We start from the raw sequence: 99566 nt of genomic DNA, 5'->3' as shown, positions 1-99566 counted from the left end.
ACCGCATGGCCTCGGCCGTGGTGGGCTTCATGCGCCCTTCGGCATCGACGAACCCATAGGCTGCTATGACGACCTCGAACATGGCCGAGATGCACCCGATTCGGTGGTCGCGCCTGACTGATACGCGCCTGACCAAGCCGGCGCGCAGTTGCATGTGCTGTCCACCTTCGAGCACCGCTCGTTCGAGCTGGCCGACAACGGCATCATCTTCAAGCCGCAGACCGACCCGGCGATCCTGAACTACATCGCCAACTACATCATCCAGACCGGCGCGGTGAACGAGGACTTCGTCAAGAACCACGTCAACATCACCAAGACCGCCACCGACATCGGCTACGGCCTGCGCGAGACCAACCAGCTGCAACAGGCCGCCGCGCATCCGGACTCGGGCAAGCTGGAGCCGATCGCGTTCGAGGAATATTCTGCCTCGGTCGCGGATTACACGCTGGAATACGTGTCCGAGCTGTCGGGCGTGCCGGCGAGCCAGCTCGAGCGACTGGCCAAGGAATATGCCGATCCGAACCGCAAGATCGCCGAGACCAATTGGAACATCCCCGCAGGCACCATCCCGGCCAAGCTGGGTTTCCACGCGGTTCTGCAGCACCGCAAACTGAAGGATGGCGACCTGAACGTCTATTGGGTGCCGTGCAACAACAACATGCAGGCCGCGCCCAACATGAACGAAGAGGGCTATCCCGGCTATCGCAACCCCGACAACTTCATCGTCGTGTCGGACCCGTACCCGACCGTCACCGCGGTTTCGGCCGACCTGATCCTGCCCACCGCCATGTGGGTCGAGAAGGAGGGCGCCTATGGCAACGCCGAACGCCGCACCCAGTTCTGGCGTAAGCAGGTCAAGGCCCCCGGGCGATGCCAAGTCGGACCTGTGGCAGCAGATGGAGTTCTCGAAACGCTTCACCGTCGAGGAGGTCTGGGACGAAGAACTGCTTGCCAAGATGCCCGAGCATCGCGGCAAGACCCTGTTCGAGGTGCTGTTCGCCAACGGTAAGGTCGACAAATATCCGGTGTCGGAGACCGCTGAAGGGGTCCACAACGACGAACCCGAGCATTTCGGGTTCTAAGTCCAGAAGGGCCTGTTCGAGGAATATCCCAACTTTGGCCGCGGCAAGGCGCATGACCTTGCACCGTTCGAAACCTATCATCAGGCGCGCGGGCTGCGCTGGCCGGTCGTGGACGGGAAAGAGACGCTCTTTCGCTTCCGCGAAGGCTATGACCCGTATGTGCCCGAAGGCGCCGAGGTGAAATTCTATCGCCACAAGGACGGCAAGGCCAAGATCATCTTTGCGCCCTACAAGCCGGCGGCCGAGGAGCCGGACGAGGAATACGATCTGTGGCTGTGCACCGGCCGGGTGCTGGAGCACTGGCATTCCGGGGCGATGACCCGCCGCGTGCCCGAGTTGCACCGCGCCTTCCCCGCCGCTGTGGTGTTCATGCACCCCGAGGACGCCAAGGAACGCGGCGTGCGCCGCGGGCAAGAGATCGTGCTGTCTACCCGCCGCGGCAAAGTGATCAGCCGCGTCGAGATCCGCGGGCGCAACAAAGTGCCGCGTGGCCTCGTGCTCATGCCGTGGTTCGACGAGGGCCAGCTGACCAACAAGCTGACACTGGATGCGACCTGTCCGCTGTCCAAAGAGACGGACTTCAAGAAATGCGCCTGCAAGGTTGAGCGGGCGTAAGGGCAGGGGTCGCAAAGGTCGGGTGTGATGTCTTTGGTCGGCAAACCTCTTTCGCCGCAACGGCGCCGGTTCCTGCAGGATTCGGCGTGCGCGGCGGGTGGCTGTCTGGTCGCCGGGTCGTTGCTGGCCTTTCTGGCCCGCGACGCCCGCGCCCTGCCGGCCGAGGCCCTGCGGCCGCCGGGGGCGTTGCCCGAAGATGGCTTTCTGGACGCCTGCATCCGCTGCGGGCTGTGCGTCCGCGACTGTCCCTGTGAAACGCTGAAGCTGGCCGAGTTGGGTCTCGATGCGGTGGCGACCGGCACGCCGTACTTCATCGCTCGCGATGCGCCCTGCGAGATGTGCGAAGACATCCCCTGTGTCGCGGCCTGCCTGGACCGGGCGCGGACAACCTTGCCGCACCGGGCGGGTACGAACCGGGTTACAACCTTCCAGGGGCAGGCCAATGACAGCGCGCGCGCATATGCCCGTCGGGCACGAGGCCCGCGAGGTCAAAGGATGGGTCGGCGCGCATCGGTTCCTGCTGCTGCGGCGCTTCAGTTAGGTTTTCTTTCTGGCGCTGTTCCTGCTGGGGCCGTGGTTCGGCATCTGGATCGTCAAGGGCACGCTGGCCGGATCGCTGACGCTGGACCTGCTGCCGCTGACCGATCCGTTCATCCTGCTGCAGGAGCTGGTGGCTGGCCACTGGCGCTGATCCGCGGGCTGATCGTTCTGGTGCCCTGTGCGCTGATTGGCGGGCGGGTCTGTTGTTCGTGGGTGTGCCCGATCAAACCTGTTACGGACGCCCCGCATTGGCTGCACCTTCGGCTGGACCTGCCCAAGGGCTGGCAGCCCAAACGCAGCACCCGGCTGTGGATATTGGCGACCGTCTTGATCGTGTCGGCCCTGACCGGCGTAATCGCATGGGAACTGGTGAACCCCATCACCATGCTGCACCGCGGGCTGGTCTTTGGCATGGGTTTTGTCTGGGCGATGGTCGTGGCGATCTGTGTCTTTGACCTGTTCGTGGCCCGGCATGGCTGGTGTGGCCATATCTGCCCGGTCGGGGCCTTCTAAGGCCTGATCGGCGCCAAAAGCCTGCTGCGGGTCAGCGCCACCAATCGCGCCGCCTGTGACGACTGCATGGACTGCTATGCTGTTTGCCCGGAAAACTAGGTGATTTCGCCCGCGCTGAAGGGCAAGCCGGAATCCAGCCCGCTGATCCTGTCGCCCGATTGCACAACATGCGGCCGCTGCATCGATGTGTGCTCGGTCGATGTCTTCAAACTTACCCACCGGTTCGATGACGCCGACGTCGCGCCACCCGATCCAGCCGCCGCGCCTCAGGCGCGTGCCGCCAGACCTGTATAAGGGAGTGCCAAGATGAGAAAATCGATAGCGACAGGCGCAATGGCCCTGATCCCAATGCTTATTGTGGGTGGGCTTGCCTTTGCGCAATCCGCCTAGGTGTCGACCTCGCGCGGTGCGGATGTGGATGAGCCCGTCATCCTGGACGAGGTCCACCGCAACGTCGAGGGCCGCATGCAGCGCAACTATCGCCAGCAGCCGCCGTTGATCCCGCACAAGATCGACCAGTACCAGATCGACATCCGCACCAATCAATGCCTGTCTTGCCACGACTGGACCAAGGCCGGTGAGCGCAACGCGCCGACCCTGTCGATGATCAACTATCTGGATCGCGAAGGCAACGAGCTCGATCAGATCGCGGGCACTCGGTAATTCTGCAACCAGTGCCACGTCCCGCAGGCGGATGTGCCAGCCCTGGTCGACAACCTGTTCCAGCCCTCGGCCGGAAACCGATCCAGCTTTGGACTGGAGGGAGCACCCGAAATGGCAGACTCACCTGAAAAGCGCGGCTTGATCGGCCGCATCTGGGCGTGGATCTGGACAGCGGCCACTGCGTTCAGCGCAGGCTTTCTGGTCTTGGTGGGCTTTCTGGCCGGCATCCTGTTCTGGGGTGGGTTCCACTGGACCCTCGCGATGACGAATACCGAAGAACTCTGCGTCTCGAGCCACACGATGGAAACCAACCTTGGCGAATACCGGGAAACGATCCACTACAACAACCACTCCGGCGTACGGGTCATCTGTTCCAATTGCCACGTGCCCAAGGAATGGAGCTTTAAGATCGAAGCCAAGATCATGGCAGTGAAAGACGTCTATCACGAGCTGGTCGGCACCATCAGCACGCCCGAGAAATACGAGAATCACCGCCTGCAGATGGCCTCGGCCGTGTGGAAAAAGATGAAGGCCTCGGACAGCCGCGAATGCCGCAACTGTCACAATTTCGAATACATGGACTTCACCATTCAGGAAACGCGCGGCGCCAACGAGCACCAGCGTGCGATCGACGAGAACATGACCTGCATCGACTGCCACCAGGGCATCGCGCACAGCCTGCCGCCGGGTTATCTGTAAGAGTATCAGAAAGTGGTCGCATCGCTGGAGCCGGTGACCGGCACCGAGGTGGCGCAAAGTATCGGCGCGGCCGAGATCCGGTCATTCCTGAACAGCAGAACCGACTAGGAGTGGCACGGCATGCTTGAGATTTTGGGAACGATCGGCGGCAACATCCTGAGCCTGCCCGGCATTCTGGGCCTTGCGCTGGGCATGATGACGCGCAAGCTGTGGCTGGGTACGGTTCTGTGTGCGGCCGTGGGTTTGCTGGAAACCCTGGCCTTTGCCAATTGGCAGTTCAGCAATGTCGAAACGCTGGAGTTGTCGATCGGAGTTCTGGTCGGTTTGCTGGCAGGCACCGTGGGCAGCGCCATCCGGGTCAAGGGCGCCACGGTCTGAGGTTCGGGGCGCGCGCGGGGGCGGCGACCAAGTCTCAGTCCTAGCGCTTCTTGAGGTGCCGGATAATCGCATGGCAAGCAGTCGGGCCAGCCCCGGGGTCATGGTGCCAAGCGGGTCGCGCAAAACGGCCTTGAGGCCCTGCACCGTATCGCGGGCTTCGGCCGGCGTGTCCTGAAATTCGGCCTCGATATCCGCGATCGCCATGTTGCGCAGCTTGGCCACCGGCGCGGTGTCGGTTTCGGCGCTGATCGAATTGGCAACGACCGGAAAAACCAGCGCCACACCAAGATTGACCACCCCAGCGACCAGAGCGGCCACCGGTTTCGACATGGTGGTCGTCAGGGCAAGATAGCCCGCGATGTTCAGCATCACGACGGCCAGCGCCGCCGCCAGCCCCGCGGCTGCGAAAAAGCCCGTACTTTTCGCCAGAACCGTCAGGTTGCGCTGGGCAATCAGGCGTTCGGTTCGCAGAATGATGGACGCGTTTCGTGAAATGCGGCTCATCTGTCACCCTCCTGGCGCGCGGCCTATCATGTAGCGCAGGGCACACACCCCGAGGGCGAACAGGATCGCCTTCTTGTGGGGCAGCGAATCCAGTTCGGTCAGGACGTCATCAAGCTCGCTGGACCATTCGTCCAACGTTTCCGGCAGCTTCTCGGAGAGGTCGCTTTTCGCGGCCTTCGCGTCGGACTCTGACGAGGCCTAGGGGCTGTTGTTTCGACCGTTCTTCGAGCTGGCGTTTCAAATTTTCGACCTGCTTTTCAAGCTCGGCCTTGGTGACCATGGGTCTTTCTTTCTGCCGTCCGAGGGGTGCGTCGCCGTGTCGGTGGAATTTATGACTACGCGACAGTCCCATGTTGAGACATCGGGCAAGCAGCAGCACACCCCGGGCTGAAAATCCGTTTTTCGCAGCGGGAATTATCATCTTGATTTGACAGAGGTGCAACATTTTCGTGATAGCTGCATTTCCGTCTCTTTTCCGCCCGATTCTTCCTTGATAGGTGTGCCCGCGTAAAGGGTGATACGTTAAAAGGTTTGGGCAGGCAGATGAACGCCAAGTATGACAATCGCGCAGCGGTTTTTTGGTCGCAGACGGAAATCGACGGTTTGGAAGCGGCGCCCTTGGCCGATTTGACCGTCGGGTCCGCCTGGTCTTTGATGGGCCGGGTCACCTATCTGCGCGATGTCGGGCATGTGATGTCCGCGCAAGCGGTGGCATCAGCAAGCAGGGCGGCGCAGTCACGGTCGGCTTCGCAGCTGTCCGGGTTTGAACCGTACGCGCCGATTGCCAGGGTTGTGCTGACAAATGGCGCTCAGAGTTTCGAGGCGGAATTGGCGCTTGTCGATGGCGCCAAAGAGCCGGTGTTGTTCTTCGAAAACGGATGCCCCGCCCGTGGTCAGGAATTCTGGGTCAGCGCGGTGAACGCGGTCACCCGGACCGATGCGCACGGCGCGACCCAAGCAAACGTGCTTGCTTTCCCGCCGAATGCGGCAAAGGGCCGGGGGCGGGCTTGCGCGATATAGGTTGCAGTTTTCGGCGCGGATTTCCTTGGTCCGCCGAGACCGGCCGTTCACCCTTTTGGCGGAATTGTTACGCATGCGTGTTGACTCTGCAGGTTCGGCAGATATAAGCGCGGCTCCATTGGTGTTGGTGGCCCCCGCAAGGGGATGCCTGTCATGGGGGAGACCTCAAGAGGACAACGCCCTTCATAGTGGCCCGCTGGGCCTCGACCTAACGAAGGAGATCAGCCGTGACCAAACGCACGTCTGCCAAGTACAAAATCGACCGCCGGATGGGCGAAAACATCTGGGGTCGTCCGAAATCCCCGGTCAACCGCCGCGAATACGGCCCCGGCCAGCACGGCCAGCGCCGCAAGGGCAAGCTGTCGGACTTCGGTCTGCAGCTGCGCGCCAAACAGAAGCTGAAAGGCTACTACGGCGACCTGACCGAAAAACAGTTCCGCCGCATCTACGCCGAAGCCGAGCGTGTGAAGGGCGATACCGGTGAAAACCTGATCGGCCTGCTGGAGCGCCGTCTGGACGCCGTGGTCTATCGCGCCAAGTTCGTGCCGACCGTGTTCGCCGCACGTCAATTCGTGAACCACGGCCACGTCAAGGTGAACGGCAAGCGGGTGAACATCCCCAGCTACCGCGTCAAGGAAGGCGACGTGATCGAGGTCCGCGACAAGTCCAAGCAGCTGGCCGTCGTTCTGGAAGCGGTTGCCCTGGCCGAGCGTGACGTGCCGGATTACCTGGATGTCGACCACTCGAAGATGACCGCGACCTTCGTGCGCACCCCGTCGCTGGGCGACGTGCCGTACCCGGTCATGATGGAACCCAACCTGGTCGTCGAATTCTACGCCAAGAACTAAGACGGCGGCATTCGCGAATTTGGGGCCGTACGCTGCAAGGCGTGCGGCCCTTTTCGTTGTCATGTCCGTGCGCGCTTCCTGTCAAGGAAAGGGAGTCCCGTGCCCGCCAAACTCAGAATCGAGCATATCCTCGAACGAACCATCTGTGCGCTGCGTTGGCTCATGGCGCAGGTCTATCTGGGCCTCGGCCTAACCATCGGTCTTTTGATGGTCGTGTTCCTGCGCGAGCTTGCCCACTATCTGCCGCAGGCCATGGAGATGAGCGCTGAAACCGCGATCCTGACGGCTCTGACGTTGATCGACCTGTGTCTGGTCGGCAACCTGATGGTCATTGTGCTGATGTCGGGCTAAGAGAATTTCGTGTCGAAATTCGATCTGGACAGCGTCGACGACTGGCTGGCCTGGTTGGACAAGATCGATTTTTCCGAGCTTGAAGATCAAACTTCTGGGCTCGATCGTGGAAATTTCGGCGATCCATCTTCTGAAGCTGTTGATGGAGATCAGCAAAGAAAAGGATGCGCCTGTTGATGCCAAGCAGATCCGGTGGTTTTCTGCGATTCATGCGGTTCTGGTCGCTTCGTGCCTTCTGCTGGGGGGGTATGGATTGGCTGAAGGAGCGGGCCGTCCCGGCCCATCACGGCACAATCAAGAACGGCCGGGCGTCGGATCACTGACACCCCGCGCGGGCCGGCGGGGCCGTATATCGGCCCGGCCTCGGCCACGCAGAGTTTAAAGAGGCAGCGGTCGTCCTTCGGCAATGGCCTCCATCCCGAAATACGAGGTCACGCTGTCCAACTCGACCTTCTCGATCAGGCGCTGATAAACCTTGTCATAACTCGCCATATCCTGCGTCACGACCTTCAGCTGATAGTCATAGTCGCCGCCGATCCGGTGGAAATCCACAACCTCGGGAATGGTGAGGACATGGCTGCGAAAGGCCTTCAGCCACTCAGCCGAGTGGTGACGCGTGCGCAGCATCACGAACACCACCAGGTTCAACCCCAGTTTCTCGCGCGCGATCCGGGCTGTCGACCCCGTGAGCACACCCGCGTCGTTCAGCGCCTTGAGGCGTCGCCAGCACGCGTTTTGAGACAGGCCGACACGCTCGGCCAGTTCCCGCTGGGATAGAGTCGCGTCCTTTTGCAGTTCGCGAAGAAGGCGTGTGTCAATCTGATCTATTTTTTCGATCATGATGGATCATATGCCCCATAATCTCGGTAGATCAAGCAAAAAAAGGTGAAAATCTCTCGCGAAAACCCGATCATATTCAGAGGCGCAATATGGAGCCGATGACATGACCCTGTCCCATTTTCGTGCAGAAATCCAAGCCGCCACTCGTAAGTCGACCCTGCGCGACGGGCTGATCGGAGAGAACGTTCTGATCCCGGGTCTGCATGGGGACGTGCCGCTTGTGTACGCGGATTACGTTGCCTCGGGCCGCGCATTACGGCAGGTCGAGGATTTTGTGGCCCAGCAGGTGTTGCCGTTCTATGCGAACAGCCACACTGAGGCCTCCTATTGCGGTTCCTACATGACGCGACTGCGCCGCGAGGCGCGCGCGGAAATAGCCCGCATCGTTGGCGCGAGGGGAGATGACGCGGTGATCTTCACCGGGTCCGGTGCCACTGCGGGGCTCAACCGGCTGGTCAGTTTGATGGGAGTGCAAGAGGCTGACCGGCCGGTTGTCTTGATCGGCCCGTACGAGCACCATTCGAACATCCTGCCCTGGCGCGAGAGCAAGGCGCAGGTCATCGAGATCCCCGAAGGCCCCGAGGGCGGGCCGGACATGGCAGCGCTGGAACAGACGCTGATCGAGCATTCGGATTCGGATCTGGTGATCGGGTCATTTTCGGCGGCGTCGAACGTTACGGGCTTGGTCACCGACCCCGATCCGGTGACGCGGCTGCTGAAACGGCACGGGGCGCGCGCGGTCTGGGATTACGCCGGGGGTGGGCCCTATCTGCCGATGGATATGGGGCCGGACGAAGCGCGCAAGGATGCCATCGTCGTTTCTCCGCACAAGTTTCCGGGAGGGCCGGGGGCTTCGGGTGTTCTGATCGTGACCCAGAGCGCCGTGCGCCGCACCTGTCCCAGCTGGCCGGGCGGGGGCACGGTCAGCTTCGTTTCGCCCTGGCGCCACGACTACAGCTCCGATCTGGCCACCCGCGAGGAGGCGGGAACCCCGAACGTGATCGGCGACATCCGCGCAGCCCTGGCCTTCATCGTCAAGGATGCCGTAGGCACCGACGAGATCGCCCGGCGCGAGGCGCTGTACAACCGCATGGCGCTGGAGGGATGGCGTGACAACCCGAACCTGACACTGTTGGGTGTGGATCACCCGCACCGCCTGCCGATCTTTTCCTTCCTAGTGCGCGACAACACAGGGCAACCGGTGCACCAACAGCTCTTCACCCGGATGCTCAGCGACATCTACGGGATTCAGGCGCGCGGCGGGTGTGCCTGCGCCGGCCCCTATGCGCATCGGCTGCTGGGTATCGGCAAGGCGGCCTCGGAGGCGCTGCACGCGGCGTTGTCGGCCGGGGAAGAGATGAAGAAACCGGGTTGGGTGCGGCTGAACTTCTCGTACATGATGACCGAGGACACGGTTAAGTTCATCATCGACAGCGTCAATGACCTGTCGCGCCGCACGCAGGAATACGCCCCGTTCTACGCCGCCGATCCGGCAACCGCCCGCTTCAAGGCGGCGTGACGGAATTGCCGCTTTTCCCAAGGCCTTGAGACCTGTATGAGGGGCGCAACCAACGGAGCCCCTCATGAACAAGATCACCCCGCAACCCGGCATCATGGACATCGCGCTGTATCAGGGCGGCCAGTCGCATGTCGAGGGCGTGGAAAACGTCATCAAGCTGAGTTCCAACGAAAACCCCTTTGGCCCCAGCCCCAAGGCGATCGAAGCCGTGCGCGACAGCGCCACGATGCTGCATCGCTATCCGGTGACCGATCACTACAACCTGCGCGCCGCGATCGGCGAGCGGCACGGGCTGGACCCCGACCGGATTATTTGTGGCGTGGGCAGTGACGAAGTGCTGCAATTCGTGGCCCAAGCCTATGCCGGGCCGGGGGACGAGGTGATCCATACCGAGCATGGATTCTCGATGTACCCGATCATCGCCCGTATGGCCGGCGCGACCCCGGTCGAGGTGCCCGAGCGCGACCGCAAGGTCGATGTCGATGCGATCCTCGCCGCGGTGACCGACCGCACCCGGATCGTTTTCGTGACCAACCCGGGCAATCCGACCTCTACCATGATCTCGGACGCCGAACTGACGCGCCTGGCCGAGGGCCTGCCGCAGACCTGCCTGATGGTTCTGGATGGCGCCTATGCGGAATTCGTGCCGGGCTTTGACGGCGGCGCCGGTCTGGTGGACCGGTTCGAGAACGTAATCATGACCCGCACCTTCTCGAAGATTTACGGGCTGGGCGGCATGCGGGTCGGCTGGGGCTATGCGCAACGCGAAATCATCGACGTGCTGAACCGCGTGCGCCAGCCCTTCAACCTGTCGCTGACGGCCATCGCAGCAGCGGAGGCCGCCGTGGCCGATGTGGAATATGTCGAGTTCTGTCGGGCAGAGAACGCGCGCTTGCGCGAATGGCTGTCGGCCGAACTGGCCAAGATCGGCGTTCCGTCCGATCCGTCCTGCACCAATTTCATCCTCGCGCGGTTCGTGGATCAGGCCGAGGCTGAGGCCTGCGACGCCTATCTGCAATCGAAAGGTTTGATCGTGCGCCGGGTTGCGGGCTACAAGTTGCCCAACGCACTGCGGATCACCGTGGGCGACGAAAAGGCCTGTCGCCGCGTGGTTGCGGCCATCACCGCGTTCAAAGGGGGCGCCGCATGAGCCAGATCTATGATCGCATGGCGCTGATCGGGTTGGGCCTGATCGCCTCTTCGATGTACTGGGCGATCAAGCGCGCCGGGCTGGCGGGCGAGGTGACAGGCTATGCCCGGTCCGAGGCCACCCGCGACACTGCGCGGCGCATCGGGCTTTGCGACCGGGTCTGCGACACCGCGCAAGAGGCGGTCGAGGGCGCCGATCTGGTTGTCCTGTGTGTTCCGGTCGGGGCGATGGGCGCCGTCGCCAAGGACATCGCGCCGGTGCTAAAGCCCGGCGCGACCGTGTCGGATGTCGGTTCGGTCAAGCGGCACGTCATTCAGGAGGTCGGCCCGCATATTCCTGAAGGCGTGCACTTCGTGCCTGCCCACCCGCTGGCCGGGACCGAGCATTCCGGCCCCGAATCCGGCTTTGCCGAGCTGTTCGACAACCGCTGGTGCCTGCTGGTTCCGGTCGAAGGGTCTGACGCCGAGGCCATCGCACGCCTGCGCGCCTTGTGGGAAGGGATGGGATCCAATGTCGACGAGATGGATGCCGATCACCACGATCTGGTTCTGGCCGTCACCAGCCACGCGCCGCACCTGATCGCCTATACGATGGTGGGCGTGGCCGACGACCTGCGGCGCGTCACCGACTCCGAGGTCATCAAGTACTCTGCCGCCGGTTTCCGTGATTTCACCCGGATCGCGGCCTCGGACCCGACCATGTGGCGCGACGTGTTCCTGACCAACAAGGACGCGACACTGGAAATCCTCGGCCGCTTTACCGAAGAGCTGTTTGCCCTCCAGCGCGCGATTCGCACGGGCGATGGTCAGCAGCTGTTCGACTATTTCACCCGCACCAGGGCGATCCGGCGCGGCATCATCGACGCGGGTCAGGACACCGACGCCCCCGATTTCGGACGGGTAAAGGCCAAGTCATGAGGGCGGCTCGGGGAACGATCTTGTCGATGGTGGTGGTGGTTCTGGCCCAGGCTGCCAGCGCCGCGGCGCCCGATTCTTCCTTGGTTCCGATTGCACGGCCTGTGCCCGACACGAACCTGGTCACGGCGGCCTATGTCCCGGCAGGGACCGCAACGCCGATCACCGTTTCAGAAAGGACGCGACCCGTGTTGCGGCCCGTTTCCGCTCAGTTTCTGGCTGTTGCCGCGCGCCCGGCTGCACTGCCGTTCCTCGCGCCGGATTCGTCCTTGAAACCTTATCTGCGACCCGAAACGCTGGAACAGGAAATCCTTTTCAGGAAACGCAAACTGCAAAAGGGATCGGTGTGCGGCGACATTGCCATACAGGGCAAGCCGGTCGGCACCGTACCCGGCAAGATCCAGGCCTGCGGGATCAAGGATGCGGTCCAAATCACGTCCGTGTCGGGCGTGGCGCTCAGCCGGCCGTCGAAGATGGATTGCGGCACGGCCATCGCGTTGAACAAATGGGTCGACAAGACCGTCAAACCGACGTTCAAACGGCGCGGTCCAGTGGTCGAACTGCAGGTTGCCGCACACTACGCTTGCCGCACCCGGAACAACCGGAAAGGCGCCAGGATCTCGGAACATGGCAAGGGTCGGGCCATTGATATCTCGGGGTTCAAAATGGCCGATGGCGAGGTGGTGACAGTTCTGGACGGGTGGCGCAAGAACCCCTCGAAGAAGCAGCTGACCAAGATCTGGCGCGGAGCTTGCGGGCCGTTCGGAACGGTTCTGGGGCCGAATTCCGACCGTTATCACCGGGATCATTTCCATCTGGATACCGCCCGTTACCGCCGCGGCCCCTACTGCCGCTAACGCAGGATCAGGCGCGGAGCAGGCCCCAACGGCAACGGGCCGAGCGCCACGAACCCGTCGCGGAAATTCAGCTGCAGATCCAGCGCATTTGGATTACCCCCCAGTCCGGCCAGCAGTTTCAGTGCCCGCGTGACCGGATCAACGGCTTGATCGGGCAGGGCACCCGCAGCATTGGCCATGGCGATCATGTCGCGCCAGTTCTCGGCCTTGATCGCCATTTCGCCGACTGGGATACCCTGTTCATCAACCTCCAACGCGCCGGTTGCCAGCAGCCGCAGTTCGCCCCATTGCACCTCGGCAAGGTGCAGGTCGATCAGGCGGGGTTGCGGACGGCGTTGCTCCAGCGCGGAACGGTCCCAGGTTTTGTCGAAGGTTACGTTCATGTCCAGCTTCAGCGTCTCGAACGCCTGCGGCAGGGACGTGGCCGAGCGCATGAGTGCGCGCAGATCGTCCCCGGGCGAGAACGCATCCGAGTTGATCTTGACGGCATAGCTCTCAGGTGTCTCGACCTGTTCCATCATCAGATGCAGCGATCCGGCGGCCGCGGACTCGGTTCCATCGCGCATGACCGACCACGGACCCGCTGACAGGGCCATCCTTTCCAACTCCAACGCCACGCCCGGTCGCAGGTGAAGTTCGGCCTGTAGGTCCCGGGCCTGAATGGTCGCCGTCTGGTCGAAATACGACAGCCTCTGCGGCGTGTCGGCAAACCGCAACACTTGCCGCCCGGGCCAGATGGCGGGGCTTTGAAACTCGATCCAGTCGGCGCTCCAGGCCGTGCCTGTCGCCGGATCCGCCAGCGCCGGGCTGTCCAACCGGGTGCGGTGATGCAGTGGATAGCCCGAGGTATGGACCTGTGCGAAATCCGCCAGCCAGCCCCGGGCCTGCTGATGGTCGAACCATCCGGTGATCGCGCTGCGCAACCCGTACCCGGCGATGGCCCAATACGCGCTCCAGACGACCGCAAGAAAAATCAGAACTCGTATCAGTCGGCGCATGGGGAATGGCCCTTTTTCCTGCCTCGGAATTGATGTTTATAGGCCCAAACGGGCAAGGGCCAGAACTATGACGATGTGGGTATTCGGATACGGGTCGCTTTTGTGGAATCCGGGCTTTCCGGTAGCCCGGCGCGAACACGCGACGCTGCATGGCTATGCCCGGTCGTTCTGCATGCGGTCGATCCACCACCGGGGAACCGAAGAAAACCCCGGGCTGGTCCTGGCGCTGGATGAACATCCCAGTGCGCACTGCAAGGGCCTGGCGCTGGCGGTCGAGCCGGGCCACGAGGCGCGCACGCTGGACGAACTGCGCGAGCGGGAGTTGATCTCGTCGGCCTACGTGGAAAAGATGCTGGACGTTCAGTTGGATGCCGGAGGAACCGTGAATGCGGTGACCTATGTGATCGACCCCGACCATGTGCAGTATTGCGGCGGTCTGCCGCTGGAAGAGCAGGCGCAGATCATAGCCGTGGCCGTCGGCGGGCGCGGCCCCAACACCGAATATCTGTACAACACCGCCGCACATCTGGCCGAGATCGGCCTGCACGACCCGGAACTCGAGTGGTTGTCGCGACGCGTGCGCAGCCTGACCGCATAAAGCCTTGGCGTCGCCGGCGGAAATTCTGTAGATTCTCGACAAAGCAGGCAAAAACCGGGAACAACGCGCATGGCGCAGGCACAGCACGGCGCGAGACCACATTTCTCGCAACCGATCCGGCAAATCGTGATGATGCTGATCGCAATCGGGCTTTCGGGGCTGGGCGTGTTTCTGGCGCTTCCCTATGTGCGGCCGGTCTTTGAAGCGAACCCCTATCTGAACGGATTCATCCTTCTGGTCTTTGTCATCGGGGTGTTGGCCTGTTTCTATCAGGTGACGCAGTTGATCGGTTCGGTTCGCTGGATCGAGGCCTTCGTTGGCGGCGTCGTCCGCGAGGACGCCCAGACACCGCAATTGCTGGCCCCGTTGGCGTCGCTGCTGCGGTCACGCGGGGCGCGGTCCCAGCTCAATGCCAGCTCGGCCCGGTCGATTCTGGATTCGGTGGCCGTGCGGATCGAGGAAGAGCGCGAGTTCACCCGCTACATCACCAACCTTCTGATCTATCTGGGGCTGTTGGGCACATTTTTCGGTCTGGCCACGACCGTTCCGGCCATCGTCGATACGATCCGCAGCCTGAACCCGCAGGAAGGCGAAGAAGGCCTGGCCGTGTTCAACCGTCTCATGTCCGGTCTGGAAAGCCAGCTTCAGGGCATGGGCGTGGCCTTTGGATCATCGCTGCTGGGGCTTGCGGGGTCGTTGATCGTCGGGCTGCTCGAGCTGTTTGCGGGCCACGGCCAGAACCGGTTCTACCGCGAGCTTGAGGAGTGGTTGTCCTCGATCACCCGGGTGGGGTTTGCTGCCGGCGACGAAGGCGGCGCAGAACTGGCCGTTCTGACGCCGGTTCTGGATGCGATGTCAGAACAGATGGACGCGCTGCAGGATCTGTTCGTCGCCCAGCAGGAAGACCGGGCCGAGGTCTCGGCCAGGTTGAGCAGCCTGGTCGAGGTCATTGCCGAGATGAACCAGCGCCAGGCGCAGGGCGAGGACGTAACCGCCGCGCTGGAACGTGTGGCGCTGGGGCAAGAGGCGTTGTTGGACCACATGCGCGAACATGGCGCGGGCGAGGGGATCGATGCTGAAAGCCGCATGCGCCTGCGGTCGATGGACGTGCAGTTGCTGCGCATTCTTGAAGAGATTTCGGCCGGCCGCCAGGACAGCATGAACGAGTTGCGCAAGGATTTCGAGGTACTGATCAAGGCGCTGACCTCCTCGCGCGGGGGGGTGCGACCGGCCCCGGGAGGAGACTAGATCATGGCCCTGTCCCGCCGCACCGGTCAGCGTTTCCAGGGCTCGGTCTGGCCCGGATTCGTCGATGCGATGACGGGGCTGTTGATGGTGCTGACCTTCGTGCTGACCATCTTCATGGTGGTCCAGTTCGTTCTGCGCGAAACGATTTCGGGACAGGAGGATGAACTGACCCTGCTGTCGGACAAGGTTGCGGCGCTGGCCGACGCGCTGGGGCTGGAAGAGCGGGAAAACAGTCGCCTTCAAGCCCGCCTGGGCGCCTTGAATGCAACCCTGTCGCAGACGGAACAGGATCTGGCACAGGCACAGGCGCTGGTGTCTTCGTTGACCGCCGAGCGCGACCAGCGCGCCGCCGAACTGGAGGCCGCCCAGACGCGGATCACCGGGTTCGAGGCGCAGGTGGCCGCCCTGCTGGCCGAACAGCAGCGCACGCAGGCCCGGATCGGCGCGTTGGAAGATCAACGTCAACAGTTGCTGTCCGAACAGGAGGCGCTGAACCTGGCGCTGGCGCAAAGCCGAAACGAGATCGACGCCCAGACCGAGGCCGCGCGGCTGGCGGCGGCGCGGCGCGAGGCGCTCGAGGCGATGGTGGCGGATCTGGAACAGGCCGGCGATGAGCAGGCGGCACGGATTTCCGAGTTGCAGTCCCGGTTGACCGACGAAGAAGCCGCCCGCTTGGCCGAGGCTGCGGCCGCCGAAGCGTTGCGTGAGAAACTGCAGGACGCGGATGCCGAACTGACTGCGATGACGCTGGCGCTCGAGGCGCAGCGGAAGGAGGCCGAAGAAACCCTGACTCTGCTGGCGGCGGCCGAGGCCGCCAAGGCCGAGCTGGAGCGGCAATTCGGTGAATTGAACCCCGAGGAACTCAAGGCCCGGCTGGAGGCGGCGCTGGCCGCCCGAACCGAGGCCGAGACAGAGGCCGACCAACAACGGCGGCTGGCCGCTGAGCGCGTGGCCCTGTTGGAGATAGCCCGTGAGACGCTGGCCGAGGAAAAGGCCATTTCGACCGAGGCGCAGCGCCAGACGGCTCTGCTGAACCAGCAGATAGCCGCTTTGCGCAATCAATTGGGGTCGCTGCAGGCTCTGTTGGATGACTACAAGGAACGCAACGCTGCCGCCGAGGTGCAGATTCAGACGCTTGGGCAGGACCTGAACGCGGCGCTGGCGCGGGCTGCTTCGGAGGAGAGGAAACGGCGGCTTCTGGAAGAGGCGGAACGGATCCGCCTTGAGGCCGAGGCCGAGAAACTGGCCGGCCAGAACCAAGAGCTTGCGCGGCAGGCAGAGGATTTGCAACGCTATCGTTCCGAGTTCTTCGGCCGGCTACGGGACGTTCTGGGCAACCAGGAAGGGGTGCGCATCGAGGGCGACCGTTTCGTGTTCTCCTCCGAAGTTCTGTTCCCGCCGGGGTCGGCCGTCCTGTCGGAAGACGGCAAGCGCGAAGTCGCCAAGGTGGCCAACATCCTGCGCAGCGTGGCGGCGGAAATCCCGTCGGAACTGAACTGGGTGATCCGCGTGGACGGTCATACCGACAACGTTCCGGTGACGCCCGGCGGGCAGTATCGCGACAATTGGGAGCTGAGTCAGGCGCGGGCCTTGTCGGTCGTGCGCTACATGGTCGACGAACTGGGAACCCCGCCCAATAGGCTTGCCGCCAACGGGTTTGGTGAGTTTCAGCCCGTGGATAACGCCGACACGTCCGAAGCCCGCGCAAGAAACCGCCGGATCGAGCTGAAGCTGACCGAACGCTGACACGGCGAATTTCGAACGGACGTCGGCAGCCGGTTGTCCGCCTCAATGCAGTTGCATATCGAAGAAAAAAGTCGCGATGGTCCCAGGCGCATCGCCTGGGCCGGTTCCTGCCATGGCAATGCAGCCTATGGCTGTGGTCGCAAGGACAATTGTCCAGATAATTGCAATTTGGCGGGTCATACCGCTGTCCGAATTGGATGGCTGTTTCGGATTATACGGTTGGCTGGTGCCGATCCTTCGCTGGGCCCGCCAAACGGGAGCAGCGCATGAAAAACCCGGCAGCAGCGCTGCCGGGTCCCATGTCTGATGTCCCATCGGGGTCAGTCCGCTGTCAACAGTGGCGGTTTGTTGCCGGAAATCCGCGGGTTTTCAGGGCCGAGAATCTCCAGATCCAACTCGCCCTTCTTGACCGACACGCGAACCACGCCGCCCTTTGCCAGCTTGCCAAACAACAGCTCTTCGGCCAGGGGCTTCTTGATGTGCTCCTGGATCACGCGACCCAATGGGCGGGCGCCCATCTTGTCGTCATAGCCCTTGTCAGCCAGCCATTCGGCAGCCTTTGGGGTCAGGTCGATGGTCACGCCACGATCCAGCAACTGCGCCTCGAGCTGCAGAACGAATTTCTCGACCACCTGCAGGATGACCTCTTTCGGCAGCGGGGCGAACGAGATCACCGCGTCCAGACGGTTGCGGAATTCGGGCGTGAATGTCCGTTCGATGGCGGCCGTATCCTCGCCCTCGCGCCGGTCGCGGCCAAAACCGATTGCGGCCTTGGCCTGTTCCTGCGCGCCCGCGTTCGAGGTCATGATCAGAACCACGTTGCGGAAATTCACCGTCCGGCCGTTGTGATCGGTCAGCTCGCCGTGGTCCATCACCTGAAGCAGAATGTTGAACACGTCCGGGTGCGCCTTCTCGATCTCGTCCAGCAACAGCACGCAATGCGGGTGCTGGTCAACGCCGTCAGTCAGTAGGCCGCCCTGATCAAACCCGACATAGCCCGGAGGCGCACCGATCAGACGGCTGACCGCGTGTTTCTCCATGTATTCCGACATGTCGAAACGCAGCAGTTCCACGCCCAGTTGGTCGGCCAGCTGCTTGGCGACCTCGGTTTTGCCGACACCGGTCGGACCAGCGAACAGGTAGTTGCCGATGGGTTTTTCCGGTTCGCGCAGACCGGCCCGCGCCAGCTTGATCGCGCTGGACAGAGCTTCGATTGCCTGATCCTGCCCGAACACCACCCGTTTCAACGAGTTCTCAAGGTCCTTCAGAACCTCGGCATCGTCCTTGGTGACGTTCTTGGGCGGGATGCGTGCGATCTTGGCCACCACGGCCTCGATTTCCTTGACGCCGATGGTCTTGCGCCGTTTGCTTTCGGCCACCAGATGCTGAGCGGCACCGGCCTCGTCGATCACGTCGATCGCCTTGTCGGGCAGCTTGCGGTCGTTGATGTAACGCGCGGACAGCTCGACCGCGGTCTTGATCGCGTCGGCGGTGTATTTAATGTCGTGATGCTTTTCGAAATAGGGCTTGAGACCGCGCAGGATTTTCACGCTGTCCTCGACCGAGGGTTCGTTCACGTCGATCTTCTGGAACCGGCGCGACAGCGCGCGGTCCTTCTCAAAGTGCTGTCGGAACTCCTTGTAGGTGGTCGAGCCCATGGTGCGCAGCTTGCCGCCCTGCAACGCGGGTTTCAGCAGGTTCGAGGCATCCATGGCCCCGCCCGACGTGGCACCCGCACCGATCACGGTGTGAATCTCGTCGATGAACAGCACGGCGTCGGGGTGGTCCTCAAGCTCGGTCACCACGGCCTTGAGCCGCTCTTCGAAATCGCCGCGATAGCGCGTGCCGGCCAGCAACGCGCCCATGTCCAGCGAATAGATGGTCGTGTTCGACAGCACCTCGGGCGCGTCGCCCTGAACGATCTTGTAGGCCAGTCCTTCCGCAATCGCCGTCTTGCCCACACCCGGATCACCCACCAGCAGCGGGTTGTTCTTGCGTCGGCGGCACAGAACCTGAATGCAGCGCTCGACCTCGTCGGCGCGACCGATCAGCGGATCGACATCGCCTGCGCGGGCCTTGGCGTTCAAGTCCACGCAATACTTGCCCAGCGCGCTTTCCTTCTGGTCGGCTTCGCCGGCAGAGGACTGGGTTTCCTCTTCGCCCTGATCAGCCCCGGTGACCGGGCGATTTTCGCCATAGGCCGGGTCCTTGGCCACACCATGCGCGATGAAATTCACCGCGTCATAGCGGGTCATGTCCTGCTCTTGCAGGAAATAGGCGGCGTTGCTTTCACGCTCGGCGAAAATGGCCACCAGCACGTTCGCACCGGTCACCTCGGTCCGACCCGAACTTTGGACATGAATCGCCGCTCGCTGGATCACGCGCTGGAATGCCGCGGTCGGCACCGCCTCGGACCCGTCGATGTCGGTGACGAGGTTCGACAGGTCTTCGTCGATGAATTCGACCAAAGACCGGCGCAATTCTTCCAGATCCACGCTGCACGCCTTCATGACGCGCACCGCGTCAGGCTCCTCAAGCAACGCCAGCAGAAGATGTTCCAGCGTTGCGAATTCGTGACGCCGTTCGTTCGCCGCCGCCAGGGCTGCATGGATGGCTTGTTCAAGTGTGCTCGAGAATGAAGGCACGCGGGTGCTCCTCTAGTATTGGGCCGGGCAGGGGGTTCGAGAATGGGTCGGATCCCCATCCCAACCATGACCTCATACTATTAGAGTTTGGTTGATCAGGCCGACGCTTCAAGGGTTTTCTTTCACTTGACAGTCACATTTACTGCGACCGTGTCCGTGATGAAGGGCATTTAGGCATCAAAAACGGTCTTTTCTAGCCCTGATCTCGGCAAAAACCTGGGCGGGGTCTGCGCCGACCATGCCCAGATGCGCTTGAATCGTCGGATCCTTGGCGCGCAGAAACGGGTTCGTTGCCTTTTCCAGGCCCAATGATGACGGAACGGTCGGTCGGCCTGCCGCCCGCGCCGCGTCGATTTCGGCAGCGCGTCGTTGCAGGGCGGGGTTTTCCGGATCGACGGTCAAGGCAAACCGCGCGTTGGACTGGGTATATTCGTGCCCAGAACAGACCAGCGTATCGTCGGGCAGGGCGGCCAGTTTGGACAACGAGGACCACATCTGCTCGGCGTTGCCCTCGAACAGGCGGCCGCAGCCCAGCGCCATCAGGCTGTCGGCGGTGAACACCGCATGGCTTTGCGGCATGTAATAGGCAACATGGCCCACCGTGTGTCCCGAAACGTCAAAGACCTCGACAGGTTCGCCGCCGATTTCGAACAGGTCGCCCTCGGCCACCTGCATATCCAGGCTGGGAAGACGATGTGCGTCGGCCGCGCCGCCGACGACCTGGGCTGGGTGCCGGTCCAGTATGTCGGCCAAGCCATCGACGTGGTCCCAGTGGTGATGGGTCAGTAGCACATGGGTCAGGCGCCAGCCGCGTGCGTCGAGTTCGGACAAGATCGGGCCAGCCTCGGGGGCGTCGATCAGGGCTGTTTCGCCGGTGGTCGCGTCATGGGCCAGAAAGGCGTAGTTGTCGCTGAGGCACGGAACGGTGACGATTTCAAGAGGCATGGCCTTTTGCCCTTTCGTTGCTAGACTGCGGCCAGCTAAGCCGATTGACCGGGTGTCCGCAATGCATCTCGATGTGCAGGATCTGAGAAACTTCTACTATCGCAGCACGTTGGGGCGGGCCGCGCAGGCCGCCATTCGTGGGCGGTTGGTCGAGTTTTGGCCCGAGGCCAAAGGACAGACGGTTGCGGGGTTCGGCTTTGCCGTTCCGCTGTTGCGTCCGTATCTGGCGGATGCGAGGCGTGTGGTGGGCTTGATGCCCGGCCCGCAGGGGGTGATGCCCTGGCCCGCGGGAATGCCCAATGTGTCGGTGCTGACCGAAGAAACCGCGTGGCCCATTGAGACCGGACATGTGGACAAGCTGGTGGTGATGCACGGGCTGGAAACCTCGGAACGGCCCAGCCAGTTGCTGGAGGAATGCTGGCGCGTGCTGGGCCCCGGCGGACGCGCCATATTCGTAGTGCCAAACCGGGCCGGGCTGTGGTCGCGGACCGATCGCACGCCGTTCGGGTATGGCCACCCGTACTCGGCGACCCAGTTGGACAAACAGCTGCGGGCTCACCATTTCCTGCCCGAAAAACACTGCTCGGCCCTCTACATGCCGCCGTCGTTTCGGCGCTTCTGGCTGCGCTCGGGCAGCCTGATCGAGAAAGCCGGCCAGCGCATTCCGACGATCATGGCCGGCGGGGTGCTGATGGTCGAGGCCGGCAAGCAGGTGTTTCCCCCCAGCGGCAGCGTCACGAAAGATCGGCAAAAACGCCCGATCAAAGCGCTGGACGGGCTGTTGAAGCCGGCGTGATGGCCTAGGCGCGGAAGGTCAGGCACAGAGGCGAAAAGCTGAGGGAAATCGGCCACAGGAATCGCAAAAACCCGCAACCTGGTAACATTTTTCACCGCGCTAGATGGGTTCAAAGGGTCGCACTTGACGTAAGTGCATGAAATCAAAGGTTTTGTGGATAAACTGCCATCCGGCATAACATATTGCTAGGTTGGATTGGCTCTGCTACATCCCCGGTGATTTTGATCCCCGCCCTTCAAGGACGGGGTTTCTTCACGCCCCCGGGCTGGCTGTTGCCGTGCAAATCCGGGGCCTAAAATATCGGAAGGGTGGACGTGTCCGAACCAGCTTCGATTTCCACGGGCATCGCCAAGCGCTATGCCACGGCGATCTTCGAGATCGCAAAAGAGAACAATGACCTTGCGGGCCTGGAATCCGGCATCAACGACCTGTCGGAGGCCCTGAGCGAAAGCGCCGAGTTGCGCGACGTGATTTCTTCACCTTTGATTTCGCGCGCCGACCAGCAGAAGGCGATCACTGCCGTTGCCGAAAAGATGGGGCTGAACCCGATCCTGCGCAACACGCTGGCGCTGATGGCGCAGAAACGCCGGCTGTTCGTGCTGCCGCAATTGATCAAGGTCCTGCGCGAGATGCTGGCCGAGGAGCGCGGAGAAATCACTGCCGAAGTCGTGTCGGCCAAATCGCTGACCAAGACCCAGCTTGAAAAGCTGTCCAAGACACTGTCCGAGCGCGTGGGCAAGGACGTGACCATCCATGCGACCGTCGATGAAAGCCTCATCGGTGGTCTTGTTGTCAAAGTGGGCTCGCAGATGATCGACAGCTCGATCCGCTCCAAGCTCAACTCCCTACAGAATGCAATGAAAGAGGTCGGATAAATGGGTATCCAAGCTGCAGAGATTTCTGCGATCCTGAAGGACCAGATCAAGAATTTTGGTCAAGAAGCCGAAGTGGCCGAAATCGGCCGTGTGCTGAGCGTCGGTGACGGTATCGCCCGTGTGTACGGCCTGGACAACGTGCAAGCGGGCGAGATGGTCGAGTTCCCCGGCGGCATCATGGGCATGGCGCTGAACCTCGAGGCCGACAACGTCGGTGTCGTGATCTTCGGCTCGGACCGTGACATCAAGGAAGGTGACACCGTCAAGCGCACCAAGTCGATCGTGGACGTTCCGGTTGGTGACGAGCTGCTGGGCCGCGTTGTTGACGGCCTGGGCAACCCGCTGGACGGCAAGGGCCCGATCAATGCCAAGCAGCGCGGCGTCGCCGACGTCAAGGCGCCGGGCATCATCCCGCGTAAATCGGTGCACGAGCCGATGGCGACCGGCCTGAAGTCGGTTGACGCTATGATCCCGATCGGCCGCGGCCAGCGCGAGCTGATCATCGGTGACCGTCAGACCGGCAAGACCGCCGTGGCTCTGGACACCATCCTGAACCAAAAAGTCTACAACGACGCCGCCGGCGACGATGAATCGAAAAAGCTGTACTGCGTCTACGTGGCCATCGGCCAGAAGCGTTCGACCGTGGCCCAGCTGGTGAAGAAACTGGAAGAATCCGGCGCCATCGAATACTCGATCGTCGTGGCCGCAACCGCGTCCGACCCGGCGCCGATGCAGTTCCTGGCACCCTATGCCGCAACCGCGATGGCTGAATACTTCCGCGACAACGGCCGCCACGCCCTGATCATCTACGATGACCTGTCGAAACAGGCCGTCGCCTATCGTCAGATGTCGCTGCTGCTGCGCCGTCCGCCGGGGCGTGAAGCCTATCCGGGCGACGTTTTCTACCTGCACTCGCGCCTGCTGGAGCGTTCGGCCAAGCTGAACGAGGACTTCGGCGCCGGTTCGCTGACCGCTCTGCCGGTCATCGAAACCCAGGGCGGCGACGTGTCGGCCTTTATTCCGACCAACGTGATCTCGATCACCGACGGCCAGATCTTCCTGGAAACCGAGCTGTTCTATCAGGGTATCCGCCCTGCCGTGAACACCGGTCTGTCGGTTTCGCGCGTGGGTTCGTCGGCTCAGACCAACGCGATGAAGTCGGTTGCCGGTCCGGTGAAACTGGAACTGGCCCAGTATCGCGAAATGGCCGCGTTCGCGCAGTTTGGCTCTGACCTCGATGCCGCAACCCAGCAGCTGCTGAACCGTGGTGCGCGTCTGACCGAGCTGATGAAGCAGCCGCAGTACTCGCCGCTGACCAACGCGGAAATCGTCTGCGTGATCTTCGCCGGTACCAACGGCTATCTCGACAAGATCGACGTTTCGGACGTTGGCCGTTATGAGGCCGGTCTGCTGGCGCATCTGCGCGGCAAGCATGCCGATCTGCTGCAGTGGATCACCGACGAAGATCCCAAGATCAAGGGCGAGGCTGCCGACAAGATCAAGGCTGCGCTGGACGAATACGCCGCAACCTTCGCTTAAGGAGACGCGGCGATGCCAAGTCTTAAGGACCTTAAAAACAGGATCGAGTCGGTCAAATCGACCCGCAAGATCACCAAGGCCATGCAGATGGTCGCGGCCGCGAAACTGCGCCGCGCCCAGGAAGCTGCGGAACAGTCGCGCCCCTATGCCGAGCGGTTCAATGCCGTGATGGCAGGGCTGGCAGCATCGGTCGGGGGCAGCGACAGCGCCCCCAAGCTGCTGCGCGGCACGGGCAGCGACGATGTCCACCTCCTGGTCGTGATGACGGCCGAGCGTGGGCTCTGCGGCGGCTTCAACTCGAACATCGCCCGCCTGGCCCGCGCCAAGGCGGACGAGCTGCGCGGCAAGGGCAAGACGGTCAAGATCCTGACCGTAGGCAAGAAAGGTCGCGACGCGCTCAAGCGTGACTATGGCGACCTGTTCGTCGGTCACATCGACCTGAGCGAGGTCAAGCGCATCGGCTATGCCAATGCGCAGGACATCGCAAAGGACATCCTGTCGCGTTTCGACGCGGGTGAATTCGACGTTGCCACGATCTTCTACGCGAAGTTCCAGAACGTCGTGACCCAGATCCCGACGGCCCAGCAGATCATCCCCGCCTCGTTCGAGGATGCCGAAGGGGACGACAGCGGCGCCGTGTTCGACTACGAGCCCAGCGAAGAGGCCATTCTGGCCGATTTGCTGCCCAAGGGGGTCGCCACGGCGATTTTCTCGGCTCTGCTTGAAAACGGGGCCTCGGAACAGGGTGCACGGATGTCCGCGATGGACAACGCGACGCGCAACGCGGGCGAGATGATCGACAAGCTGACGATCCAGTTCAACCGCTCGCGTCAGGCCGTGATCACCAACGAGCTGATTGAAATCATTTCCGGCGCCGAAGCGCTGTAGAGACAAACCGGAGACGAAACATGGCGAATGCAAAAGGCAAAGTCACACAGATCATCGGGGCCGTCGTCGACGTGCACTTCGACGATCAGCTGCCTGAAATTCTGAACGCGCTGGAAACTGAAAACAACGGCAAGCGCCTGGTGCTGGAAGTTGCCCAGCACCTGGGTGAGAACACCGTCCGTACCATCGCGATGGACGCAACCGAAGGCTTGGTCCGCGGGGCCGAGGTTGTTGACACCGGCGCACCGATCTCGGTGCCGGTCGGCAACGCCACCTTGGGCCGCATCCTGAACGTGGTCGGCGAGCCGATCGACGAAAAAGGCCCGGTCGAAGCGACTGAAACCCGCGCCATCCACCAGCCCGCCCCCTCGTTCGACGAACAGTCGACCGAGTCGGAAATCCTGGTCACCGGCATCAAGGTCGTTGACCTGCTGGCCCCCTACGCCAAAGGCGGCAAGATCGGTCTGTTCGGCGGCGCCGGTGTGGGCAAGACCGTTCTGATCATGGAGCTGATCAACAACATCGCGAAAGTGCACTCGGGCTTCTCGGTGTTCGCCGGTGTTGGTGAACGGACCCGTGAAGGCAACGACCTGTACCACGAGATGATCGAATCGAACGTCATCAAGCCCGACAACCTGTCGGAAAGCCAGGTGGCCCTGGTCTACGGCCAGATGAACGAGCCTCCGGGGGCGCGTGCCCGTGTTGCTCTGACCGGTCTGACCCTGGCCGAGCAGTTCCGCGACCAGTCCGGTACCGACGTTCTGTTCTTCGTCGACAACATCTTCCGCTTCACGCAAGCGGGCTCCGAGGTGTCGGCTCTGCTGGGTCGTATTCCTTCGGCTGTGGGCTACCAGCCGACGCTGGCCACCGACATGGGCGCCCTGCAGGAACGCATCACCTCGACCAAGAAGGGCTCGATCACCTCGGTGCAGGCGATCTACGTGCCCGCGGACGACCTGACCGACCCTGCGCCGGCAACCTCGTTCGCGCACCTGGACGCAACCACCGTTCTCAACCGTGCGATCTCGGAAAAGGGTATCTACCCGGCCGTGGACCCGCTCGACTCGACCTCGCGCCTGCTTGACCCGGCCATCGTCGGCGAGCGTCACTACAAGGTTGCGACCGACGTTCAGCAGATCCTCCAGCGCTACAAGTCGCTGCAGGACATCATCGCCATCCTCGGCATGGACGAACTGTCGGAAGAGGACAAGCTGACCGTGGCCCGCGCCCGCAAGATCGAGCGCTTCCTGTCGCAGCCGTTCGACGTGGCCGAAGTCTTCACCGGTTCGCCGGGTGTTCAGGTTCCGCTGGAAGTCACCATCGACTCGTTCGAGCGTGTCGTGGCCGGCGAATTCGACCACCTGCCCGAAGCGGCCTTCCTGATGGTTGGTGGCATCGACGAAGTGATCGCCAAAGCCGAGAAGATGGCCGCAGCAGCTGCCTAAGGAGTATCCCCGATGGCAAACACGATGCAATTCGACCTCGTCAGCCCGGAGCGGAGTCTTGCTTCGCTTCAGGCCAGCGCGGTCCAGATTCCCGGCGCGGACGGGGACATGACGGCGATGCCCGATCATGCCCCCACGATCACCACGCTGCGTCCGGGCATCCTGAAGGTCGAAGCGCCCGAAGGGACCAGCGAATACCTGGTCACCGGCGGGTTTGCCCAGATCAACGGCGATGCCCTGTCGGTGCTGGCCGAAAAGGCCATCCCGGTTGACGAAGTGACCCGCACCCATCTGGACGAGCTGATTGCCGAGGCACGCGCCTCGCACGAGGCGGCGAAGGAAAACGGCGAGCAGACCATTGTCGACGAGGCAGCCAAGCTGTTGGCCGACATGGAAGCGCTGGGAACGCATATGAGCCTGTAAGGCCACTGCACTATCGGAATTGGAAACGGCCCTGCTGCTGCGGGGCCGTTTTTTTGTCGTGATTTTGTCAGGGTGCAGGGCTAAGCTTCGGAAATTCAAGCCAAAGAAGAATGATGAAGAAATTTCTGACTCACCCTATTGGAATTGACCAAGGCGAGACGGTCTTGTTTTCGGAATTCGCCGACGGCGGCGATATGTGGACAGGCGAAGGGCCGCGCGAGCGGCGCGCCGCCATTCGCTTCAACGAAGCTTTCCGCTCGGCCCCGGTCGTGCAGATTGGCGTTTCTCTTTGGGATGTCGATACGTCTTCGGCGCTGCGCGCCGAATTGTTGGCCGAGAACATCACCCCGCAAGGTTTTGACGCTGTGTTTCGCACATGGTCCGACACCCGCATCGCCCGAATTCGGGTCGCATGGACGGCAACCGGCGAGGTTTCGCATCCGGATGACTGGGACATCTCGTGACCGGCTTTGTCGGGCAACGAAAAAAAGCGAAAACCGGCTGAGCGGTTTTCGCTTTGGGGTCGTGAAGGTCCAGGCGACCGCCCGGTCAGCTCGTGTGGTACAGCGTCTCGTAGATCGGGGTCAGGGTTTTGTCTTCGAACAGGGACGACACTGAGGTTCCGTTCCAGATGTTCAGGATCGCCTGAGTAAAGATCGGCGCGGTCGGAACCGTGCGGATGTTCTTGGCATCCTGGATTTCCTTGGTGGGCTGGATCGTGTCGGTCAGAACCAGCGATTTCATCGCCGAGTTCGATACCCGCTCGACGGCGGGGCCGCTCATGACGCCATGGGTGATGTAGGAATGCACTTCCTTGGCCCCGTTGTCCATCAGGACCTGGGCCGCCTTGCACAGGGTCCCGGCGGTGTCGCAGATGTCATCCACGATCAGGCAGATCTTGTCAGTCACGTCGCCGATCACGGTCATCTCGGCCACTTCTCCGGCCTTTTCGCGGCGTTTGTCCACGATCGACAGCGGGGCGTTGATGCGTTTGGCCAGTTCGCGGGCACGGGCCACGCCGCCCACGTCGGGCGAGACGACCATGATTTCGTCCAGCCGGTCCTTGAACTGGTTTTTCACGTCCAGCGCAAAGATCGGCGAGGCATAGAGGTTGTCGACAGGGATGTCGAAAAAGCCCTGGATCTGGGCGGCGTGCAGATCCATGGTCAGAACCCGCTCGATCCCGGCACCGGTCAGCATGTTGGCCACCAGTTTGGCGCTGATCGGGGTGCGGGCCTTGGTGCGGCGGTCCTGACGAGCGTAGCCGAAATAGGGGATCACAGCCGTGATCCGACGCGCCGAAGACCGGCGCAATGCGTCGGCGATGATCAGCAGCTCCATCAGGTTGTCATTGGCCGGGTTCGAGGTCGGCTGGATGATGAACATGTCCTCGCCGCGGACGTTTTCGAACACCTCGACGAAGATTTCTCCGTCGTTGAAGCGTTCGACGCGGGCATCGACCAACCCCTGCTCGACACCGCGGTGCAGGCTCATGCGGCGGGCAATGGATTCGGCAAGCGGAAGGTTTGCGTTCCCAGCGATAAGCTTGGGTTCGTGACGTGTCGGCATCGGCTGAGGTCCCCGGGCAGCAGTGGCAATGTGACAGATTCGTGATGTTGACACCGCTTAGCATGGCCTTAACGTCACGCAAAGATAACAGGGTGGAGAAAGTGCACATGGCCGACATTGACTACTTTTTTGCGACACTGTCGCCCTATTCCTACCTAGCCGGACTGCGGCTGGAGGAGATCGCGGCCAAGCACGGCGCCACTATCGCGTACAAGCCTGTTGACATCATAGCGCTGTTCGGGCGCACCGGCGGCGTGCCCCCCAAGGACCGCCACCCGTCGCGCATCGAGTATCGTGCGCAGGAACTGGTGCGCCAAGCCAAGAAGACGGGCCTGCCGTTCAACCTGCAACCTGCACATTGGCCGACCAACGCAGCGCCGTCCTCATACGCCATCATCGCGGCCATTCAGGATGGATCGGGCGACGTGGGCAAACTGTGCCATTCCTTTCTGCGCGCCTGCTGGGCCGAGGACAGGGACATCGCGCAGGATGACGTGATCCGCGACTGTCTGGCCGGGGCGGGCTTTGACCCGGCGCTGGCCGACAGCGGCCTGCTGATCGGGGCCGAGACCTACGCCGCCAATCTCGAAGAAGCGGTGGACCGCGGCGTGTTTGGCGCGCCTTTCTACATCACGCAAGACGACCAAAGGTTCTGGGGGCAGGACCGGCTTGAGGATCTGGACCAGCATCTGGCGACGCTCAAGGCATGACCAAGGCCAAGCCCGTGCTGCCGCCCGTTCACGTTCGCGCTCTTGGGGCGGGCACCAGAAAGGTGCTGGCGCTGCATTGCACGATCGCGCATTCCGGTGCGTGGTCGGGTCTGGCGGCCGCTTTGGGCAACCGGGCCACGCTGATCGCACCCGACATGCTGTCGCACGGGCGCAGCCCGGATTGGGACGGGCAGGGAGACTTCTTCGACCTGACCACAGCCCTGTCGCGGGCGCAGCTGAGCGAACCGATGGACGTGATCGGGCATAGTTTCGGTGCGATGGTCGCGCTGCGGCTGGCCATCGAATACCCGGACCTGGTGCGCAGCGCCGTTCTGATCGAACCCGTGTTCTTTGCCGTCGCCCACCAAGACGCGCCTGCGCTTGCGGCGCAACACGCGGCCGAGTCTCAGCCCTACAAAGCCGCCCTTGCTGAAGGCGACGCGCCCCGGGCCGCCCGCCTGTTCAACCGCATGTGGGGCACGACCGACCGTAGCCCGCGCTGGCCGGATCTGCCCGAGCGGACCCGAAATGCGATGATCCGGGGTGTTGGCGTGGTTGGCGCGGTCGAGGGGCCGCTGTTCCGCGATACCACTGGCCTGCTGGCCCCGACGGCCATGGCGCGGGCTACGATGCCGATCCTGCTGCTGCATGGTTCGGCCTCGCACCCGATCATGGCGGTGGTCAATGCCGGGCTGCGCGCCCGCTTGCCCGATGCCCGGCAGGCTGTTCTTGAGGGGGCAGGGCACATGCTGCCCATCTCGCACCCGGGCGAGACGGCAGCGCAGATCGAGGCGTTCTGGCGCGCCTAGAGCAGCGCCAGGAACCGGTCGATTTCTTCGGTCGGTGTCGACCAGTCGCAGACGAACCGGCAGGCGAGCATCTCGTCCTCGTCCGGGCCGTCCAGCGAGCCGCCCCACAGGTGATAGACCGCACCGGCCGCGTGCAGCCGCTTGTGCAGGCTGCGGGGAAAGCTGGCAAAGATGATGTTGGCCTGGGGTTCATGCAGAAACTGCGCACCCGCAGCCCGCAGCCCATCGGCCAGACGCGCACAGTTGGCGTTAGCCTTTCGGGCCGATCGCAGCCACAGATCATCGCGCAGATAGGCCGCCATCTGGGCCGACAGATACCGGTGCTTGGAAAACAGATGCGCCCCGCGCTTGCGGCGCAACTCGAACTCCCAGGCCTTGCTTTCGTCGAAGAAGATCACCGCTTCGACCCCCATCAGCCCGTTCTTGGTGCCGCCAAAGCTGACCGCATCCACGCCCGCCTTCCACGTCATCTCGGCCGGAGAGCAGTTCAGCGTGACCAGCGCATTGGTGAACCGTGCGCCATCCATGTGGACGGGCAGGCCGAACTCCTTGGCGACCCCGCACAGCGCTTGCAGCTCGGCCAGCGAATAGACCGAGCCCCGCTCGGTCACCTGAGTGATCGACACCGGGCCACGCTGAGGACCGTGCACGCCGCGGGTCTCTTCTGCGGCGATGGTGCGGCGCAGTGCATCCGGCTGCATCTTGTCGCCGCCCGGAACCAGCGTCAGCTTGGCGCCGGTGTAGAATTCGGGCGCGTTGCACTCGTCCTCATGAATATGCGCGACGGGCGAGCAGAATATGGTCTCCCACGGTTGCGACAGGGTCGCCAGGGCCAGCGAGTTGGCCGCCGTTCCGGTTGCCACCAGATAGACCGCTGCCCCGGGCGCCTCAAAGATGGCCCGAATCCGGTCGCGCACTTCGTTCATCAGATCGTCGGCGCCGTAAGCCATCTGATAGCCCTGATTGGCCTCGGCCAGAGCGGTCAGGACCTCGGGGTGGACGGGCCCGGAATTGTCAGAGGCGAAATGCATCAGGTTGGCTCCTCGATGATGTAGTCTTCCCACTCTTCCTCAGGCGTCTCGAATTCGGACACGGTCAGGCCCTGAACCGAAACGCCTGCGGCGTGGACGCTGTCGGGCGACCCTGACAGCAACGGGTGCCAATCGTACAGGGGCTTGCCCTCCCACAACAGGCGGTAGGCGCAGGTCTGCGGCAACCAGTAGGCGTGTTCGTGAATGTTGTCCGGGCGCATGACGATGCATTCCGGTACGAACTGGTGGCGGATGTCATACTGGGTGCAGCGGCAAGTCGCGTCATCCAGCAGCCGGCAGGCGACACGGGTCAGGGCAACCTCGCCGCTGTCCTCGTCCTCGAGTTTGTTCAGGCAGCACTTGCCGCAGCCGTCGCACAGGGCTTCCCATTCACGCGGGGTCATCTTTTGCAGGGGTTTGCGCTCCCAAAAACGTGGGGTCAGCCCGGCGCGGTCGATCGGATCCTTGCTCATGTCGCGGCCAGGATCTTGCGCGCGCGATCGCAGTCTTCGGTCATCTGGGCGATCAGAGCATCGAGGCCGTCAAAGGTCATCTCAGGGCGCAGGAATTCGACCAAGCCCACCGAGAGGGTCGCACCATAGAGATCGCCGGAGAAGTCAAACAGGAAGGTTTCGATATTCGGGACCTCGCCATGGAACATTGGCCGCACCCCGACCGAGGCCGCCCCGTGATAGCTGCCGGCATGCGGGCCATCCAGCACGTCGACCAGAACCGCATAGACGCCGAATTTCGGGGGGTGGATTCCTTCGATCGACATATTGGCCGTCGGAAAGCCTAATTCGCGGCCGCGCTGTTCGCCGCCGATCACCTCGCCTTCGATCCGGTGCCAGTGGCCCAGCATGGCCGCCGCGTCCCGCGGGCGACCATCGCTCAGGGCTTGCCGGATCGCGGTGGACGAGACCACGTGAGCGGATTGCTGCATCAATGGGGCGATGGTGACGCCGAACCCCATCTGCCGGCCGAACTGCACCATATCCTGCGCGGTGCCGCTGCGGCCTTTACCGAAACAGAAATCGGCCCCGATCACCACATGGGCCAGACCCAAACCTTCGCAGATCACGTTGCTGGCGAATTCCTCGGGCGTCAGCCCGGCGAGCGCTGCGTTGAACGGCAGTTCGTACAGTTTCTGCACACCTAGCTTCTCCAGCCGGTGCGCACGCGCATTTCCGCGCATAAGACGAAAGGGCGGGGCTTCCGGGGCGAAATATTCGCGTGGGTGCGGCTCGAAGGTCAGAACGCCCAAGGGCGCATCGGGGCATGCCTTCCGAGCCAGATCGATCACCGACTGGTGGCCAATATGAACGCCATCGAAATTCCCGATCGCGGCGCTGGCGCCGCGGTCCTCTGGATCGACATACTTGTAGTCCCGGATGATCTGCATGGGGCTTGCCTAGCGGGACTGTCCACCGGGTTCAAGCGGCAGTTCCAGACCGGGGCTTGGCTGGTCAATAAAACCTGCCGTCAGTCGAACTTCCGCGAGGGGGCCAGAACCATGGCCTCGCCTATCAGGACCTTCTTGCCATCGACCGAGCAGTGGCAGTCCAGCTTGACTCGGCGCTTGGCAAAGTCGATGTCGATCACCTTGACCTCGGCATAGACCATGTCGCCGGGGCGGACCGGCGCAAGGAATTTGAGCGACTGACCCATGTAGACCGTCCCATGGCCGGGAAGCTGTTCGCCGATCACGGCCGAGATCAGACCAGCGGTCAGCATCCCGTGGGCGATGCGCCCTTCGAAAATTGTATCGCGGGCATAGTCGTCATCCAGATGCACCGGGTTCCGGTCGGTCGAGACCTGGGCGAACATCTCGATGTCTTCGTCCGTCACCACTTTGCGCAGGTGCCGGGTCATACCCATTTCGATGTCTTCGATACAGATCGTTCCGCGCGGAAGATTGTCCAACATGTCGCCCTCACTATGCATCGGTCCGGCAACAAAAAATCACCAACGACCCAAGATTGGTAACTTTATTACTTCGCAACTGCAGAAAATCAAGCGTTTTCTGCTTAGCGTAGGCGGCCGATCGTATAGGTTGGGTTAATCTTTTCCTTGAAAATATAATCGCTCAAGGCATCCGGATCCGGCTGGTGCGACGTTTTTGTTTCCGATGCCGCCAGCCCGCCGCTGATGAAAAGGGAATCAATGCCCTCACCCATGGCGCCCGCGATATCGGTATGCGGCCCGTCGCCGATCGCGAGGATCTCGTCGTCTGATATGTCCACTCCCAGCGCGCGAAGGCGGCGCCGTGCCAGATCGTAGATGGGCGGATGCGGTTTGCCGAAATACAGGCTCTCGCCACCCATTTCGGTGTAGAGCTTGGCCAGCGCACCGGCGCACCATTCCCGCACCTCGCCCCGGTCGACGACGATGTCAGGGTTGGCGCACAACAGCTTCAGGCCTTTCTGCTTGGCATACAGGAAGTCCGGCCGGTTCAATGCCGGGTCGGCCATCGGGTCGAACGGGCCACAGCAGACGATCCCTTCGGCCTGGTCCAGCGGCACGCGTTCGATGTGGATCGGGTGATCCAGAATTTTCAGTGGCTCGAAAAAGCCCGCGTCCCGATCCCATTCGCCCATGAAATAAACTTTTTCACCAACTGCACCGCGAAACATTGCCGAGCGCGCGGAATCACCGCTGGTCGCGATCGTGTCGTACGCATCCGAAGGAACGTTGAACTGTTTCAGTTGCTCGGCTACGCCAGCTCGCGGTTTTGGTGAATTGGTCACCAAAACCACCTTTCCCCCTTTGCTGCGGTAGGCTTTCAACGCGTCGACGGCCTCGGGGAAGGCGGTGATACCATTGTGCACGCACCCCCACAGGTCCACAAAAAGGGCTTTGTAGCGGTCGGATACCGCGTCGAGAGCAGGGATGATCTGGGTCATGATTGTCTCTTCTGGCTTGGGCCTCGCATCAACCCAAGCCTATGGCAGAGCCGGACCGAATTTGCCAGAGGGGGCTCTGCCCCCGCCGCCTTGGGACGGCTCCACCGGGATATTTGCCGCCAGATGAGGGGCGACACCTTGACTTCATCTGGCCCAAAATATCCCGGAGCGCGAGGCAGAGCCTCGCAAATGAAATGGCACCCGCACAGCGGGTGCCAATCCTTGTGTTTCGGCGAAGTCAGACCTTCAGGTTCGGAATGATCTGCTTCTTGCGGCTCATGATTCCCGGCAGAACGACGGTGTCGCCGTCAACCGAGGCGCCAAAGCTCTTTTCGGCGACGGATTTGACCAAGTCGTTGGGCACCAGCAGGGTGGCCTCTTCATTCAGGATGTCAACGACGAAGAGCAGAACCTGGTCCACGCCATCTTCCTTGGCCACTTCGAGCATCGACTGGGCGAGGCTGTCCTTGCGGTCCAGCACCACGCTCGGCGCGGTGGTTTCCAGAACGGAGACGCGGAACTTGGTGCCGTCGACTTCGTATTCCTTGCTGTCCATGCGGATCAACTCGGCGTCCGAGAAGGACGATACGTCCGATTTCGCTGCGAACATGTCGGCGGCATAGGCCGAAATATCCAAGCCAAGATCAGCGGCCAGTTTCTCGGCAACGTCTCGGTCATGTGTGGTTGTGGTGGGCGAGCGGAACTCCAGCGTGTCCGACAGGATGCAGGTCAGGGCGGCGCCTTTGATGGCGTCGGGCATCTTGGCGGCATCGTCGCCCATAAGGTCGATCATGATGGTTGCGGTACAGGCCAGCGGACGCACGGTGATGTCGATCGGGCCTTTGGTTTCAAGCCCGCCGACCAGCTTGTGGTGGTCGATGATGGCCCGGATATCGGCGTTGTTAACGTTGGCCGGCAACTCGGCCGGGTTGTTGGTGTCGACGATGACAACCGGAGCATCGGTCTCGACATCCCCGATGATGCGCGGCTTGGGCAGGTCCCAGCGCTGCAGCATGAAGGCGGCCTCGGTGTTGGGTTCGCCCAGCAGGACGGCCTCGGCCTTTTCGCCTTTGACTTCGTTGAGATACCAGGCCCACAGGATCGGAGATCCGGTCGAGTCGGTGTCGGGGGATTTATGGCCAAATACTTGGATGGTCATTTTGGATTCCTGATGCTGGATGTTTGCGCGCCTTATAGAAGGCGGGGCGGGCCTTGTCACCCGGCAGAAAAGGGCCTGCGACCGTTGGTCTGACGCCCGCCGCGCCTGATCAGAACGGCGCCCGGGTCAGGCTGTACCCGGCGAGTGAGAGTTGGTTCAGCAGCCCGTGCCGCCCGGGCAGGTGTCCGGCGCCAACTGCAATCACTGCGGTTTGGCTGTCAAGCGCCAGAATCTTTTGCATCCAGTTGGCATTGCGCTGGACCAGCATCTGATCTTCGAAACCGGCCCATTCGCGGGCAAACACCTCGGGCGACAGCCCCGAAGCATCGCGCCCCAGAATTTTCGCCAATTGCAGGATTTCGGCGTGTTTCTCCTCGATATACGCGTTGGCCATCGTCGCCATCTGGTCATCTTCGGCCTGCAATGCATCGGCCATGCGAACCAGCGACTGCACCTGGTCTTCCAGGGGGTGGCTCTGGAAGATTGCGATCAGGTCCTCGATCCTTTCCAGGGAATATTGCGGGATCCCTCGCGCCTGCGCCAGTTCGGCCAGGCGCGCGTCCATACCGTAGTCGGCGTCGGGCATCTGCAGCATGCAAGGCGGCATGCCCAGCATCATCGAAAGGAACCAGGGCTGCATCTTGGCCGCCATCCACCCAGGTATGCCGCGCGCGGCAAGAGAGGCCGAGATCCGCGCCCAGTCCGATTCGCTCATCATCTCGATCAGGGTGGGGCCGGAGGTGATCAGAACCGGGCTAAGATCCGTCGCCAAGGTCTTTTCAAATTCAGCCATGTCGGATTGGGTGATCTCGAAATAGAATGCGTCGGCCCGGCTCAGCGTCGGGGTCAGCCGCTCGACGATCGGGCCCATGCGCGGGTCGTTGAGGTGGAGTGTGCCGATCAGGTGCAGGACCGTTTCCCCCTTGCGCGCGATCCAGTGGTTGCCTGCGGGAAATGGCGTCTGGCTGACGGCGGCCTCCAGTTCGGCGCGCGTTTCAGGCGCCATGGCCAGCCGCAGATCGTGCCCGTCGCAGTCGGCCTTGCCCACGACAGGGGACAACAGAAACAGTGCAAGCAGGAACAGGCGCATGGAACGATCCGATTGCAGGTAATCTCGCCCTTCCTTAGACCCCGCGCATGCGCCATGCGCAACCCATCCACTGGCATTCCCCGAGATTCCCCGTAGCATGAGCGCATGAACCGCGAGCAGGACCTCTATCCCCCGATCAAAGCGCTTCTCGAGCGCCAGGGCTACGTCGTCAAGGGCGAAGTCGGCGCGGCCGACATCGTTGCCGTCCGGGGCGCTGAGGACGCCGTCATCGTCGAGTTGAAGCTGCGATTCTCGCTGGCGCTGTTCCATCAGGCAGTAGCGCGCCAGAAGATCACCGATCATGTCTATATCGCCGTTTGCAGACCGACAGGGCGGACGGCAAGGCGCGCGCTGCGGGACAACCTCTCCCTGTGCCGGCGGCTGGGGTTGGGTCTGATGACCGTCCGCGGCGACGGTGCGGTCGATGTTCATTGTGATCCGGGGCCTTACTCTCCGCGCAAGGCCAAGGGCAGGGCTGCCCGCCTGCTGCGCGAGTTCGATCGGTTGCAGGGCGATCCGAATGCCGGGGGCGCCACCCGCCATGGCATCGTAACGGCCTATCGCCAGGACGCATTGAAATGCGCTGCCCATCTGGCCGAACACGGTGCCACCAAGGGCGCCGAGGTGGCCCGCGCCGCGCAAGTGCCCCACGCCACACGCCTGATGCGCGACAATCACTATGGCTGGTTCGAAAAGGTCGAGAAGGGCATTTACGCCCTTTCAGCCGCAGGGCGTGCGGGTTTGAAACACTGGGCCTGCAGTTGGGAAAACGATGACTAATCCGCGCTGGGCGCGGCGAAAAAAATTTTTCATCGGGATTGTTGACAGCTTCAGGGCGACCGCCTAGCTATACGCCGTTAGCACTCGCTGAGTGTGAGTGCTAACGCCTCGCGAAGCCGCGAGGAGGGGATTAACAACCTTTGAGCCTCAAGGAGCTGCAAAGATGGCATTCAAACCACTTCATGACCGGGTGCTGGTGCGCCGCGTGGAAAGCGAAGAGAAGACCGCCGGCGGTCTGATCATTCCCGACAGTGCAAAAGAAAAACCCAGCGAAGGTATTGTCGTTGCTTGTGGCGAAGGCGCCCGCAAGGACAGCGGCGAGCTGATCCCGATGGCCGTTTCCGAAGGCGACAAGATCCTGTTCGGCAAATGGTCGGGCACCGAAGTCACCGTCGACGGTGAAGAGCTGCTCATCATGAAAGAGAGCGACATTCTGGGCATTGTCGAGGCGTCGTCCGCCGCGAAGGCCGCCTGAACGCCTCGGATCATCTGAGACACGCAATTTACCGAAGATACGGAGAGAGACATGTCTGCAAAGGACGTCAAATTCGATACCGATGCCCGCAACCGCATGCTGAAGGGCGTCAACATCCTGGCTGATGCCGTCAAAGTGACCCTGGGCCCCAAAGGCCGCAACGTGGTGCTGGACAAATCGTTCGGCGCGCCGCGGATCACCAAGGACGGTGTTTCGGTCGCCAAAGAAATCGAACTGGAAGACAAGTTCGAAAACATGGGTGCGCAGATGGTGAAGGAAGTCGCCAGCCGCACCAACGACGAAGCCGGTGACGGCACCACCACCGCAACCGTTCTGGCTCAGGCCATCGTCAAGGAAGGCCTCAAGCAGGTTGCAGCCGGCCTGAACCCGATGGACCTCAAGCGCGGCATCGACATGGCAACCGCCAAGGTCGTCGAAGCCATCAAAGCCGCTGCCCGCGAAGTCAAGGACAGCGACGAGGTTGCGCAGGTTGGTACCATCTCGGCCAACGGCGAAGCTGAAATCGGCCGCCAGATCGCAGACGCGATGCAGAAGGTCGGCAACGAAGGCGTCATCACCGTCGAAGAGAACAAAGGTCTGGAAACCGAGACCGACGTCGTCGAAGGCATGCAGTTCGATCGCGGTTACCTGTCGCCCTACTTCGTGACCAATGCCGACAAGATGATCGCCGAGCTGGAAGACTGCATGATCCTGCTGCACGAGAAGAAGCTCTCGTCGCTGCAGCCGATGGTTCCGCTGCTGGAGCAGGTGATCCAGTCGCAGAAGCCGCTGCTGATCATTGCCGAGGACGTTGAAGGCGAAGCGCTGGCAACCCTGGTTGTCAACAAGTTGCGTGGCGGCCTGAAGATTGCTGCCGTCAAGGCTCCGGGCTTCGGCGATCGCCGCAAGGCCATGCTGCAGGACATCGCAATCCTGACCGGCGGTCAGGTCATCAGCGAAGAACTGGGCATGAAGCTGGAAAACGTTACCATCGACATGCTGGGTTCGGCCAAGAAGGTCACCATTTCGAAAGACGAAACCACCATCGTCGACGGTGCTGGCGAGAAGGCCGAGATCGAGGCACGCGTTGCCCAGATCCGCGCCCAGATCGAAGAAACCACCAGCGACTATGACCGCGAGAAGCTGCAGGAGCGCGTTGCCAAGCTGGCCGGCGGTGTTGCCGTGATCCGCGTCGGTGGCATGACCGAGGTTGAAGTGAAAGAGCGCAAGGACCGCGTGGACGACGCTCTGAACGCAACCCGCGCGGCCGTTCAGGAAGGTGTCGTCGTGGGTGGCGGTGTTGCCCTGGTTCAGGCCGGCAAGGCGCTGGGCGACGTGAAAGGCGCAAACGCCGATCAGGACGCAGGCATCAACATCATTCGCAAGGCCATTGAGGCTCCGCTGCGCCAGATCGCCGAGAACGCAGGCGTCGATGGTGCCGTGGTTGCCGGCAAGGTCCGCGAATCGACAGATCCGGCCTTCGGCTTCAACGCCCAGACCGAAGAGTATGGCGACATGTTCAAGTTCGGCGTGATCGACCCGGCCAAAGTGGTGCGGACCGCTCTGGAAGACGCAGCCTCGGTTGCCGGTCTGCTGATCACCACCGAAGCCATGGTTGCCGACAAGCCCGCCAAGGAAGGCGCTGGCGCCGGTGCCGGCATGCCCGACATGGGCGGCATGGGCGGCATGATGTAAACAATCGAATTCGCCTCGGCGAATTCGACCTCCCGATCAGGGAGCATCTGGTTAAGATGATGCGGGGTCGCCTTCGGGCGACCCCGTTTTTTTGCCGCGCACCGATGCACGCGGCGGACCGGTCGAAAACAGAAGATGTCGCGGGCGAAAGGAATGGGGTGAGTGTCGGCGATGAAACGGCTAAGGAGGGGGCATGCGACTGATTGCTCTGACCACTTTGACCATGTGCGCCTTTGCGGCCAACTCGGTCCTGACCCGGGCCGCTATTGACGGTGGCGCCAGCGACCCGGCCGGGTTCGCGGTCGTGCGGGTCATGTCCGGAGCCGTGGTTCTAGCCTGCCTTGTGATGCTGCGCTCTGGCCGGTTGCGGCTGTGGCATCCCCGCCGTATCGTCGGGGCAGGGGCGCTGTCCCTCTACATGGTCGGATTTTCCGCCGCCTACCTGACATTGGATGCCGGGCTTGGGGCACTGATTCTGTTTGGCGTCGTGCAATTGTCGATGTTCGCGGCCAGCAGCTTTGATGGGGCGGCTGCGGATAGGCGGCAGGTGGCGGGAGCGGTGGTCGCGATGGCCGGGCTGACTTGGGTCCTGTGGCCATCGGGCTCTGTTCGGGTGGATCCGACAGGCGCGGCTCTGATGGCCGCCGCGGGGGTCGGCTGGGCCGCGTATTCCCTTGCGGGCCGCACTGAAGGTGATCCGCTGGCGGGTACGGCCGCCAATTTCGTATGGGCGCTTCCGGTCACTGCGACCGTGCTGCTGGCGATCGGTGGCACATGGCACCTGACCCCTTGGGGTTTTGCGTTGGCCGCTCTCTCTGGCGGTGTCGCCTCGGGGCTGGGGTATGCTCTGTGGTATCGCATCCTGCCGTTGATGGCCCCGGCTCAGGCGGCGGTCGTGCAACTCAGCGTGCCGGTGATCGCCATCGTCGCGGGGGCGGTTTTGCTGAACGAGGCGCCCGGAGCGCGGCTTGTACTGGGCGCCGGTCTTGTTCTTGGCGGTATTCTGGTGGCGGTCTTGCAGCCGAAAGCCAGCTAGGTCTTTCCTCGGTCGGGATAAAGCATTATCTGGCGGGAATGCGTTTTCTGATCGTCATCCTTCTGTGCCTGGCGCCTTCGCTGGCGCACGCCAAATGCGTGGTTCTTCTGCATGGGCTTGCCCGGACCGAGGCATCCTTTTCGGTCATGGAGGAATTGTTCGAACTGCACGGTTATGACGTCGTGCGCCCGGGCTACCCTTCCACCGACCTGCCGATTCCCGAATTGGCGGACCAGACCTTGCCAGCGGCCTTTTCGGCCTGCAACGGCGACACGGCGAACGTGGTGGCGCATTCGATGGGCGGCATCCTGCTGCGCTATTGGCTGCAGGATCATCGCCCGGAAAACCTGGGCCGCGTGGTCATGCTGGGCCCGCCCAATCAAGGTAGCCAGCTGGTCGACGAACTAGGCGATCTCGAGGTGTTCGGCCTGTTGAACGGGCCTGCGGGACTGCAGCTGGGAACAGGCTCCGAGGGCATCCCCCGACGCCTGCCACCGGTGGATTTCAAACTCGGGGTGATCGCCGGGGAAAACTCGTTGAACCCTGTCTTTTCGGCGCTGGTCGACGGGCCGGACGACGGCAAGGTCGCGGTCGAGGAAACCAAGGTCGAAGGCATGGCCGACCACATCGTCTTGCCGGTGACACACACCTTCATGATGAACAACCCGCGGGTCATGGCCCAAGCGCTGCATTTCATCGAATACGGATCTTTCGACCGCAGCATCACCTGGCTGGACGGTGTTCTCGATATCATCGATGAGATCTGCATCGGCCAGGACTGCGGCGAACCCAACTCGGAGCCCACGCGGTGACCGCATTGGAACTTACCTTTACCGGGGCGCAGGTCCTGCACCCTGACTGCGGACTTGTCGGTGATGACCTCTCGATCGCCGATGGCTTGATCCAAGAAGGCGGCGGTGCGCCGGTCGTTGATCTGAACGGCTATCTGGTCCTGCCGGGCATCATCGACCTGCACGGTGACGGGTTCGAGCGTCACATCGCCCCGCGCCGGGGGGCCATGAAGCAGATGGACGAGGGAATCCGCGCCGCCGAGGCCGAGCTGGCGGCCAATGGCATCACCACCGCCGTGCTGGCGCAATTCTACAGCTGGGAGGGCGGCGTGCGCGGCCCTCGTTTCGCCGCCGACGTGTTCCGCGCGATCGCGGCGGTGAAGGGCAGCGTGGTCACTGACCTGATCCCGCAGTTGCGGTTCGAAACCCACCTGCTGGACGATTATGCCGACCTGCCGGGGCGCATCGCTGACTGGCAGGTGCCCTATGTCGTGTTCAACGATCACCTGCCGCATGACCGTCTGGCGCAGGGGCGCACCCCGCCGCGTTTGACGGGGCAGGCGCTCAAGGCCGGTCGCAGCCCCGAGGCGCATCTGAAGATGCTGCAGCAGATGCATGCCCGGACCTCCGAGGTACCCGCCGCGCTTGATGCGCTGTGCGCGGCGCTGGCCCAACAAGGCGTGCGTCTGGGCAGCCATGACGACGCGACGGCAGAGGCCCGTTCCCAATGGCGCAAACGCGGCGTGCATATCGCCGAATTTCCCGAAACGCTCGAGGCGGCCGAGGCAGCCAAGGCTGCGGGCGATCACGTCATTCTGGGCTCGCCCAACGTGGTGCGGGGCGGATCGCACAAGGGCAATGTCAGCGCGCTGGACCTGCTCGCCATGGGGCTGTGCGATGCGCTGGCGTCGGACTATCACTATCCCAGCCCGCGCAGGGCGGCACTGATGCTGATGAAATCGGGGCTGATGGATCTGGCGGGCGCATGGGCGCTGGTGTCGTCGGGGCCAGCGCGGATACTTGGCCTAAAGGACCGCGGGTCGCTGCAACCCGGCCAACGCGCCGATCTGGTCATTCTAGACGCTGAAACGCAGCGCGTGGCGGCAACCATCGCCGGCGGCCGGGTCAGTTTCCTGTCGGGGGATATCGCCGGGCGGTTCGTCGCCGCGGCGCGCTAGCGTTTGATCCGGTTGAAATGGCCCATCTTGCGGCCCGGCTTGACCTCGGCCTTGCCATACAGGTGCAGGGCCACGTCACGCTGTTGCGCAAGCTCGGGCACGCGGTCCATGTCGTCGCCGATCAGGTTCTCCATCACCACATCCGCGTGACGCTGCCCATCGCCCAGCGGCCAGCCGGCCACGGCGCGGATATGCTGCTCGAACTGATCGACCGCGCAGCCGTTCTGCGTCCAGTGACCCGAGTTGTGAACGCGCGGCGCGATCTCGTTCACGATCAGGCCCTGCGGTGTCACGAACAGTTCGACCCCCATGACGCCGACATAATCCAGCGCGTTCAGGATATTCGCGGCCAGCAGCACCGCGTCGGTCCGCAGGGCAGGGGACAGGCGCGCGGGCACCGTGGTCGTGTGCAGGATGCCGTCGCGATGCACGTTCTCGCCGGGGTCGAAACAGGCCACCTGGCCGTCCAGCCCGCGGGCGGCGATGATCGACACCTCGTGGCTGAAATTCACGAAGCCTTCCAGGATCGCGGGTGCACCCTGCATGTCGGCCAGCGCGGCCCGGGCGTCCTCGGGCGTCTTCAGCCGCGCCTGCCCCTTTCCGTCATAGCCGAAGCGGCGGGTCTTGAGGATCGCCGGCGTGCCGATCCGTTCGATGGCGGCCTGCAGGCTGTCCAGGTCGGTCACATCGGCAAAGGGTGCGGTGTTCAGGCCCAGACCTTGCAGGAATGTCTTTTCGGTCAACCGGTCCTGGCTGACCCGCAGCGCCTCGCGGCCGGGCCGGATGGGGCGGTGCGACTCCAGAACGTCCAGCGCCTCGGTCGGGATGTTTTCGAACTCGTAGGTGATGACATCGACGGATTGCGCAAAAGCGGCCAGCGCCTCGGCATCCTCATAGGATGCGGTGGTCACGCGATGCGCCACCTGGCCCGCGGGCGGGTTGGCGCCCGGCTCAAAAATATGGGTCACGAAGCCCAGTCGCGCCGCGGCCATCGACAGCATTCGGCCCAATTGGCCGCCGCCCAGAATTCCGATCACCGCGCCGGGCTGCAAGGGGCTACTCATCGCGGGGCTCCTCGGGGATCGAGTCCGACAGTGCCGCACGCCAGGCGTCCAGCCGGTCGGCCAGGGCTGCGTCCTGCAGGGCCAGAATGCCAGCGGCCATCAGGCCGGCATTGGTGCCGCCGGCCGAACCGATGGCCATGGTCGCAACCGGAAAGCCCTTGGGCATCTGCACGATGGAATAGAGCGAGTCGACACCGGACAGCGCCCGCGTCTGAACTGGAACGCCGATCACCGGCACCCGCGTCTTGGACGCCATCATGCCCGGTAGGTGCGCGGCACCGCCAGCGCCGGCGATGATCACCTGAAGCCCGCGCTGCACGGCGCTCTTCCCGTACTCCCACAGACGGTCCGGCGTACGGTGGGCCGAGACGATTTTGGCCTCGTAGGCCACACCCAGTTCGTCCAGTATCTCTGCAGCGCCTTTCATGGTGGGCCAGTCCGACTGGCTGCCCATGATGATTCCGACCTTGATCTCGCTCATCTGCCCTGTTCCCCGCCTGCGTTAGGAAGCGCGCACTATAGTGAAATCCGCTTGCGTGGCAATGCGGTTGACCGCGCCGGATCAGGCGATGATGTCAGGGGTCAGGCGATCCTCGATCAGCCGGATGATGTCCTTAAGGCGCAGCTTCTGTTTCTTCAGACGCTTCACCGTCAGCTGGTCGGCGGTGCCGGTCGCCTCGAGCGCCTTGATCGCCTCGTCCAAGTCGCGGTGCTGCTGGCGGAACACCTCCAGTTCGACGCGCAGAACCTCGTCGGTTTTCATCGAAATGTCGGTGGGCGCATTCATGGGCGACTCATTCGTGGCTGGTGGTGCGTGACCCACAGAATAGTGCGTTCGGGTGAAATCTCCTAGACCTTGTGGTCGGCCGTATTTCACCCCATATTCTAATGTGCGCGGTTGCCGACTTGGGGCCGCGCATCACGTCGCTTTGACAAAGAAGGACGAGAAAACGTGTCAAAACTTACTCTTGGCTCATACCCGCATCTTCTGGGGTTCGAGCAGTTGGAACGCCTTCTGGAACGGTCCGCAAAGGCCGGAAACGAAGGGTATCCGCCCTACAACATCGAACAGACATCCGATCACTCGTACCGCATCACCCTGGCCGTGGCCGGGTTTTCCGAAGACGACCTGTCGATCACCATCGAGGATCGGCAACTGGTGATCCGGGGCCGTCAACGCGACGACAGCGAGGGGCGCGTGTTCCTGCATCGCGGCATCGCGGCCCGTCAGTTCCAGCGCATGTTCGTTCTGGCCGACGGGGTCGAAGTGGGCGAGGCCATCATGGAAAACGGTCTGCTGCACATCGACCTGACCCGCGCCGTGCCGGAAGCCGTGGTGCAGACGATCAACATCAGGAAAGGGTAAGCCATGAATACACCGTATGAAATCAACACCGAAGGCGATCGGATCGTCTATGTGAAAGCCGTGGACGTGGCCAAGCTGCCGCATGAGGTGCGCGCGCAGGCCGGAGATCTGGAGCATCTCTATGCCGTCCACAACTCGGACGGGCAGCAATTGGCGCTGGTTGCCGACCGCAAGCTGGCCTTCGTTCTGGCCCGCCAGCATGACCTGTCGCCGGTGGCCGTGCACTGACACGGCCCGCGACGGCGCAGTTCAGGCCGCGCGAATGGACATACTCCCACCCGCAGGGCCCGGCCCTGAGCGCAGACCGACAGGGCACGAGGGCACATGAGCTGGTTCGAATTCGATTGGGTGGACGCCTTCAGCGACCGCGCCTTTGGCGGAAATGGCTGTGCGGTCGTGCATGAGGGTGCACATCTGCCCGTTTCGGTCTGCACAGCCTTCGTCCGCGAAACCTCGTTGGTGGAATGCACCTTTACCGGCCCTTCGGACGTGGCCGATGTCCGGGTGCGCTATTTCCTGGCCAGCCGTGAAATTCCCTTTGCCGGTCACCCGACCATAGCCACCGTGGCCGCGATGCGCAGTCGCGGGCTGATCTTGGGCAACGCCCTGACCCTGGAAACCGGTGCGGGGATCGTGGGCATCCGTTTGGATGGCGACCAGATCGAGATGACGCAGGTCGCGCCGGAGTTCGGCCCGCATGTCGCGCCCGAGCTGGTGGCGGCCGCCATCGGGCTGCCCGCCAGCGCGATCGTTTCGCCGCCGCAGTTGGTTTCGACCGGGCTGCCGTTCTGCATTACCGTCCTGCGCGATCACGCGGCCCTGCGCGCGGCACAACTGAACCTGGATGCGCTGCGCCAAGTGGCGCAGACGGCGGGCTATTCAGGCGCCGACATGGCCGAACCTTTCCTGGTGACGCTGCAAGGCGCAACCGAGGCGGGCGACACGTTCTCGCGCCTGCTACTGGCCCCGCCCAGCCCGCCGGAAGACCCGTTCACCGGATCGGCCACCGGCGCCATGGCGGCGTATCTGTGGAAATACGGGCTTATGGCCAAGGACAGCTTTGTCGCCGAACAGGGCCACGACATGGGCCGACCGGGGCAGGCCGTCGTCACCCGCGTGGGGCCGCCGGATGCGATGACGGGCATCAAGGTCGCCGGGTGCGGGTTCGTCCTGATGCGCGGCCAGACCGACCTGCCGGACACCCTGCAATGACCGAATCTGCGATCGCGATCCTGCCCTACGGCCACCGTCTGGGGCCGAAACTGACATCGGTGCCGCTGTCCGATCTGATCTGGCCTTTGGGCTGCCCCGAGCGGTTGACGGGCAAGACCGTGGGTGACCTGACACCATCGGACCATCTGCTCATGTATCCCAACTCGACTGTGCATTTGCGGCTGCGGCGCGGCACGCGGGCGCGGATATCTCTGATGATGGGCGAGCCGTCGGCCATCCATGGCAAGCATGACCGGATGCTGCGATGGACCTGGCGGCGATTCTTCCGGGTGTTCACCTTCCACGAGGTGTTGCTGGACAGCTTGCCCAACGCGGTGTTCCTGCCCTATGGCGTGACCCAGGTGCCCGATTGGCGCGACTTGGACGTGACCAAACACCGGTCGTGCTCGCTGATCGCCTCGGCCAAGCGCGATCTCGAGGGGCATCAGCTACGCCATGCGGTGATCGACTGGGCGCGCGAAGCGGGGGCCGATGTCGACATCATGGGCCGTGGCTACAACCCGTTCGAGCGCAAATCCGACGGGCTGGCGCCTTATCGCTATTCGGTCATCATCGAAAACGTGCGTGAGCGGAACTACTTTTCAGAAAAACTGACTGACGCGATCCTGTGCGCGACCGTGCCGATCTATTGGGGCTGCCCGAATATCGGTGATTTTTTCGATACCAAGGGCATGATCCTGTGTAACAGCCAAGCCGATATCCAGCGTGCGATTCAATCGGCGTCCGAAGAGGATTATCAATCACGCCTGCCGCATCTGCGGGCCATACAGGACAAGGCGGCGTGGTTCGGCGATTTCGAAACCCGCGCGGCACAGGCCCTGCGTGACGCCTTGCGCGGCTGACGATCACCTTTGGCGCCGGACCAAAAAGAAAGGCCCCCGGAAACCGGGGGCCTCTGAACTTTGGGGCAGCTCGGATCACGACGCCGCGATCAGCCCCATGCTTTCCAGCTTCAGCAGAACCTGGTGGGCGCAGTTGTCCACGTCCACATTCTCAGTCTCGACCCGCAGTTCCGGGTTTTCGGGCACGTCATAGGGGTCCGAAATTCCGGTGAATTCCTTGATCTTGCCTTCGCGCGCCAGCTTGTACAGGCCCTTGCGGTCGCGGCGCTCGCATTCCTCGAGGCTGGTGGCCACGTGGACCTCGCAGAAGGCGCCAAACTGCTCGATCTCCTCACGCACGGCGCGGCGTGTGGCCGCGTAGGGTGCGATCGGGGCACAAATGGCAATGCCGCCATTCTTGGTGATCTCGGAGGCCACATAGCCGATGCGGCGGATGTTCAGGTCGCGGTGTTCCTTCGAGAAGCCCAGTTCCGAGCTGAGGTTCTTGCGGACGATGTCACCATCCAGCAGCGTGACGGGACGGCCGCCCATCTCCATCAGCTTGACCATCAGAGCGTTGGCGATGGTCGATTTGCCCGAGCCCGAGAAACCGGTGAAGAAGACGGTAAAGCCCTGCTGGCTGCGCGGCGGATAGCGGCGGCGCAGCTGCTCGACCACCTCGGGGAACGAGAACCACTCGGGGATCTCGAGCCCTTCGCGCAGACGGCGGCGCAGTTCGGTGCCCGAGATGTTCAGGATCGTGACGTTGTCCTTGTCCTCGATCTCGTCCGCGGGTTCGTACTGGGCGCGCTCCTGCACATAGACCATGTGTTTGAAGTCGACCATCTCGATGCCGATCTCGTCCTGGTATTTGCGGAACAGGTCCTGCGCGTCGTAGGGACCATAGAAGTCCTCGCCCTGGCTGTTCTTGCCCGGGCCGGCATGGTCACGGCCGACGATGAAATGGGTGCAGCCGTGGTTCTTGCGGATAAGGCCGTGCCAGACCGCTTCGCGCGGGCCTGCCATGCGCATCGCCAGGTTCAGCAGGCTCATCGTAGTTGTCGAGGCCGGGTATTTGTCCAGCACCGCCTCATAGCAGCGTACGCGGGTGAAGTGGTCGACATCGCCGGGCTTGGTCAGGCCTACGACCGGATGGATCAGCAGGTTGGCCTGCGCCTCACGCGCGGCACGGAAGGTCAGTTCCTGGTGCGCGCGGTGCAGCGGGTTGCGGGTCTGAAACGCGACGATGCGGCGCCAGCCCAGCTTGCGGAAATAGGCGCGCAGCTCGTTCGGCGTGTCGCGGCGGGCTTTGAAGTCGTAATGCACCGGCGGCTGGATGCCGGTCACGGGACCGCCAAGGTAAACCTTCCCGGCCACGTTGTGCAGATAGTTGACGGCCGGGTGCGCCAAGTCGTCAGCACCGAAAACCTTTTCGGCCTCGCGCGACTTGTCCGGGGTCCAGCGGTCGGTCACCGTCATGGTGCCCAGGATCACGCCTTCCTGGTCGCGCAGGGCGATGTCCTGACCCAGCTCGATCTGTTCGGCGAACTCTTCACTGACATCCAGTGTGATCGGCATCGGCCAAAGGCTGCCATCGGCCAGGCGCATTTTCTCGACCACGCTGTCATAGTCGGCTTGGGTCAGGAAACCCTTGAGCGGGTTGAACCCGCCGTTCATCAGCAGTTCCAGGTCGCAAATCTGGCGCGGGGTCAGATCCCAGCTGGTCAGGTCGGCGGCTTCGACCTTCAGCTTCTGTGCGGATTCATAAGAAACATACAGCTCCGGGATCGGGGCCAGATTACTCAACATCGTCATTGCAATACTCTTGTCGCAGTGTGGTTGCTTGGTGATTCAGGTGCGTTCCGTGGGGGCATGTGCCCCGGTCGGTGAGCAAAGTCCACACCGTTTCATGAAACAAAGGAGGATATGCGCGGTTTTTGCCGGTTTTGGAAGAATTTTCCCCGAAAATCTCGCGAACGTAGCCAGATTTCTGCAAATCGCCGACAATCGGGTCAGTCGGCGATGATTTGTTCCGCGGGCGCCAGCAAAGTGTTCAGATCGCTGGCACGTTCAACCGCCAGCGCGGCCAGCGGTTCCGACACGCCGCGCAGCAGGAAACTTCGCAAGGTCAGCGCATCGGTCGCGACCCCCGCCGCGCGCAACACGATCTCCGAGGCCAGAAGCTCGACCCCAAGGGCTTTGGTTTCGCTCTCCAGGCGGCTGGCCACGTTGACCGCGTCGCCGATGATCGTGCGGGCTGCATGACCGGCAGCACCGATTTCGCCCAGGACCAGATCGCCCAGATGCAGGCCCATGCCGATGCGGATCTCGGGGCTGTTTTCCGCAGCCAGCTTCTGGTTGAACCGCTGCAGGGCCCGGCTGATATTTGCGGCGGACTTCAATCCGGCCCGGGCCGAACTGGCCGCATCCGCCGTTTCGTAGACCGCCAGCAACCCGTCGCCCATGTATTTGTCGACGGTGCCCCCGTCGGCGGTGATGGCCGGAACGATCGCATCGAAGAACCGGTTCAACAGAAACACGATGTCGTAGGGCAGTTGCCCGGTGGTGCGCGCCGTAAAGCCGCGCATGTCGAGAAACAGCACGGCCAGTTTCCATTCCTGCCCCTGGCTGGCATGGGCGCGTTGCCGCCCGCCGTCGGGCCGGAACACCCGGAACACGGTCAGCGGATCCTGGGGGCGGACCTGGCAGGCGAGGCGCGTGCGTTCGGCGGCTCCAACAGCCTTCAGGCTGCGCGCCTCGGACGAGCTGGGCGCGGGCAGCCGGTCCGCGCCGTCTTCGACGATCACCCGGCAGGTGGTGCATCGCCCTTTGCCGCCGCACAGGGCGGTATGGGGAACGCCGTTGGCCCGCGAGATTTCCAGCAGGGTCAGCCCTTTTTCCGACACCACCTCGGGGCCGTCCACATAACGCACCCGGACCGAATGCCGCCTGCGCCATATCTTGCGCCCGAAATGCACCGCGAGCGCCGCGCCCAGCGCCACCCAGAACACCATCAGCGCGTTGTCTTTCACTCTGAGCATGGTTTCAAAGGCTTCGGGGCGGGGCCAGTTGTAATGTTCGACATACTGCTCGCGCAGGTCGGGAACGGCGAAATCGGCCCAGATGCGCCGCCCCTCGGTCAGCAGGCCGGCCAAGGCAAAGCCGGGAATGAACACGGCGACGCCGATCAGATAGGGCACCAGCTTGCCCCACCAGCGGGTCAGTCTCAGCCACATGTGCAGCCCGATGCAGCCGTGGATCCAAACCACCAGCATCAACGTGCTCTGCATCCAGATGGCCACGTTGGGCCACATCAGGATGATGATGTAACCCATCTCGTCATTGACGCCGAAAACCTCATGCGCATAGCGCGTGTGCACGATATGCGAGATCAACTGTAGGGGGATCAACAGTCCCAGCACCACTTGCAGGGCTGTTTGAAAAGGCATGCGCAGCGTCCGGCGCCGGGCGATCGACACCAGGGCAAGCCCGGCATGGGTCAGCAGTGCAGAATACAGCAGAACGCCACCCAGAACATGCCGGGTGACCTGCTGCCGCGCATCCTGCATCCCGTGCAGGTGGTCGGTGTGAAACAGACCCAGCCCTATATTCAGGAAATGAAAGAAGGCGAAGGTGAACAGAACCAAGCCGCTAGCGATGCGCAGGCGGGTCGTCCAACTGCCCTGCCAAAGAGGGTTGCCCAATCTATCACCCGTTTCTTACGTGCGTGCCGTAAGTCTGCGGCGCGGGGGTACCCCGGGTCAAGCGTAGGGCAAAACGAAAAAAAAACGCGGCACCTGCGTGCCGCGTTTTAGGGGTCATTCCTGTTCGGCCAGGAACCGTTCGGCATCCAGCGCCGCCATGCAGCCCATTCCGGCCGAGGTCACCGCCTGCCGATACACATGGTCGGTCAGGTCGCCGGCCGCGAACACGCCGGGGATCGAGGTCTGCGTGGTGCCGGGTTTGGTTTTGACATAGCCGCCCATATGGGTTTCCAGCACGTCCTTGACCAGCTCGTTGGCGGGTGCGTGGCCGATGGCGACGAACACACCCTTGCAGGGGATCTCGGTGATCTCGCCGGTCTTGACGTTTCTCACCCGCACGCCTTCGACGCCCAGCGGATCCTCGGTGCCGAACACCTCTTCCAGTTCGTGGAACCACAGCGGCTCGATCTTTTCGTTCTTGAACAGGCGGTCTTGCAGTATCTTTTCGGCGCGCAGCTCGTCCCGGCGGTGGATCAGCGTGACCTTGCTGGCGAAATTGGTCAGGAACAGCGCTTCTTCCACGGCGGTGTTGCCGCCGCCGATCACCACGATCTCCTGCCCACGGTAGAAGAAGCCGTCACAGGTGGCGCAGGCCGAAACACCGAAGCCCTTGAATTTCTCCTCCGACGGCAGCCCCAGCCATTTGGCGCGCGCACCGGTCGCCAGGATCACCGCGTCGGCAGAATAAATCGTGCCGCTGTCACCCTTGGCGGTGAAAGGACGTTTGGACAGGTCCAGGTCGTTGATGATGTCACCGATCACCTCGCAGCCCATGGCCTTGGCGTGATCCTGCATGCGCACCATCAGATCCGGGCCCTGAACCTCGGTGTCGCCGGGCCAGTTTTCGACCTCGGTGGTGGTGGTCAACTGGCCGCCCGGCTCGATGCCCTGCACCAGAATCGGGTTCAGCATCGCGCGGCTGGCATAGATGCCCGCGGTGTATCCGGCAGGCCCCGATCCGATGATAAGAACCTTTGTGTGTCGTGTCTCGGCCATGGAATCCCCACTCGAATTTGCCTGTGCCCGTCGCGGGCGCCGGACCTCGATATAGCGGTGGCATCGCACGGCTTAAAGCCCCTTCCTGTCACGCCTGCGTCAGGCGGGGCGGGCAGGGTCGGCGCGAAAAGAAAATTGCGCAGATGCGAAAGAATATTGCGCGCAGCCTGGGTGCTGATATAAGAACCGAAAAATTCAGGAGCACCGCATGGTCACGACACGGCTGGATGAGATCGACCGAAAGATCCTTGCAGAATTGCAGGCGGATGGGCGCATGACCAATGTCGAACTGGCAAAACGCGTTGGAATTTCAGCGCCGCCCTGCCTGCGCCGCGTGCGCACGCTCGAGGAGGCCGGGTACATCCGCGGCTACCACGCCGAGGTCAACGCCCGCGAGCTGGGATTCGAAGTTCAGGTTTTTGCGATGGTGGGACTGGAAAGCCAGGCCGAGGCGGAACTGCGGGCGTTCGAAGACCGCTGCCGCGACTGGCCGCTGGTCCGGGAATGCCACATGCTGAACGGCGAGGTGGACTTCATCCTGAAATGCGTCGCCCCCGACCTCAGCAGTTTTCAACAGTTCCTGACGGGCGAGTTGCTGACCACGCCCAACGTGGCCAGCGTCAAGACCTCGCTTGTCATCCGCGGCGCCAAGGACGAACCGGGCGTCCCGTTCGACGTGCTGGAAGAACGGATGAACCGGACGGCGTGACCCCGGCCTGCGCCGTTTGCGGTGCGCAAGGCGGCAAGATAGCGGCGATGGCCAACGAAATGGCCCAACTGATCAAGATCTGCATGTTTCCCCCACTTTGATGCAGTTTAAAGTAGTAAGTAGATTGTTCAGGCGATGATCGAGTCCATTTCTCCGTCTCGAGCGCGTTCCATGGCCAGCGGTCCGAAGTCGTTGATTGAATGGACGTGCGCGAACAGATTGAGATAGACCGCCCGCAAGGCGGGGGTCATCATCCGCAAAGCCGTCAGGCCGGGGTGGTAGGTTTCGAACTGCAGGCCGTCCACGTTGATCACTGCATGGCGCCTAAGGCAGATGTGGAACAACTCGACTGGGGTCGGCGGCAAGGTCTCGATCACGTTCATGCCGTCCTGGAATTCATCCACTGGGGTCAGCATCGGCTGACCGTTGTTCAGGTGCCGCAAATGCGCGGGTGTGGCCAAAAGGCGTGCCGCGGGCCCTGCGATTACGCCGGATTGCGGTTTTTGCAGCCCGAAGGCGTCGGCCATGATCCGCGTCAGCGGGCGGGTTCGGCCCCGCGCGTCGGGACGCCCCGGGATCAGGGTGACCGACCCTTTCCATAGAACCGTCTGCGATGTCCCGTCATGGGTCAGCACCGTGTCGCCAGGCAGAAGATCCTCAATTGCCAAAGGCCCGTGTTCAGTCTCCAACAGCGACCCGCGGGAAAACGCGCAGAAGGCGTCTTCGAAGACCGGTAGAGCGGGCGCGATATGCCTGGTTTGCGAAATGTCGCCATTTGCCAGCAGGGCGCTGACTTCGTAGCGGCGCAGCTGCGGCCGGGGCGCGTGGCCGGGCTGATCGCCACTTTGCGTCAACGGTGCTGTTTCAATAGCGTTTCTCGCTGCGCGCATCAGAGAATTTGGAAAAGTCATGAAATCTTGATCCTCTCAAATGACCATCTGGGCGATTGCAGCGTGGCCGCATTCGCGTCTGACGGTTCGTATTCCTGTCTCGAGGAGTGATACGTGGCCCGGCAACAACCCGGGCAGGCAGTGCAGAAAATACACGTCATACATTCGGTCAAATCATTGACCCCCCAGACAAACTCGTAAACCGCGGACGAAATTGTCCACGCACTCATGCCCCTGGCACATTTCTCCGCGCATTCAGTGCGCGGACGGCGCATCCGGTCGGGGCAGGCCCGAGATGCGCAGGCGACCATGGGCAGGCAGCTTGCCCAGGATCGCTGTCCGGATCAGGACTGCAGTGCCAGACGGCGCGCAACCCTGACGGATCTGCTGGATACCCGTTTCCAGGGCATTTCCAGCTTTTGGTTCGATGTCGCGGCTATGACGCCGCGAAGAAAACGCGATTTCGACTTCATGTCACATCCTGCGCAGTTTTGTGGGGATCACCCGTTTTTGTGGGGGTCGCCCGTTTCCCGCTGAGAATTCCGGACCATTGCGGCACTGATATGGCCGCACTGGGATCAATTGGAGATGGGATGTGTTTGGTCTTTACGCGCCTCTTTTTTTATCGGTCAGCCATACGGACGAGGCCCCGCGTCCAAAGCTTTGATAACCGTCCGAAAACTCTTCTGATTCCGCCTTCGATGTTTTCACGGAATTGTGGCGAAAAGGGGGCGTCGGAACAAATTTTCGCCGAAGTCTACAGCCGGATCGCAGAGATCAGTCGCCCGTAATCGGCTTCGCCCGCATGGGTCGCGCGTCGATAGGAATAAAACCGCTCCGGGTCGGAATAGGTGCAGTGGCGCGTCCATTCGGCATGCCCGACGCCGGCCCGCCGCAGCCGGTGCAGCCCAAAGGCCGGCAGGTCGAACAGCATCCGGTCACCTTGGCCATTCGCGAAAAAGCGGGTGTTGTCAGGATCATCGGCGATGAAATCGTCCAAAAATTCGGGGCCTACCTCATAGGCGCGTTGCGAGATCGTGGGCCCGATCACCGCCCGAATGTTTGCTCGTCGGGCGCCCAGCGTCTCCATCGTGTCGAGCGTGGCCTCGAGCACGCCTTCCAAAGCGCCGCGCCAGCCGGCATGGGCGGCGCCGATCACGTTTGCTTCAGGATCGGAAAACAGCACCGGTTGACAGTCGGCGGTCAGTACAGTCAGGGCCAGACCCGGCGTGGCGGTCACGATCGCGTCGGCCTTGGGTTTGTCGCCAAGGATCGGTCCTTCGATCGTGACGATGGCAGGCGAATGTACTTGGTGAACACCGATCAACGCCTCGGGCGCGATCTCCATCGCAGCAGCCACGCGGCGGCGGTTCAGCGCGACCGCCTCGCTCTGGTCCGAGGACCCCAGCCCACAGTTCAGTCCCGCAAATATGCCCGACGATGCGCCGCCGCGGCGGCTGAAGAAACCGTGTCGAACAGGTGAAAGCAAGTCCGAGGTCAGAATTTCCAGTGTCATGGCTCGAGTCCCGGTGGCGGTGCTGCGGGTTTGCAGTACAGGCCCAGCACCTTGAACAGGTTTCCCATTTCCTCGGGGTGCGTCAACCGTCGATGTGCGGCGACCAGCATGTTCAGCGCATCGCCCGTCAGCGGGCCTGCCAAAGTCTGCGCACGCTGGGTGATGCCCAGCCGTTCAAGGAACACCCCTTGCGGCGTCAGCCGGGTATGGGCGCAGCCCGCGGCGCGGGCGGCTTGGGCCAGCAGCTCGAAGTCCACATGGGCCGTCAGATCGGCCTGGCCGGGGCTGGCCAGCGGGTCGGCCCGTTCGTGTCCCTTCAGGGCCTGGAACGTGTCGCCCAGCGAAAGCCAGTCGCCATAGTCGATGATCAGGCCCACGCCGCCATGGGTGCGGATCCGGCGGGCGATCTCGGTGACGACGGGAACAGCGGCGGCACAAAGTTCGACCAGATCGCCATCCCGCGTGTCCTTGAGCCGCGCGGTCAACGCCGGCTGCGCTGCCCGTGCGCCCAGGCCAAAGGCCAGATCGTCGCCCTTGAGCCCCACCAGGCGCTCGCGCCAGCCGTCGCCGTCGCGCAGGAACTGGCGGATGGGCAGGGCGTCAAAGAACTCGTTGGCCACCAAGTATAGGGGCAGGTCCGGCAACGCGCCAACCTGTACGATCCAGTCCGGCGCGTGCCCCGCCAGCGCCTCGGCCTGCAGGCCGCGCAGCACCGGCGACGCCTCGAGCAGCACCACCTGTGCCGCGTCGTGAAACCCCGGCACCCCCTTGGTGGCCCGCAGGATGTCGGCCATCAACGTGCCGCGCCCGGGGCCGAGTTCGGCCAGCGCAAACCGATCCGGCTTGCCCTGGTCGATCCAGGCTTGGGCCAGGCACAACCCGATCAGTTCCCCGAACATCTGGCTGATTTCGGGGGCGGTGACGAAATCGCCCTGCGCGCCCAGAGGGTCGCGGGTGGTATAGTAGCCGTAAGTCGGATGCAGCAGGCACTCGGCCATGTAGTCGGCGATGCTCATCGGCCCGTCCTGCCGGATGCGGGCAATCAGATGGTCTCGCAGGTTCATCCCGCCCTCCGGGCGCGTAGCGCGAACCACAGGCCGAGCGCGATCATCGGCAGGGACAACAACTGGCCCATGGTCAGGCCATAGCCGCCGACATGCAAGGCCAGACCCAGCGGGTTGCCGGGCGAGACGAATTGGGCATCGGGCTGGCGAAAGAACTCGACGATGAATCGCGACGCACCATAGCCCGCCAGGAACACGCCCATAACCCGGCCCGGCCAGTGAAACGCCCCGCGCCGATAGACCAGCCACAAAAGAAGCGCGCCCAACAGCAGCCCTTCGAGCGCGGCCTCGTACAGTTGCGAGGGATGGCGGGCGCATATCCCGACGGCTACGTTGGCGCAATCCTGCGCCTCCGTTCCCGGAAAGATCACCGCCCAAGGCAGGTCGCTGGGTCGGCCCCATAACTCGGCATTGACGAAATTGGCCAGCCGCCCCAGCAGCAGCCCAGGCGGCACGGTGTGCGCGATCAGGTCGGCCAGCGGCAGAATCGGCACCGTGTTGCGCCGCGCATACAGATATGCGGCGGTCACCACGCCCAACAGCCCGCCATGGAATGACATGCCGCCCTGCCACACTTTCAGAATGTCCAGCGGATGGCTCAGATAATATCCCGGCTGATAGAACAGCACGAAACCCAGCCGACCACCCAGGATCACGCCCAGGATGATCCAGGTGATCAGGTCCTCCAATTGCTCGGGGCGCATCGGCGGGGTCTGATGGGGCCACAGGGCCGGGCGCCGCAGCGCCATCAGCGCCATGCGCCACGCGATCAGGATGCCGGCGATATAGGCCAGCGCATACCACCGCAGCGCGAATTCCACCCCGAAGGCGGAAATCGAGAACAGCTCGGGCGACAAATCGGGAAAGTTCAAAACAGCCTGCATGTGCGTCTCATTGCCCGGGGTTCGCGGGGCAAGTCAACCTTGAGCCCGCGCCCCTGATCCCCCATATAGGGGTCAACCGCGATACCGGAGAAGTGACATGCAGACCCGCAACAAGTTTCTGGACGATATGTCCCAGCTGATGACCAACGCGATGGGTGTGGCCCAGGGCGCGCGGGAAGAGGCCGAGAATGCGATGAAGTCGCTGCTCGACCGTTGGCTGGCCGATCGCGATTTCGTCACGCGTGAGGAATTCGACGCCGTCCGCGCCATGGCCCAAAAGGCGCGCGAAGAGAACGCCGCGCTCGAGGCGCGCATCGCCGCGCTGGAGGCCAAGCTGGACAAGTAAGCCAGGTCGGGGCGCTCCGCGCCCGAATCCCTGGTCAAAAACTTCGGAAAAAACGCTCCTTTTCGCAGGGTCCGGGCCGGGATCCTGCGGTGAGGTGAATCTTGCCGTCAGTTGAGCATAAATCAAGACAAACCTGCGATTGCCGCCAATATTTTGATCGCCGTTGCCATCCATCCACAACTTATTGCTGTTATCCCCAAGTTTGGGGGTTGTCAGAGTCCGGCCTGCAGCGCACCATATTTAGTACAGGCCAAAGGGGGAAGCCCGGCTTGTAGAGCAGGCAACTAGCGCTGGGGCGCTGCCAGCCCCGAAATGCTAGATTTTCAGTGAGGTGGCATCATGGCCCTGTCCGAGCATTTTCTGGAAGAAGATCTTCATCCGATCGACATTGTCGAACATCTGGCCGAGCATCACGACTGGGATTTCGACCGGATCGGCGACGACCAGATCGCCATGGCGGTCGAAGGCCAGTGGCGCACCTACTCGATCACCCTGGCTTGGTCCAATTACGACGAAACGTTGCGCATGGTCTGTTCGTTCGAGATGGAGCCGCCATCCGACCGGATTGGTGATCTGTACGAACTGCTGAATCACATGAATGATCAATGCTGGGCCGGGGCCTTCACCTATTGGGCTAACCAGAAGCTGATGGTCTATCGGTACGGCTTGGTTCTGGCGGGTGGCCAGTCGGCCAGCCCCGAGCAGATCGACACGATGATCACCGCCGCCGTTCTGAGCGCCGAGCGCTACTATCCGGCGATCCAGCTGGTGACCTGGGGCAACCGCAGTGCCGAAGAGGCGATGCAAGTCGCCATTGCAGAGGCCTACGGCCGCGCGTAAAGCTTTGCCCTGAACCGCAAAAGCAGGGGAGGGGCGATCATGGACATGTCACGCGTCGCAGATCAGGGGCTGGTGCTTCTGGGATGCGGCAAGATGGGGTCGGCCATGCTGGCCGGCTGGCTGGAGCACGGATTGCCCGCCGCCTCGGTCTGGGTGGTCGACCCGAACCCCTCGGATTGGCTCAGGGCGCAGGGGGTCAACCTGAACACTGCGCTGCCCGAATCCCCAGCGGTGGTTCTGGTGGCGGTCAAGCCGCAGATGATGGGTGATGCGCTGCCGGCGATCCGGGCGCTGGGTGGGGGCGGCAGCCTGTTCATCTCGGTCGCCGCGGGGACCCAGATCGCCAGTTTTGAAAAAGCGCTGGGCGCGAATACGCCGATCGTGCGCGCCATGCCCAACACGCCGGCGGCGATCCGGCAGGGCATCACCGCGCTGATCGGCAACAATCATGCCTCGGAGGACGACATGATCTTGGCCGAGGGCCTGCTGTCGGCCGTAGGCCAGACGGTGCGCCTTCAGGACGAAGGCCAGATGGATGCGGTGACCGGTCTCAGCGGTTCGGGTCCGGCCTATGTGTTTCACCTGATCGAAACCATGGCCGCCGCCGGTCAGGCCAACGGTTTGCCCGCCGATCTGGCGCTGCACCTGGCCAAGGCCACGGTGGCCGGGGCCGGGGCGCTGGCCATGGCGGCCGAGGAAGACCCCGCGCAGCTGCGCATCAACGTCACCTCGCCCAACGGCACCACGCAGGCCGCACTCGAGGTGTTGATGGACCCGGAAACCGGCTTTCCGGCGCTGCTGAAGCGCGCCGTCACCGCTGCCACTGAACGCTCGAAGGAGCTGTCGCATGAGTGAGATTTCCTTCGACGATTTCCTCAAGGTCGATATCCGCGTGGGCGAGGTGATCCGCGCCGAACCTTACCCCGAGGCGCGCAAGCCCGCGATCAAGATGTGGATCGATTTCGGTGAAGAGATCGGCGAACGCAAGACTTCGGCCCAGGTCACCGCGCATTACAAGCCGGAAACGCTGGTGGGCAAACAGGTGCTGGCGGTCGTGAACTTTCCGCCGCGCCAGATCGGCCGGTTCATGTCCGAGGTTCTGGTGCTGGGCCTGCCTGACGAAAACGGCGAGATCGTTCTGATCGGACCCGACGGCAAGGTGCCGTTGGGCGGGCGGATGCACTGATGAAATTGTGGATCACCCGCCCCATGCCGCCTGCGGTCACCGACCGCGCCCGCACCGAGTACGGCGCCGAAATCCGCGACAGCACCGCGCCGTTGGACCCCGACGAGTTGCTCTATGCTCTGCGCGCGTTCGACGTTGTGATCCCGACGTTGGGCGACCTGTTTTCCGCCCGCGTGTTCGAGCAGGTGCCCCAGCCGCGCTGCCGGCTGCTGGCCAATTTCGGCGTGGGCTTCAACCATATTGACGTGGCCGCCGCGCGCGCGGCCGGGGTGCAGGTCACCAACACGCCCGGCGCGGTGACCGACGCCACCGCTGACATCGCAATGACCCTGCTTTTGGCCACGGCGCGCCGCGCGGGCGAGGGCGAACGGTTGGTCCGGTCGGGTGCGTGGCAAGGCTGGCACCCGACCCAGATGCTGGGCCATCATGTGACGGGCAAGCGGGTCGGCATCGTCGGCATGGGCCGGATCGGGCAGGCCATTGCGCGGCGCTGCCATTTCGGGTTCGGCATGCAGGTCGCCTATCATTCGCGCAGCCCGAAGACGCTGGACTTTCCCGCGGACTGTGCTTCTGATCTTTCTGGGCTTGCCTCGGCAGTCGATTTCCTGGTGATCGCGGTCCCCGGTGGGGTCGAGACATTCCACCTGATCGACGGCGCGGTGCTAGCGGCGATGCGCCCCTCTGCCATCCTGATCAACATTGCTCGCGGCGAAGTAGTGGACGAGACCGCGCTGATCCATGCGCTTCAGGCGCGTCAGATCGCCGGGGCGGGGTTGGATGTCTATGAGTTCGAGCCCGCCGTGCCGGAGGCCCTGCGCGACATGGAAAACGTGACCTTGCTGCCGCATCTGGGGACCGCGACCGAAGAGGTGCGCACCGACATGGGGCACATGGCACTGGACAACGTGGCGGCCTTTGTTGCGAGGCGTCCGCTGCCGAACCCGGTCTAGGCGCCCACAGCCTCACGCCAGTGTCTGCGGCACAGCGAGACATAGGTCTCGTTTCCGCCGATCTGCACCTGCGCGCCTTCGGTAATGGCGCGGCCATTTTCGTCCTGGCGGATCACCATCGTGGCCTTGCGCCCGCATTTGCAGATGGTGCGCACCTCGCGCATTTCATCCGCCAGCGCCAGCAGGGCGGCAGAGCCGGGAAACAGCTTGCCCTGGAAATCCACCCGCAATCCATAGGCCAGCACCGGCACGTTCAGGTCATCGACCGCGCGCGCCAGTTGCCAGACTTGGGTTTCGGACAGAAACTGCGCCTCGTCCACGAAGACACAAGCCACCGGCCCTTGGTCCAGCCGGTCGCGAACCATTGCGAACACGTCATCCTCGGGGCGGAACGTGTCGGCCTGGGCCGAAATCCCGATCCGCGAAGCGATGCGCCCCATCCCTGCACGTCCGTCGATGGCGGCGGTCATCAGATAGGTGTCCATGCCACGCTCGCGATAGTTGTGCGAGGCCTGCAGCAACACTGTCGATTTGCCCGCGTTCATGGTTGAGTAGTTGAAGTACAGCTTGGCCATGGCCCGGGTCTAATCGGACGCGTCGGCGCGGGCAAGCGGTCAGTTCCGGCCGCGATGCCGGGGGAAGGTCGACGCCGCCGTTGCGGTTGCAGAGGCAGAGCTTGGCTCTTGGGGATGGATTACCTCGTGCACGCAACAGCGACACCGCCGGTCGCAATTCGACCGAACCTTCCGCAAAGCCAATCAGATTGGCTTTGCTTGTACTCATTACCGGCTGAATATTGCCGCCACTCACTCAGATATCCCTTGGTTCTTCGAGGGATGGCAAACTTATGGCATTTCAAAGATTATTCCTGTATGGGAATTATTCCTACCCTTTCCCCGGAGTGGACAGCCGGGAGGGCAATGTCGAAGACTCGGGGAAGAACATGGCGGATATCGGGCCTTATCTGAAGAAACACACCGAAGCCCTGGTCAAGGATGTCGGCATCGAGTCGGCATGCGAGATCACCGGAAAGTCGAAGGCAACTCTGGGCCGGTATTATTCGGACAATCCCGAGCACGCCGACAGGTTCATGCCTGTCGATGCGGTGGCCCGGCTCGAGGCGGTCGCGACCTATCCGCATGTGACCTCGGCGCTGGCCGATCTGAAGAACATCACCCTGTCCTATGACGAGCGAAATTCACAGCGCAGCCGCACGGGCGGTGTCAACTCGGACGTGATCGCGCTCAGCCAGCGTTTCGCTATGCTGATGACTGAATACCAGTCGGCGATCGAGGATGGGATCATTACCGTGAACGAGGCCAAGCGCCTGCTGAAGGAAACCTCGATGCTGCAGCAGGTGCTGATCGAAATGAAGCTGCATCTGGAAGAAGAAAGCGTCAGCTAACGTCCGTCTGGGCAGGTTGCGCCCGACACCTTTCATGCCTGACGTGACGGAGCGGCTCATTTGGACCGACCTTGGCGGAACGGCCCCTCTAGGCGTGGCGTTTGACGAGGACGGACCCCACCGAATACCCCGCCCCAAATGAACAGATCAGGCCGATGTCACCATCCTGCAGGTCGTCGGAGTATTTCGAGAAGGCAATGATCGATCCGGCCGACGAGGTGTTGGCATAGTCCTGCAGGATGTTGGGCTGTTCGCCCGGCTCAGGTTCGCGGCCCAGGACCTTCTTGCCGATGAAGTCGTTCATCGTCTTGTTGGCCTGATGCAGCCACAGGCGCCTCAGATCGCTGCTTTGGATGCCTTCGGCGGCCATGTGGTCGCTGATGTGCTTGCTGACCATCGGCAGCACTTCCTTGAACACCTTGCGTCCGTTCTGCATGAACTGCATGTCGCGGCGATCCTTCAGCCCGTCGGGCCGGGTGCGCCGCAGAAAACCGTTGTTGTTGCGGATGTTGTTGGAAAACTCGGTCGCGCAGCGGGTCGACAGGATCTCGAAATGCGGGCCTTTGGCATCCTCGATCCGTTCGATCAGAGTCGCCGTGGCCACGTCGCCGAAGATGAAGTGGCAATCCCGGTCGCGCCATTCCAGGTGCCCCGAGCAGATCTCGGGGTTGACCACCAGCGCCGCCCGCACGGACCCAGACCGGATCATGTCGGCTGCCGCCTGGATGCCGAACGTGGCCGAGGAACAGGCCACGTTCATGTCGAACCCGAACCCGGTGATGCCCAGCTCTTTTTGGATTTCGATGGCGATGGCGGGATAGGCCCGTTCATGGTTCGACGCGGCACAGATCACCAGATCGACATCCGCCGCCGTCCGCCCCGCTTGGGCTAGCGCCTTGTGGCAGGCGTCCAGTGCCATCTCGGTCATGATACCCGGCTCGTCGTCGCTGCGCTGGCGCAGCAGGGGGTGCATTACCTCGGGGTCCAGTACGCCGGTCTTGTCCATGACATATCGGTTCTCGATGCCGGATGCCTTGACGATGAACTCTTCCGAGGAATGCTGCATCGGCTCCATCTCGCCCGCAGCGATGGCCTCGGCGTTGGCGGCGTTCATCTTGTCCGCATAGGCGTTGAAGGCTTTGACCAGCTCGGCGTTGGTGATGACGTTTTCGGGCGTGAAAACCCCGGTACCGGTGATTGCGGGCGTATACATGTCGGGTCCTGAACGTTTCGGATTCGCCCAAAATGCAATCACAACGCCCCCAGATCAAGAGAGGTTGACCCAAGGGAATCAAGCGTGGAAACCAAACTTTAACTTCAAGTCTTGAATAGTTCATTAGTTGAAGTATATGACCGCCTGATCCGTGCGGAGAAGAACATGACGACAGAAATCGGCCAGCGGCTGTCCAGCCTGACGCCCGAGATCCAGGCGATGATGGGCGTCTATGCGTTGTACTGGAAGCTGGAAGAAAGCTTTGCCAGCATCGAAACCGACCTCAGTCAGCAGGAATGCCACATGCTGGTCAAGCTGGACCAGCCCAAGCGCATGGGCGTGCTGGCGGCTGACATGCTGACCGTGCCGTCGACGATCACCGCCACGGCGGACGCGTTGGAGCGCGCAGGCTATCTGACCCGTCAGTCCGACCCCAGCGATCGCCGGGCCTGGCTCCTGGTGCTGACCGACAAGGGCACCGAGACCCGTAACATGCTGGTTGCCACCGCCGGAGAGCTGTTTCGCAGCGCCTCGGGCCTGAACGACGCCGAAACCGCCGAATTTGCCCGACTTGCCTGCAAGATCCGGGCCAACATCTTGAAAACGGGAATACCCGAGGGACTGACGAAATGAAGCTGCTGACTTCTCTGGGTCTTGCCCTGGCCTTTGTGGCCACGCCGATCGCCGCGCAGGAAGCGGTGAAACCCGTGAAACTGATGGTGGTGCAGGAAACTGCCCCCGGTTTCTCGCGGCAATTCTTCGGCCGTGTGGCTGCGCGCCAGACCGTGGACCTGGCGTTTCAGGTGGGCGGCCAGATCTTGGAACTGCCCGTCAACGAAGGCTTCGAGGTTTCCAAGGGCGGCCTGATCGCCCGGCTGGATCAGGAACCGTTCGAGCTGGCGCTGGATCGCGCCAAGCTTCAGAAGGAACAGGCCGACCGCACGCTTGCGCGCCTGTCGCGTCTGCGTGGCACCACCGCCAGCGAGGTCGCCGTCGATGATGCCGAAACCGCCGCGCAACTGGCGGCCATCGCCGTGCGCGACGCCGAATACAACCTGGAACATGCCACCCTGACTGCGCCATTCGATGCACTGGTTTCGCGGCGCGAGGTCGAGAATTTCACCACCGTTTCGGCCGGCACCCCGATCGTGCGCATCCATGACATGTCGGAACTGCGCATCGAGGTGGACGTGCCCGAAATCCTGTTCCAGCGCACCAGCCAGGAGGATGGATTCACCATCACCGCGAAATTCCCGGCCAGCGATCAAGTGTTCCCGTTGGAAATCCGCGAATTCGACGCCGAAACATCCAGCGTCGGTCAGACCTTCCGCATCCAGTTCGGCCTGACGCCGCCCGAAGGGCTGCGGATACTGCCCGGCTCATCGGTCACGGTGAACGTCAAAGTCGATGACAAACGCACCGGCATCATCGTGCCCCCCACCGCCATCGTTCCCGACGCCGAGGGCAATCTTGGCGTGATGGTGTTTTCGCCCGCGGGCGCCGACGAAGGAACCGTCAAATGGGTTCCGGTCACGGTCGAGCCCACCCAATCGGGCGACGTGCGGGTGCTGACCGGCCTTTCGGATGGGGATGAGATCGTCGTCGCGGGCGGCGCGGTTCTGACCGACGGGCAGACCGTCCGGCGTTTTGCCGGCTTTGCCAACTGAAGGGGGCGACGATGAATATCGCACGCGCCTCGATCGACAGGCCGATCCAGACCTGGCTGATCATCCTGGTCACCTTGCTGGGCGGCATCTGGGGCTTTTCCGCGCTGGGCCGGCTGGAAGACCCCGCCTTTACCATCAAGAATGCCGTCATCATCACCAGCTATCCCGGCGCAACCGCCGAGCAGGTCGCAGAAGAGGTCTCGGAGCCGCTGGAATCCGCCATCCAGCAGATGGGCGAGGTCGATGTCATCACCTCGGTCAACCGCCCGGGCCAGTCGCTGATCGAGGTCGAGATCAAATCCACCTATGACGGGTCCGAACTGCCCGACATCTGGACCCGCCTGCGGGCCAAGGTGCGCGATGCGTCGCGCGGTCTGCCCTCGGGGGTCAGCGCGCCGTTCGTCAATGACGGGTTCGGCGACGTGTTCGGCCTGTTCTATGCCGTCACCGCCGAAGGGTTCACCGACGCGGAAAAACACGAGTTGTCCACCTTTCTGCGCCGCGAATTGCTGACGGTCGAAGGCGTGGCCGATGTCGAGGTGCAGGGCCTGCCGGACGAGGCGATCTTCATCGAGCCTGACCTTGCCATTTCGGTCAACCAGAACGTTCCGCTGACCGCGATCAACGAGGCTATCGCCAACGCCAACTCGGTTCAGGAATCGGGTACCCTGCGGGCCGAGGATCACCGCACCACGATCCTGACGGCGGACGGGTCCGACAGCGTGTCGGAAATCGCCGGGCTGTCGGTCGGCTCGCAAGGGCAGGTGATCAACCTGTTCGACATGGCCAATGTCTATCGCGCCCGCCAGACCGATCCCGACATCCTGATCCGCTTCAACGGGGTCGAGGCATTCACCCTAGGCATCGCCGGCCTGTCGACCGAGAACATCGTCGAGGTCGGCAAACGCGTCGACGCCAAGCTGGCCGAACTGGACGTGGAAATCCCCGCCGGGGTGGAAATTCTGCCCATCTACCAGCAGCATGTGGTGGTCGAGCAGGCCTCGAACGATTTCCTGGTCAACCTGGCCATGTCGGTGGCCATCGTGGTGGTGGTGCTGGGCATCTTCATGGGCTGGCGCGCGGCCGTCGTCGTAGGATCGACCTTGCTTTTGACGGTGGTGGGCACACTGCTGTTCATGGCGGTGTTTTCCATCGAGATGGAGCGCATCTCGCTGGGCGCGCTGATCATCGCGATGGGGATGCTGGTCGACAACGCCATTGTGGTGGCCGAAGGGATGCAGATCGCGATGCTGCAGGGCAAGAACTCGCGCGATGCCGCAGACGAGGCCGCCTCCAAGACCCAGATCCCTTTGCTAGGGGCCACGGTCATCGGCATCATGGCCTTTGCGGGAATCGGGCTCAGCCCGGATGCGACGGGCGAATTCCTGTTCTCGCTGTTTGCGGTGATCGGCATTTCGCTGCTGCTCAGTTGGGTTCTGGCGATCACGGTCACGCCGTTGTTGGGGCACTATTTCTTCAATCAGGGTAAAGAGGGAGAGATCGACGCATACAGTGGCCTTCTGTTCCGCCTTTATGGCGCGACGCTGGCCTGGGCGCTGCGGTTCCGCTGGCTGGTGGTGGCCGGGCTGGTGGGCATCACGGTGGCCTGTTATGCGGGCTTCGGGCTGATGAAGCAGCAGTTTTTCCCCAACTCGAACACGCCGCTGTTCTTCGTGCATTACAAGCTGCCGCAGGGCACCCCGATCGACCGAACGGCCGCCGACATGGCCGTGTTCGAGGACTGGCTGGCCCAGCGTGACGACGTGGTCTCTGTTGCGACATTCGTGGGGCAGGGCGCGACGCGCTTCATGCTGACCTATTCGGCCGAAAAGCCGAACCCCAGCTATGGGCACATGATCATCCGCACCGAAACGCTCGAGGACATCCCCGCGCTTCAGGCCGAGCTTAAGGCCTTCGGTTCGGCCCGGTTCCCCGAGGGCGAGTTCCGCACCAAGCGCCTGGTCTTCGGCCCCGGCGGCGGCACCCCGATCGAGGCGCGGTTCTCGGGCAGCGATCCGGTCGTGCTGCGGCGACTGGCCGACGAGGCGGTGCGGCGCATGTCAGAGGCATCTCCCAACGCGCTGGACGTACATCACGACTGGCGCGAGCAGGAATTGGTGCTGCAGCCGATCTATGCGACCGAACGCGCCCAGACCGCTGGCGTTGCCCGCGAGGACATTGCCGCGACGCTGCAATTCTCGACCGATGGCATCACCGGCGGCGTGTTCCGGGAGCGCGACCGTCTTATCCCCATCATCCTGCGCCGTCCGGCGGACGGAGACTATTCGATCGTCGATCAGGTGGTGTATTCGGACCAGTCCCAGAAATTCGTACCTATCGAGCAGATGGTGGACGGGTTCCAGTACAAGGCGCTCAACACTCTGGTGCACCGGCGCGACCGGGTGCTGACCATCACCGTGGGTGCCGATATCCCCGCCGATCTGACTGCCGTGGAAGTGCATACCGAGGTGCGCGACGCCATCGAATCGATGGACCTGCCGCTGGGCTACAAGCTGGAATGGGGTGGCGAGTTCGAGGATTCGGGCAAGGCACAGGCGAGCCTGGGCAAGCAACTGCCGCTGAGCCTTCTGATCATGGTGCTGATCTCGGTGCTGCTGTTCAACGCAATCCGGCAGCCGATCATCATCTGGCTGCTGGTGCCGATGTCGGTGAACGGTGTGGTGATCGGGCTGTTGGGCACGGGGCTGCCCTTTACCTTCACCGCGCTTCTGGGTCTGCTCAGCCTGTCGGGTATGCTGATCAAGAACGGCATTGTGCTGGTCGAGGAAATCGACCTGGTCCGAGCCACCGGCAAGCCTCTGCGCGAGGCGATCATCGAGGCCTCGGTTTCGCGACTGCGTCCGGTCATGCTGGCGGCGATCACCACGATCCTGGGCATGGCGCCGCTTCTGACCGACGCCTTCTTCGTGTCGATGGCGGTCACGATCATGGGCGGTCTGGCCTTTGCGACGGTCCTGACCATGGTCGCTGCGCCGGTATTTTACCTGTTGTTCTTTTCGCGAGAAGAACAACGCAGGCTGGCGGCGCAGGCGGCATAGATCGTAATCGAAAGGATCTAGGGTGCAATGCAGGCGCCTATCGAGGGGAGGTCGGACGGATCAGCCGGCCTTCGGGCTGGCTGATTTCAGCGCGACATCAAGCTTTGCATATTGGGTGCAAACGCCCAGCGACGTCTGGCAATAATTTCGGGATCGCGCGAGGCCCCGTCGACAGGAATAACGCCGCAATCGGGGGCGAAAGGTTGGACCAGAGGAGACCAGCCAAGACTGCCTCATTCACGAAAAAACCGCAGGTGGCTAGACAGGTACTTCATCGATCAACCTCCTGCAGTTGCTTCTTTATTTAGATGCAGGAGAGTTCTCGGTTCTCGGGGACAAACGTCAGGTTATGCTCCCCGCGCGCTCTCTGCTTTGAGGTCACTGCGCTTTGCGCCTTCCCATGACGGGTTCCAGACGGGCCATCTGCTCGTCGCTCAGCCGGAATCGATCTGACATGTTCACCGCTTGCTTTGGGTGCGATGAATCATGTTGCACGGCGGAAATCAATGGGTCCCGAGCCTAAGGGGAGGGGGTATCTGAAATTAGCCAAGGACTGGCAAGTTGCCCACCAAACCGAAGGCCAACACTTTCGCAGTCAGCGAATGCTCGGATGCTCAGTTTCACTTTATCTCGATGATGAGTTGGCGGGAGATAAAACGGCTTGGCATCCATCCTACTCGGCCAACTCGGTGTGCGTTTCTTGATAATCTATCGACGGGAACCAGCATCCCATACATCGCTTCGGCGTCCTTGAGCGAAGGTTGCCCAGGCGCCCAGTTTTCCAATGTCAAATCCGAACCTGAGCGCCAGCGCCATCCCAACGGAGTCTTGGTCAACCCGATCGCAGGCCCGTAATTGTTTTTTATGCTCGACGCTTGAGCAGTCCAAAGTTTTTGATCGAAACGAACCATATCAACTACGAACTCTTCTTCCTCCTTCGTTTCGATTTCGACGAGTTTGCCACCGACTTCTCTGAGATACGCGTCCAGGTCAGGTTCTCCGATCGTGGTACCGAGATCTACGGCCACGTACAGACTCCCTTGGAAAAAACCGTAGATTAGGGGCTTTCGCTTGAAAGTGCGGACGACTCTGGCAAGCCTAGTATCGTTTTCCAGAATCCCTATTGCCTCGGGATCAACAGGTCGAGCTATCGCCCCCGAAGTGGAAAAAAGGCCGGATGCGGGGGTGTCGCGGTCAATTTGGCCAAGGGCGGCCAAGGTCGCACGCGTTGGCAGTCCTGTCTTCGGCAAGCCCAGCGCAAGTTGAACCTTCTCGATCGCCCCGATGGTCCGTGGACCGATCTGACCGTCAATTTGCCCGATATCGTTCCCCCTGGATTTCAGTGCCCACTGCATCTCGGACACCAGCTTCTTGGGCAGATCGAGCATTTCCAAGCCGAGCCTTCGCATTTCCGCATTCATGACTTCACCGTCCCGGATCGTGCGATACCGTCCGAAGGCTCGGGCTTGAAGATCGTCAAAGAGGGCCTGCTCTTCGCGCACAATCGCGCTTTTGGATAGCCTTCCGGTCGGGAAGCGCTCAAAATAGAGTGCCCAGCCGCGTGGAGAGGCAATTTTTTCGGCAGCAGCATAGGCGGTCAGTTCATTCTGAATGTTAGAGGCCGATTTTTCAACGTCACTCGTGGGTGGTGCGGCGGCAGTACGGGTGAGTTCTTCGTGCTTGCGCACAGCCAAACGAACCAGGGGGTGTGCCTCATGAACACCAAACCGTTCCAGAAAAGTTTGCCAGGCACCTATAGAGCCATCTTGATCCGCATCAGCGAAACCCGCTGCGATTTCTTGTCCAATGGAGGGCGCTTCCGGAACTGGAGTCATTGCTGCGACCTGAACCTCTGGCACCAGAAAAATGTCCTCGCCCGGAAGCGAACCGTAGGTAAACGGCTCTTGATACCCGTCGGTTGTCCGATAAACGGAATCGCGGATCTTGCGAAACATCTTTCCAATCTCAAGCCCTGGCTCCTCGATATGGGCAAGAAGCGCCTCGGCATAAGGGCTGTTTCGCCCCTCACCATCCAACGCCAAGGTTCCACCCCGTGCCGAGTAGCCCACCAGTACGCCACCGGGATCAATCCGCCCAAGGCCCTGCCCGACCGAGCGGGTCGCCGAGGTTCGGAGCATGTCGGTCAGGAACGGGTTATTTCTGCACGCATCCACCAGGACGACCTTGAGAGCCGACGTATCGGCCACCGCATTGATGACCGCATCCAGCCTGATCGCCTCGAACTCTACGTCCCGGTCGCTTCGGAGTTCGGCGTTTACAGGGATCAAGTAGTTGGTCTTGTCGATTTCCACGCCATGACCAGCGAAGTAGACAAACACCATATCCGCGTCTTGAGCTGTTTCGGCAAAATCCCGAATCGCAAGACGCATCTCGCGATAATCCAGATTGAGGCCGGATGTTACTGCAAATCCGATTCTTTCTAGTGCCTTCGCGATGTCCTCGGCGTCATTGGCCGGGTTTCCGAGGTTGCTGACGAACTCATAGTCGGAATTGCCGATCACAAGTGCGACGCGTTTTTCCGCCGCAGCCACCGATGGAAGGATGGAAGCGAGTAGCAAAAACCATGCGGCCAGACGAATAAATTGTCTCTTCCTGGCTGAAGCCTTCGACAGAAACTCGAGTCTCATCTTTGCTTTCCCGTTTCAAAGTCCTGCCGATTGCAGAAGCTGCGTGAAACCGCTGACATCCTGCACGCGGACACGACCCGAAAAGTCGATATCGGTCAGGTATCCAAGCGCATCGAACCAGATGCCTGCTGATGCCGCCTCTGCTGCGTTCCCAAGGCGCGGTCCGCTACGCTCGATCAGGCTGGTTGCTCGCTCTACGACTTCGCGCGTTTTGCCATCGGCCAGATAGATCGTGATCGCATGGATTCGCCCCGGCTCCAGATCTCTGTCGCCCCTTGCCATGTCGAGCCCGTAGAGTCCGGGGCGGAAACGTGCGTTTTGGGCTGTCCCGGCAACCCGCACCCCTTCCTCCAGCAAGATGACCTCGGCTTGCATGATACCATCAAATGGTTCCGTCAACTCCCAGACGACAAGAGGGCGGCTTTCAGAAGATAATCCACCTCCGTCGGGAGCAATCACACGAACCCGCTTGCCAGAAACCTCGAGATCTCGGGTGCCCGCGCCAACGCGGTCGGCTGGCACGCCCGAGGCCGGAGGAACGAAAACAACTGTAGTTTGCTCTTTGGACTCGTCAGCCTTCTTTGATTCCGCTGTGACCGAGGCTGCGCCGACAAAAAACGTCGCAACAGCCAAAGCAGGAATAACCAAGAAGTCGAGTTTCATCGAAACACCCGATGTCGGTTACCGAATTAGTCCCGCGATCGTATAAATCCGATGGGTTGTCGTTTTGTCGTCATGCAGAAGAGTGCCTGCGGGCGAGCACTCGGCAAATCCATCCAAAAGGAGCATAAATTCTTCGCTGCAGCATATCGTAACAGGCTGAATTTGTCGACCTTCCAGCGTCTTGGCATAGGCTTCGATACGAGCCGCAACATTAACCGCATCCCCGACCAGATTGTAGCGCATCGAGCCCTTTCGCCCGATCGTCCCGCCAAAAACCAGCCCGCTGTGAAGCCCAATCCTCATGGCATATGGCCAGCGAACACCGTCTGCCGAGTTGAGTCGTGCAACCGTCTCGCGCATTTTGAGGGCGCAAGCGCAGGCTGCGCGGGCATCATCGGTCAGTTCTTTGCCGCTCTCGCGGGCCAGGGGCGCACCGAAGGCAACCAAGATGCCATCACCGGTGAACTTCTCGACAAATCCACCGTGGCAAGCGGCATCTTCGCTGAGAGCGTCAAGCAGCGTACCAATCCAAGCAAGGTAGGCATCAGGTTCAGCTTTACCGCCCACCGTCGTAGCGCCGACCACATCGGCGAACAGCAAACTCACCTGCAGTCGCCGCGGGATCGTTTCGCCCTTGGAGAGTATGGATGCCCGCTGGTTCCAGATTTCCTGCGCCAGTTCCGGCGACAACTGGCTTTCAAAGAGCTGAGACATGACGCGACGTTGTTGCCGCGCACGTGAAGCCACAAAGATGAACGTCAGCACAAAGGCCGTGATCCACGCGGCGGTAACCGGCACAGCGGGCAACCAGAGGTGCCAGTTCAACGAGAATGTCATTCCTCCCAACAGTCCAAGGGCCCCGGCTCCGCCAAGCAGGATTGCCAAGACCGGGTTCCGGAACAGGACAACGATCCCCGAAGCCAACACACTGGCAGCAACAACCATGAAGCCCTGGATCCAATGTGGTAGGTCCGTTATCGGGCGCAGTCCGTTTTGCACGTGGTCAACCAATTGCTGGACCAATGCCGCGTGAACCTGAAGCCCGTAGACATATTGAGTTCCAGAATTCCGGTTCAGCGGTGTAACGAAATGATCCTTGATCGAATCGCTGATTAGTCCGATCAGAACCACTTTCCCTCTCAAATCGGTTTCGCCTTCCAGCAATTCCCTAGCAGACAGCATCGGTGCCACGGGCAGGCGCTGGGCAAAATGAGCCATGATTTGATAGCCACTTGCGTCCAGCCTGGCATAGCTGCCGAAATCCGAGCTCAAAGGCGGCACGGGTATGTTGCCCAGCTTCAAAACCTGGGGGTCGTCGGGCCACGGGGTCAGTTCGGCGATGCCCAAAGCGGAGAATGCGAGTTGGAGTGAAAAAGAGTATTTCAACGTTTGGCCATCGTTCACCAGAAGCAGCGAGCGACGCGCCACGCCGTCACGGTCGACTGGCACATCGGCAAATCCGAATGAGCCCCTTTTCAAAGAGACATCTGGCGGCGTGATAACGAAGTCGCCTGCATTCCCCAGCTTGCCGATCGTCGTGACACGCGGATTTTTCAGTACCGCCTCCAGCGTAGCGGCACCAGGTTCGACCGGGCGCTCGCGAAGGATGTCCACACCCACCACTTTCGCGCCTGCCCCCAAAGCGGCATGTATTAGCCGGGCCAGTTGCTCATCACTGATCGGCCATCCCCATTTAGCGAGTTCATTGTCGCGGACGGCAACTATTGCGACGTCGGGCGTGAGATCGGACGATGCAGCTTGTGAAGTGGCAAAATCATAATGGGCGAGTTCAACAGGCTCGAGAATGCCTGTGCCGCGCGCCAGCAACGTCAAGCCCGAAACAATTGCAGACACGCAAGTAACAAGAGACAGCCCTGCTATTTTCGAGAACAACGTCAACTGCATAATCTAATTCGGCCATTCAAACTCAAGCCAAGACTACAACAGTTTTGCAATGCTGCTAACCGACTTGAGCTACTGGCTAATCCTTGGACGGTGTCCGGCGTGTTTTTGGCTTCTCTCTCTGCTCCTGACGATCGGGTTGATTTTCGTCTTGTCTCAGGCAATGGATCATCGCTAAAGGTTTTACGCCAAGGGCTGAATGGGCGCGTGCGGTAGAAAAACCTGACCCACTTTAAGACACCGGCCCGGCCTCTGACCTGGTTCGACAGGCGTGCAGGTAGATGCATCGCTCCGCAAAATGCCTCCGAAACCATGGCAGCAGATGAGATGTCGGCATCAGAGTTCACGCGCTTTTTGCGGCGCGCGTTCCGCAACCTTGTTGATCACAGTGTCGACGGCTCGATCCACTTCATCTGCATGGACTGGCGTCATATGGGCGAGATACTTGCAGCGGGGCAGAGGGTCTGCGACGATCTCAAGAACCTGATTGTCTGGGTCAAGGACAACGGAGGTATGGGCACCTTCTACCGCTCACGGCACGACTTGATCTTTGCCTTCAAGAAGGGGGACGCGCCGCATATCAACACTTTTGAATTGGGGCAGCACGGGCGCTACCGGACCAATGTCTGGCAGTATCGCGACGTCAACACCATGCGGGCAGGGCGCATGGAAGAACTGGCGCTACATCCGAACGTAAGGCCCGTGCAGATGATTGCCGATGCCGTCTGCGATGTGTCCGGACGCGGTGACATTGTGCTCGATGTCTTTGGCGGACCCGGCTCGACGTTGATCGCGGCTGAGAAAACCGGCCGGCGCGCCTATCTCTGCGAGTTTGACGAGATCTATTGTGATCGCATCATTGCCCGCTGGGGGGCCTGTGCCAGGGACGAGGCGGCGCAGGTTCTCTGCGGCTGGACGCCAGCGGTGACAAACAAGGCGATGGAGGCGGCGGAATGGGCAGCGACAAGGACAAGCGCGGGCTCGTGGCCCGACCCGGCTATGACGTGGGATATGGTAAACCGCCGAAAGACGCCCGCTTCAAACCGGGCAAGTCTGGTAATCCGAAGGGGCGGCCTCGGGGATCAAAGAACAAACGTCTGGGCATGCATTAGGAACGTATGAAAGATATCATTCTCGATGAGGCATACCGCGACATCACGATCCGGGAAGGGCACCGCAGCGTGACAATCCCCATGGTACAGGCGGTCATGCGGTCTCTGGCTGTGAACGCCGTCAAGGGCCAGCACCGCGCGCAGCGGCTCTTCTCACAGTTGCTGGCTGAGGTGGAAAGCTCCCGCAACATGCTTCACGCTGAATATCTGGACAAGGCGCTGACCTAAAAAATCGAATGGGAGAAGGAACTGCGCAGGCGCGCAGAAGCCGGGAAAAAAACCATGGATAAGCCCATTCCGCATCCGGATCACATCAAGATCGACTTTCGAACTGGTAAGGTGCGCATTGTCGGACCAATGACCAAAGGAGAGAAAAAGGTATTGGACGACTGGCGTAGAAAGCTTCCTGACCTCCGTGCCAATATCGACGATCTGCGTGAGGCGATGGTCCACGAGACCGACCCAGATGAGATCGCAGAGCTCGAACGCCACACCCGGATAGGTGAAGAGCTGTACGAGCGGACCAGCACCGCTTTGGCAGTGGTCGAGCAACCCACTTCGGAGTGAACACGAGGCCAAAGTGCCCAAGTGCTTTACGCCGACTTGCTTCGAGTGAAGAGTATACCGATGAGGAGAAGGGAGCGAGACTATGGCCTTTCCTGAAGCAATGGCAGCAATCCAAAAACACATCAGGGCGGCAGACGCACTCGCTGCGCTGGGCGCAAGAATTGGGGCGGCCTCAGGCCACCTCCGACCAAATGATACTCTTACCTCGAAACTTGACGCTGTCGTCGACGCGTTCGAGCCCGACTTGCTGGACGGCTTGACGGACGAAGAACTGGACGCGCTGTATGGGTTTGTCAGGGCAGCCATGCGCCAAATGCTGCATCTACTAGAACTACCCGACGACGGCAGCTTTGGTTGGTCGTTCGACGACCCCGGCATTCTCGAAACTCAGGGACGTTCATCCCGGCTCGTGACTAAATTGCTGACCGAGTACGCGGCAAAAGAGCCGGAATTCGAGGCCACCCTGTCAAACGCTCCACGGTTTCTTGATGTTGGGAGCGGCGTCGGATGGATTTCTCTTTCCATGGCCCAGCAATGGCCATCGCTTACCGCAATCGGCATAGACATCCTCGGGCCTGCTCTGGACCTTGCCGCCAATAACTTGGAACAAACCGGGCTAACCGATCGCGTCACCTTCAGAAACGAGAACGTCGTCGACCTGAAGGAAAATGCTGCATTTGACGTTATCTTCGTACCGGTCATTTTCCTTCCCGAGGCCATCATTGACCAGACCTTCAAGAACCTTCAACAGGCACTCAAGCCGGGGGGATGGCTGTTTGCGGCCGCATATCGCGTGCCAGAGGATCGCAAGTTGGCTGCTCTCAATGACCTGCGGACGACAATTTCAGGAGGTCGAGCCTGGAGCGACAAAGAACTGGCGACTATGGCGGAGAACGCCGGGCTTGTTTCGGTTGGAGATATCGCCGCTGGATCGCCACTTCATCTTTGGGCGTCCCGCCGTGAAACCTAGAGTGAGCCAGTGAGCGCTTTGTCCGCGCAGCAGACGCTCACGAGAATACTGCGAGCGTCCGCACCGAGCCCAAAGCAGAACGTTAGAATTTCTCAGTTTGCCACGCAGCAACAGATAAGCTGCCGAACTCAGCGAAAACTGGAGTAGTAACAATCAGCGTTGAAACCTGTTATTTTGCTGATTGTTTCGAGACGGCCCTTTGATCTGTAAGCTGACGCTGTTGTTACATCGTAGCCATATTCCCGCTTTAAGATGATCGGTAAGCCAACAGCGAATTGATGCATGTGGGGGATTTCTGCGTTTGGGTCCTTGATTGCATTTTTCGGAGATTTTTGCAGGGCGCGCTCCCGAAAATCAGAGTAACTCCGCCCACCATTCACCGTTTGATTAGCAAGGTTCTGAAACCTTGGGCCAAGTTTGGCGTCCTTGAAAAAGTCGGTGCCGAAACTTCTGGCAACTAGCGCGTAACCAAAGGCGCTTTCTGCTCCCAGAGTGTGATACCAATAGCCGCGGTAGCCGCGAAATGAGTTTTCTTTCAGCATGCCTTGGGCATCTATCTTTTTGATGAAAGAGGAGCGGCGCTTGCGTATTTCGCTTTTGGCCAGCCGTGCATCACGTTTCCACCTAGCGTAGGCAAGCACGCCCAAACCATAGTCTCCAAATTCATACAATCCGTCACTTTGCGCGCCGTTTGACGCCAGTGGGGAAATGAATTTCTTGTAGATCTTGTCAAAGTACGTATCCAGAATTCGTTTCTGATCTGGTGTTGCGTACTCCTCAAGCACAATGGCCGAATACAACATTGCAACGCCAGTATACCCAGTGTGTTGCACAACATGCAGTGGACATGGTCGGTCGCTTCGGCCACCTTTCCAGCACTCCACTTTTTTTGCGCTATTATATGATGGGGCATTCAGCAGGGCGTTCGCTTGCGCAAGATTGACCAGAGTGCCCAAGATTTTATTCCCGGCCGTGGCGTCACCTTTTGCCGCCGCGCCATATGAAACTTCTAAGAGCTTTGTCCACCTTTTGGAGAAGGCATCGTGGTTGACGGTCAGAGAATTGGTGCTCGTCATGCTCGCCGAACTTAGTGCTGAAATCATCTTAAGGTCACTGTTCAGGCGAGATGAAGAAAAAAACTTCGAGCATGCAGAGCCTTGCAGGCGTTCAGCGAAGAAGTCCGTTGGGAACGTCACGTTTTGCGCGCTTGCCGACGTCGAATTGATCGACGACGCGACAAAAACGGATAAGATCCAATGTCTAAAGAATAATTGCATTATGCTTCTTCAGGTTCCCCGTACTCAAAGAATTGGAATGTATTGATACTTACAACGTCAAAGGCCCGCTTTTTTTCATTTAGTACTATCCACGCGCTCAACTTCCAAAATATACCCTCGTGCTGATCCGGCGCCATTTGCATCGTCCCAATACGGTGAAGGCTGGTGAACGTAATTGTGGAACCGAACGACGTCCGAGTTCCCACCATGATTGTTTGGCTGGCCTTCTGACCAGTTCGAAAACGTAACCGGTTCGCCGCTGACCAGCGCCCACCCACCGTCTGGCTCAATGGCACCTTCTTCCTGATATGTGCCGATCCAAGGTCCGAAAGCTTGCCCATCCTGATGCATATCCCACAAGCGCTCATCGTTCTTAATGAGTTCGAAAACAAAACTGTTCTCCGCTTCGGATGTAATGGAGGCTAAATAGCCACCCCTTTTTTTGGCATCTGCAACAGCTGACTGCCAGGAACTGCCCCATGTCAAAATTGCATAATAGGAATGTTCATTCCATTCGCCTGATGCAACAACGTCAGACATCTGGGGCAGTGGAGGTGCATCCAGGTTGCTTTCAGACGTCCACGGCGGCGACCCACCAGAAAGCGTTGTAGTGCTGTCACGAGCAGTTAGAACATACACAAGACCCAAGCAGGCGGCAGCGAAAAAGGCACCTCCCGCGGCCAGAATGCGCAGCTTGTTTTCTTTGCGCGCACTGACATCTTGGATGCCCTCAACGTTGTAAGCGCGCACCGGACGATCAATGTTTCTTAGTCGCTTGGTTCCCATAGCACGGAACCCAAGGGACAGCTTGCCTTGTATCTGGTCGTGTACCTCGCCAGACAAGCAGATCCCACCGGGTTCAGCGAGGCTTTCTAGTCGAGCGGCCACATTTACGCTGTCACCTAAAAGGTCACCATCTTGAAGGATCACGTCTCCGACATTTATCCCGATGCGAAACTGAACTTGTGAAGACGACGGAACCGAGAGGTTGCGTGTCCGAATTGCTTCCTGAATTTCAACGGCACATCGCACCGCTTCGACAGAGCTCGCAAATTCAGCAATAATGCTATCGCCAGCGGTGTTGGCAATCCGACCACCAAAGTTCTCAATAAGCGCATCAGTCACTGATCTATGCTCTAAGAGCATTTTAGCAGTGCCTTCTTCATCGACGCTGGTAAGACGACTATATCCGGCCACGTCGGCAGCCAGTATGGCTGCAAGACGTCTTGCAATCTTGTTAGTACTCGCTTGCGTTTCGTTATCTTGCGGCAAAATTCATTTTCTTATGATGCAATGGTAAGTGTGTTACGTTCGCGACTGACGCTTACAAAAAATACCGAGACCAAATCGAAAATCTAGCGCTTTCTTATTTCCAGCTCCCGCAGTTTTCCAATGATAAGGCGTTCGTCTAACTTTTTGCTTCAAGGTGAATGCCAGCTAAGTCCGCTGAGCTGACCTATGTCGCGTTGATCAGCCCCACCTGAGTGGTCCAGTTTGACTGTTAGTGCATAGTCGGCCTCTGGTCCATCGGGACGACGGTTTCCGGGGCCGGTGGGCGGTAACCCAGGGCGCTGATCGTGCGCCCCGATGTTCCCTGTTCCGGCGACTAGCGCTGGCGGGGGAAAGCGCCGGTCGACCGTTCAACGCGCTGCCGTCTGATTGAACTGCGTGAACATGCATGCAAGATGGAATGATCTTGCAAGGAAGCATGCCGATGACCGAGACCCCAAGACTGTTCCAGCCCCTCAGGATTCGGGGCGTCGAAACCCGCAACCGTGTCGTCATCTCGCCGATGTGCCAGTACTCGGCGCATGAAGGGCACATGGATGACTGGCATCTTGTGCAACTCGGCCGCTTCGCGATTGGCGGCGCCGGCATCGTCTTTACCGAGGCGACCGCGGTGCAAAAGGCCGGGCGCATCACGCACGGGTGCCCCGGGCTTTGGGCCGACAGCCAGATTCCGGGTCACGCAAGGATTGCACAATTCGCGCTGCGGAACGGTGCCATTCCGGCGCTCCAGCTTGGGCATGCGGGGCGCAAGGCAGGGATGCAGCGGCCGTGGTTCGGCAATGGCCCTCTGAACGACGCGGATATCGCCCGCGGCGACATGCCCTGGACGCCGGTCGGGCCAAGCGCGCTACCTGTTGCCGATGGCTGGCCCGTTCCGCATGAGCTGCCGGTGTCCGAGATCAAGGCCTTGATCGACGATTACGTGTCCGCGACGCACCGCGCGCGAGAGGCCGGCTACAGGATAGTCGAAATTCACGGCGCCCACGGTTACTTGCTGCACAGCTTTCTGTCGCCGCTCTCGAACAGGCGCAAGGACGCCTATGGCGGGGATTTGATCGGGCGCATGCGGCTTGCCCTCGAAATCGCCGAAGCGGTGCGCGGCGCCTGGCCGGAAGACCTGCCCTTGTTCTTTCGCACCTCGGCGGTCGACGGGTCGCCCGATGGGTGGAGCCTCGAGGACACTGTTGTGCTGGCGCGTGCGCTCAAGGACATTGGCGTCGACGTGATGGATTGTTCCTCAAGCGGCATCGCCGGGGCCGCAACGGCAAGCGGCTCGCAAAAGCGGCAACCGGGTTTCCAGGTTCCCTATGCTGATCGCGTCCGTAACGAAGTCGGCATGGCAACGATGGCCGTGGGCCTGATAACGCACCCTTTGCAGGCCGAAAAAATCCTTGCTGACGGGGCTGCGGATCTTATCGCCATCGCGCGCGAGGCTCTGGTCGATCCGCAATGGGCGCTTCATGCCGCCAGAGATCTGGGCCACGACACCGACTTTACGGAATGGCCCGTACAATCGGGCTGGTGGCTCGCCAGCCGTCAAAGGACATCGGATTTCTATAAGCCCTGAAGTCGTGAACTTCTCGTTGGTGAGCGCCTTCTGGTTCACAAAAAGGAGCTTTCGGAGGGGCTGCATATCTTACCTTGCCGATGAACCGTTTTGGTTATGCAAAGGCACGGAGCAAGATACTGAAGTCGCTAGCCGTGTTGCCCGGGGTGATAACGCATGGTGCTAGGTCAGCGCTTCGCTATGTGGGATGTCGCATGCCACCCGTTCGGGGCTCAGGCAAGGTAGGAAGCTGTATTGGTTACAGTCGCGTAGCTGCCGTTCAGCGCCCCCATAATAGTGGCGTGAACAAATTCGGCCGGCACTGTAACGTTCCCAAAAGAGGTTTCCTTCGCGCCGCAAGCATCTTCTATGACGGTCACATCGAACCCGAGGTCGCGTGCTGCGCGTGCCGTCGCGTCGATACACATCTGTGACATCGCTCCGCAAATCGTGACGCTGGTTACCCCCGCATCGCGAAGCAGAGCTTCCAACCCGGTATCGTGAAAGCTGTTGGGTCTGTGTTTCAGAACTGTCGTTTCATCACCTTGCGGTGAGACTGTATCATTGATCCTTGCGCCATCCGTACCTGCGACGAAGAACGGCCCACCTTGCGGCATTTCATGGTGCACATGGACAATCATATCCTTTTTCGTCCGGGCTGCCTTCAGGAGCCGTGCTGCATTGACAGCAGCCTCTGCCATATTGGCAACGGGCCATTTTCCACCTTCGAAATAATCATTCTGGATATCCACAAGAATAAGAGCAGTCTTCATGCTTGGGCCTCTTCCTCGGCAGGTTGCGTGCAATAAGCAAGGCATGATGCAACGAAGTTGCCTGCGGTCAAGCCTGACGCTGCCGTGCGATCGTGTTCTGGTTGTCGAACACCATGTGGATCATCTCGGGCGTTTCGGTCAGCCGTGTACCGTCCATAGGCGTTGTGCCTTACTTTTCGGAATGCGCCATAAGAGAAGTTGCTGATAGGCAAATCGAGATCGCGCCCAGTAAGCGGTAGAGGTTTCGGTTCATATCCCAGCCCCGTCATAGAATTGTGGGCGACCGGCGCGGAGTGGCCGGTCGCTGTGTTCCGAGGTTCAGTTCGGCATCATCGCGCCAATTGCGTACATGCCGTCCGATCCCTTCACGAGCATAAGCGTAACCTCGTCGCCCGCGGCAATCTCACCCATCATTTGGGCGTTGTCGAGAAGCGGCAAATCCATCGTCATCGCTGGCCAGCCGATCTCCGGGATTGGGTCGTGGCTGACATTGGCCATGCCGTCGCCGATCGAGTTAACGACGGCCTTTGCGTGTACGGCGCCTTCCATCTGTTCGGAGGACATTGGCATGTTGGAATGGTCCATATTGCCGTGGTTCATCTGAGCGAGGGCCGGCAGGGTCGTGAAGGCCAGGAGGCCGAGCGTTGCAGTCAGTTTCTTCATTGTAAACTCCAGGAGTTCAGGTTGCAGTTTCTATTATTCGGCAGGCGCTGAATGTTCAGGCCGCAGAACGAGGGGGCCGATCTCGCGGTTGACACGGGGCAGTGCCAGCATCTTCCAAATCACGAAGATCGAAGGGATGACGAAAAGGGTCAGCAGGGTCGCGGTGACCATGCCGCCGATCATCGGGGCCGCAATCCGCTGCATGATCTCGGAGCCGGTGCCGGTGCCGTACATGATCGGGATGAGCGCCGCGAAAATCGTTGCCACCGTCATAACCTTGGGCCGGACCCGCAGAACCGCACCTTCGAAGACGGCCTCCTCGATGTCGTCCCGAGTCAGCTTTCGGTTCTCCGCCTGTGCGAGCTTGCGGCGCTTCTCCCAAGAAAGATTGAGGTAGAGAAGCATCACGATGGCGGTCTCGACCGCGACCCCCGCGAGCGCAATGAAGCCGACGAGCACGGCCACAGAGATGTCGAAAGCGAGATACCACAGGAACCAGACGCCCCCGGCCAACGCCAACGGCAGGGCCGCGAGGATGATGCTCACCTCGATGATCCGGTTGAAGGCCATAAAGAGCATCAGCGTGATGATCAGAAGCGTCGCAGGGGCCACGATAGTGAGCCGCTCTTGCATCCGTTCGATGTATTCGTACTGGCCAGACCAGGTGAGCGAATAGCCCGGGGGCAAGGTGACCTCTTCGGCTACTCGCGCACGGGCCTCAGCAACATAGCTGCCGAGATCGCGCCCTGCGATGTCGATGAAGACGAAGCCGGTGCGCCGGGCGTTCTCGGACCGGATCATCCCCGGACCGTCCACGATGCGGATGTCGGCAAGTGCCGCGAGCGGCACATGGGCACCCGAGGGTGTGACCACCGGCAAGGTTTCGAGCCGCTCGGGGCTGTCCCGCCAGGACTGTGGGTAGCGCAGATTGATCGGGAACCGTTCTAGCCCTTCGACGGACTCTGACACCTGCATGCCACCGATTGCCGTCTGAACAACGTCCTGCACGTCCCGGACGCTCATCATGTAACGGGCGGCCGCCTCTCGTCTCACGTCAATCTCGATGAAGCGCCCACCGATGGGTCGTTCCGCATAGGCCGAGGCGGTGCCGTCTATCCCTTTTACCGCTTCTTCAACGGCGACACCGATTTGCTCGATGACGTCTAGATCGGCGCCTGAGATTTTCACGCCGACCGGCGTCTTGATCCCCGTCGCCAGCATGTCGATCCGGTTCTTGATCGGCTGGATCCACACATTCGTGACGCCCGGCACCTGAACAACACGGTCAAGTTCGTCGCGGATCCTCTCCATCGTCATTCCGGGGCGCCATTCCTCCTCGGGCTTCAGCTGGATCGTGGTTTCGATCATCGTCAGCGGCGCCGGATCGGTTGCCGTGTCCGCGCGTCCGAGTTTGCCGTGCACCGTCTCCACCTCGGGGATGGTTGCGATCAGCCGATCAGTTTGCTGCAGGACCTCGCGCGCCTTGCCGATCGAGACACCGGGGTAGAGCGACGGCATGTAGAGAAAGTCACCCTCGTTCAGTTCCGGCATGAACTCCGAACCGAGGCGCTGGAGCGGATACCACATCGAGGCGACGACCGCGGCGGCCAGAAGCGTCGTGGCCCAGGGCCAGGCGATGGCCGCGTCCAGGAATGGGCGATATGTCCAGACAACGATGCGATTGAGGGGGTTCTTGCGTTCGGGCAGGATCCGACCGCGAATGAAGTATCCCATCAGCACCGGCACCAGCGTGATCGACAAAATCGCCGCTGCCGCCATTGCATAGGTCTTGGTATAGGCCAGCGGCTTGAACAGCCGTCCTTCCTGATTTTCTAGAACGAAGACCGGAAGGAAGCTCACCGTAATGATGGCAAGCGAATAGAAAAGCGCAGGCCCAACTTCGGATGCGCATTCCTGCACGATCCGCCAACGGTTCTCAGCCGTCAGCTTCTCCTTTTCGAGCCGACGGTGCATCGCCTCGATCATCACGATGGCGGCGTCGACCATTGCGCCGATGGCGATGGCGATGCCACCCAGCGACATGATGTTGGCGTTCACGCCCTGGGCCTTCATCAGGATGAAGGCCGCGAAAATGCCCAGAGGAAGCGACAGTAGGATCACCAGCGACGAGCGCAGGTGCAGAAGGAAGGCGGCGCAGACCAGCACCACCACGATGAATTCCTCGGTCAGCTTCTTCTGCAGGTTCTCGATGGCCCGTTCGATCACCCCGGAGCGGTCGTAAGTCGTGACGATCTCGACGCCCTCGGGCAGGTTTGGGCGCAGTTCTTCTATCCGAGCCTCCACCGCCTTGATCGTGGCCAGTGCGTTGCCGCCCCAGCGCAGGATCACAACGCCACCCACAGCGTCGCCTTCGCCATCGAACTCGCCGACGCCGCGTCGCATCTCCGGCCCGAGCCGGATCTCGGCCACGTCGCCGAGCGTCAGCGCGGCACCTCGCTTATTGACCATCAAGGGCGCGCTGGCGAGGTCCGAAAGCTCGTCAATGTAGCCCGACGAGCGGATCATGAACTCCGCTTCGCCCATCTCGATCACGCTGCCCCCGGTCTCCCTGTTTGCGGCCTCGATCGCTCCGCGCAGCTGCGCGAGCGTGATGTCATAGGCTCTGAGCTTGTTTGGATCGACGACAACCTGGTACTGCTTGACCATCCCGCCGATGGTGGCGACTTCAGAGACGCCTTCGACTGCCTGTAGCTCGTATTTCAGGAACCAGTCCTGAAGCGTCCGGAGCTGCGACAGGTCATGGTTCCCGGTGCGGTCGATCAGGGCATATTGGTATATCCACCCTACGCCCGTCGCATCCGGGCCCAGCTGCGGGGAGACGCCCTCGGGAAGACTTCCGGTAATTTGGCCGAGATATTCCAGAACCCGCGAGCGCGCCCAGTAAAGATCAGTGCCGTCCTCGAAGACAACATAGACGAAGCTGTCCCCAAAGAACGAAAAGCCGCGCACGTCCTGCGCGCCTGGCACAGCCAGCATCGCCGTGGCCAGTGGATAAGTGATCTGGTTCTCGACCACCTGCGGCGCCTGACCCGGATAAGGCGTGCGCACGATCACCTGCACGTCGGACAGGTCGGGGATCGCGTCCACCGGTGTCTCGCGGATGGCCCAGACTCCGGCCGCCGCCATCATGAGCGCGAGCGCCACGATGATGAAGCGGTTCGCAATCGAGGCGCGGATGATGGCCGGAATCATTGAGAGACACTCCGAGCGGCGGAGGTGCCCACGAGGGTCATCGAGAAGTCGGGGTTGCGATGCAAAAGCAGGATGAGTTCTTCACCTGTGGGCAAGGCAGTCGGATCAATGTCATCAGCGATGGCGAAATCCATGGTCATGCCCGGCATGCCGATCTCGGCCATGGGTCCATGGGTGATGTTGGCCATCCGAGCGTCCGGGTCGACTGCGTTGATGGTGCCCGAGACCTCCATCGGCGGTTGCATGGGCTCAGCCCCCGCCAAAACCATCGTCATGCCGTCTGGGCGCGCAAAGGTAAGCGACACTTCCATCCCGGTCGGCAAAGAGGTCGGGTCGAGATCGGCATCGACGGAAAACTCCATTGTCATCCCTGGCATCCCGATCTCCATGATCGGCCCGTGGGTTATGGTCGCCCGCCCGGCCTCGGCATCGACGGCGTCGATGGTACCGGTGACGGTGATTGGCGGCGCACTCGGGACGACAGGCTCGGCGTCCGCCAGCACCATGGTCATTCCATCCGGCCTTGCGAAGGTGAGGGTCATCTCCTGATCTGTTTCGGTTCCAGAGAGGTCCAGTTCCGGGGCCACTGCGAATGCCATCGTCATGCCTGGCATGCCGATTTCAGTGATCGGTCCGTGGGTGATCGTTGCCTGTCCCGTTGCCGGGTCGATGGCGTCAATCGTTCCTGAAACGACGATTGGAGGAGCCGCCGCGGTCGGCGTCTCGTCAACTTCCTCCACCGCCGGTGCATCTTCGCCCTCGGCGCGCACCGCGATAATGGAGAACATGCCGTTCTCATCCTTGGCGAGATCGAACTCGATTGGCGTATCGAGTGGCACGCTCGCGGGATCGATGCCGGCCAGATCAAGATCCATCTGCATGGCAGGCCAGCCCAGGTCTGGAATAGGGCCATGATCGAGCGTTAGCTTGCCTTCGGGCGTCACGGCCAGCGCCATACCTGTTCCCGTCGCAGCGACACCATCATCGGGACCCAGTTCGATCAGGCCAAGCAGACCGTCGGCGCCGCGTGCGGCGCGGAACGACACCTCCTCTCCCTCCCGCAGCCGGTCCAGCGACACGTCCGCGCGCACCGGGAACTCGGACGTCATTGCCGGCCAGTCGAGGCTTTCCAGGGCACCATGGCGAAGCGTCGCGACCCGCCGGTCACGGTCCAGCGCGACAAGCGTGCCTGTCCCACGAGCCGGCTCTTCATCGGTCGGCGCCATCCGCATGAAGCCCGCACTCAGGGCGCTTTCGCTGTCGATCAGAAATTGCGCCGAGGCGACGACCTCCTCACCCGGAGACAAGCCTTGCAGGATTTCCGTGCGGCCACCTTCTCCGAAACTGTCGCGAAGGCCCGTCGTGACGAGCCGCGGCCGGAATGTTCCCTCGCCCGTCTTCAGGATGACCCGCTCCGCCGATCCGGTGCGGATCACAGCCTCGGACGGAACTGTAAGTGCCTGACGGCTTGTATTGGGAAGGAGGCTCACGTTGCCGAACATGCCGGGCCGAAGCAGGCCTTCCGCATTGTCGAACCGCAGGCGGACGGGAAGAGTGCGCGTGCGCGGGTCGAGCTCGGGATAGATGTAGTCGATCCGGCCCTCGAAGATCCTGCCGGGAAGATGCTCGAAGCGGGCGACAGCAGTCATGTCTTCGGACAGGCGCGAGATGTCACGCTCGAACACATCCACGATCAGCCAGACTTGGCTCAGATCGGTGATCGAGACCGCCTGGGTGCCGGGTTGCAGGAACATGCCATCCGCAGCCTCAAGGGCCACCACGATGCCATCTCTTGGAGCTTCTACGGTGATGCGGCGCGCAATTTCGCCGGATGCCTCGATCTCTGCAATCTGTCTGTCGGTAGCCCCATGGCTGCGCAATTTGTTACGCGCAGCCTCAAGGGACAGGCCGGTGCCTCGCTCAAGCGAGCGCAGGAAATCGAAGCTCGCGACGCCGAATTCCGGAGAAAAGAGCTCGAAAAGCACGTCCCCTTTTCGGACAACGTCGCCAACCGCCCTGACGTTCAGAACCTCGATCCATCCATCGACGCGCGTGTGGACATGGCTGGTCAGATGCTCGTCGTAGCTGACAAATCCGACGGTTTCGATCCTTGGCGCCACATCCGTCATCCGAGCTAGCGCGGTGCGTACCCCGATCGCATTGATTTCGGCCGCGCTGAGCGAGACCTCTGACGGGTCGCCTGATGGTTCCTGACCGGCGTAGACCGGTATCAGATCCATTCCCATGGGCGATTTGCCTGGCCCTGGTTGCCGAAAATTCGGGTCCATCGGAGCGACCCAATAGAGAATTTCCGGGCCATCTGACCCGTCCACGCTCGCCGGGTTGAGGTAGAACCTCTCTAGTGTGATGCCACCTGCGGTGCCGCCCGCCAAGGCAATAATCGCGAGAGCCGTGTAGCGTCCACGCATTGCAACCTCCTGACAGCCGATCCGCTGTGGATCGGCCAAGAAATCAAGATGAACCCGAACCGCTAAAAGGCTCGGGTCCGCAAGAACCTGTCAGGAAAGTCGGGGAGGGCGTTCAGGGAGAGGGGTGTCGATCGAAGGTCCGACCAGATTTGTCATCCGCTGAGCGCAGGCGCTTCGGCTGTGATAAGTGGCCAGTAGAATGTCAGAATGTTGAAATTCAGAAAGGCAGCAAGCCGATACATGGCAGTTTGACGCGGCCTCGCTCTCGGGTTCACAGCATTCTGCGTTGGGGTTCCCGGATGTCATATGGTGCGATGCGTGGTCTATCGATCCGGTGTCGGATGATATCCAGGCGACGTTTCCATGAATGTCATGCCCCGCGTGGTCCATCGCAACGGCCGCAGCCAGTCCTGTGATCATGAGCGACATGCACATGATCAGCGCCGTTAGACGCTTCGCTACAAATCTGTACGCGACCGTTGCCATGACTTTGAAATAGTTTCGGCTACGTATCGAGACAACTAGATTTTGCGTGAACGCGTCTGAAGAGGCGCTGTTTCATGACTGATAAGTCCGCCACGTAGTCATTCGGCCAACTGGGCCTCGGTCCGAACCTGACCGAAACCGTCAGATGTCTCCTAAGAGCGGTATCCGGAAGTGCCTCTGCTCGCACTCTGGCAGACGCAGAAACCACTCCGGCTGAGTCGCCAGCTGCGCTGCAGAAAGAAAAGCTGCCGTTCGAACCGATTGCAGCGTGTTTTTTGCCCTGAGGTCCGAGTTGCGGACAAAACTGCCGGTCGCTTGTATTCAGCAATCAACGGCTTAGGCGAAGCCTTCAACGGAACAAGTTATCATTGACTTAATTCAAGGCTACCGGCGCGTGTAGATGGCAACCTGAGTAACGCCAAACACTATCCGCCGAGGGCTGTTGGGGTCTAATTTCCTGCGCTTCGCTACATTTTTTCTGAAAGTCAACACATTGGCGCTGCTGGCCATAGCTATGCAGCCGCGAACCGCTAGGGTCAGGATGCATTGATTTTCAGTGCGCTGCGTGATTCACGGCCCGAAAAACGGAGCGGTGACATGAGCGACCTTTTCTGGCTGACCGACGAGCAGATGGCCAAACTTGCCCCTTTCTTCCCGAAGTCGCACGGCAAGCCGCGCGCCGATGACAGACGCGTGCTGAGCGGAATTATCTTCATAAATCGCAATGGGTTGCGCTGGCGCGACGCCCCCAAAGAGTATGGGCCTCATAAGACGCTTTACAGCCGGTGGAAGCGTTGGAGCGAGAAAGGCATCTTCGCCAGGATGATGATTGGGTTGGCCGCCGAACACGGCGAGGAAAAGACCGTAATGATCGACGCGACCTATCTGAAGGCACATCGCACCGCGTCCAGCCTGGGCGCGAAAAAAGGGGGCGTGGTCGCCTGATTCGTCGCACTAAGGGCGGCATGAACACGAAACTGCATGCCATCTGCGACAGTCAGGGGCGCCCGATCAACTTCTTCGTCTCTGCGGGACAGGTCAGCGATTACATCGGGGCGAGGGCGCTGCTCAGCAGCCTGCCGGATGTTGACTGGCTGCTCGGGGACCGGGGATACGACGCCGATTGGTTCCGAGAAGCGTTGCAAGACAAAGGGATACGCGCATGCATCCCCGGACGAAAACAACGCAAGATCCCCGTCAAATATGACAAGCGCCGCTACAAGCGGCGCAATCGGATCGAGATCATGTTCGGCAGGCTCAAGGACTGGAGGCGCGTGGCAACCCGATACGACAGATGCCCAAAAGTCTTCCTCTCGGCCGTCGCACTCGCGGCAATCATCATCTTTTGGTTATGAATCCTGACCCTATGGTGTCGTGGAATACCAAAAATGGTATCCATTACACTGCAGAGTCTCCATTTTTTGGAAACTCGAAAAGGCACTCCCTTCCGTGTCAAGCGGAAACGCTTTCAAATGTACCGTAAACCTGCAATGCGCTACATTACAGACGTGGAAAAGAATGCATATACAATAAGAAACCTAAAGCGAGTCTACGGCGAAGGGCCTGCGGCCGTGCACGCATTGCGCGGAGTAACTCTAGACATTCCGGAACGAGAAATCGTTGTGCTACTTGGCGCTTCAGGCAGCGGAAAATCGACCTTGCTGAACATTGTCGCGTTGATCAGCCCCGCCTGAGTGGTCCAGTTTGACTGTTAGTGCATAAGCGACCAATTTTCCGTCTAGTCGCCGATAATATTCCTGATCCTTTCGATGGTCGCGTTATCCACTTCGACCCCTTGCAAACGCGCCTTCACTCGATGCTTCCGGCGTCCTTCACCGGGCAGTCGTGCACCGTCCTGCGCCTCAAATGCGTCGGTTAAGCGAGAAAGAAGCGCTGCATATCTGTCGCCGGCCGTTTTCTCGGGATCAATAGCAATGAAGAATTGACCAGTCTTTGGCGGACCGCCGACGGTTCCGGAAAACGGCGAGGCGTCTATCCCGAGCGTAGCGCCTGTCATCAAAACCGCCATCGTCTCGACGAGTAGAGCCGCGCCGACCCCTTTGTAACCTCCTGATGGGGCCATCGATCCCTTCAGCCCGACCTCTGGATCAGTGGTCGGGTTGCCATCGGGGTCCAGCGCCCAACCTACCGGGATCGGCTTACCTTCGCGGGCGTGCTTCATAACTTCGCTCTTGGCGATTGTGCTGGCACTCTGATCGATCAGGATTGCCGGTTCGCGGTCGAGGCCCGGAACGGCGATCGAAAGGGGATTCGTGCCGACCACGGGTTTGGACCCGCCGGATGGAGCTATCGATGCTGGCGCATTGGTGAATCCGAGTCCGACTAGCCCGGATCGCGCCAATTGCGCCGTGTGATAGCCCAGAACGCCACAATTGTAACTGTTTCGAATGGCCAGCGCCGCGATACCTTGTTCGCGCGCCAGTGGCACCAGGCGCTCGAAGCCAAGATCGATCGCAGAATGGGCGAACCCAGTCATTGCATCGACGCGGACCACTGATGGACTGGATACCTCGAGCTTTGGCTGCGCCTGACCGTCGACTTTACCGCAACCTACGTGCTCGCAGTAAATCGGGATGTAGGCCAGGCCGTGACTCGCGATCCCGTCGGCCTCGGTCGCGCTTGTGGCAACGGCAAGTGGCCGTGCATTAGCCTCCGATGTACCAGCCGCCACAAGCGCGCGAAAGCTGAGGTTCTCGATTTCAGCGAGGCTGAGTGTAGTTGTCGGCATTAGTGAAACCTCGGCTTAATCATTGTCGGACAGTCCGGCACCCGCGCCCTTGAGGCGCGACTCCTCGGTGGCCGGCGCATAAGTACGATGGGCAAAGGCCAACAGTGCCGCCCAATCATTCGCGTCGGGATCTGCGCGCAGACGGTGGCTGTATGGCTGATCAATCGTTCCTCCGATACAGATACTGGCCCCAACAGACGAACTCGGAGGCGCACCGCTCGACGACAAAAGCTCGCCGTCTGTACACAAGACCAAATCGTCAAGGACAACCTCTACGGGCTTTTCGAACTCACGGGCCAGAAGAGCGGCAAAGGGTGCCAAAAACACCGGTACAGCCACAGCCCCAAGCCGGATGTCTTTGCCGCCAAGTTCGTGGGCGCGATCTGAAATTGCCGCACCTGTCGCCAGAGGGCACAAAATGCCGCCCCTCGCGGTCCAGGGCTCGCTGCCGGTTTGAGGCAACCACCCAGCGATGTTTTGCCCGTCGATCCGCTCAAGTAGTTCAGTGAGTGCTCTGCAACCGTCAAGATCGCGCGAGCAAAGCCAGCGAGTTGCCTTCCCGGCTTCCTCCGCCAGCCCCCAGGGATAGCCCGCGCCGCGTGCCGCCCTCTTTGCGGTAGCCTCGATCTCATTCAATGACAGGTTCATACCGAGAACTCCGGAAAGACCCAGTCATCAGCATTGGTCGGCGTCAGCTCCTCGGGATACGGCGCGCCCGCGTACATGCAAATGCGCACCCAGCGGTCCGAACGCGGGTCGAAATGCGTTGCTCCGAAAAACGAAAGCTTCGCCCGCAGCATGTCGATCGGCATGACATCTGCTGCGATCGTGTTGTCGTGGATCTCGCCATAGGGCGCGATGCGGCTGATCTGGGCGCGGCGGACGGTGTGGCGATGCTCGGGGTGGTTCAGCAGGAACTCGGCAATCGGCGCATCATCACCCCAGTCTTGCAGCGCGGCGAAGGCCATGGTGGCATCTCGGGCCGGGGCCAGGGGCTGTTCGTAATCCGATACTGGTTCTTCAAAGCGCTCGCCCAGGCGCGGTTCCAGTTTTTCCTCGGACACATACCAGGCTCGGGCGCAATTCTGCGAGTTCTGCCAATCCAGTTTCAGCGCCCAGCCGAATGAAGTCTCCAAAAGCCGCCGGACCTCGCCAATCGGCATTGCGCCATCAATGCGGAACGCGGCCGCGTTGCTGTCCGCCATGCAATGCGCCAGGCCATCAACCAACTGGCCGTACGGTTCTAGAATGAGAGAGGCGACAAGCTCCTGCCCCTCCTCGCTCAACGCGCTTTCGGACCAAAGGACTAGACGGTTCCACGGCTCGGGACCGTCGAGGTTGCTGCCGTCCACGAAATCGCGCAGGCGGCCGAGGTCGCTCCGCAGATCAGAGAGTTTCGCAATCTGAAACGGATGCTCAGACCTCCACTGCGCTACAGAGATCTCTGTTCGCGCTAGTCTGTCCAGAAAGACGGCAATTTCTTCGGATGTAGCTGTGTCAATTGACCGTACGCGAGAGATCGCCTCTTCGCGGGCCATGATCCAGTTGTTGAACAGGATTGGGTGATTGACGATGAAAGGCGCCATTCCCAGTCCAGTTGAATTCCCGATTCCGAGCCGCCGGGCGATTGCTGGATCAAGATCGGCTGCCCGGTCCCCGCCTTTTGCCCGTGCCATGTGCTGGACGAGGTCACGCACGAAGATTCTGGTCAGATAGACCGACAACATCTCGGCCTGGAACGGCACCTGCATCTCGGGGCGGTCGGCGATCGCCTCGCGGTCGGCCGCGCCGAATTTGCCGGATCCGTACACGGCCGTCGTCCGCATCAGGTAGCCGACATCGTCGATCATCCCCGCGTCGGGCTGCCGTCCGGCCGCGAGGGCGTCGACGACATGCCGCCAGAGCCGGACGGAGCGGTTGGCGCGCGACAGCGACAGCTCCCTCTCGGACACGCGGCCGGCCTCCTGCAGGGGAACATTCCGCGCGAGCCGGTCGATATCCTGCGGTGTGGGAACGCCGTCGAACAAGGCGAAGGTGGCGTCCCAGGCCTCGGCGATGACCCGGTCGGACCGCAACTCGTCCGGAAGGTCATGGGCGAAGGACACCAGCGAATAGCTGCGCGTCGGGCCCGTCGCGGTATACACCGCCCGCCCGACGCCTTTTGGGTCGATATCGAAAACGGGGCGGGTGAACGTCCAGCCCTCGCCGGCCAGCCGGCGGGTGAGGATGCGCATGAAGCTCAGACGGCATTGATGTAGAGACCCCAGCCGCCTGAGCGTCATGACCCGGGCCGGGTCCCGCCGCGCGATATGGGGCGCCGTACGGGTCACGACGCCGGGCCGGGGCCGAAACTCTCGGCGAAGAAGCGGTACCAGTTCCACCCCATGATCCCTGCGACCTCGGCGTCGCTCATGCCGACCTCGCGCAGCCCGGCCTCGATAGTCCCGAAATCGCGGTTGTCCCGAAACCAGTCGGGCATCTCCGGGAAACCCGGATTGGACGCGGACCCTTCGCCGTAGTCGATCTGCTTCGTCCAGCGCCCCGTCCGCATCCACTCGACCACGCTGTCGGGCTGATCCTGGCAAAGGTCGGAACCGATCCCGAGGTGATCGGTGCCGAACTTGTCAGCCGTGCGCGCGATCATCTCGCAGAAACTTCGCAGCGTGCAGCCGGATTTGTCGCGCAGGTGATGGGGATAGAGCGAAAAGCCCAGCATGCCCCCGTTCTGCGTCACCGCACTGATGACATCGTCTTTTTTGTTTCTGAGTGCGGGCGACCACGCGTGGGGGTTGGCGTGGGTGATGGCGATCGGGCGGTCCGATATCTCGGCGGCCTCGATCGTGGAGCGGTCGGCCGAATGGCTCATGTCCACGACCAGGCCGACGCGGTTCATCTCGCGGATCACCTGCCGTCCCATGCGGGTGATGCCGGTATCCTCGGCCTCGTAGCATCCGGTCGCCAGCAAGGACTGGTTGTTGTAGGTCAGCTGCATGAAGCGCGCGCCCAGCGTGTGAACGATCTCGACCAGCCCGATGTCGTCCTCGATCGGGCTGGGGTTTTGAAACCCGAAGAAGATCGCCGTCCGCCCGGTCTCGCGCGCGGTGTCTATGTCGCCGGCCCACCGCCCCTTCATGATCAAGTCGGGATGGGTTTCGAACCACCGGTTCCAGGTCTCGAAGTTCAGAACGGTTTCGCGGAAAGTCTCGTGATAGGCGATGGTGACGTGCACCGCATCGACGCCGCCTTCCCGCATCTGCCGGAAGATCTTCTCGGACCAGTTGGCGTATTGAAGACCGTCGATCCGCATCAGCTCGGACTACCTGCGCTGATGTAGGCGGTTTTGACCGTCGTGTAGAACTCTGCCGCAGCCCGTCCCTGTTCCCTTGGACCATAGGAACTGTCGCCGCGTCCCCCGAATGGCACATGATAGTCAGTTCCCGCCGTCGGAAGATTGACCGTAACGACGCCGGTCCGGGCATTTCGCCGGAAATGGGTAGCACGGGCGAGATCGCGGGTGACAATCCCGGATGTCAGCCCAAAATTCGTGTCGTTAACTGTCGCCAATGCCTCTTCATAGCTGTCGACCCGGATCACCGCGGTCAGCGGCGCAAACATTTCTTCCCGATTGATGCGCATGGTATTGTTTGTATTTAGAAAAACACCAGGTGACATATAGTAACCGTCGTGGGGCAAATCGAGCCGTTCTCCTCCGCAGGCGAGTTCAGCCCCCTCGGATTTCCCGAGCTCGACATAAGCAAGGTTCTCCCCTAGTTGCTGGGCGCTAACGACTGGGCCCATCTGGGTGCCGTCCTCGAGTGCGTGGCCAACCTTCATGGCCTTTGCACCGGCCACGAGCTTTTCGACGAAAGCGTCGTGAACAGAAGAATGCACAATCAGCCGGGAGGATGCCGTGCACTTCTGACCCGTCCCGCCGAACGCGCCGCCCAACGCGACCGATACAGCGAGATCAAGGTCTCCGTCGTCCATGACGGCGAGAGCGTTTTTCGAGCCCATCTCCATCTGGACCTTGGTGAGGTTTTGAATAGCCGCTGCGGCAATCCCCCTGCCGACCGGAACGGACCCGGTAAACGAAATCGCATTCACTATCGGGCTTTCGACGAGTCGTTGCCCTACTGCACGTCCCGATCCCATCAACAGTGAAAAAAGACCTTTAGGTATGTCCTGTTTAGCGATTATTTCGCTTAGAGCGACCGCTGAAGCCGGCGTGGCATTGGCGGGTTTCCAGATAACCGCGTTTCCATAGCAAAGCGCCGGCGCGATCTTCCAGGAAGCGGTCGCGGTCGGGAAGTTCCAGGGTGAGATAACGGCGACAACGCCGACCGGTTCTCGACGCACGTCGATTTCAACTCCCGCTCGAACGCTATCTGCGTTCTCGCCGATCTGGCGCAGGCACTCGGCGGCATAGTAAGTGAAGAACTGACCGGCGCGGTACACCTCGCCTTTGCCCTCCGCCAGTGGCTTGCCTTCTTCACGACTTAGAAGCGTGCCGAGTTCATCAGACCGGGCCATGAGTTCGTTGCCAATGTCCATCAGAACAGCTTGTCTGCGCTCAATCCCGACAGCGGCCCACTCCCTTTGTGCGTTCCGGGCCTGATCGAGAGCAGCGTCTATCTGATCGGGACTCGCTTGCGCGAATAAGCCGACCAGATCGCTTAGATCGGATGGGTTGCGGTTTTCGACTTCGCTCTCACCCGCAACCCACTCCCCTGCAATGAAATTTTTCTTTGCGTATGACATGCCCCGGCCCAGATGATTGATGGGCAAACATGGACCTTGCACGCCATATCAGTCAAACTTAATCTTCAGGAAGTTTGAAGCTGTGATCAAGATCGAAATGCTCCGTTGCATTGGAGCGGTGGCTCAGGCCGGTAACCTTGCCGACGCGGCCATTCGACTGGGGCGAACGCAATCCGCCTTTTCGAAGACCCTGAAGCACTTGGAAGAACACCTTGGCCAGCCGCTTTTTGAAAGCGAGAGGAAAAACCGTCTGTCTCCGCTTGGGCACGAAGTCTTTCGCTCGCTCAGCAGCAGTTGCGTCAATTAGACGATACCATTGACGCCATTGAATCTGCCGCACAGGCACCTCCCCGCGGAAGAGGTTCAAAGGCTGATCGCCGATCTCATCAGAGCGAGATTGGAGAGACACGATGTTGCGACGCGTCTTATCCGGTATCTATCTGCATCAGAGGTTGGCGCCACATCTGCCAAACTACATGAGGTGCAAAAGACACAGGACTGTCTGGCGTTGGTCGAGCGGGCAGATATCGCGCCAGGCGATATCGTCGTTCGTATGCACGTCGAAGACATCTCGAAGCTGGTTTAGTGCGATCCGGAAAAGATCGACCCGGATCAGCTCATCATCCAAGGCCCATTCCGGATGCGCAGAAGGGGCGTTGAGCTGAAACTGCATCTTGGAGATGCGCCGACTGAGATTGATAGAATGCTCGTGCGAACATCGGAAATGCACAGCGATGGATGGCGATGATCCTCGACGGCAAATCCTTTGCAGAGATTGCGGATGCGGAAGGGACTTCAAAGCGGCGGATCCAAGACGTGGTTGATCTGGCACTGCTCGCACCATTTGTCTTGGAGGCGATTGCCGCGTGTGAGCAGCCAGATGGTCTGACCTCTGATTACCTGATCAAGTCCGGCGTTCCCGCGATATGGTCGGAACAGCGCGAAACCTTCGCGAAGCTGTAAGTCAAAACCTCGCAAAAACTACCAAACTCGTACCGCCGGAATGGCGAACAGAGACTGCGGCGATAAATCGACCGGATGTGTGCTCTGCTTTGGGTCTCGTTTTGAAACTGGCCAAACTAACAGGCTGAAGCTCAGGCACTTAATTGAGTGCAGGTTGCAGGCGGCTATTTTTAGAGAAGTGTTTGGCTGGGGTGGTAGGATTCGAACCTACGATACACGGTACCAAAAACCGCTGCCTTACCACTTGGCTACACCCCAACGGTGAGCGGCTACTTACGATTGTTGTTGGCGGGGTTCAAGGGCTTTCGAAGAAAAAATTCGGGCGAACAAAAATTTTTTTGCACCCGTCTCATCAGGTGTGCAGCAGTGCTGCACTAACCCTGTTTTCGGCTTGGCGGTTTGGAAAGCTCGGGCTCGATCCTGAACGCCATCAATGTCCGAAAGGGGCAGTGTATCATATGGGCTTCAAGTACGCGAAGGGTTGGATCAATGGCGGTGAAATCGCGGCGGGGGTGTCGAAGATTTGCGCCAAAGACGGACTGCGTTTCGTGACATTCATGCTGTCGCCCTGCCGCCGGCATGCCAGCCTGGGGAAGGCAAAGGGAAGGATCCAAATGAAGGTGCTGGGCACGCCGGACCACAGGTTCAGTGACCTGCCGGATTGCGGCTTTGTACCCAACTACCTGATGGTGGATGACACCGAAGGCAGCGAATTGCGGGTCCACTATCTGGACGAAGGGCCGAAGGCTGCGTTTCCGGTACCAATGATGCACGGAGAACCATCCTGGTCGTACCTGTATCGTCACATGATCCGGCCCGTCGCCGCAGCCGGACTCCGGGTCATCGCGCCCGATCGTGCAGGCTTTGGAAAATCGGACAAACCTGTCGAGCGGACCGATTTTACCTATGCGCGCCACGTGTTTCGGTTGAGGCGGGTGTTGCGTCGCCTCGATCTGCGTGACACCACCCCGTTTCGTCAGGACTGGGGCGGGCTGATCGGGCAGCGACTGTGGGCCGAAATACCGGATCGGTTCGCGCGGATCATGGTCGCGAACGCGGCGCTGCTCACAGGCGACCAGCCTCTGTAGCGCGGCGTTCGCCGCGTAGCGCCGGTTCAGCCAGGAAACGCCTGAGTTTCGCGCCGGGCGAAACGTCCATGGCGGAGCGGTGTCCACGCTGTCCGAGGTCGAGGTCTCCGACTATGACGCGCCGTTCCCGGATGATGGCCACAAGGCGGGAGCGCATAAGTTTCCCGTGCCGGTGCCAGACCGGCCGGACGACCGGGAATCCGAGTCGAATCGCAAGGCCATGGCCGTCATCCGAAACTTACTGACGCCGGTCCTGACGGACTTTGGCGCCGAAGACCGGATATGGCCGGCGCGGACCGCGTGTTTCAGGAACTCTGTCCGAGTGCCGCAGGACAGCCGCATCTACGTCAGCCCAAAGCCGGGCATCCTCTGCAGGAGGATGTACCCGAAGCGCTTGTTAAAACCTTATTGGGTTTTGTCCGGCGCACGTCCTGATCCCGGTTATTCGCGGATTTCGTTCGGGTCCACGCCCCATAGGTTGCTTTTGGGCGCCCAGCCGCCATAGCCGCCGGCCGAAATGCGACACCAGTCAATGTTGCAACTGCCTAGGCGGGCCACCACGCCGGATTCGAATTGCGCATTGATCAGTGCGCCCGGATCGGGGCTGGCGCGCACCGGCAGCATGTCGGCTTCGACCAGGACGGTGCGAACGCCTGACAGCAGGGCATAATGCACCCAGCCTCCGGCGCCGTCGCGGTCTTGAACTTTACGCCAGTTGCCGTATTCGGCCACCACCTGCAGCGGCATGCCGCGCCTTTTGAACACCCAGTCGATCCGGTGGGTCAGCGACGGGCCGCGGCGCACGTTGGCCTCGGCGGCCTTCATCGAGACATAGCGTGGAATCGGTAGGTTGGTGACCTGGCCGCGGACCTGCTCCGCATGGGCGGAAGAAACGCCGAGACCACCGAACAGCGCCGTCACAATGCCCAGAAGCGGGCGTTTCAGCCGGAAAAAAGCGCTCACTGCCTGCTCTTACGCCTGTCGATCGTGATTCAAAAAGGTGGGGATGATGCCCCAGGGGTTCTTGTGCCCCAACTGATCCTGCGCCACGATGCCATGGCGCGCGTCGGATTGCAAAGCAGTAGGAGGGCTGAGGTGCCGAGAGAACGTCTGAGTGTTGTTGTAACGCGACGGTTGCCCGAAGTGGTGGAAACACGGCTGAGCGAGCTGTTCGATGTCAGGCTGCGGGACGATGACACGCCCATGACGCGCGACGAACTAGCGGCCGCCGTGAAAGAGGCCGACGTGCTGGTCCCGACGATCACCGACTCGATCGATGCGGGGCTTTTGGGCCAGGCCGGCGAGCGGCTGCGCTTGATTGCGAATTACGGCGCCGGGGTTGACCACATCGACGTCGCCACCGCCAGGCAGCGCGGCATTTTGGTGTCCAACACCCCCGGGGTGCTGACCGATGATACGGCCGACATGACCATGGCGCTGATTCTGGCGGTGACACGCCGCATCCCCGAGGGACTTTCGATCATGCAGAAAGGCGACTGGGCCGGCTGGGCGCCGACCGCCTTGCTGGGCGGCCGCATCGGTGGGCGGCGTCTGGGGATCCTGGGCATGGGCCGCATCGGGCAAGCCGTCGCGCGCCGTGCCGCGGCATTCGGCATGCAGATCCATTACCACAACCGTCGTCGCCTCCGCCCAGAGATCGAACAGGAGTTGCAGGCCACCTATTGGGAAAGCCTGGACCAGATGGTGGCGCGGATGGACGTGATCTCGATCAACTGCCCTTCGACCCCGTCCACCTTTCACCTGATGAATGCGCGGCGGTTGAAGCTGATGAAACCCAGCGCGGTGATCGTGAACACGTCGCGTGGCGAGGTGCTGGATGAAAATGCGCTGACCCGGATGATCCGCGCGGGCGAGATCGCGGGCGCCGGTCTGGATGTCTATGAACACGGAACCGACGTGAACCCCCGCCTGCGTCAGCTGCCGAACGTCGTGTTGCTGCCGCATATGGGGTCGGCCACGCTGGAAGGGCGGATCGAAATGGGTGAAAAGGTCATCATCAACATCAAGACCTTCGAAGATGGGCATCGCCCGCCCGATCAGGTCGTGCCTGCGATGTTGTGAGTTTGCTCCCGGCCAGTCATCGCGCGGCCGGGATTTTTTTGGGGCCCGCTAGGCGCGGCCCACAGCAAAATTTTTTTCGGGAGGACTTCAGGATGCGTGTTTTGTTTTCTGGATTGGCGCTTGCGGCGCTGGCTTTGGCCGGCCCTTCGATCTCACAGGAAGCCGCCGATGCCGTGGCCCCCGAGGCCGCCTCGGAAGGTCAGGTTCTGGCGCTGACCGAACAAGCCCTGGCCGCGCTCGAGGCCAAGGCGGCCGGTCGGCCGGTTTCGGCGCAGAACTGGATGGTGGCCGCAGCCAATCCGCTGGCGGTCGAGGCGGGTGCCAGGGTGCTGCGCAACGGAGGCTCGGCGGCCGATGCCATGATTGCAGTACAGGTGGTGCTGGGCTTGGTCGAGCCGCAATCGTCAGGCCTGGGCGGCGGAGCATTCCTGGTCTGGTACGATGCGGCAAAGCAGTCTTTGACCACGCTTGACGGGCGGGAAACCGCGCCGCGCGCTGCCACGCCGACCTTGTTTCAGGACGAAAATGGCGAACCGCTGAAGTTCTTCGATGCCGTTGTGGGCGGCCTGTCGGTCGGCACGCCCGGTACGCCTGCTTTGCTGGAGGACGCGCACCGGCGCTGGGGGCGCACGCCGTGGCCCGGCCTGTTCGAGGATGGCATCCGCCTGGCCAAGGAAGGCTTCGTGGTCTCGCCCCGGCTGGCCAGTCTGGTGGCCGCCGATGCCGAGCGTCTGTCGCGGTTCCCCGCCACGGCCGAGTATTTCCTGCCGGGCGGCACGCCCATTCAGCAAGGCCAGCGGCTGACCAACCCCGACTATGCCCGGACCCTGCGCATTCTGGCCCGCGAGGGGGCCGCCGGTTTCTATGGCGGCGAGATCGCGGCAGATATCGTCAGCACCGTCCGAAACGCACCGGGCAACCCGGGCGTCCTGTCGGGGGGGGATCTGGCGCTGTATCAGGTGATCGAACGCGAACCGGTCTGCACCGAATATCGCGCCTATGAGGTCTGCGGGATGGGGCCGCCGTCCTCGGGTGCGCTGACGGTGGGGCAGATCCTGGGCCTTTTGAACGGGTTCGATCTGGCGGCGCTGGGTCCTGACAGCGCCGAGGCCTGGCGGCTGATCGGCGACGCCTCGCGCCTGGCCTTCGCGGATCGGGGCCGGTACATGGCCGATAGCGACTTTGTTCCCATGCCCACGCAGGGGCTGGTCGATCCGGACTATCTGTCGGGGCGCGCCGCATTGCTGAACGGCCCCGCGGCCCTGACCGAGGTGGCTCCGGGAATGCCCGAATTCGATCACGCCCTGAACTGGGCCGACGATGTTTCGATCGAACTGCCCTCGACCTCGCATATTTCCATCGTCGATGCCGCTGGCAACGTTCTGTCGATGACGACGACCATCGAGAACGGGTTCGGCTCGCGCCTGATGACCAACGGGTTCCTGCTGAACAACGAACTGACCGATTTTTCGTTCCGCACCCACAAGGACGGCGTGCCAATCGCCAACCGGCTGGAGCCGGGCAAGCGCCCCCGGTCGTCGATGAGCCC

100 protein-coding genes, 1 tRNA gene and 1 pseudogene (1 of these 102 running past the window's edge) are annotated in these 99566 nt (G+C 61.5%); 58 read left to right on the top strand and 44 right to left on the bottom strand.

Annotation, left to right across the window (positions count from 1 at the left end; all coding sequences use genetic code 11):
• The 6 genes and pseudogenes from AC2FM3_RS02055 to AC2FM3_RS02030 all read left to right on the top strand — a co-directional run.
• Nucleotides 1–1697 (top strand): annotated as a pseudogene (locus AC2FM3_RS02055) (molybdopterin dinucleotide binding domain-containing protein); the annotation flags it as partial.
• Nucleotides 1698–1724: 27 nt separating this feature from the next.
• Nucleotides 1725–2750: a hypothetical protein gene (locus AC2FM3_RS02050; protein ID WP_496678662.1), complete on the top strand. Its 1026-nt coding sequence runs from the start codon at nucleotides 1725–1727 to the stop codon at nucleotides 2748–2750.
• A gap of 3 nt (nucleotides 2751–2753) precedes the next feature.
• Nucleotides 2754–2849 (top strand): hypothetical protein, encoded by a 96-nt coding sequence (locus AC2FM3_RS02045; RefSeq protein WP_496678672.1) that lies wholly within the window; start codon nucleotides 2754–2756, stop codon nucleotides 2847–2849.
• Entirely contained in the window at nucleotides 2850–3044 is a 195-nt protein-coding gene (locus tag AC2FM3_RS02040; RefSeq protein ID WP_496678660.1) for a hypothetical protein, read from the top strand.
• Between the two features lie 96 nt (nucleotides 3045–3140).
• Nucleotides 3141–3413: a nitrate reductase cytochrome c-type subunit gene (locus tag AC2FM3_RS02035; protein ID WP_496678659.1), complete on the top strand. Its 273-nt coding sequence runs from the start codon at nucleotides 3141–3143 to the stop codon at nucleotides 3411–3413.
• Nucleotides 3414–3524: 111 nt separating this feature from the next.
• Nucleotides 3525–4112: a NapC/NirT family cytochrome c gene (locus tag AC2FM3_RS02030; RefSeq protein ID WP_496678657.1), complete on the top strand. Its 588-nt coding sequence runs from the start codon at nucleotides 3525–3527 to the stop codon at nucleotides 4110–4112.
• Nucleotides 4113–4193: 81 nt separating this feature from the next.
• Here the strand turns inward: AC2FM3_RS02030 and AC2FM3_RS02025 are convergent, their stop codons facing one another.
• Together AC2FM3_RS02025 and AC2FM3_RS02020 are read right to left on the bottom strand one after the other, a co-directional pair.
• Nucleotides 4194–4994 (bottom strand): hypothetical protein, encoded by an 801-nt coding sequence (locus AC2FM3_RS02025; protein ID WP_496678656.1) that lies wholly within the window; start codon nucleotides 4992–4994, stop codon nucleotides 4194–4196.
• Between the two features lie 3 nt (nucleotides 4995–4997).
• Nucleotides 4998–5129 (bottom strand): hypothetical protein, encoded by a 132-nt coding sequence (locus AC2FM3_RS02020; RefSeq protein ID WP_496678654.1) that lies wholly within the window; start codon nucleotides 5127–5129, stop codon nucleotides 4998–5000.
• A 483-nt stretch (nucleotides 5130–5612) separates the two neighbouring features.
• Here AC2FM3_RS02020 and AC2FM3_RS02015 point away from each other — a divergent pair, with 483 nt between their 5' ends.
• The 4 genes from AC2FM3_RS02015 to AC2FM3_RS02000 all read left to right on the top strand — a co-directional run bounded on the left by AC2FM3_RS02015 (nucleotide 5613) and on the right by AC2FM3_RS02000 (nucleotide 7390).
• Nucleotides 5613–6014: a hypothetical protein gene (locus tag AC2FM3_RS02015; RefSeq protein ID WP_496678652.1), complete on the top strand. Its 402-nt coding sequence runs from the start codon at nucleotides 5613–5615 to the stop codon at nucleotides 6012–6014.
• Nucleotides 6015–6241: 227 nt separating this feature from the next.
• Nucleotides 6242–6862 carry a 30S ribosomal protein S4 gene (gene rpsD / locus AC2FM3_RS02010; protein WP_005981478.1) on the top strand — a complete coding sequence of 207 codons (621 nt, stop codon included), beginning with the start codon at nucleotides 6242–6244 and terminating at the stop codon, nucleotides 6860–6862.
• 99 nt (nucleotides 6863–6961) lie between these two features.
• Entirely contained in the window at nucleotides 6962–7213 is a 252-nt protein-coding gene (locus AC2FM3_RS02005) for a YqhA family protein (protein WP_496678650.1), read from the top strand.
• 9 nt (nucleotides 7214–7222) lie between these two features.
• Nucleotides 7223–7390, top strand: a complete 168-nt coding sequence (locus AC2FM3_RS02000) for a hypothetical protein (protein ID WP_496678649.1) — start codon at nucleotides 7223–7225, stop codon at nucleotides 7388–7390.
• Between the two features lie 201 nt (nucleotides 7391–7591).
• Here AC2FM3_RS02000 and AC2FM3_RS01995 read toward each other — a convergent pair whose 3' ends face one another.
• Complete coding sequence (locus AC2FM3_RS01995) at nucleotides 7592–8053, bottom strand: Lrp/AsnC family transcriptional regulator (protein ID WP_496678648.1); 462 nt, start codon at nucleotides 8051–8053, stop codon at nucleotides 7592–7594.
• A gap of 103 nt (nucleotides 8054–8156) precedes the next feature.
• On the opposite strand from AC2FM3_RS01995, the gene AC2FM3_RS01990 reads away from it, so the two are divergent.
• The 4 genes from AC2FM3_RS01990 to AC2FM3_RS01975 all read left to right on the top strand — a co-directional run bounded on the left by AC2FM3_RS01990 (nucleotide 8157) and on the right by AC2FM3_RS01975 (nucleotide 12493).
• Complete coding sequence (locus tag AC2FM3_RS01990) at nucleotides 8157–9572, top strand: aminotransferase class V-fold PLP-dependent enzyme (RefSeq protein WP_496678646.1); 1416 nt, start codon at nucleotides 8157–8159, stop codon at nucleotides 9570–9572.
• A 64-nt stretch (nucleotides 9573–9636) separates the two neighbouring features.
• A complete protein-coding gene (gene hisC / locus AC2FM3_RS01985; RefSeq protein ID WP_496678645.1) occupies nucleotides 9637–10722 on the top strand; it encodes a histidinol-phosphate transaminase in 1086 nt (361 codons plus the stop codon).
• Complete coding sequence (locus AC2FM3_RS01980) at nucleotides 10719–11639, top strand: prephenate/arogenate dehydrogenase family protein (protein WP_496678643.1); 921 nt, start codon at nucleotides 10719–10721, stop codon at nucleotides 11637–11639. The genes hisC and AC2FM3_RS01980 overlap by 4 nt, the downstream gene beginning before the upstream one ends.
• Complete coding sequence (locus tag AC2FM3_RS01975) at nucleotides 11636–12493, top strand: extensin-like domain-containing protein (protein ID WP_496678642.1); 858 nt, start codon at nucleotides 11636–11638, stop codon at nucleotides 12491–12493. The genes AC2FM3_RS01980 and AC2FM3_RS01975 overlap by 4 nt, the downstream gene beginning before the upstream one ends.
• Here the strand turns inward: AC2FM3_RS01975 and AC2FM3_RS01970 are convergent.
• A complete protein-coding gene (locus tag AC2FM3_RS01970) occupies nucleotides 12490–13491 on the bottom strand; it encodes a DUF2125 domain-containing protein (RefSeq protein WP_496678641.1) in 1002 nt (333 codons plus the stop codon). The genes AC2FM3_RS01975 and AC2FM3_RS01970 overlap by 4 nt on opposite strands.
• A gap of 67 nt (nucleotides 13492–13558) precedes the next feature.
• Here AC2FM3_RS01970 and AC2FM3_RS01965 point away from each other — a divergent pair, with 67 nt between their 5' ends.
• From AC2FM3_RS01965 to AC2FM3_RS01955, 3 genes are all read left to right on the top strand, one after another.
• The gene (locus tag AC2FM3_RS01965) at nucleotides 13559–14089 is read left to right on the top strand and encodes a gamma-glutamylcyclotransferase (RefSeq protein WP_496678639.1); all 531 of its coding nucleotides are present in this window, start codon (nucleotides 13559–13561) and stop codon (nucleotides 14087–14089) included.
• 69 nt (nucleotides 14090–14158) lie between these two features.
• Nucleotides 14159–15337 carry a biopolymer transporter ExbB gene (locus tag AC2FM3_RS01960; protein WP_496678638.1) on the top strand — a complete coding sequence of 393 codons (1179 nt, stop codon included), beginning with the start codon at nucleotides 14159–14161 and terminating at the stop codon, nucleotides 15335–15337.
• Between the two features lie 3 nt (nucleotides 15338–15340).
• Nucleotides 15341–17083: a peptidoglycan -binding protein gene (locus AC2FM3_RS01955; protein WP_496678636.1), complete on the top strand. Its 1743-nt coding sequence runs from the start codon at nucleotides 15341–15343 to the stop codon at nucleotides 17081–17083.
• 42 nt (nucleotides 17084–17125) lie between these two features.
• Here AC2FM3_RS01955 and AC2FM3_RS01950 read toward each other — a convergent pair whose 3' ends face one another.
• The 3 genes from AC2FM3_RS01950 to gloB all read right to left on the bottom strand — a co-directional run bounded on the left by AC2FM3_RS01950 (nucleotide 17126) and on the right by gloB (nucleotide 20673).
• A complete protein-coding gene (locus AC2FM3_RS01950) occupies nucleotides 17126–17263 on the bottom strand; it encodes a hypothetical protein (RefSeq protein ID WP_496678634.1) in 138 nt (45 codons plus the stop codon).
• A gap of 140 nt (nucleotides 17264–17403) precedes the next feature.
• Nucleotides 17404–19728, bottom strand: coding sequence for an ATP-dependent Clp protease ATP-binding subunit ClpA (gene clpA, locus AC2FM3_RS01945; protein ID WP_496678633.1), 2325 nt, complete (start codon nucleotides 19726–19728; stop codon nucleotides 17404–17406).
• 177 nt (nucleotides 19729–19905) lie between these two features.
• Nucleotides 19906–20673, bottom strand: a complete 768-nt coding sequence (gene gloB, locus AC2FM3_RS01940) for a hydroxyacylglutathione hydrolase (RefSeq protein WP_496678631.1) — start codon at nucleotides 20671–20673, stop codon at nucleotides 19906–19908.
• Nucleotides 20674–20734: 61 nt separating this feature from the next.
• On the opposite strand from gloB, the gene AC2FM3_RS01935 reads away from it, so the two are divergent.
• From AC2FM3_RS01935 to AC2FM3_RS01905, 7 genes are all read left to right on the top strand, one after another.
• Nucleotides 20735–21469, top strand: coding sequence for a class I SAM-dependent methyltransferase (locus AC2FM3_RS01935; protein ID WP_496678630.1), 735 nt, complete (start codon nucleotides 20735–20737; stop codon nucleotides 21467–21469).
• Between the two features lie 314 nt (nucleotides 21470–21783).
• Nucleotides 21784–22344, top strand: a complete 561-nt coding sequence (locus tag AC2FM3_RS01930; RefSeq protein WP_496678628.1) for a F0F1 ATP synthase subunit delta — start codon at nucleotides 21784–21786, stop codon at nucleotides 22342–22344.
• Nucleotides 22345–23883: a F0F1 ATP synthase subunit alpha gene (gene atpA, locus AC2FM3_RS01925; RefSeq protein ID WP_496678627.1), complete on the top strand. Its 1539-nt coding sequence runs from the start codon at nucleotides 22345–22347 to the stop codon at nucleotides 23881–23883.
• Nucleotides 23884–23895: 12 nt separating this feature from the next.
• The gene (locus AC2FM3_RS01920; RefSeq protein WP_496678626.1) at nucleotides 23896–24771 is read left to right on the top strand and encodes a F0F1 ATP synthase subunit gamma; all 876 of its coding nucleotides are present in this window, start codon (nucleotides 23896–23898) and stop codon (nucleotides 24769–24771) included.
• A gap of 20 nt (nucleotides 24772–24791) precedes the next feature.
• Nucleotides 24792–26216, top strand: coding sequence for a F0F1 ATP synthase subunit beta (atpD, locus tag AC2FM3_RS01915; protein ID WP_490359724.1), 1425 nt, complete (start codon nucleotides 24792–24794; stop codon nucleotides 26214–26216).
• A 12-nt stretch (nucleotides 26217–26228) separates the two neighbouring features.
• Nucleotides 26229–26639 carry a F0F1 ATP synthase subunit epsilon gene (locus AC2FM3_RS01910; protein ID WP_170365421.1) on the top strand — a complete coding sequence of 137 codons (411 nt, stop codon included), beginning with the start codon at nucleotides 26229–26231 and terminating at the stop codon, nucleotides 26637–26639.
• A 113-nt stretch (nucleotides 26640–26752) separates the two neighbouring features.
• The gene (locus AC2FM3_RS01905) at nucleotides 26753–27103 is read left to right on the top strand and encodes an H-type lectin domain-containing protein (protein ID WP_496678624.1); all 351 of its coding nucleotides are present in this window, start codon (nucleotides 26753–26755) and stop codon (nucleotides 27101–27103) included.
• 85 nt (nucleotides 27104–27188) lie between these two features.
• Here the strand turns inward: AC2FM3_RS01905 and AC2FM3_RS01900 are convergent, their stop codons facing one another.
• Nucleotides 27189–28208 (bottom strand): ribose-phosphate pyrophosphokinase, encoded by a 1020-nt coding sequence (locus AC2FM3_RS01900; protein ID WP_496678622.1) that lies wholly within the window; start codon nucleotides 28206–28208, stop codon nucleotides 27189–27191.
• A gap of 107 nt (nucleotides 28209–28315) precedes the next feature.
• On the opposite strand from AC2FM3_RS01900, the gene AC2FM3_RS01895 reads away from it, so the two are divergent.
• Together AC2FM3_RS01895 and AC2FM3_RS01890 are read left to right on the top strand one after the other, a co-directional pair.
• Nucleotides 28316–28918 (top strand): 2-hydroxychromene-2-carboxylate isomerase, encoded by a 603-nt coding sequence (locus tag AC2FM3_RS01895; protein WP_496678620.1) that lies wholly within the window; start codon nucleotides 28316–28318, stop codon nucleotides 28916–28918.
• Nucleotides 28915–29727 carry an alpha/beta fold hydrolase gene (locus AC2FM3_RS01890; RefSeq protein WP_496678618.1) on the top strand — a complete coding sequence of 271 codons (813 nt, stop codon included), beginning with the start codon at nucleotides 28915–28917 and terminating at the stop codon, nucleotides 29725–29727. The genes AC2FM3_RS01895 and AC2FM3_RS01890 overlap by 4 nt, the downstream gene beginning before the upstream one ends.
• Here AC2FM3_RS01890 and AC2FM3_RS01885 read toward each other — a convergent pair.
• From AC2FM3_RS01885 to AC2FM3_RS01855, 7 genes are all read right to left on the bottom strand, one after another.
• Nucleotides 29724–30758 (bottom strand): threonine aldolase family protein, encoded by a 1035-nt coding sequence (locus AC2FM3_RS01885; protein ID WP_496678616.1) that lies wholly within the window; start codon nucleotides 30756–30758, stop codon nucleotides 29724–29726. The two genes, AC2FM3_RS01890 and AC2FM3_RS01885, sit on opposite strands and share 4 nt — an antisense overlap.
• On the bottom strand, nucleotides 30758–31231 hold the full coding sequence (locus tag AC2FM3_RS01880) for a YcgN family cysteine cluster protein (protein ID WP_496678614.1): 474 nt from the start codon (nucleotides 31229–31231) through the stop codon (nucleotides 30758–30760). The genes AC2FM3_RS01885 and AC2FM3_RS01880 overlap by 1 nt, the downstream gene beginning before the upstream one ends.
• On the bottom strand, nucleotides 31228–32160 hold the full coding sequence (locus AC2FM3_RS01875) for a bifunctional riboflavin kinase/FAD synthetase (RefSeq protein ID WP_496678612.1): 933 nt from the start codon (nucleotides 32158–32160) through the stop codon (nucleotides 31228–31230). Before AC2FM3_RS01875 ends, AC2FM3_RS01880 begins: the two co-directional genes overlap by 4 nt.
• Before the next feature lie 80 nt (nucleotides 32161–32240).
• A complete protein-coding gene (locus tag AC2FM3_RS01870) occupies nucleotides 32241–32684 on the bottom strand; it encodes a MaoC family dehydratase (RefSeq protein ID WP_138839951.1) in 444 nt (147 codons plus the stop codon).
• Nucleotides 32685–32785: 101 nt separating this feature from the next.
• Complete coding sequence (locus AC2FM3_RS01865; RefSeq protein WP_496678610.1) at nucleotides 32786–33661, bottom strand: TIGR01459 family HAD-type hydrolase; 876 nt, start codon at nucleotides 33659–33661, stop codon at nucleotides 32786–32788.
• A gap of 238 nt (nucleotides 33662–33899) precedes the next feature.
• Complete coding sequence (locus AC2FM3_RS01860; protein ID WP_496678608.1) at nucleotides 33900–34820, bottom strand: manganese-dependent inorganic pyrophosphatase; 921 nt, start codon at nucleotides 34818–34820, stop codon at nucleotides 33900–33902.
• A gap of 109 nt (nucleotides 34821–34929) precedes the next feature.
• A complete protein-coding gene (locus tag AC2FM3_RS01855; RefSeq protein WP_496678607.1) occupies nucleotides 34930–35910 on the bottom strand; it encodes a TraB/GumN family protein in 981 nt (326 codons plus the stop codon).
• A 105-nt stretch (nucleotides 35911–36015) separates the two neighbouring features.
• Here AC2FM3_RS01855 and AC2FM3_RS01850 point away from each other — a divergent pair, with 105 nt between their 5' ends.
• From AC2FM3_RS01850 to AC2FM3_RS01825, 6 genes are all read left to right on the top strand, one after another.
• Entirely contained in the window at nucleotides 36016–36690 is a 675-nt protein-coding gene (locus tag AC2FM3_RS01850) for a DUF2161 domain-containing phosphodiesterase (protein ID WP_496678605.1), read from the top strand.
• Nucleotides 36691–36853: 163 nt separating this feature from the next.
• Nucleotides 36854–37165 carry a co-chaperone GroES gene (locus AC2FM3_RS01845; protein WP_496678603.1) on the top strand — a complete coding sequence of 104 codons (312 nt, stop codon included), beginning with the start codon at nucleotides 36854–36856 and terminating at the stop codon, nucleotides 37163–37165.
• Between the two features lie 51 nt (nucleotides 37166–37216).
• Nucleotides 37217–38860, top strand: a complete 1644-nt coding sequence (gene groL, locus AC2FM3_RS01840; RefSeq protein WP_496678602.1) for a chaperonin GroEL — start codon at nucleotides 37217–37219, stop codon at nucleotides 38858–38860.
• A gap of 193 nt (nucleotides 38861–39053) precedes the next feature.
• Nucleotides 39054–39896 carry a DMT family transporter gene (locus tag AC2FM3_RS01835; protein WP_496678601.1) on the top strand — a complete coding sequence of 281 codons (843 nt, stop codon included), beginning with the start codon at nucleotides 39054–39056 and terminating at the stop codon, nucleotides 39894–39896.
• A gap of 38 nt (nucleotides 39897–39934) precedes the next feature.
• Nucleotides 39935–40708: an alpha/beta fold hydrolase gene (locus tag AC2FM3_RS01830; protein WP_496678599.1), complete on the top strand. Its 774-nt coding sequence runs from the start codon at nucleotides 39935–39937 to the stop codon at nucleotides 40706–40708.
• Nucleotides 40705–41865 carry an alpha-D-ribose 1-methylphosphonate 5-triphosphate diphosphatase gene (locus AC2FM3_RS01825; RefSeq protein WP_496678598.1) on the top strand — a complete coding sequence of 387 codons (1161 nt, stop codon included), beginning with the start codon at nucleotides 40705–40707 and terminating at the stop codon, nucleotides 41863–41865. Before AC2FM3_RS01830 ends, AC2FM3_RS01825 begins: the two co-directional genes overlap by 4 nt.
• Here AC2FM3_RS01825 and AC2FM3_RS01820 read toward each other — a convergent pair.
• From AC2FM3_RS01820 to AC2FM3_RS01810, 3 genes are all read right to left on the bottom strand, one after another.
• Nucleotides 41862–42929 carry a 5-(carboxyamino)imidazole ribonucleotide synthase gene (locus AC2FM3_RS01820; RefSeq protein ID WP_496678597.1) on the bottom strand — a complete coding sequence of 356 codons (1068 nt, stop codon included), beginning with the start codon at nucleotides 42927–42929 and terminating at the stop codon, nucleotides 41862–41864. The two genes, AC2FM3_RS01825 and AC2FM3_RS01820, sit on opposite strands and share 4 nt — an antisense overlap.
• Nucleotides 42922–43410: a 5-(carboxyamino)imidazole ribonucleotide mutase gene (gene purE / locus AC2FM3_RS01815; protein ID WP_496678595.1), complete on the bottom strand. Its 489-nt coding sequence runs from the start codon at nucleotides 43408–43410 to the stop codon at nucleotides 42922–42924. The genes AC2FM3_RS01820 and purE overlap by 8 nt, the downstream gene beginning before the upstream one ends.
• 81 nt (nucleotides 43411–43491) lie before the next feature.
• On the bottom strand, nucleotides 43492–43716 hold the full coding sequence (locus tag AC2FM3_RS01810; RefSeq protein ID WP_005981552.1) for a YdcH family protein: 225 nt from the start codon (nucleotides 43714–43716) through the stop codon (nucleotides 43492–43494).
• 165 nt (nucleotides 43717–43881) lie between these two features.
• Here AC2FM3_RS01810 and AC2FM3_RS01805 point away from each other — a divergent pair, with 165 nt between their 5' ends.
• The 4 genes from AC2FM3_RS01805 (at nucleotide 43882) to AC2FM3_RS01790 (ending at nucleotide 46370) form a co-directional block, all read left to right on the top strand.
• Complete coding sequence (locus tag AC2FM3_RS01805) at nucleotides 43882–44295, top strand: Hsp20 family protein (RefSeq protein ID WP_149776452.1); 414 nt, start codon at nucleotides 43882–43884, stop codon at nucleotides 44293–44295.
• A 3-nt stretch (nucleotides 44296–44298) separates the two neighbouring features.
• On the top strand, nucleotides 44299–44523 hold the full coding sequence (locus AC2FM3_RS01800; protein ID WP_496678593.1) for a DUF1150 family protein: 225 nt from the start codon (nucleotides 44299–44301) through the stop codon (nucleotides 44521–44523).
• 96 nt (nucleotides 44524–44619) lie between these two features.
• Entirely contained in the window at nucleotides 44620–45507 is an 888-nt protein-coding gene (locus AC2FM3_RS01795; protein ID WP_496678592.1) for a PhzF family phenazine biosynthesis protein, read from the top strand.
• Nucleotides 45504–46370 carry a hypothetical protein gene (locus tag AC2FM3_RS01790; RefSeq protein ID WP_496678591.1) on the top strand — a complete coding sequence of 289 codons (867 nt, stop codon included), beginning with the start codon at nucleotides 45504–45506 and terminating at the stop codon, nucleotides 46368–46370. The genes AC2FM3_RS01795 and AC2FM3_RS01790 overlap by 4 nt, the downstream gene beginning before the upstream one ends.
• A 75-nt stretch (nucleotides 46371–46445) precedes the next feature.
• Here AC2FM3_RS01790 and AC2FM3_RS01785 read toward each other — a convergent pair whose 3' ends face one another.
• The 3 genes from AC2FM3_RS01785 to trxB all read right to left on the bottom strand — a co-directional run bounded on the left by AC2FM3_RS01785 (nucleotide 46446) and on the right by trxB (nucleotide 51109).
• Nucleotides 46446–48164 carry a bifunctional sulfate adenylyltransferase/adenylylsulfate kinase gene (locus AC2FM3_RS01785; RefSeq protein ID WP_496678590.1) on the bottom strand — a complete coding sequence of 573 codons (1719 nt, stop codon included), beginning with the start codon at nucleotides 48162–48164 and terminating at the stop codon, nucleotides 46446–46448.
• 197 nt (nucleotides 48165–48361) lie between these two features.
• Nucleotides 48362–50053 (bottom strand): adenylate/guanylate cyclase domain-containing protein, encoded by a 1692-nt coding sequence (locus AC2FM3_RS01780; protein ID WP_496678588.1) that lies wholly within the window; start codon nucleotides 50051–50053, stop codon nucleotides 48362–48364.
• Nucleotides 50054–50167: 114 nt separating this feature from the next.
• Entirely contained in the window at nucleotides 50168–51109 is a 942-nt protein-coding gene (gene trxB, locus AC2FM3_RS01775; protein ID WP_496678587.1) for a thioredoxin-disulfide reductase, read from the bottom strand.
• Nucleotides 51110–51317: 208 nt separating this feature from the next.
• Between trxB and AC2FM3_RS01770 the strand changes: the two genes are divergently transcribed.
• Nucleotides 51318–51818: an Lrp/AsnC family transcriptional regulator gene (locus AC2FM3_RS01770; protein ID WP_005981568.1), complete on the top strand. Its 501-nt coding sequence runs from the start codon at nucleotides 51318–51320 to the stop codon at nucleotides 51816–51818.
• 128 nt (nucleotides 51819–51946) lie between these two features.
• Here AC2FM3_RS01770 and AC2FM3_RS01765 read toward each other — a convergent pair whose 3' ends face one another.
• From AC2FM3_RS01765 to lgt, 4 genes are all read right to left on the bottom strand, one after another.
• Nucleotides 51947–52729, bottom strand: coding sequence for a Hint domain-containing protein (locus tag AC2FM3_RS01765; protein WP_496678586.1), 783 nt, complete (start codon nucleotides 52727–52729; stop codon nucleotides 51947–51949).
• A 736-nt stretch (nucleotides 52730–53465) separates the two neighbouring features.
• Nucleotides 53466–54224: a peptidoglycan editing factor PgeF gene (pgeF, locus tag AC2FM3_RS01760; protein ID WP_496678585.1), complete on the bottom strand. Its 759-nt coding sequence runs from the start codon at nucleotides 54222–54224 to the stop codon at nucleotides 53466–53468.
• Entirely contained in the window at nucleotides 54221–55288 is a 1068-nt protein-coding gene (locus AC2FM3_RS01755) for a class I SAM-dependent methyltransferase (RefSeq protein ID WP_496678583.1), read from the bottom strand. The genes pgeF and AC2FM3_RS01755 overlap by 4 nt, the downstream gene beginning before the upstream one ends.
• Complete coding sequence (gene lgt / locus AC2FM3_RS01750) at nucleotides 55285–56172, bottom strand: prolipoprotein diacylglyceryl transferase (protein WP_496678581.1); 888 nt, start codon at nucleotides 56170–56172, stop codon at nucleotides 55285–55287. The genes AC2FM3_RS01755 and lgt overlap by 4 nt, the downstream gene beginning before the upstream one ends.
• Nucleotides 56173–56269: 97 nt before the next feature.
• Between lgt and AC2FM3_RS01745 the strand changes: the two genes are divergently transcribed.
• The 5 genes from AC2FM3_RS01745 (at nucleotide 56270) to AC2FM3_RS01725 (ending at nucleotide 59494) form a co-directional block, all read left to right on the top strand.
• Complete coding sequence (locus AC2FM3_RS01745) at nucleotides 56270–56518, top strand: accessory factor UbiK family protein (RefSeq protein WP_005981581.1); 249 nt, start codon at nucleotides 56270–56272, stop codon at nucleotides 56516–56518.
• A 339-nt stretch (nucleotides 56519–56857) separates the two neighbouring features.
• Nucleotides 56858–57358: a type III secretion system chaperone family protein gene (locus tag AC2FM3_RS01740; protein ID WP_496678579.1), complete on the top strand. Its 501-nt coding sequence runs from the start codon at nucleotides 56858–56860 to the stop codon at nucleotides 57356–57358.
• A 39-nt stretch (nucleotides 57359–57397) separates the two neighbouring features.
• Nucleotides 57398–58213 (top strand): pyrroline-5-carboxylate reductase, encoded by an 816-nt coding sequence (gene proC, locus AC2FM3_RS01735; protein WP_496678578.1) that lies wholly within the window; start codon nucleotides 57398–57400, stop codon nucleotides 58211–58213.
• Nucleotides 58206–58544 (top strand): tRNA-binding protein, encoded by a 339-nt coding sequence (locus AC2FM3_RS01730; RefSeq protein WP_496678576.1) that lies wholly within the window; start codon nucleotides 58206–58208, stop codon nucleotides 58542–58544. The genes proC and AC2FM3_RS01730 overlap by 8 nt, the downstream gene beginning before the upstream one ends.
• On the top strand, nucleotides 58544–59494 hold the full coding sequence (locus AC2FM3_RS01725; RefSeq protein ID WP_496678574.1) for a 2-hydroxyacid dehydrogenase: 951 nt from the start codon (nucleotides 58544–58546) through the stop codon (nucleotides 59492–59494). The genes AC2FM3_RS01730 and AC2FM3_RS01725 overlap by 1 nt, the downstream gene beginning before the upstream one ends.
• On the opposite strand, the gene AC2FM3_RS01720 is transcribed toward AC2FM3_RS01725, so the two are convergent.
• Nucleotides 59491–60069, bottom strand: coding sequence for a thymidine kinase (locus tag AC2FM3_RS01720; RefSeq protein WP_496678572.1), 579 nt, complete (start codon nucleotides 60067–60069; stop codon nucleotides 59491–59493). The genes AC2FM3_RS01725 and AC2FM3_RS01720 overlap by 4 nt on opposite strands.
• A gap of 368 nt (nucleotides 60070–60437) precedes the next feature.
• Here AC2FM3_RS01720 and AC2FM3_RS01715 point away from each other — a divergent pair, with 368 nt between their 5' ends.
• Nucleotides 60438–60899: a hypothetical protein gene (locus tag AC2FM3_RS01715; protein ID WP_496678671.1), complete on the top strand. Its 462-nt coding sequence runs from the start codon at nucleotides 60438–60440 to the stop codon at nucleotides 60897–60899.
• Nucleotides 60900–60987: 88 nt separating this feature from the next.
• Here the strand turns inward: AC2FM3_RS01715 and AC2FM3_RS01710 are convergent, their stop codons facing one another.
• On the bottom strand, nucleotides 60988–62112 hold the full coding sequence (locus AC2FM3_RS01710; RefSeq protein ID WP_496678570.1) for a beta-ketoacyl-ACP synthase III: 1125 nt from the start codon (nucleotides 62110–62112) through the stop codon (nucleotides 60988–60990).
• A 165-nt stretch (nucleotides 62113–62277) separates the two neighbouring features.
• Between AC2FM3_RS01710 and AC2FM3_RS01705 the strand changes: the two genes are divergently transcribed.
• From AC2FM3_RS01705 to AC2FM3_RS01695, 3 genes are read left to right on the top strand one after another with little or no spacing between them, the layout of a single operon-like run.
• Nucleotides 62278–62745: a MarR family winged helix-turn-helix transcriptional regulator gene (locus AC2FM3_RS01705; RefSeq protein WP_496678569.1), complete on the top strand. Its 468-nt coding sequence runs from the start codon at nucleotides 62278–62280 to the stop codon at nucleotides 62743–62745.
• A complete protein-coding gene (locus AC2FM3_RS01700) occupies nucleotides 62742–63779 on the top strand; it encodes an efflux RND transporter periplasmic adaptor subunit (protein ID WP_496678567.1) in 1038 nt (345 codons plus the stop codon). The genes AC2FM3_RS01705 and AC2FM3_RS01700 overlap by 4 nt, the downstream gene beginning before the upstream one ends.
• 11 nt (nucleotides 63780–63790) lie before the next feature.
• Complete coding sequence (locus AC2FM3_RS01695; RefSeq protein WP_496678565.1) at nucleotides 63791–66838, top strand: efflux RND transporter permease subunit; 3048 nt, start codon at nucleotides 63791–63793, stop codon at nucleotides 66836–66838.
• Between the two features lie 620 nt (nucleotides 66839–67458).
• On the opposite strand, the gene AC2FM3_RS01690 is transcribed toward AC2FM3_RS01695, so the two are convergent.
• Genes AC2FM3_RS01690 through AC2FM3_RS01680 form a run of 3 tightly spaced genes read right to left on the bottom strand, consistent with a single transcriptional unit; the run spans nucleotide 67459 to nucleotide 72054 of the window.
• Nucleotides 67459–69486 (bottom strand): caspase family protein, encoded by a 2028-nt coding sequence (locus AC2FM3_RS01690; protein ID WP_496678563.1) that lies wholly within the window; start codon nucleotides 69484–69486, stop codon nucleotides 67459–67461.
• Nucleotides 69487–69501: 15 nt separating this feature from the next.
• Nucleotides 69502–70149: a hypothetical protein gene (locus AC2FM3_RS01685; protein WP_496678561.1), complete on the bottom strand. Its 648-nt coding sequence runs from the start codon at nucleotides 70147–70149 to the stop codon at nucleotides 69502–69504.
• A gap of 18 nt (nucleotides 70150–70167) precedes the next feature.
• On the bottom strand, nucleotides 70168–72054 hold the full coding sequence (locus AC2FM3_RS01680) for a CHASE2 domain-containing protein (protein WP_496678559.1): 1887 nt from the start codon (nucleotides 72052–72054) through the stop codon (nucleotides 70168–70170).
• Nucleotides 72055–72363: 309 nt separating this feature from the next.
• On the opposite strand from AC2FM3_RS01680, the gene AC2FM3_RS01675 reads away from it, so the two are divergent.
• The 4 genes from AC2FM3_RS01675 (at nucleotide 72364) to AC2FM3_RS01660 (ending at nucleotide 74700) form a co-directional block, all read left to right on the top strand.
• Entirely contained in the window at nucleotides 72364–73173 is an 810-nt protein-coding gene (locus AC2FM3_RS01675) for a DNA-methyltransferase (protein WP_496678558.1), read from the top strand.
• A complete protein-coding gene (locus AC2FM3_RS01670; protein WP_496678556.1) occupies nucleotides 73170–73391 on the top strand; it encodes a DUF5681 domain-containing protein in 222 nt (73 codons plus the stop codon). Before AC2FM3_RS01675 ends, AC2FM3_RS01670 begins: the two co-directional genes overlap by 4 nt.
• Nucleotides 73392–73445: 54 nt before the next feature.
• Nucleotides 73446–73730, top strand: a complete 285-nt coding sequence (locus AC2FM3_RS01665; protein WP_496678554.1) for a hypothetical protein — start codon at nucleotides 73446–73448, stop codon at nucleotides 73728–73730.
• Between the two features lie 82 nt (nucleotides 73731–73812).
• The gene (locus AC2FM3_RS01660) at nucleotides 73813–74700 is read left to right on the top strand and encodes an SAM-dependent methyltransferase (protein WP_496678552.1); all 888 of its coding nucleotides are present in this window, start codon (nucleotides 73813–73815) and stop codon (nucleotides 74698–74700) included.
• Between the two features lie 128 nt (nucleotides 74701–74828).
• Here AC2FM3_RS01660 and AC2FM3_RS01655 read toward each other — a convergent pair whose 3' ends face one another.
• Together AC2FM3_RS01655 and AC2FM3_RS01650 are read right to left on the bottom strand one after the other, a co-directional pair.
• Nucleotides 74829–75977, bottom strand: a complete 1149-nt coding sequence (locus AC2FM3_RS01655) for a hypothetical protein (RefSeq protein ID WP_496678551.1) — start codon at nucleotides 75975–75977, stop codon at nucleotides 74829–74831.
• 75 nt (nucleotides 75978–76052) lie between these two features.
• Nucleotides 76053–77249 carry an adenylate/guanylate cyclase domain-containing protein gene (locus AC2FM3_RS01650; protein ID WP_496678550.1) on the bottom strand — a complete coding sequence of 399 codons (1197 nt, stop codon included), beginning with the start codon at nucleotides 77247–77249 and terminating at the stop codon, nucleotides 76053–76055.
• Nucleotides 77250–77691: 442 nt separating this feature from the next.
• On the opposite strand from AC2FM3_RS01650, the gene AC2FM3_RS01645 reads away from it, so the two are divergent.
• A complete protein-coding gene (locus AC2FM3_RS01645) occupies nucleotides 77692–78834 on the top strand; it encodes an NADH:flavin oxidoreductase/NADH oxidase (protein WP_496678548.1) in 1143 nt (380 codons plus the stop codon).
• A 212-nt stretch (nucleotides 78835–79046) separates the two neighbouring features.
• Here AC2FM3_RS01645 and AC2FM3_RS01640 read toward each other — a convergent pair whose 3' ends face one another.
• The 4 genes from AC2FM3_RS01640 to AC2FM3_RS01625 all read right to left on the bottom strand — a co-directional run bounded on the left by AC2FM3_RS01640 (nucleotide 79047) and on the right by AC2FM3_RS01625 (nucleotide 85891).
• On the bottom strand, nucleotides 79047–79586 hold the full coding sequence (locus AC2FM3_RS01640) for a cysteine hydrolase family protein (protein ID WP_496678546.1): 540 nt from the start codon (nucleotides 79584–79586) through the stop codon (nucleotides 79047–79049).
• A gap of 318 nt (nucleotides 79587–79904) precedes the next feature.
• Complete coding sequence (locus AC2FM3_RS01635; protein WP_496678544.1) at nucleotides 79905–80249, bottom strand: copper-binding protein; 345 nt, start codon at nucleotides 80247–80249, stop codon at nucleotides 79905–79907.
• 33 nt (nucleotides 80250–80282) lie between these two features.
• Entirely contained in the window at nucleotides 80283–83462 is a 3180-nt protein-coding gene (locus tag AC2FM3_RS01630; RefSeq protein ID WP_496678542.1) for an efflux RND transporter permease subunit, read from the bottom strand.
• Nucleotides 83459–85891 carry an efflux RND transporter periplasmic adaptor subunit gene (locus tag AC2FM3_RS01625; RefSeq protein ID WP_496678541.1) on the bottom strand — a complete coding sequence of 811 codons (2433 nt, stop codon included), beginning with the start codon at nucleotides 85889–85891 and terminating at the stop codon, nucleotides 83459–83461. The genes AC2FM3_RS01630 and AC2FM3_RS01625 overlap by 4 nt, the downstream gene beginning before the upstream one ends.
• A gap of 1083 nt (nucleotides 85892–86974) precedes the next feature.
• Here AC2FM3_RS01625 and AC2FM3_RS01620 point away from each other — a divergent pair.
• Nucleotides 86975–87732, top strand: a protein-coding gene (locus tag AC2FM3_RS01620; protein WP_496678539.1) for an IS5 family transposase whose coding sequence is annotated in 2 segments (ribosomal slippage) — nucleotides 86975–87311 and nucleotides 87311–87732 — 759 coding nt in all. Because the reading frame shifts where the segments join, the coding sequence is not laid out codon by codon here.
• 33 nt (nucleotides 87733–87765) lie between these two features.
• A complete protein-coding gene (locus tag AC2FM3_RS01615) occupies nucleotides 87766–88071 on the top strand; it encodes an ATP-binding cassette domain-containing protein (protein WP_496678538.1) in 306 nt (101 codons plus the stop codon).
• A 44-nt stretch (nucleotides 88072–88115) separates the two neighbouring features.
• On the opposite strand, the gene AC2FM3_RS01610 is transcribed toward AC2FM3_RS01615, so the two are convergent.
• From AC2FM3_RS01610 to AC2FM3_RS01590, 5 genes are read right to left on the bottom strand one after another with little or no spacing between them, the layout of a single operon-like run.
• On the bottom strand, nucleotides 88116–89126 hold the full coding sequence (locus tag AC2FM3_RS01610; RefSeq protein ID WP_496678536.1) for an Ldh family oxidoreductase: 1011 nt from the start codon (nucleotides 89124–89126) through the stop codon (nucleotides 88116–88118).
• Between the two features lie 15 nt (nucleotides 89127–89141).
• Nucleotides 89142–89774, bottom strand: coding sequence for a DUF3726 domain-containing protein (locus AC2FM3_RS01605; RefSeq protein WP_496678535.1), 633 nt, complete (start codon nucleotides 89772–89774; stop codon nucleotides 89142–89144).
• On the bottom strand, nucleotides 89771–91408 hold the full coding sequence (locus AC2FM3_RS01600; protein ID WP_496678669.1) for a hypothetical protein: 1638 nt from the start codon (nucleotides 91406–91408) through the stop codon (nucleotides 89771–89773). The genes AC2FM3_RS01605 and AC2FM3_RS01600 overlap by 4 nt, the downstream gene beginning before the upstream one ends.
• A 44-nt stretch (nucleotides 91409–91452) precedes the next feature.
• Nucleotides 91453–92433, bottom strand: a complete 981-nt coding sequence (locus AC2FM3_RS01595) for a membrane dipeptidase (protein WP_496678533.1) — start codon at nucleotides 92431–92433, stop codon at nucleotides 91453–91455.
• Complete coding sequence (locus tag AC2FM3_RS01590) at nucleotides 92433–93884, bottom strand: aldehyde dehydrogenase family protein (protein ID WP_496678531.1); 1452 nt, start codon at nucleotides 93882–93884, stop codon at nucleotides 92433–92435. The genes AC2FM3_RS01595 and AC2FM3_RS01590 overlap by 1 nt, the downstream gene beginning before the upstream one ends.
• A 19-nt stretch (nucleotides 93885–93903) precedes the next feature.
• Here AC2FM3_RS01590 and AC2FM3_RS01585 point away from each other — a divergent pair, with 19 nt between their 5' ends.
• Nucleotides 93904–94191 carry a LysR family transcriptional regulator gene (locus AC2FM3_RS01585; RefSeq protein ID WP_496678529.1) on the top strand — a complete coding sequence of 96 codons (288 nt, stop codon included), beginning with the start codon at nucleotides 93904–93906 and terminating at the stop codon, nucleotides 94189–94191.
• A gap of 165 nt (nucleotides 94192–94356) precedes the next feature.
• Here the strand turns inward: AC2FM3_RS01585 and AC2FM3_RS01580 are convergent, their stop codons facing one another.
• Nucleotides 94357–94557 carry a hypothetical protein gene (locus AC2FM3_RS01580; protein WP_496678527.1) on the bottom strand — a complete coding sequence of 67 codons (201 nt, stop codon included), beginning with the start codon at nucleotides 94555–94557 and terminating at the stop codon, nucleotides 94357–94359.
• Between the two features lie 65 nt (nucleotides 94558–94622).
• Between AC2FM3_RS01580 and AC2FM3_RS01575 the strand changes: the two genes are divergently transcribed.
• Entirely contained in the window at nucleotides 94623–94847 is a 225-nt protein-coding gene (locus tag AC2FM3_RS01575) for a hypothetical protein (RefSeq protein WP_496678525.1), read from the top strand.
• A gap of 183 nt (nucleotides 94848–95030) precedes the next feature.
• Here AC2FM3_RS01575 and AC2FM3_RS01570 read toward each other — a convergent pair.
• Nucleotides 95031–95105 (bottom strand) — tRNA-Gln (locus tag AC2FM3_RS01570).
• Nucleotides 95106–95305: 200 nt separating this feature from the next.
• Here AC2FM3_RS01570 and AC2FM3_RS01565 point away from each other — a divergent pair.
• Nucleotides 95306–95935 (top strand): alpha/beta fold hydrolase, encoded by a 630-nt coding sequence (locus AC2FM3_RS01565; protein ID WP_496678523.1) that lies wholly within the window; start codon nucleotides 95306–95308, stop codon nucleotides 95933–95935.
• 441 nt (nucleotides 95936–96376) lie between these two features.
• On the opposite strand, the gene AC2FM3_RS01560 is transcribed toward AC2FM3_RS01565, so the two are convergent.
• The gene (locus AC2FM3_RS01560; RefSeq protein ID WP_496678668.1) at nucleotides 96377–96865 is read right to left on the bottom strand and encodes an SH3 domain-containing protein; all 489 of its coding nucleotides are present in this window, start codon (nucleotides 96863–96865) and stop codon (nucleotides 96377–96379) included.
• A gap of 165 nt (nucleotides 96866–97030) precedes the next feature.
• Here AC2FM3_RS01560 and AC2FM3_RS01555 point away from each other — a divergent pair, with 165 nt between their 5' ends.
• Together AC2FM3_RS01555 and ggt are read left to right on the top strand one after the other, a co-directional pair.
• Nucleotides 97031–98017 (top strand): 2-hydroxyacid dehydrogenase, encoded by a 987-nt coding sequence (locus tag AC2FM3_RS01555; RefSeq protein ID WP_496678522.1) that lies wholly within the window; start codon nucleotides 97031–97033, stop codon nucleotides 98015–98017.
• Between the two features lie 92 nt (nucleotides 98018–98109).
• Nucleotides 98110–99566, top strand: the 5' portion of a protein-coding gene (ggt, locus tag AC2FM3_RS01550) for a gamma-glutamyltransferase (RefSeq protein WP_496678520.1). The gene runs 334 nt beyond the window's last position; the window shows 1457 of its 1791 coding nt (coding positions 1–1457); its start codon is at nucleotides 98110–98112; the stop codon falls past the right edge of the window.

The sequence above is a fragment of the Ruegeria sp. BHSB172 genome, assembly GCF_059613165.1.
The sequence above is the reverse complement of the archived record's forward strand: the minus strand, read 5'-3'. Positions and strand labels throughout refer to the sequence as shown.

Coding starts and splice junctions, on each gene's coding strand:
- AC2FM3_RS02050 (WP_496678662.1), top strand. CDS start 1,725: ATGTCTTTGGTCGGCAAACCTCTTTCGCCGCAACGGCGCCGGTTCCTG.
- AC2FM3_RS02030 (WP_496678657.1), top strand. CDS start 3,525: ATGGCAGACTCACCTGAAAAGCGCGGCTTGATCGGCCGCATCTGGGCG.
- AC2FM3_RS02025 (WP_496678656.1), bottom strand. CDS start 4,994: ATGAGCCGCATTTCACGAAACGCGTCCATCATTCTGCGAACCGAACGC.
- AC2FM3_RS01995 (WP_496678648.1), bottom strand. CDS start 8,053: ATGATCGAAAAAATAGATCAGATTGACACACGCCTTCTTCGCGAACTG.
- AC2FM3_RS01990 (WP_496678646.1), top strand. CDS start 8,157: ATGACCCTGTCCCATTTTCGTGCAGAAATCCAAGCCGCCACTCGTAAG.
- hisC (WP_496678645.1), top strand. CDS start 9,637: ATGAACAAGATCACCCCGCAACCCGGCATCATGGACATCGCGCTGTAT.
- AC2FM3_RS01980 (WP_496678643.1), top strand. CDS start 10,719: ATGAGCCAGATCTATGATCGCATGGCGCTGATCGGGTTGGGCCTGATC.
- AC2FM3_RS01975 (WP_496678642.1), top strand. CDS start 11,636: ATGAGGGCGGCTCGGGGAACGATCTTGTCGATGGTGGTGGTGGTTCTG.
- AC2FM3_RS01970 (WP_496678641.1), bottom strand. CDS start 13,491: ATGCGCCGACTGATACGAGTTCTGATTTTTCTTGCGGTCGTCTGGAGC.
- AC2FM3_RS01965 (WP_496678639.1), top strand. CDS start 13,559: ATGACGATGTGGGTATTCGGATACGGGTCGCTTTTGTGGAATCCGGGC.
- AC2FM3_RS01960 (WP_496678638.1), top strand. CDS start 14,159: ATGGCGCAGGCACAGCACGGCGCGAGACCACATTTCTCGCAACCGATC.
- AC2FM3_RS01955 (WP_496678636.1), top strand. CDS start 15,341: ATGGCCCTGTCCCGCCGCACCGGTCAGCGTTTCCAGGGCTCGGTCTGG.
- AC2FM3_RS01950 (WP_496678634.1), bottom strand. CDS start 17,263: ATGACCCGCCAAATTGCAATTATCTGGACAATTGTCCTTGCGACCACA.
- gloB (WP_496678631.1), bottom strand. CDS start 20,673: ATGCCTCTTGAAATCGTCACCGTTCCGTGCCTCAGCGACAACTACGCC.
- AC2FM3_RS01935 (WP_496678630.1), top strand. CDS start 20,735: ATGCATCTCGATGTGCAGGATCTGAGAAACTTCTACTATCGCAGCACG.
- atpA (WP_496678627.1), top strand. CDS start 22,345: ATGGGTATCCAAGCTGCAGAGATTTCTGCGATCCTGAAGGACCAGATC.
- AC2FM3_RS01920 (WP_496678626.1), top strand. CDS start 23,896: ATGCCAAGTCTTAAGGACCTTAAAAACAGGATCGAGTCGGTCAAATCG.
- atpD (WP_490359724.1), top strand. CDS start 24,792: ATGGCGAATGCAAAAGGCAAAGTCACACAGATCATCGGGGCCGTCGTC.
- AC2FM3_RS01910 (WP_170365421.1), top strand. CDS start 26,229: ATGGCAAACACGATGCAATTCGACCTCGTCAGCCCGGAGCGGAGTCTT.
- AC2FM3_RS01905 (WP_496678624.1), top strand. CDS start 26,753: ATGAAGAAATTTCTGACTCACCCTATTGGAATTGACCAAGGCGAGACG.
- AC2FM3_RS01900 (WP_496678622.1), bottom strand. CDS start 28,208: ATGCCGACACGTCACGAACCCAAGCTTATCGCTGGGAACGCAAACCTT.
- AC2FM3_RS01895 (WP_496678620.1), top strand. CDS start 28,316: ATGGCCGACATTGACTACTTTTTTGCGACACTGTCGCCCTATTCCTAC.
- AC2FM3_RS01890 (WP_496678618.1), top strand. CDS start 28,915: ATGACCAAGGCCAAGCCCGTGCTGCCGCCCGTTCACGTTCGCGCTCTT.
- AC2FM3_RS01885 (WP_496678616.1), bottom strand. CDS start 30,758: ATGCATTTCGCCTCTGACAATTCCGGGCCCGTCCACCCCGAGGTCCTG.
- AC2FM3_RS01880 (WP_496678614.1), bottom strand. CDS start 31,231: ATGAGCAAGGATCCGATCGACCGCGCCGGGCTGACCCCACGTTTTTGG.
- AC2FM3_RS01875 (WP_496678612.1), bottom strand. CDS start 32,160: ATGCAGATCATCCGGGACTACAAGTATGTCGATCCAGAGGACCGCGGC.
- AC2FM3_RS01870 (WP_138839951.1), bottom strand. CDS start 32,684: ATGTTGGACAATCTTCCGCGCGGAACGATCTGTATCGAAGACATCGAA.
- AC2FM3_RS01865 (WP_496678610.1), bottom strand. CDS start 33,661: ATGACCCAGATCATCCCTGCTCTCGACGCGGTATCCGACCGCTACAAA.
- AC2FM3_RS01860 (WP_496678608.1), bottom strand. CDS start 34,820: ATGACCATCCAAGTATTTGGCCATAAATCCCCCGACACCGACTCGACC.
- AC2FM3_RS01855 (WP_496678607.1), bottom strand. CDS start 35,910: ATGCGCCTGTTCCTGCTTGCACTGTTTCTGTTGTCCCCTGTCGTGGGC.
- AC2FM3_RS01850 (WP_496678605.1), top strand. CDS start 36,016: ATGAACCGCGAGCAGGACCTCTATCCCCCGATCAAAGCGCTTCTCGAG.
- AC2FM3_RS01845 (WP_496678603.1), top strand. CDS start 36,854: ATGGCATTCAAACCACTTCATGACCGGGTGCTGGTGCGCCGCGTGGAA.
- groL (WP_496678602.1), top strand. CDS start 37,217: ATGTCTGCAAAGGACGTCAAATTCGATACCGATGCCCGCAACCGCATG.
- AC2FM3_RS01835 (WP_496678601.1), top strand. CDS start 39,054: ATGCGACTGATTGCTCTGACCACTTTGACCATGTGCGCCTTTGCGGCC.
- AC2FM3_RS01830 (WP_496678599.1), top strand. CDS start 39,935: ATGCGTTTTCTGATCGTCATCCTTCTGTGCCTGGCGCCTTCGCTGGCG.
- AC2FM3_RS01820 (WP_496678597.1), bottom strand. CDS start 42,929: ATGAGTAGCCCCTTGCAGCCCGGCGCGGTGATCGGAATTCTGGGCGGC.
- purE (WP_496678595.1), bottom strand. CDS start 43,410: ATGAGCGAGATCAAGGTCGGAATCATCATGGGCAGCCAGTCGGACTGG.
- AC2FM3_RS01810 (WP_005981552.1), bottom strand. CDS start 43,716: ATGAATGCGCCCACCGACATTTCGATGAAAACCGACGAGGTTCTGCGC.
- AC2FM3_RS01800 (WP_496678593.1), top strand. CDS start 44,299: ATGAATACACCGTATGAAATCAACACCGAAGGCGATCGGATCGTCTAT.
- AC2FM3_RS01795 (WP_496678592.1), top strand. CDS start 44,620: ATGAGCTGGTTCGAATTCGATTGGGTGGACGCCTTCAGCGACCGCGCC.
- AC2FM3_RS01790 (WP_496678591.1), top strand. CDS start 45,504: ATGACCGAATCTGCGATCGCGATCCTGCCCTACGGCCACCGTCTGGGG.
- AC2FM3_RS01785 (WP_496678590.1), bottom strand. CDS start 48,164: ATGACGATGTTGAGTAATCTGGCCCCGATCCCGGAGCTGTATGTTTCT.
- trxB (WP_496678587.1), bottom strand. CDS start 51,109: ATGGCCGAGACACGACACACAAAGGTTCTTATCATCGGATCGGGGCCT.
- AC2FM3_RS01770 (WP_005981568.1), top strand. CDS start 51,318: ATGGTCACGACACGGCTGGATGAGATCGACCGAAAGATCCTTGCAGAA.
- AC2FM3_RS01765 (WP_496678586.1), bottom strand. CDS start 52,729: ATGACTTTTCCAAATTCTCTGATGCGCGCAGCGAGAAACGCTATTGAA.
- pgeF (WP_496678585.1), bottom strand. CDS start 54,224: ATGACACTGGAAATTCTGACCTCGGACTTGCTTTCACCTGTTCGACAC.
- AC2FM3_RS01755 (WP_496678583.1), bottom strand. CDS start 55,288: ATGAACCTGCGAGACCATCTGATTGCCCGCATCCGGCAGGACGGGCCG.
- lgt (WP_496678581.1), bottom strand. CDS start 56,172: ATGCAGGCTGTTTTGAACTTTCCCGATTTGTCGCCCGAGCTGTTCTCG.
- AC2FM3_RS01745 (WP_005981581.1), top strand. CDS start 56,270: ATGCAGACCCGCAACAAGTTTCTGGACGATATGTCCCAGCTGATGACC.
- AC2FM3_RS01740 (WP_496678579.1), top strand. CDS start 56,858: ATGGCCCTGTCCGAGCATTTTCTGGAAGAAGATCTTCATCCGATCGAC.
- proC (WP_496678578.1), top strand. CDS start 57,398: ATGGACATGTCACGCGTCGCAGATCAGGGGCTGGTGCTTCTGGGATGC.
- AC2FM3_RS01730 (WP_496678576.1), top strand. CDS start 58,206: ATGAGTGAGATTTCCTTCGACGATTTCCTCAAGGTCGATATCCGCGTG.
- AC2FM3_RS01725 (WP_496678574.1), top strand. CDS start 58,544: ATGAAATTGTGGATCACCCGCCCCATGCCGCCTGCGGTCACCGACCGC.
- AC2FM3_RS01720 (WP_496678572.1), bottom strand. CDS start 60,069: ATGGCCAAGCTGTACTTCAACTACTCAACCATGAACGCGGGCAAATCG.
- AC2FM3_RS01715 (WP_496678671.1), top strand. CDS start 60,438: ATGGCGGATATCGGGCCTTATCTGAAGAAACACACCGAAGCCCTGGTC.
- AC2FM3_RS01710 (WP_496678570.1), bottom strand. CDS start 62,112: ATGTATACGCCCGCAATCACCGGTACCGGGGTTTTCACGCCCGAAAAC.
- AC2FM3_RS01705 (WP_496678569.1), top strand. CDS start 62,278: ATGACGACAGAAATCGGCCAGCGGCTGTCCAGCCTGACGCCCGAGATC.
- AC2FM3_RS01700 (WP_496678567.1), top strand. CDS start 62,742: ATGAAGCTGCTGACTTCTCTGGGTCTTGCCCTGGCCTTTGTGGCCACG.
- AC2FM3_RS01695 (WP_496678565.1), top strand. CDS start 63,791: ATGAATATCGCACGCGCCTCGATCGACAGGCCGATCCAGACCTGGCTG.
- AC2FM3_RS01690 (WP_496678563.1), bottom strand. CDS start 69,486: ATGAGACTCGAGTTTCTGTCGAAGGCTTCAGCCAGGAAGAGACAATTT.
- AC2FM3_RS01685 (WP_496678561.1), bottom strand. CDS start 70,149: ATGAAACTCGACTTCTTGGTTATTCCTGCTTTGGCTGTTGCGACGTTT.
- AC2FM3_RS01680 (WP_496678559.1), bottom strand. CDS start 72,054: ATGCAGTTGACGTTGTTCTCGAAAATAGCAGGGCTGTCTCTTGTTACT.
- AC2FM3_RS01675 (WP_496678558.1), top strand. CDS start 72,364: ATGGCAGCAGATGAGATGTCGGCATCAGAGTTCACGCGCTTTTTGCGG.
- AC2FM3_RS01670 (WP_496678556.1), top strand. CDS start 73,170: ATGAAAGATATCATTCTCGATGAGGCATACCGCGACATCACGATCCGG.
- AC2FM3_RS01665 (WP_496678554.1), top strand. CDS start 73,446: ATGGATAAGCCCATTCCGCATCCGGATCACATCAAGATCGACTTTCGA.
- AC2FM3_RS01660 (WP_496678552.1), top strand. CDS start 73,813: ATGGCCTTTCCTGAAGCAATGGCAGCAATCCAAAAACACATCAGGGCG.
- AC2FM3_RS01655 (WP_496678551.1), bottom strand. CDS start 75,977: ATGCAATTATTCTTTAGACATTGGATCTTATCCGTTTTTGTCGCGTCG.
- AC2FM3_RS01645 (WP_496678548.1), top strand. CDS start 77,692: ATGACCGAGACCCCAAGACTGTTCCAGCCCCTCAGGATTCGGGGCGTC.
- AC2FM3_RS01640 (WP_496678546.1), bottom strand. CDS start 79,586: ATGAAGACTGCTCTTATTCTTGTGGATATCCAGAATGATTATTTCGAA.
- AC2FM3_RS01635 (WP_496678544.1), bottom strand. CDS start 80,249: ATGAAGAAACTGACTGCAACGCTCGGCCTCCTGGCCTTCACGACCCTG.
- AC2FM3_RS01630 (WP_496678542.1), bottom strand. CDS start 83,462: ATGATTCCGGCCATCATCCGCGCCTCGATTGCGAACCGCTTCATCATC.
- AC2FM3_RS01625 (WP_496678541.1), bottom strand. CDS start 85,891: ATGCGTGGACGCTACACGGCTCTCGCGATTATTGCCTTGGCGGGCGGC.
- AC2FM3_RS01615 (WP_496678538.1), top strand. CDS start 87,766: ATGGTATCCATTACACTGCAGAGTCTCCATTTTTTGGAAACTCGAAAA.
- AC2FM3_RS01610 (WP_496678536.1), bottom strand. CDS start 89,126: ATGCCGACAACTACACTCAGCCTCGCTGAAATCGAGAACCTCAGCTTT.
- AC2FM3_RS01605 (WP_496678535.1), bottom strand. CDS start 89,774: ATGAACCTGTCATTGAATGAGATCGAGGCTACCGCAAAGAGGGCGGCA.
- AC2FM3_RS01600 (WP_496678669.1), bottom strand. CDS start 91,408: ATGACGCTCAGGCGGCTGGGGTCTCTACATCAATGCCGTCTGAGCTTC.
- AC2FM3_RS01595 (WP_496678533.1), bottom strand. CDS start 92,433: ATGCGGATCGACGGTCTTCAATACGCCAACTGGTCCGAGAAGATCTTC.
- AC2FM3_RS01590 (WP_496678531.1), bottom strand. CDS start 93,884: ATGTCATACGCAAAGAAAAATTTCATTGCAGGGGAGTGGGTTGCGGGT.
- AC2FM3_RS01585 (WP_496678529.1), top strand. CDS start 93,904: ATGGGCAAACATGGACCTTGCACGCCATATCAGTCAAACTTAATCTTC.
- AC2FM3_RS01580 (WP_496678527.1), bottom strand. CDS start 94,557: ATGCAGTTTCAGCTCAACGCCCCTTCTGCGCATCCGGAATGGGCCTTG.
- AC2FM3_RS01575 (WP_496678525.1), top strand. CDS start 94,623: ATGGCGATGATCCTCGACGGCAAATCCTTTGCAGAGATTGCGGATGCG.
- AC2FM3_RS01565 (WP_496678523.1), top strand. CDS start 95,306: ATGGGCTTCAAGTACGCGAAGGGTTGGATCAATGGCGGTGAAATCGCG.